We start from the raw sequence: 115,343 nt of genomic DNA, 5'->3' as shown, positions 1-115,343 counted from the left end.
CCGTCGCCCACGCCGGCCGCGGCCTCCGCGGCGGCGGCCCCGTCGTCCGGCCCGTCGCCGGACCCGTCGCCGTCGCCGTCGCCGGAACAGTCCGGGCCGGCGGCGAGGCGCCACAGTTCCCGGCCGGTGTCGAGGTCGAGCCCGCGCCGGTCGGCGGTGCCGACGACGACAAGTACGGGTCGGCCGGTCGCGGTGCGAGCGGTGTGCAGACCGCTCGGGGCGTAGACGGTGCCGGCCCCGGTACGCCGGCCGAGATAGCCGTGTCCGGGCTCCGGCCCGGTGGCCCGCCAGCGCACGGTGCCGGTACGGGCGTCCAGCGCCACGAGCTTTCCGTCGGACCAGCGGGTCAGCACGGTGGCACCGTCGGCCACCACCCCCGCCAACTGGGCTGGCCAGCGCCGGTACGACCAGTACGGCGTGCGTCGGGTCGGCGCGTCGACCGGCAGGTCGGCCCGGATCGTCCGGGTGCTGGCATAGACCCGGATCCGGTCGTCGACGATCAGCGGTGCGGCGTTCAGGGTGCCGACGACGCCGGGTTGGACGGCCGGCGGTGCCGGATAGCCGGCCCGCGCCGGGGTGATCACCTCGGCCGGCGCCAGCACCCGGTAGACGATCACCGCGGAGCCGACGACCAGCAGCAGCGCCACCGCGACGGCAATCGCCGTCCGCGGCCAGTTCCGCGCGCCGTTCGGCGTTGCCATGCCCGGACACCTCCGCCGGAACCCTATCGCCCCGCCGGGCGCCCGGGTCCGGGCAGGTGGGTCAGGCGGCGACCGCCCGGTCGCCCTGACCTGGGCCGGCGGCCGTCGCGGTCGCGGCCAGGTCGGCCAGGTCCCGGCGCAGCGCGCCCTCACCGGCCCGCGCGGCGAGCCCGCCCAGCACCACCGCCAGCAACCGGCCGTACCGGCCGGTCGGCACACCCTCGTGGGTGACGGTCACCACGGTCCGGCCCCGGCCGCGCCGCTGCGCCGGCACCGGAGCGAACGTGTACGTCGTCAGGTAGTCCACGCCGTCGCCGGACGAACCGACCACGAGTCGCCGGGGCGCTGACGCCTCCCGCACGGCGAACTGCTCGACCACCACCCTGCCGTCCGGCCCGGTGCGGCTCTCCCGCCAGACGGTCCCGACCCCGAGCCCGGTCCCCCGTCCCTGACCGTGCTCACCCGGCCCTTGGGCGAGGACCTCGACCTGCTCGACCTGGCAGAGCCAACCGGGCCGGCCGGGCAGGTCGGTGAAGACCCGCCACAGCTCGTCAGCGGGTGCCTCGATCAATCGGCTGAACGCCACCGTCGACATCGGCTCCTCCCCGACCACCACGGTACGACGTGCCCCGGGCGCCGCACAGCCCGGAGCGTCACAGAGTGATCAGAACGTGACAGCGCGACACGCCGTCGGGACGAAGAGCCGAAGACGTACGACGCCAGCCGGCCGGACGATGTCCGCGCGCGAGACTGTCGAGCTGCCCCGCCTGTGCGCCCAGCCACGACCTCGGCCAGGACGCAGCCGCCAGACAGGGGCACAGCCACCCGACAGGGGCGCAGGCGCAGCGGACTCGGCCGCCGCCCGGCGTCCCGTTCGTGCGCCCAGCTCGACAGCGTGCGAACCAGATATCCCCGCCGCCGCACGCGTCCCGTTCCGCGCCCTCGGGCCGAAGCGGCGGGCCGGGAGACGCGCGCCAGGCCGGGAGACGCGGGCCAGGGCCCTGGGACCGCGCGGTTCCGGCAGCGCTCGGAACCGCGCGGTTTCGATCAGCTGCCGAACGCACCCGTCCTGGTCGCGGTCACGAATGCCGCCCAGCTGGCGGGCTCGAACTCGAGTACCGGAGCCGGGTCCAACGAGTCACGCACGCCGACCACCCCGGGCAGGTTGTCGGCCACCTCGATGCAGAGCCCCTGGTCGTTGGACCGGCTGCTCTTCCGCCACAGAGCAACTCCCGCATTGAACATTTCGTACCCCTTCAAGGTGAATCACACTTGATGACGGGTTTATGCCCATCCGGGTAAGTCCAACGGACGATGACGGATCCTGTTACGCGATGGAGCATCTTGTCGGCCAGCTCGGTCCAGGTGTCGCACACGCCGTCCGGCCCGCGCGGAGCCGCCGCGTGCCGGGCAGGCTTCCGGCGGACTGCGTCAGGCGTTCCGGGCCGGAGCCACGGTGCCGACGACCTCGCCGAGGGCGACCGTCGTGCCGTCCGGTCCTGGCGCGGTGGCACCGATACTCACCGTGTCGCCGTCGTCCAGGAAGGTCCGGGTCGAGCCGTCGGAAAGCTTAACGGGCTCGGCCCCGCCCCAGGTCAGCTCCAGGAACGACCCGACCTCCGCACGCTGTGGCCCGGAGATCGTCCCGGAGGCGTAGAGATCACCGGTACGCAGCGCGGCGCCGTTCACCGTCAGGTGCGCGAGCTGCTGGGCCGGGGTCCAGTACATTCCGGCGAACGGGGGCTCGCTGACCCGGGTGCCGTTCCAGTCCACGGTCAACCGCAGGTCCAGCCCCAGGTGCGGTACGTCCCGCAGGTAGTCCAGCACCGCCGGGTCGTCCTGGGCCGGTGCCGGCACCCAGGCGTCGGACAGTGCCTCCAGCGGCACCACCCAGGGCGAGACCGAGGTGCAGAACGACTTGCCGAGGAACGGCCCGAGCGGCTGGTACTCCCACGCCTGGATGTCCCGGGCCGACCAGTCGTTGACGAGTACCACCCCGAAGACGTGCGCGGCGAAGTCGTCCACCCCGACCCGCTCGCCGAGCGGCGACGGTACGCCGACCACGAAGCCCACCTCGGCCTCGATGTCGAGCCGGGTCGACGGCCCGTACACCGGCCCGTCCGGGGTGCTGCGCTGGCCGTTCGGGCGGACCACCGGAGTGCCGGAGACCACCACGGTGCCGGCCCGGCCGTGGTAGCCGACCGGCAGGTGCCGCCAGTTCGGCAGCAGCGCCGCCCCGCCGGGCCGGAAGATCTGCCCCACGTTCGTCGCGTGGTGTTCCGAGGAGTAGAAGTCGACGTAGTCGGCGACCTCGAACGGCAGCACCATCTCGACCCGGTCGAGCGGCACGAGCAGCGGGGTCACCGCCGCCCGGTGCTCCTCCCCGGTCAACAGTTGCACGATCCGGGTGCGTACCGTCGTCCACTGTGCGCGGCCGAGCGCCAGGAACGTGTTCAGGGTCGGCTGTCGCAGCGCCCCGCCGGCGAGTACCAGTCCGGCGGCCTCCGCGCCGGCCAGGTCGAGGACGAGATTCCCGATCCGTACGCCGATCCGGGGCGGCTGCCCCGCCGACCGGAAGACCCCGTACGGCAGGTTGTGCACCCCGTACGCCGATCCTGCCGCCTCCGCCACCCAGGTCACGCGTCTCCTCCAACCGTCACGGCTCGAAGCCTCCGTTCACCAGTCCCAGTCGGACCAGGTCGATCAGGGGCTCCATCACGCTGCACGAGCCGAAGCTGATCCAGAGTGGACGCTGCTCGTCACGCCGGGCGCGGGCCGCCTCGACCAGCGGCAGCGGGTCGGTCGCGACAAGTGTCTCGGCCACCTCGGCGACCTCGGCGCCGGCACAGGCGGCGCTGGTGCCGGCCAGGATGTTCACGAAGCCGTGGTGGGTGAAGCCGGTCTCCGGGTCGATGTGCCGGATCGCGTGGTGCAGCCCGGCGGTGAGTTTGAACGGCAGTTCCCGGTCCCGACAGGCGCCGATCACGGCGGCCAGCTCGACCGGGGTGGGGAAGAGTTCGGCGGCCAGCCCGCCGGTGCGGAACTTGGCGGCGATCCGCTTGCCGGCGGCCCGTTCGTCGGCCAGCCGGTCGAGGGCGCCGAGCAGCCCCCAGGTGAGCGGTATCTCGGCGTACACGTCGGCGTCGTCGAGGTGGGCGGGGAGGCCGGCGAGCGCGGCGAGGCCGGGCAGCGGGTCCTCGCCCCGCTTGGCCACCGCCGCCTCGACCTGCCGGATCCGGATCCGGGGGTCGGTGCGGTCGCGCAGCGGGTACAGCTCGGGCACGGGTACGTCGCCGATCACGCCGACGTCGATCCGCTCGTCGGCGGCGAGCAGCGCAGGCAGCTCGGGCAGCGCCGAGGCGGGCAGCAGCAGCGGGCCGACCAGCGGGGCGTACCAGGCGCCCCGGTGCCGGCGGTGTGCCGCGACCGCGTCGGGCAGGGCGGCGTTGCCGGGCGGGAAGACGGCGGCGTCGTCGACCAGCCCGGCGAAGAGCCGGGGCAGCTGCGTTGACACGAACAGAGAACTTACGGGACGCTACGACTAGCGGACAACACCGTCCGATTATCGGACACTCTCGGCCGGTGACTGGGACAAGGCCGGTCACTGGGACAAAAGGGAGGCGATCATGCCGTACTACCGCAGCGTCGGCGAGGTTCCCCGGAAACGGCACACCCAGTTCCGGCAGCCCGACGGCAGCCTCTACGCCGAGGAGCTGATGGGACAGGAGGGTTTCTCCTCCGACTCGTCACTGCTCTACCACCGCTACCTGCCGACCGCGATCGTCGCCGCCGAGGAGTTCACCCCGCCGGCCTGGCAGCGGGTGCCGAACCTGCCGCTCAAGCCCCGCCACCTGCGTACCCACAAGCTCGACGGCGGCGCCGGCACCGACGCGATCCTCGGCCGGGCGCACCTGCTGGCCAACGACGACGTCCGGATCTCGTACGTCGTCGCCGACCAGCCCTCCCCGCTCTACCGCAACGCCGTCGGCGACGAGTGCCTCTACGTCGAGTCCGGCGCAGCCCGGGTCGAGTCCAGCTTCGGGGTGCTCGGGGTGACCGCCGGCGACTACGTGGTCATCCCCACCTCGGTGGTGTACCGGATCGTGCCGATCGCCCCGGAACCGCTGCGGATGCTCGCCATCGAGGCGACCGGGCACATCGGCCCACCCAAGCGCTACCTCTCGGTACGCGGCCAGTTCCTCGAACACTCCCCCTACTGCGAGCGGGACGTACGCGGCCCGGAGGCGCCGCTGCTGGTCGAGGAGACCGACGTCGAGGTGTACGTCCAGCACCGCCGGGGCTGGACCCGGCACGTCTACGCCAACCACCCGTTCGACGTGGTCGGCTGGGACGGCCACCTCTATCCGTGGGCGTTCTCGATCCACGACTTCGAGCCGATCACCGGACGGATCCACCAGCCGCCGCCGGTGCACCAGACCTTCCAGGGTCCGAACTTCGTGATCTGCTCCTTCGTACCCCGCAAGGTCGACTACCATCCGCTGGCCGTCCCGGTGCCGTACAACCACCACAACGTCGACTCCGACGAGATGCTCTTCTACACCGGCGGCAACTACGAGGCGCGGCGCGGCTCCGGCATCGAGCAGGGCTCGATCTCGCTGCACCCGGCCGGCTTCACCCACGGCCCGCAGCCCGGTGCCCCGGAGCGGGCGATCGGGGCGGAGAGCTTCGACGAACTGGCCGTCATGGTGGACACCTTCCGGCCACTCGACCTCTGCGGCCCGGCACTGTCCTGCGAGGACACCGGCTACGCCTGGACCTGGGCGCGCCGTACCACCGGCTGACCGGGTACGACCGGCTGACCCGTACCGCGACGACCCGTCACCGGTCCGCTTCGACCAGGGGCCGCAGCCTGCGCTCGAAGGCCGCCTCGTCGATGCCCCTGGCCAGCTTCCGGTTGTAGTTCATCCGGAACGGACAGTTGTCCGCACCGCTCTGCCGTCCGGGGACGGTGAACTCGCTGACCTTCCGGCCGCTGCGGGCCTCCCGAACCGTGACGTGGTAGACGCTCTCGAACAGGTCGAAGGTGAACGGCCTGCCACCGCCCAGCAGCGCGTCTTCACTCGCATAGTTGCAGGTGAGGTCCTGGCGCGAGTCCCGGGTCGCCGTGACGCGCACGCAGACGAGGAGCTGGACCTGGTCGAGGTTCCGCTGGGAGGTGCCCGGCGCGTACCGAGGTTCCCAGTCCCTGGGCAGCTGGACCTCGGCATACTCCATGGCCTTCTCGTCGGCATACCTGACCAGCATCATCAGATGCGGGCCACGGCCGGCGAAGGGGCGAGAGGTGAGGTTGTAGACGTAGAGCTTCGGCGAGCGGCAGGTCCCCTGGTCGTCGACGCTGCGGGTCTGCGTCGGCCCGGACGGCGCCGGAAGGGGTGGGAGCCGCCCGGCGGGCGGGCCACCGGGCCGATCCGGCGGCCAGGTGCACGGCCCGGTCATCCTGACGGTGAACTGGTCGCTGCCCCGGGCCATCTCCATCAGCAACTCGGTGCCGTCCTCGTGGACGGCGGTGATCTCCTTGACATCGGCAGGCGTGCCGACCCGCCACCGCCACTCGTACTCGGCGAATTTGTCGCGGAGAATCCAGGTCACCACGTCGTCGAGGTACTTCTCGGCCTTGTCACCAGCGGACACCGTCAGCTCGGCTCGCGGCCGGACACCCCAGGTCGGCCCGCCCTCGGGCAGCTCCGCACACCCCACACTCCGGGAGTGGTTCGGCGGGGTGGCCCGCGCCTCCGGTTCCAGGGCCCCGCCCACCGCCCGGGACAGGTGTTCGGTGAGCCGCTGCTCGAACTCCACGGTGCTCACCTCGGGCGCCGGCGGCTCCGGTCCGCTCTCGCCGCTGGTGCAACCCGTGAGCAGCAACGCTCCGCACGCCGCCGCACCGATCCGGCGACTCCACGGCTGCGACCGCCGCGACCGCTGCCGAACTGTCCACTGCCGAGCCATCGCTCGCATCTCCGATCGTCCGGTCGGCACGGGGCGAGCCGCGAAGAAACAGGATGATCTGTCCCGGACTCTACCTGTTCGGTCCCGTCGTCCGGAACGGCTGATGCCGTCAGTCGCGGTCGGGTGACCAGCCGAAGAGCACCGCCAGCTCGGTCGCGGCGGTCGTGGCGATCGCCAGCACCAGCGGCCACGGGCTGCCCAGGATCGCGTAGAGCAGGATCAGGCACGGCCCGGCGATCACGGCGTAGACGGCCAGCGCCAGCAGCCGGTCGGCGCGGATCAGCTCCGGCAGCCGTCCCCGGCCCAGGTTCGGCACCCGCCGGAGGAACCGCCAGACCAGGAAGCCGCCGGTCACCGCCGCCAGCCCGGCCCAGAGCCGGGACGACACCGGGTTGGCCGCCGCCAGGCAGGCCACCAGGATCGACACCACGATCGTGTAGCCGGCGCCGTACATCAGCAGTTGGCGCAGCCCGCCGCTGATCGCCCGGGCACCGTCGCCACTCGTCGGTTCCAGCACCGCCGCGTCGGCGAGGTGCTCCAGTGCTTCGGAGTAGCGCCGCTGCTCCAGCCGGATCACCCCGATGTTGTGCTGGGCCGCCGCCAGCTCCGGGTCCAGCCGCAGCGCCTCCCGGTACGCCCGCTCGGCCAGCTCGAACTTCTGCATCCTGGCCGCCACCAGGCCGAGTACCAGGTGTGCCTGCGGCTCCTCCGGCGCCAACTCGACCCCGCGCCAGGCCGCGTTGAGGGCCTGCTGCCCGTTGCGCGACTCGCCCAGGATCGCCGCCGCGCTGCGCTGGGCGTACGCGTCGTCCGGGCCGAGTGCGAGGATCCGGTCGGCGGCCGCCGCCGCCTCCTTGAACCGGCGCAGGTCGGCCAGGGCGTGTCCCCGGATCACCAGCGGGTGGATCGACTCCGGGGCGACGGCCATCGCCGAGTCGGCGGCGGTCAGCGCCTCCTCCGGCTTGTCACCGGCCAGTTTGACCATCGCGAGCATGACCAGCGCAGGCGCGTTCGACGGGTCGAGCGCGATCGCGAACCCGACTTCGGCGGCGGCTTCGTCGTACCGGCCGAGTTCGGCGAGCAGTTCGGCGCGCTGGACGTACCCTTCGGCGGAGGAGGAGTGGTCGGAGTCGGCGTCGCTGGACACGGGTCCGAGCGTATCGGGCGCTGTCTCGGCGGATCGTCGCGCCCGACCCGCCGAACACCCACTCCCCGGGCAGGTGGCGGGCGGCAACCGGCCAGTTATCGGGCGACCCGCCGAATGCCCACTCCCCATGCCGGCGGATGCGCGGTACCGTAGACGGGACCAAGCCTGGCGCTCCCCCCGTGGTGTCAGGCTTGGTCCCTAACTTTCCTCGGCGCGCTCCCTGACTTCCTCAGCGGGCGGCGCGAAGGTCCCGGACGAAGCCGCGCCAGGTCGCCGGGGCGAATGCCAGCACCGGCCCGGACCGGTCCTTGCTGTCCCGCACCAGGACCCGGCCCGGAAGGTTGTCCGCCACCTCCACGCAGTTGCCCTGGTTGGCACTGCTGCGGCTGCTCGTGCGCCAGTTCGGCTGCTCAGCCATACTCCTCGACCGCCTTCCCGATCAGGTCCCTCGACTGGTCGACCGGAAGTGCGAGCCCGGTCACGATGTCCCAGGCCAACTCTAACTTCGTCAGATCCTCCGGGTCGGTCGCGACCTCGCCGCGCAACTGGCTGTCCAGGTAGCCGACCCGGCCGCCACCGGCGAGCGTCGCCAGCACGAACGGGCCGGAGAGTCCGATGTGCAGACCGGCGGCGAGCGGCACCACCCGCACCTGCACCCGGCTGCGCGCGGTGGCGCCGAGCAGGTGTTCGAGCTGCTCCTTCAGCACGTCCGGCGGGCCGCAGCGCAGCGCGAACTCACCGAGGATCGCGGTCAGCATCGGCGGGTCCGGCCGGTCCACCGTGGCCGCCTGCCGGGCCCGGCGGTCCTGGACGGTCCACTCGACCGCCTCGTCGGGCAGCCGGCCGCCGCGCAGCACCGCCCGCGTGTAAGCCTCGGTCTGGAGCAGCCCGGGGATCAGGTTCGGTTCGAACGTGCGCAGCAGCACGGCGCGCTTCTCGTTCTCCCGCCAGGGCCGCATCCAGAGCGCCTGCGCGTCCTCGGCCACCTGTCGCTGGGTCATTCTCCGGTCGGCCCGCAGCCGCTTCAGTAGTGCCTGGATGTCACTCACTACCACCCCTGTCCCGCGCATCGGCACAGGTCACCCGCCCGCGGTGCCTTTGCGGCCATCCTCGGCCGCCACCGCCGAACGGTCCACCCTGGACCGGGCCAAGAGATCGCACTACTTCCGCATAAACCAGCCCCGCCTAATGCCGCGCAGGGGGCGTGCGTCAGATCTTGACGATTTCTTGCACCCACAGCGACAACAGTTCGTCAAGATCTGCTTGCAGGAGCGGGAGCGGGGGGTGGGGGTGGATCAGGGCTGGCGGTGTACCAGTGCGACGGCGATTCCGGCCAGTCCCTCGCCCCGGCCGGTGAGCCCGAGGCCGTCGGTGGTGGTGCCGGAGACGGTGACCGGGGCGCCGACCGCCGCCGTCAGCGCCTGCTGGGCCTCGTCGCGGCGGGGACCGATCTTCGGGCGTACCCCGATGACCTGGATCGAGACGTTGCCGATCTCGAAGCCGGCGGCCCGGACCCGGCGGGCGGTCTCGGCCAGCAGGGTGACCCCGGCGGCGCCGGCCCACTCCGGCTCGGCGACCCCGAAGTTGCTGCCCAGGTCGCCGAGGCCGGCGGCGGAGAGCAGCGCGTCAGAGGCGGCGTGCGCGGCAACGTCGCCGTCGGAGTGCCCGGCCAGCCCGTCCACGCCGGGCCAGTGCAGCCCGGCGACCCAGCAGGCCCGGCCCGGCTCGAACCCGTGCACGTCGGTACCGACACCGACCAGCGGAAGGATCACCTGCGAAGCGTAGGCGCCGACATCCCTTCCCCGCTCGCGGGTGCGGATCTCCGTAGTCAACCAGCCGCAAGTACGAACGCCGCCAGCCGGAACCGTGCTTTCGCCCGGCGTTGTGCCGACAGAACGCGGGCAGGGTCTGGGTGCATGTCACAAACCACGCCGGCCACCGACCGGCTGCCGGATCGTCACACCCCAGCCTCGAATGCCGGCCAATCCCGTCTGCCGGCGCTCGACATAGTCCGCGGGTTCGCGCTCTGCGGCATCCTGGTGGCGAACGTCCCACCAATCGCCGCAGCCGGCGCCCCCGTCGTCGCCGGGGCGGCGGACCCGGGCCCGTCCGACCTCGGTGTGGACCTGATCGGGCTCTTCGTCAACGAACGATTCTTCGTGATCTTCTCGCTGCTGTTCGGCATCGGCTTCGCGCTGCTGTTCGAATCCGCCGCCGACCGGGTGGCCCGGCCGCGTGTCGTCCTGCTCCGGCGCCTTCTCGCCCTGCTCGGAATTGGTCTGGCTCACTTCCTCCTGCTGTGGCCGGGTGACATCCTGATGGCGTACGCCGTGGTCGGCCTGGTCGTGTTGTTGCCGGCGAGCTGGCTGCCCCGGTGGGCGACGGCCGTCCTCGCCAACCTCCTCCTGCTGACGCCGTTGGCCCTCGGCGGCATGCATCTCGTGCTGGTCCCCGGACTCTTCCTGCTGGGCGCGACGCTGACGCGCTACGGCCTGGTCCGGCGGATGGGGACGTCCAGCCTGGGCCCGGCCGGCCTCACGGTACTTTTCGGCGCGGGGGCGGTGCCACTGCTCGTCGCGCAGGACGGCGTCGGGGATCCGCTGCACACGACGGCCGGGCTGCTGCTCGCCGGCGCCTACGTCTGCGCTCTACTGGTCCTGCTCAGGACACCGCTGTACCCGGTGCTCCGGGCGGTCTTCCAGCCCCTCGGGCGGATGGCGTTGACGAACTACCTGACCGCCTCGCTGCTCGTCCGGGTCGCCGCGTCAGGCATCGACGGGCCTCCGCACCGCTGGTCCTCGACGACGGTGCTCCTGGTGGCGGCCGGCGTGCTCGCCCTGCAATGGCTGTGGTCGACGCTCTGGCTGCGGCGTTGTCGTCAAGGCCCCCTGGAATGGCTCTGGCGCTGGGTCACCTGGGCCCGTCGTCCGCCTCTCCGTCGTATCGGGTCGAGGTGAGCAGGTATTCGGCCAGGGCCAGGTCGAACGGGCGGGTGATCTTCAGCGCGTACTCCGAGCCGGGGACGCAGGTGACGGGTACCCCCTGCTTCTCGACCAGGCCCGCGTCGTCGGTCAGCGGGTCGACGGCGGCGGCGTGCGCGGCGGCCAGCACCGACCGCCGGAAGCCCTGCGGGGTCTGCACGGCCCGCAGCGCGGACCGGTCCACGGTGCCGAGCACCAGCCCGGCGGCCGAGACCTCCTTGACAGTGTCGACCACCGGCAGCACCGGGACGACCGCCTCCGCGCCACCGCGGACCGCCTCGGCGACCGACTCGACCAGGGCGGTCGGGGTGAGCGCGCGGGCCGCGTCGTGCACCAGGACGATCTCCGGGCCGGCCGGCACCGCGGCCAGCGCGGCGGCGACCGACTCCTGCCGGGTGGCGCCGCCGGCCACCACGGCCACCACGGTCAACTCGGCGACCGGGGCGAGCAGGTCGCGGACCGCGTCGGCGTCGCCGGGCGGCGCGGCCACCACGACGGTGTGCACCGAGGGCGCGGCGGCGATCCGCCGCACGGCGTGCACCAGCAGCGGTTCGCCGCCGATCCGGCGGAGCGCCTTGGGGCCGCCCGGCCCGAGCCGGACCCCGGCACCCGCCGCAGGAACGAGGACCGCGACGTCACCGCGCGGATTGAGCTGCGCGGTCACGTCGCGGTCCTCGGTCTTTCTTCGGGGTACGTCGCAGGCACTGACGAAACGTGCCGGCGTGCGGGGCTATGCCTCGGTGAGCACCTTGTCGAGCAGAGTTTCCGCTTCGTCCTTGGTGCTCTTTTCGGCGAGTGCGACCTCACCGACGAGGATGTCGCGGGCCTTGGCGAGCATCCGCTTCTCGCCCGCCGACAGGCCCCGCTCCCGCTCACGGCGCCAGAGGTCGCGGACGACCTCAGCCACCTTGAGGGGGTTACCGGAGGCCAGCTTCTCCAGATTTGCCTTGTAACGCCGCGACCAGTTGGTCGGCTCCTCGGTGTGCGGGGCACGGAGGACGTCGAAGACCTTGCCCAGGCCCTCTTCGCCGACCACTTCGCGCACACCCACGATCTCGGCATTCTCCGCGGGCACCCGGACCGTCAGATCACCCTGAGCGACCCTGAGGACGAGGTACTGCTTGGGCTCGCCCTTGATGACCCGAGTCTCGATTGCCTCGATGAGTGCGGCCCCGTGGTGGGGGTAAACAACGGTCTCGCCGACACTGAAAACCATAGGTTCGAAACCCCTTTCGCTGTGTCTAGGGTAACACGCTCAGGCACCGATGTCCCACCGCAGTCCTGACCGTTAGCGCAGCTCAGAGGCCCTGTGAGAGGTCTTTCTTCAGCTTGACAAGGCAGTGATCCGTGGATTTCGGCACGCTGCGTGACAAACGGATCACCGGCCGACAAGGCGGATCGGAAAAATCGGATGTAGGGCGTTGCGGCCCTCCCAGCATACTTCTTCGACGCATGGCACCGCCGCCCACTAGCGGTACGACCTCCGGTGGGGGAGGCTGGACGGAGCCCGATTCACACCTGCGGTGAGCCGGCCAGGGGGTGCGCCATGAGCACGTCGGCGGACGGCGACGGCCGACCGGACAACGGCCCGTTCGACGGCGTGCCCGACCTGCCCGCGGAGTGGGGGCGGATCGTCATCCCCGACGACCCCGCCGAGTTGGCCGCCGAATCCGCGCAGGTCCGCCGCGAGCTGCGGCTCCGGGGCCGCCGCGACGGCTGGCGCCGACGCCTCGGCCTGCGCACCGACACCACCGGCCCCGCCCCGCTCCGGCTCTGTCTGATGATCATGACGGTGGCCGTGCTGACCACCCTGGCCAGCCTCTTCGCCATCACCTGGCCCAACCCGCAGCGCCCGGTCGGCACCGGCCGCAGCACCCCGGGCACCCCCGGCAGCTCCGGCAACGCCGACAGCTCCGGCACCCCTGGCAACGCCGGTAACGGCGACACGGGCAACCCCGGCAACCCGGGTAGCCCCGGCGGCTCGACCGGCCCGACGAGCCTGGGCGGCCCGACCGCGCCGGCCGGGCGGTCCCTGCCCGCGCTCGATCTGATGGGCGAGGACGGCCGGCTCGTGCCGCTGCGCGGACTGCTCCCCGCCGTGATCATCCTGATCGACGGCTGCACCTGCGAGGAGCACCTCGACGCCGCCGTCCGGGCCGTACCGCCCGGCGTGGGCGTGCTGGCGGTCAGCACCCGCCGTACCGTGCCGGGGGTGCGTACCGTGCCGGCGCCCGGCGGCGGGACACCGCGCTTCCTCACCGACCCCACCGCCGAGCTGCGGACCGCACTGCGGCTGCCCGCCCCGAACGGCAGGCCCTCCGCCGTACTCGCCGACCGGTCCGGGCAGGTCCTCCGGGCCGTACCGGAACTCGGCTCGGCAGGCGACTACCAGGCCGACCTGCGCCGCCTGGTCACCACCCCCTGACCAGGACGCGGAAGGTCAGGGCAGGCCACCGGGTCAGGGCAGGGCAACCATCTGGAGGGCGACCTCCACGTGCCGGTGGTTGAGCCGCCGGGCCCCGATCGAGAGTTCGTCCCCGGCCGCGACGAGTTGCACACTGCCGAACGGCCCCGGGCAGCTCACCGAGTTCGACCAGCTCCGGGTCACCCCGCGCAACACCCTGATGTGCAGCTCACCGGGGCTGAGACAGACGTACTGGAGCAGGTAGCGGCCACCCGGACGGGTGTCGATCGACCAGGTGACGAAGCGGCGCTGGTTGAGCGTCGCCGTCTCCCGCCAGATGGTGTCCGGAAAGCGCGGCAGGCTCTGCCCGGCCACACTCCCGCTCCGCTCGCCGGCCAGGTCCGCCCCGCCGGCCCCCGGCGCCCGCTCCGGCACACCCACCCCGGTCTGCCCGGGGCGGGCCGGCTCCGGCGCCGACCGTACCGACCACCAACCACCGATCCCGACCAGCAGCACCGCCGCCATCGTCAACGCCAACCTGCGCACCGGTCGCCTCCTCCCGCCGGTCCGGCGGAGATCTCCTAGGAGCCATCCCGGCCGGCCTGCTGGGCCAGCCGCGTGCGGTCCGCCCGTGCCGCCCCGGGCTGCCGGTCCAGCAGTGCGGCGTAGAGGGTCAATCCGGGTCCGAACGCGAGCATCACCACGGTACGGGGTGCCGGGGCGGACCGCCTGAGTCGTTCCAGGATGAGCAAAGAAGTGGGCGACGAACAGTTGCCGTACTCGTCGAGTACCGTCCGGGACGCCGCCATCGCCTCGGGCGACAGGCCCAGCTCCGCCTCCACCACGTTGAGGATGCGCGGCCCGCCGGGGTGCACCGCCCAGCCGTCCACGTCGCCGATCCGCCGGCCGTGCCGGGCCAGCAGGTCGGTGACCAGGTCACGCACGTGTGCCGCGAGCACCTGCGGCACCTTCGGGGACAGTCCCATCCGGAAGCCGGTGTCGGTCAGCTCCCAGGTCATGTGGTCGGCCGTGGAGGTGTCGGTGACGGCGGTGACCTCACGGACGGCGTACCCGGAACGGTCGCCCGGGGCGACCACCACGGCGACGGCGGCGTCCGAGAAGAGCGCGTGCGAGATGATCTGCTGGGTGTCCATCCGGGCCGTCGACGGCTGGATGTGCAGGCTGGTCAGCTCGGCGCAGAGCAGCAGCGCCGGACGGCCCCGGGCGGTGACGAAGTCGTTCGCGGCGGCCAGCCCCGGCAGCGCCGCGTAGCAGCCCATGTGCCCGACGAACATCCGCTGGGTGTCGGCGGCCATCCCCAGGTCCCGGGCCAGCAGGATGTCCAGCCCCGGGGTGGCGTAGCCGGTGCAGGAGCAGACCACGAAGAGGCCGATCTCGCTGGCCGAGAGGCCGGCGTCGGTGAGCGCCCGGCCGACCGCCTCCTTGCCCAGCGGCAGCGCCTCGATCTGGTAGCGGCGCATCCGGCGCTCGGTCGGCCAGTCCGAGACGTCCTCCAACAACGGGTTCACCGCCGCCTGCCGGTGCCGTACCCCGGAGTTGGCGAAGATCCGCTCGGCGAGCGCCCGGGTGGTCCCGGAGAAGTGCCCGGCGAAGAAGCCCGCCCACAGTTCCTGCTGGCTTGCCGTCGGCGGCAGCGCCATGCCCATCCCGACGATCACCCCGGAGCCGTCCTGCCCGCTACCGCTGCCCATGCCGTCCTCCGATCGCGACACCGCACACCCCTGCGCGCCCTACCCGCCCACCGAGCCCAACCCCCGAGCGTGACCTCGGGACTCGCGCCGGAGCGGACACGTCCGATCGCGGTACGGCCCGGCCCGGCCCGGCCGGTGGCGGTCGGGCAGCCGGCTCGCGTACCACCCTGGTACCCAGTGAACCTCCTTCAATCCGGATCGGACGGCAGCGTTCGGCGCTCCGGACCGGACGGCGGCCACGTTCCGCCCTCCGGCCGGGCAGACCGACGGCTCCGGTCACCGCGCCTCACCACCGGGGGGTCGTGGCGTCCTGGTCCGGGTCGCCGCCGAGCGCCGCGATGCCGAGCCAGTCCGCGCAGACGTCCGAAGTGGCCGGGTGCAGCGAGCCGCACCGGGCGTCCCGGTAGAGGCGTTCCAGCGGATGGCCCCGCCGGGTCACCGAGGTGCCGGCCGCCTCCACCATCGAGGCCGCCACCTCGGCCGCGGTCGTCCCGGCCAGCAGCTTCGCCCGCCACACCCAGCGGTTCGTCTCGACGTCGCCCGGCGCCTCGTCGACCCGGCGGGCCGCCTCGCCGACCGCGAGCTGGGCGGCGGCGGTGGCCGCGTCCGCCCGGCCGACCCGGGCGCGTACCGCCGGCAGGCCGTCCAGCCCGCGTGCGGTCAGGTGCTCCACGGCGGCGTCGACCGCCGCCCGGGCCACCCCGACGTAGACGGCCGCGTAGCTGGCCACCAGCCAGTGCGGCATCAGCTGGGCGACCACCAGGGCCAGCCCCTCCACCCCGCCGAGCAGCCGGTCGGCCGGCACCGTCACGTCCAGGTGCAGGTCGTGCGAGGCGGTGGCCCGCATCCCGAGCGAGTCCCAGGTCGGCTCGACGTCCAGCCCGTCAGGACCGGCCGGGACCAGGAACTGCGACACCACCGACTGGTCGGCGACACTGCGGGCGGCCACCAGGTAGGCGTCGGCGTGTCCGGCGCCGGAGCAGAAAGTCTTGGCCCCCTTGATGTGGTAGCCGCCGTCGACCGGCTCGTACGTCGTGGTCAGCTTCGACAGCCGGGAGCCGGCCCCGCGTTCGGACATCGCCACCGCGTACCACGCCCCGGCCGCCGCCTCGGCGAGCAGCCGGTCCCGGGCCGCCAGCGCCTCGTCGGGTACGCCGAGTGCCTCGGCCAGCTCCTCGGTCAGCGCGCCGAGCGCACCGGTGACCGAGGCGTGCATGTTGAACACCAGCGCGGTCGCACCGTTGCCCCGGGCCAGCTCGGTGGCGACCGCGGCGTATCCGGCGAAGCTGGCGCCCAGCCCGCCGAGCTTCGGCGGGACCATCAGGCCGAGCAGTCCGGCCGAGCGCAGGTCGGCGAAGTCGTGCACCGGAAAGCTGCCGTCCCGGTCGTGTTCGGCCGCCCGGGCGGCGAAGCGTGGCGCCACCCGGCGCGCCGCTGCGAGCGCCTCCGCCGTCATCCGTCTCCCTTCCGCACCCGGCCCGGCGGCCGGCGCTGCCGACCGTAGCTATCCCTGTCTGGTGCCCCACCCCTGATAGAGCACCGCCGCCGACCAGGTCGGCACGATCCGTGGCGCGCCCACACCGGCCCGCCCGACTGCACCCACACCGGCCCGCCCGACCGCACCCGCCCCGGCCCGCTCGTTCCCGACCGCACCCGCCCCGGCCTGCCCGTTCCCGGCCGCACCCGGCCCGGACTGCCGGTCTCTTGCCGCACCCGGCCCTGCCTGGCCGTCTGCTGCCACACCCGGCCCGGCCGGCCGGACGGCGCGGCGGAGCAGCCAGCGGGCGGTGCCCCAGACCGCCGGCCGGATGCCCCGGACCCGCAGCGCGATGCCGTGCCGGGCACACTCCCGGACCAGCTCCCCGGCGTCGACGAAGAGCCGGGGGTCGTGGATCCCCCGAGGCACCCCGGGGAAGAGTTCGGCGACCCGGACCGCGAGCAGCCGGCTCAGCACGGTGGCGTTGAGGGTGTCCAGCACCAGCGTGCCGCCGGGGCGGAGCAGCCGGCCCGCCTCGGCCACCACCCGCCGCCAGTCCGGTACGTGCTCCAGCACCTCACCGGCGGCCACCACGTCCGCGCACCCGTCGGCCAGCGGCACCGCGGCGACGTCCCCGTTGACCGGGACGACCCCGTGCGCACCGGCCTGGACGAGCGCGGAGCGGACCAGGTCCACCCCGACGTGCCGGTAACCGCGCCCGGCCACCCGGGGGGCGAGCAGCCCGGCGCCGCAGCCGAGGTCGACCAGGATCGCACCGGGACGGGCTGCCGGCGGCACCAGCGCGGCCCGCGCCTCGGCCAGCCAGTGCAGCATCGCGAAGGCGCCGTCCGGCTGCCACCACTGGTCGGCGAGGTCGTCGTACTGCCGGGGGTCGTTGCGGGGCAGCCGGCGCGACCGGGTGCCGCCGGCCGTGGCCCCGGACGCGGAGACTCCGGGCGCCGTGGCGCAGGGCGCGGTGGTGCCGCTCGTCGCCCTGGTCCGCGCCGTCCGCATGTGACCGAGCCTGGCACGACCCAGCGGTAACAACCAGACTTCCCATATGTCGCATGTGGTGTTAGGGCTGGTCCGGGCAAGCCACCCCGAGCCGGCGGTCGCGGTGACCACCGTCTCGGCCCTGCTCGCCTGGGGTGTGGGCCATTCGCCCGGCGGCATCGCCGCGATCACCCTCACCGTGCTGGCCAGCCAGCTCGCCGTCGGCTGGGTCAACGACCGGCTCGACGCCGACCGGGACGCCGCGGTCGGGCGCCGGGACAAGCCGGTGGCCAGCGGAATGGTCGGTCGGCGGCTGGTCGGCACCGCCGGGACGGTCGCCGCCGTACTCACCCCGCTGCCCGCGTTCGTCCTCGAACCGGCCGCCGCCGCGGCGGCCACCCTCGCCCTGGTCTCCGCACTGCTCTACAACTGGCCACTCAAGTCCACCCCGTTCTCGGTGCTGCCGTACGCGGTGTCGTTCGGGACGTTGCCGGCGGTCGTCGTACTCGGGCTGCCCGGCGCACCGGCTCCGCCGGCCTGGCTGGTCGCGGCCGGTGCGCTGCTCGGCGCCGGGGCGCACTTCGCGAACGTGCTGCCGGACCTGGCCGACGACGAGCGGACCGGGGTCCGCGGCCTGCCGCACCGGCTCGGCCCGGCCGGCTCCCGGCTGGCCGCCGCCGGGCTGCTGCTGGCCGCCACCGCCACCCTGGTGGTCGGGCCGCCCGGCCCGCCGTCCGGGGCCGGCCTGGCGGCGGTCGCGGTCGCCGCCGTGGTCCCGCTGCTCGGCTGGTACGCGGGCCGGGCCGCCGCCGCCCGGGGCGACCGCCCGGTGGCCGTCTTCCGGGCCGTCATGCTCGTCGCGCTGATCGACGTGGTGCTGCTGGTGTCCAGCGGCCGGGTGGTCTGACCCGCTCCCACCCACCGGCCGGCGCCCGCTCCCGCCCAGCGGCCGGTACCGCCAAGCCCGGCCGGCCGGGTTACCGGGTCGGCGCACGGGAGCCGATCACCGCCCACTACCCTGGAGCCCGCCGGGCCCGGGTACGGCCACCGTGCCCGTTACGCCGGCCCGCCGAATCGACACGGCGACCGGATTCGCATGAAGGAGGACCAGGTGACGCGCTCGATCAGGGGGGCTCGGCGAGCCGCTGCGGTGCTGGCCGGTACGGCAGCCGCCGCCACCCTGCTGCTGTCCGGGTGCGGCGCGGGCCAGATCGCCGAGACCGCCGCCAAGGTGCCCACCAGCGTCGGCACCAACGCGCAGTCGGCCGACAACAACTTCAAGGTCCGCAACCTGTCGATCGACTACCTGAGCACCCAGGGTTACCCGGCCGGCGCCGACGCGCCGATGAACGTCGGCCTCTACAACGACTCCGGTCAGGCCGTCACGGTGCGGATCAGCTCCGCCGGTGCCCGCGCGGTGGTCCTGGCCGGCGCCTCGGCCACACCGACCCCGGCCGGCACCGTCTCGCCCAGCCCGGAGGCCACCGCGGGCAGCCCCTCGCCGGAGGCCACCGCAGGCAGCCCGAGCCCGGAGGCCACCGCGGGCAGCCCGTCGCCGGGCGGTTCGCCGTCGGCGGCCCCGACCGAGGGTGCCGGGGCGACCCCGTCGGCCCCGTCGGCCCCGGCCGCACCGGCGCTGCCGGCCGAGATCCCGATCCCGGCCGGCGGGTTCGTGATCCTGAACAAGGCCGTCGGCAACTGGCTCCAGCTCTCCGGGCTGACCGAGCCGCTGCCGCCGGGCGGCAACATCGAGCTGATCTTCGACTTCGGCGGCACCCAGGTACCGGTGAACGCCCCGGTGGCGGTGCCGCAGTCCCCGGCCCCGGTCAGCACCCCGGTGGTCGGCGAGGACGAGGGACACGAGTAGGACATCCGCCCGGTCGGAGTGGACGGCGGACGGCCGGGTCGCGCCGGTTCCGTCGTACGGATTGGTTAGCGTGCTGGGGTGACGACCAGCCGAGCCACGTCCCGCCCCGCCGCCGGGCGCGGTCGCGCCGCGAGCCGTGAGCCCCGACCCGCCTACGAGTGCGACGCCTGCGGGCACCAGCCGCCCAAGTGGGTCGGCCGGTGCCCGGAGTGCGGCGAGTGGGGCGCGGTCGTCGAGTCGACGCTCACCGGTCCCACCGTCTCCGGCCGGGTGGTCAGTTCCCGGGCGCCCGCCGAGCCGGCCCGGCCGATCGCCACGATCAGCGCCGCTCCGGCCCGGGCCCGCCCCACCGGCGTGCCGGAGCTGGACCGGGTGCTCGGCGGCGGCCTGGTCCCCGGCGCGGTGGTGCTGCTCGCCGGTGAGCCCGGGGTCGGCAAGTCCACCCTGCTGCTCGACGTCGCCCAACAGTGGGCTGCCGGCGCCGGCAGCCCCTCGCTGGTGGTCAGCGGCGAGGAGTCGGTGAGCCAGGTCCGGCTGCGGGCCGAGCGGATGGGCACCCTGCACGACCAGCTCTACCTGGCGGCCGAGAACGACCTCTCGGCCGTGCTCGGCCACCTCGACGCGGTGCAGCCGGGGCTGCTGGTGCTGGATTCGGTGCAGACGGTCTCCACCCCGGGCACCGAGGGGGTGCCGGGTGGCGTCACCCAGGTCCGGGCGGTCACCGCCGCCCTGGTCGCGGTCGCCAAGGAACGGGGCATCGCGACCGTGCTCGTCGGGCACGTCACCAAGGACGGCCAGGTCGCCGGCCCCCGGGTGCTGGAGCACCTGGTCGACGTGGTGCTGCACTTCGAGGGGGACAAGCACTCCTCGCTGCGGATGGTGCGCGGCGTGAAGAACCGGTTCGGCACCGCCGACGAGGTCGGCTGCTTCGAGATGCACGAGGGTGGCATCAGCAGCCTGGCCGACCCGTCCGGGCTCTTCCTGACCCGGTCCGCCGACCCGGTCCCCGGCACCTGCGTGACGGTGGCGATGGAGGGCCGGCGGGCGCTGGTCACCGAGGTCCAGGCGCTGATCGGGGCCACGGTGGCCGGTTCGCCCCGGCGGACGGTCTCCGGGCTGGACAGCGCCCGGCTGGCGATGGTGCTGGCGGTGCTGCAACGCCGCACCGAGCGGCTGACCCTGCACGACCGGGAGGTCTTCGCGGCCACCGTCGGCGGGATCCGGGTGGTCGAGCCGGCCGCCGACCTCGCGGTCGCCCTGGCGGTCGCCTCCGGCGGACTCAACCTGGCCATCGCGCCGAACCTGGTGGCGATCGGCGAGGTGGGGCTGACCGGCGAGGTGCGCCGGGTCGCCGCCGTGCCCCGCCGGCTGGCCGAGGCGGCCCGGCTCGGCTTCCGGTATGCGCTGGTCCCGACCGGTTGTGGGCCGGGCGCCAGCGGCGTCACCCCGGAGAACATGCGGGTGATGGAAGTCACCGACGTACGATCGGCGCTGCAGTCCGTGGCGCGGGTGTCGGCTGAGTAACCATACGATCACACCAGGCTGTGGCTGGTTCCGGCGTGGCATGCTTACGGCCGTTGCCACCTGCGCACGGGCGGGACGACTTCGCCCGACACATCGCCAATCAGCTACAAACTGGACACTTCGCAGCCGGGTCCCGGACGGTACCGACGGCACGCCGATGGGAGGAAGCAGGCACAGTGGCACGTCACAGTAACCGCGACAGCACCCAACGCAGGGCGGTCCGTAGAATGTCCGAGTGCCGATCGACCGCGACGCGAACCGAACCGCCAGCGCGGCTGCTGCTGTCCGCACCGGTGCCGGCACCCCGGCCCGCCCGGTCGGCGTCGGCATGACCATGAACGGGACGGGTCCGACCGGTGATCCGTTGCGGGCCAACCTGGCACTGATGGCGCCCGGCACCGCGCTGCGGGACGGGTTGGAACGCATCCTGCGTGGCCGTACGGGCGCTCTTATCGTGCTCGGCTACGACCGGGTCGTCGAGACGCTCTGCACCGGCGGCTTCCCGCTCGACGTCGAGTTCTCCGCCACCCGGGTCCGCGAACTGTGCAAGATGGACGGCGCGGTGGTGCTCTCCAGCGACGGCACCCGGATCGTCCGGGCCGCCGTGCACCTGATGCCCGACCCGTCGATCCCGACCGAGGAGTCCGGCACCCGGCACCGCACCGCCGAGCGGGTCGCCCGGCAGACCGGGTTCCCGGTCATCTCGGTCAGCCAGTCGATGCGGATAATCAGCCTCTACGTCAACGGCCAGCGGCACGTACTCGACGACTCGGCCGCGATCCTGTCCCGGGCCAACCAGGCACTGGCCACCCTGGAGCGCTATAAGCTCCGGCTCGACGAGGTCTCCGGCACCCTCTCCGCGCTGGAGATCGAGGATCTGGTCACGGTCCGCGACGCGGTTGCCGTCGTGCAGCGGCTGGAGATGGTCCGCCGGATCGCCGACGAGATCGCAGGTTACGTGGTGGAGCTGGGCACCGACGGCCGGCTGCTCGCCCTCCAGCTCGACGAGCTGATGGCCGGGGTGGACGCCGACCGGACCCTGGTGATCCGGGACTACCTGCCGACCGGCCGCAAGGCGCGGACCCTGGACGAGGCGCTTGTCGAGCTGGACCTGCTCACCGCCACCGAGCTGATCGACCTGGTCGCGGTCGCCAAGGCGATCGGCTATCCGGGCGCCTCCGACGCGCTGGACGCGGCGGTCAGTCCGCGCGGTTTCCGGCTGCTCGCCAAGGTGCCCCGGCTGCCCGGTCTGGTCGTCGACCGGCTCGTCGGCCATTTCGGCAGCCTGCAACGGCTGCTCGGCGCCACCGTGGAGGACCTACAGGCCGTCGACGGGGTCGGCGACGCCCGCGCCCGGGGCGTACGCGAAGGGTTGTCCCGGCTGGCCGAGGCGTCCATCCTGGAACGCTACGTCTGAGCCGATCCCCGGCGGTGCGCTCCTGGCCGCCGGCCGGCTGCCCAGGGCCGCGGTCGGTCAGCCGGTGATGTTGATCCGGACCGGCTCGCTGTGCTTGTCGCCGAGCCGGCCGAAGAGCTGGTAGGTGCCGGCCGCCGGATATGGCCCGGCGGCGAGCTGGTTGGCGCACTTGGAACTCTCGCGCCCGTTCCAGGAGATCGTGTACTCGTTCTCGTGGCTGGGCGGGAACGGCCGTACGTCGTTGGACCGGACCAGGCTGCACGCGTCCGACGACCAGACCTTGCGGGCCCCGGACTTGATGTAGAGCTCCTGGAGGTCGGCGCCGACGTCCCGGTTGCAGGTCCGGCCTGACACATTCTTGATCCTGAGTCGCAACTCGATCGGCTGGCCCCGCTGCGCCGAGGCCCGCGAGGGCACCGGGACCACCGACATCTCCTGGTCGGTGCACTCGTTGTCGACCGGCGGCGGTGCCGGCGGCACCTGCCCGCCGCCCACCGGCTCCACCGTGTCCCCGCCGCCGTCGTCCGGCGGCCCGTCGGACGGCTCACCGCCGCCCGGCTCGGCACCGCCGCCCGGACCACCGGGATCGGGACCGCCGGACTGGGCCGGGCCGGAGGCGGACGGGTCGATGTGCGGGGTCAGCGTCGGCGACGGCCCGGGGTCGGCGCCCTTGCCCTTGCCGTTGTCCGGCCCGCCCGTGTTCAGGCAGGAGTAGAGGACCACGACAAGGAAGAGCAGCACGGCACCGAGCACGACGGCTCGACGCCGCCAATACACGGTGGGCGGAAGGGGGCCAACCGTCAGACGCATAATGGTTTCACCGTATCGGCACGGGTGGCGCGGACCCCGGCGACGCGCCGGAGCCCCCGGGGATCACCCCCGGCGACGCGCCGGAGCCCTGGGGATCATCCCGGTGCCGGCGCCGGCCCGCCTGGGCAGCCACCGGTCACAGATAGACCTTGCGCTGGTAGACCGCGTGCGCGCCGGCCACCCGGTCCAGGAACAGCCGGCCCGCGCAGTGGTCGATCTCGTGCTGTAGCGCCCGGGCCTCGAAGCCGTCGGTGACCAGCCGGACCGCCGTCCCGGTGCCGGGCAGCACCCCGCGCACCACCACCCGGCTGGCCCGCTTCACGTCGCCGGTCAGGTCGGGGACCGACATGCAGCCCTCCCGGCCCGGCCGCCAGCGGCTCGCCTCGACGACGTCGGCGTTGCAGAGCACGAAGGTGCCGTGCGAGGTGACGGTCTTCGGATGCCCGGTCACGTCCACCGCGAAGACCCGGGCCCCGACCCCGACCTGCGGGGCGGCCAGGCCGACGCAGCCGGGCGAGACCCGCATGGTGGCGACCAGGTCGGCGGCGAGCCGGACCACCTCGTCGTCGCACGGGTCGACGGTCGCGCCGACCCGGCTCAGCACCCCGGCCGGCGCGGTCAGCACCGCGCGTACCCGGCCCGGGTGGCCGAGCAGCTCGGGGGTCCAGTCGCCCAGGCCGCACACCTCGACCATCGGGGAACCGTGCTCGGCGGTCACAGCAGGTCCGAGTCGGCTCGCCGGAGGGTGACCTCCACGTCCAGCCCGGCGGCGACCTCGGCCAGCCGGGCGGCAACCGTCTCGGCGGCCTCCGGGGGCAGCTCCACCTCGGCCAGCAGCACGTAGAGCGGCCCGGTCAGCCGGGTGGTCAGGTCGGTGACGTTGCCGCCGGCCTCGGCCAGTACCCGGGTCAGCGCGGCGACGATGCCGAGCCGGTCGGCGCCGTGCACCGCCATCAGGTACGGCTCGCCGAAGGGTGTACTCGTCGCCTCGGGGCCGACCTGGCGGACCGTCGCCACCAGCGGGCCGTCGGCGACGACCGGGGCGAGTGCCGCCTCCGCCTCGGCACCGGCCGGGCCGACGCAGATCAGCGTCATCGCGAAGTGCCCGCGCAGCCGGGTCATCGTCGAGTCGGTCAGGTTCGCCCCGAGCTGGGCGAGCGCCTCGGTCACGTCGGCCACGATGCCGGGCCGGTCCGGGCCGATGACGGTGATCGCGAGCTCGTTCATCCGGGCAGTCTGCCCGACGCGGCACCCCTCCCGGGCCCCGACCCGGCGCCCGGCCCACGCTCCGGGACGGCCGGCATGACAGGATCGACGGCGCCATGCCGACGACAACCGCGCTCGCCGCCGACGCCATCCGGTGGTACGACGAGAACGCCCGTGACCTGCCGTGGCGGGAGCCCGGCATCGGGGCGTGGCCGATCCTGGTCAGCGAGGTCATGTTGCAGCAGACCCCGGTGGTGCGGGTCCTCCCCGCCTGGCGGGCCTGGCTGACCCGGTGGCCCCGCCCCGCCGACCTGGCCGCCGACACCCCGGCCGAGGCGATCCGGATGTGGGGGCGGCTCGGCTATCCGCGCCGGGCGCTGCGGCTGCACGAGTGTGCGGTGGCCCTGCGGGAACGGCACGGCGGCGAGGTGCCGACCGGGTTGGACGAGTTGCTGGCCCTGCCCGGCATCGGCAGCTACACGGCACGGGCGGTGGCGACGTTCGCGTACGGGCAGCGGCACCCGGTGGTGGACACGAACGTCCGTCGGCTGGTGGCTCGGGCCGTCGCCGGTGAGCCGGACGCCGGACCGGCGACCCGGCCGGCCGACCTGGTCGCCACCGAGGCGCTGCTGCCGGCGGTGCCGGAGCGGGCCGCCCGGGCCAGTGCCGCGTTCATGGAGCTGGGGGCGCTGGTCTGCACCGCCCGGTCGCCCCGGTGCGTCGACTGTCCACTGGCCGCCCGGTGCGCCTGGCGGGCGTCGGGGCGTACCGCGCCGGCCGGGCCGTCCCGCCGTCCACAGCGGTACGCCGGCACCGACCGGCAGGTCCGGGGCAGGCTGCTGGCCGTACTCCGGGAGGCGACCGGCCCGGTGCCCCGGTCCCGACTGGACCTGGTCTGGGCCGACGACCTGCAACGCTCCCGTGCCCTGGCCGGGCTGATCTCCGACGGCCTGGTGGAGATGCTCGGCGACACCTGCGTACTGGCCGGCGAGGGCCGCACCGACGGGTAGTCCCGGCGCCCCCGCCGCAGAGCCGAGAACGGGTTCGGCCCGGTGGCGACTGCCACCGGGCCGAACCCTACTTAGCTGAGCTGCCGCTCGGCTACTCGTCCGCGCCGGCCGCGGCGGTGTTGCCGAGGTCGGCCGGCACCGCGTCGGGCACCGGAACCGGCTTGTCCGCGCCGCGGAACACCAGCTTGGACTTGTCGATGTCCTCCGGGTCGCCCTCGCAGTCCACGACCACGATCTGGCCAGGGGTCAACTCGTTGAACAGGATCCGCTCGGACAGGTTGTCCTCGATGTCGCGCTGGATCGTCCGACGCAGCGGCCGGGCGCCCAGCACCGGGTCGAAGCCCTTCTTCGCCAGGTACTTCTTGGCGTTGTCGGTCAGCTCCAGCCCCATGTCCTTGTTGCGGAGCTGGGTCTCGATCCGCTGGATCATGATGTCCACGATGTGCAGGATCTCGCCCTGCTTGAGCTGGTGGAACACGATCGTGTCGTCGATCCGGTTGAGGAACTCCGGCCGGAAGTGCTGCTTCAGCTCGTCGTTGACCTTCTGCTTCATCCGCTCGTAGTTCGAGTCGGAGTCCTCGGAGGCCTGGAAGCCCATCGAGACCGCCTTGGCCACGTCCCTGGTGCCCAGGTTGGTGGTCAGGATGATGACCGTGTTCTTGAAGTCCACGATCCGGCCCTGGCCGTCGGTCAACCGCCCGTCCTCCAGGATCTGGAGCAGGGTGTTGAAGACGTCCGGGTGGGCCTTCTCGATCTCGTCGAAGAGGACCACCGAGAACGGCCGGCGGCGCACCTTCTCGGTGAGCTGGCCACCCTCGTCGTAGCCGACGTAGCCGGGGGGCGCCCCGACCAGCCGCGAGACCGTGTAGCGGTCGTGGAATTCGGACATGTCGAGCTGGATCAGCGCGTCCTCGCTGCCGAAGAGGAACTCGGCGAGCGCCTTGGAGAGCTCGGTCTTACCGACACCGGACGGGCCGGCGAAGATGAACGAGCCGGACGGCCGCTTCGGGTCCTTCAGGCCGGCCCGGGTACGCCGGATGGCCTTCGAGACCGCGCGGACCGCGTCCTCCTGGCCGACGACCCGCTTGTGCAGCTCGTCCTCCATGCGGAGCAGCCGGGAGGTCTCCTCCTCGGTGAGCTTGTAGACCGGGATGCCGGTCCAGTTCGCCAGCACCTCGGCGATCTGCTCGTCGTCGACCTCGCTGACCACGTCGAGGTCGCCGGCCTTCCACTCCTTCTCCCGCTGCGCCTTCTGGCCGAGGAGCTGCTTCTCCTTGTCGCGCAGCTGGGCGGCCCGCTCGAAGTCCTGCGCGTCGATCGCGGACTCCTTGTCGCGGCGCACCTGGGCGATCCGCTCGTCGAAGTCACGCAGGTCCGGCGGCGCGGTCATCCGGCGGATCCGCATCCGGGCGCCGGCCTCGTCGATCAGGTCGATCGCCTTGTCCGGCAGGAACCGATCCGAGATGTAGCGGTCGGCCAGCGTCGCCGCCGCGACCAGCGCGGCGTCGGTGATGGAGACCCGGTGGTGCGCCTCGTAGCGGTCCCGCAGGCCCTTCAGGATCTCGATGGTGTGCGCCAGCGACGGCTCGCCCACCTGGATCGGCTGGAACCGCCGCTCCAGGGCGGCGTCCTTCTCCAGGTGCTTGCGGTATTCGTCGAGGGTCGTCGCGCCGATGGTCTGCAGCTCGCCACGGGCCAGCATCGGCTTGAGGATGCTCGCCGCGTCGATCGCGCCCTCGGCGGCACCCGCACCCACCAGGGTGTGGATCTCGTCGATGAACAGGATGATGTCGCCACGGGTGCGGATCTCCTTGAGCACCTTCTTCAGGCGCTCCTCGAAGTCACCGCGGTAGCGCGAGCCGGCGACCAGGGCGCCCAGGTCAAGCGTGTAGAGCTGCTTGTCCTTGAGCGTCTCCGGCACCTCGCCCTTGATGATCCGCTGCGAGAGCCCCTCGACGACCGCGGTCTTGCCGACCCCGGGCTCGCCGATCAGGACGGGGTTGTTCTTGGTACGGCGGGAGAGCACCTGCATCACCCGCTCGATCTCCTTCTCCCGGCCGATGACCGGGTCGAGCTTGCCCTCCCGGGCGGCCTGGGTGAGGTTGCGGCCGAACTGGTCCAGCACGAGGCTGGTCGACGGCGCGGCCTCGCCCGGCGCGGTGCCGGCGGCTGCCGGCTCCTTGCCCTGGTAGCCGGAGAGGAGCTGGATGACCTGCTGGCGGACCCGGTTGAGGTCGGCGCCGAGCTTCACCAGGACCTGGGCGGCGACGCCCTCGCCCTCGCGGATCAGCCCGAGCAGGATGTGCTCCGTACCGATGTAGTTGTGGCCGAGCTGCAACGCCTCGCGCAGCGACAGCTCCAGCACCTTCTTGGCCCGCGGCGTGAACGGGATGTGCCCGCTCGGCGCCTGCTGGCCCTGGCCGATGATCTCCTCCACCTGCTGGCGGACGCCCTCCAGGGAGATGCCGAGGCTCTCCAGGGCCTTCGCCGCCACGCCCTCACCCTCGTGGATGAGGCCGAGCAGGATGTGCTCCGTACCGATGTAGTTGTGGTTGAGCATCCGGGCCTCTTCTTGGGCCAGGACGACAACCCGCCGCGCTCGGTCGGTGAACCGCTCGAACATGCCCTCGTGCTCCTCACGTGCCGTGCGCACTCGATCTTGATGGTCCAAGCATCGTGGCGGGGCCACCACCCGGACGTCCGGGGCGGACGTCCGTGCTCCCTTACTCTATCGCCGCCAGCCGACTCTCCCGAGGTCGTGTGTTCCGCAGAAGAGGTCGGTACGCGACGTTTTTCCCAACCGCCCACGCTCAGCGATGCTTCCCGGACCCTCCGCTGTACGCGCAGAGCGAAATTTGCATCTCGTGCGGCCGGCGCGACCCCGCGCCGTCCACAGGCTGTGGACAACTTCGTCCACCGGCTGTGGACAACGTCTGCGGCGCCAGGATGTTCCCCGGCCGGCAGGTTCGGCTGGGCCGGACGCTGGCAAACCGGGCACTCGGGAGATATCAACCTATACCGGTCACGACCCCGGGATCATCGAGACCGGGACAGAAACGCGCGGGGTGGTCGGACGAACGTCCGACCACCCCGCGCGAAGGTCAAGGAAGAACCGACGGCCTCAGCGACCCGCCTTGGCGTGGTACTCGTCCACGATCTCCTGCGGGATACGCCCGCGGTCGGAGATGTCCTTGCCTTCCTTCTTGGCCCAGGCCCGGATCGCCTTGTTCTGCTCACGGTCGGCGGTGGCGCCACCCCGCCCCCGTGCGGCACGACCACCGACGACCACACCACCCCGGCCCACCTTCGAGCCGGCCGCGACGTACGGGGCGAATAGGTCCCGCAATTTGCCGGCGTTCTTGTCCGACAGGTCGATCTCGTACTGCACGCCGTCGAGCGAGAACTTGACGGTCTCGTCCGCGTCTCCGCCGTCCAGGTCATCGACCAGCTTGTGAATGATCTGCTTGGCCACGTGTCGCTATCCTTTCGAGCAGGTTCGCCGCAAACAAGAGCACAATAGCCCGTTAGATGCTTGCTCCGTCAATAGGATGGCGAAACTACGCGACAGCCGCGTCGGCGGCAACTACTCCGGGCGGACCATCGGGAAGAGGATGGTTTCCCGAATTCCGAGGCCGGTCAGGGCCATCAGCAGCCGGTCGATTCCCATTCCCATGCCCCCGAGCGGCGGCATTCCGTACTCCATGGCCCGCAGGAAGTCCTCGTCGAGCCGCATCGCCTCGTCGTCCCCGGAGGCGCCGCGCCGGGACTGGGCGACCAGTCGCTCCCGCTGCACGACCGGGTCGACCAGCTCGGTGTAGCCGGTGGCCAGTTCGAAACCGAGCACGTAGAGGTCCCATTTCGAGGTGAGTCCCGGCTCGTCCGGGTGCGCCCGGACCAGCGGGCTGGTCTCTTCCGGGTAGTCCCGGACGAAGGTGGGCTGGCGCAGCGCCGGCACGACCAGTTCCTCGAAAAGCTCCTCGGCGAGCTTGCCCGGTCCCCACTTGGGGTCGACGGCCAGGCCGACCTTTTCCGCGTACCCGAGCAGGTCGGCCATGCCGGTGCGGACGGTCACCTCCTCGCCCAACGCCTCGGAAAGGGTGCCGAAGAGGGTCACCGAACGCCACTGCCCACCGAGGTCGAACTCGGTGCCGTCGGCGTGCGTCACCACATGCGAGCCGGTCGCGGCGAGCGCGGCCGCCTGCACCAGGTCACGGGTGAGCGTCGCCATAGTGTCATAGTCCCCGTACGCTTCGTACGCCTCGAGCATGGCGAACTCGGGCGAGTGCGAAGAGTCGACCCCCTCATTACGGAAGTTACGGTTGATCTCGAAGACCCGGTCGATGCCGCCGACCGCCGCCCGCTTGAGAAAAAGCTCGGGGGCGATTCGCAGATACAGATCCGTGTCTAGCGCATTGCTGTGCGTCACGAATGGCCTGGCCGTCGCCCCGCCCGGCAGCGGTTGCAGCATGGGGGTTTCGACTTCGACGAAACTCCGGGCGTGCAACGAATCGCGCAGACTACGCAGCGTCGCCGCCCTGGTGCGTACCATCTCGCGGGCCCGGGGGCGGACGATCAGATCCACATAACGCTGCCGGACCCGGGCCTCCTCGCTAAGCGGCTTGTGCGCCACCGGCAGCGGCCGGAGTGCCTTCGCGGTCAGCTCCCAGGAATCGGCGAGCACCGAAAGCTCCCCGCGCCGACTGGTGATCACCTCACCGGTCACCCCGACGTGGTCGCCGAGGTCGACCAGCCGCTTCCACGCCTCCAACCGCTCCGGACCCACCCGGTCCAGCGAGAGCATCGCCTGGAGTTCCGTCCCGTCGCCGTCCCGCAGGGTGGCGAAACAGAGCTTGCCGGTGTTCCGTACGAAGATCACCCGGCCGGTGACGGCGGCGCCGTCCCCGCTCGCGGTGTCGGTGGGCAGCTCCGCGTAACGACCGCGGATCTCGGCCAGCGTCGCGGTACGCGGATACCCCCTCGGGTACGGCTCGATGCCCTCGGCGAGCATGCGGTCCCGCTTCTCCCGGCGGACCCGCATCTGCTCGGGAAGGTCGTCAACCGGGTCGGCGGGGTTCGGGATCTGCTGGCTCACGGCATGCTTCCTCGGGAATTGTGGTCGGCGGAGTTCGGCCCCGAGCGTACTCAAGTGCGCGGGCGGCGGAGCACTGGATAACCTCCTGTCATGGTCGACCAGGTGCACGCCCTCTCCTTCGGCGCCGCGGCGGAACGCTACGACCGGTACCGGCCGGACTATCCGGAGCCGGCGGTCGGCTGGGCGGTCGGCCGTCCCGCCCCGGCCGAGGTGGTCGACCTGGGCGCCGGCACCGGCATCCTGACCCGGGTACTGCTGCGGCTCGGCCACCGGGTGACACCTGTCGAGCCGGACCCGGGGATGCGGGCCAGGCTCGACGCCGCCACCCCGGAAACCGTGGCCCTGGCCGGTTCGGCCGAGCGGGTACCGCTGCCGGACGACTCGGTGGACGCGGTCGTCGCCGGGCAGGCGTACCACTGGTTCGACCAGCCGGTCGCGCACGCCGAGGGTGCCCGGGTGCTCCGCCCCGGCGGGACGTACGCCGCGGTCTTCAACCAGCGCGACGAGTCGGTGCCCTGGGTGGCGGCGCTGACCGCGATCACCGTCGAGGTGCTCGGCGGGCGCGGCGCCTCCGACGACGGGCCCGGGATCGACGGCTTCGGCCCGGAGTTCGGGCCGGTCGAGCGGAACGAGTTCCGGCACGGCCTGACGCTCACCCCGGAGGAGCTGGTCGGGATGATCAGCACCCGCTCGTACTACCTGACCGCCGGTCCCGAGCGGCAGCGGGAGGTGGCGGCGCGGATCCGGGAGCTGACCGCCGGCCATCCGGACCTGGCCGGGCGGGAGAGCTTCGCGCTGCCGTACCGGACGGTCGTCTACCGGGGTGTACGGCGCTGAACCGGCCCGCCGCAGGGCGGCGGCGGAGGGGTCAGCGGTTGCGGTCGTAGACCATGCGCAGCCCGATCAGCGTGATCATCGGCTCGTGGTGGGTGATCGTCCGGCACTCCCCGATCACCAGCGGTGCCAACCCGCCGGTGGCGATCACCGCCCGCACCTCGCCCAGCTCGCCGACCATCCGCTCGACGATCCGGTCCACCTGGCCGGCGAAGCCGAAGTACATCCCGGCCTGGAGACACTCCACGGTGTTCTTGCCGATCACCGAACGGGGCACGGCCGGCTCGACCTTGCGCAACTGCGCCGCCCGGGCGGCGAGCGCGTCGAAGGAGATCTCGATGCCGGGTGCGAACGCCCCGCCGAGGAACTCGCCCCGGCCGCTGATCACGTCGAAGTTGGTGGTGGTGCCGAAGTCGACCACGATGGACGGCCCCCCGTAGAGGGTGTACGCCGCCAGGGTGTTCACCACCCGGTCGGCGCCGACCTCCTTCGGGTTGTCGATCGCCAACTGCACCCCGGTCTTCACCCCCGGCTCGACGACCACGTTCGGCAACTCGCCGTAGTAGCGGGCCAGCATCGTCCGCAGCGAGCGCAGCGCGGCCGGCACCGTGGAGCAGGCGGCCACCCCGGTGATCTCGACGGCGTCCCCGGCCAGCAGGCCGCGGAACTTGAGGCCCAGCTCGTCGGCGGTGGACCGGGCGTCGGTCTTGATCCGCCAGGAGTGCACCAGCTTCTCGCCCTCGAAGGTCGCCAGCACGGTGTTGGTGTTACCGATGTCGATACAGAGCAGCATGTCGTCAGTCCCGGGCCCCGAGTCGTGGCGCGTCCCGCCGCTACGCGGCGCGCGAGCGGAGGTCCAGTGCGATGTCCAAGATAGGCGAGGAGTGGGTCAACGCCCCAACCGAGAGGTAGTCCACGCCGGTCGCCGCGTACTCGGCGGCGGTTTCCAGGGTCAGCCCGCCGGTCGCCTCCAGCTCGGCCCGGTCGCCGACCGCCGCGACCACCTCGGCCAGCAGCGCCGGGGACATGTTGTCGCAGAGCAGGAAGTCGGCGCCGGCCTCCACCGCCTCCAGCGCCTCGGCCACCGTGGTCACCTCGACCTGCACCGGCACCTCCGGGAACGCCTGCCGGACCCGCCGGTACGCCGGCCCGATGCCGCCGGCCGCCAACTTGTGGTTGTCCTTGATCATCGCCACGTCGTACAGGCCGAGGCGCTTGTTCGCGCCGCCGCCGGCCCGTACCGCGTACTTCTCCAGCGGGCGCAGCCCCGGGGTGGTCTTCCGGGTGTCCAGTACCGTCGCCTTGCTGTCGCCCAGCGCCGCCACCCAGGCCCGGGTGTGGGTGGCCACCCCGGAGAGCCGGCAGAGCAGGTTCAGGGCGGTCCGCTCGGCGGTGAGCAGTCCCCGGGTCGGCCCGGTGACCGTGGCCAGCACCTCCCCCTCGGCGACCTCGGCACCGTCGCCGGCCACCGGCAGCACCCGTACGTCCGGGCCGCCGGCCAGCTCGAAGACGGCCGCCGCCACCGCCAGCCCGGCCAGCACCCCGTCGGCCCGGGCCACCACGTCGGCGCTGTCGACCTGCTCGGCCGGGATGGTGGCCACACTCGTCACATCCAGCCGCTCCGGCCCCAGATCCTCCTCGAGTGCCGCCCGGACGATGCGTTCCACCTCCGCCGGGTCGAGCCCGCCGGCCCGCAGCGCCCCGATCGTCGAATCCGTCAGCACGGTGCCTCCCCATCCCGTCACGGTGCCTCCCGGTCCCGTCACAGTGCCTGCCGGTTCCGTCACGGTGCCTGCCGGTCCCGTCACAGTGCTTCCCAGTCCTGTCGCAGGTTGCCCGCCGGACCGATCGACCCGACCAGGTGCCCGAGCCAATCGTCGCGCGATTCCGAGTAATCCTCGCGCCAATGGCAACCCCGGGTCTCCTGCCGGGCGTACGCCGCGCCGACCAGCGCCGCCGCCACCGTCAGCAGGTTCGTCGCCTCCCAGCTCGCGGTGCGCGGCGCACCCCGGGTGCCGCCCAGGGTGACCAGCTCGGCGGCGGTTGCCCGGAGCGAGTCGGCCGAACGGAGCACACCGGCTCCCCGGGTCATCGCTCTTGCCAGCCGCTCCCGCACCGCCGGGTCGACCGCAGCGCCCTCGCCGCCGCGCCACGCCCCGGTGGGCGCCGGCTCGGCCTGGGCCGGCAGGTCCCGGGTGATGTCCTGGGCGATCCGGCGGGCGAAGACGAGCCCTTCCAGCAGCGAGTTGCTGGCCAGTCGGTTGGCGCCGTGCACGCCGGTGCAGGCGACCTCGCCGCAGGCGTACAGGCCGGGGATGGAGGTGCGGCCGGACAGGTCGGTGCGTACCCCGCCGGAGGCGTAGTGCGCGGCCGGGGCGACCGGGATCGGCTGCTCGGCCGGATCGATGCCGGCCGCCAGGCAGGAGGCGACGATGGTGGGGAAGCGCCGGCCCAGGAACTCGGCGCCGAGGTGCCGGGCGTCCAGGAAGACGTGGTCGGCGCCGGTGGCCAGGAGTACCCGGTGGATGCCCTTGGCCACCACGTCCCGGGGTGCCAGCTCGGCCAGTTCGTGCTGGCCGACCATGAACCGCTTGCCGTCCGCGTCCACCAGGTGCGCGCCCTCGCCGCGCAACGCCTCGGTGACCAGCGGCCGCTGTGCGGCCCGCTCCGGCACGACGCCGTCGACCGCCGGGGCGACCGGGGTCAGCAACGCGGTCGGATGGAACTGGACGAACTCGAGGTCGGTGACGGCGGCACCGGCCCGCATCGCCAGCGCGACACCGTCACCGGTGGAGACCGTCGGGTTGGTGGTGGCGGCGAAGACCTGCCCCATCCCGCCGGTGGCCAGCACCACCGCGCGGGCCAGGATCGCGCCGACCCCGTCCTCGCTGCCCTCGCCGAGCACGTGCAGGGTGATCCCGCAGGCCCGGCCGGGACCGGCCCAGCCGCCGTCCGGCGCCCGGAGCAGGTCGAGGACGAGGGCGTGCTCGACCAGCCGGATCCAGGGGTCCCGGCCGACGGCGGCGTGCAGTGCCCGCTGCACCTCGGCCCCGGTCGCGTCGCCACCGGCGTGCACGATCCGGTCCGCCCGGTGCCCGCCCTCCCGGCCCAGCATCAGCGACCCGTCCGGGTTGCGGTCGAACTCGGCACCGGTCCGGATCAGCTCGCGCAGCCGGGTCGGTCCCTCCGCCACCAGCACCCGGACCGCCGCCGGGTCACAGAGCCCGACCCCGGCCAGCTCGGTGTCCGAAGCGTGCGCCGCCGGGGTGTCCAGCGGATCGAGTACGGCGGCGATGCCGCCCTGTGCCCACCGGGTCGAGCCGTCGTCGATGTTGACCTTGGTCACCACTGTCACGTGCAGTCCTGCCTCGCGCAGGTGCAGTGCGGCGGTGAGCCCGGCGATGCCCGACCCGATCACGATCACGTCGGTCGTCTCCACCCAGCCCGGTGCCGGCGCGGCCAGCAGCCGGGGCGCCACCGGCAGGTCGACGGTCGGAAACTGCATCTTCCAAGTCAACCGTGTACCGGCCGGATCGGTGGGCCCGGGGCCGGGATAAGTGGCCCACGACGCTCCGCCGATCCGGACACCGCGGCCGCCCGCTCCGCCCCGCCGGGACAACCGGGCAGGTCAGCGTCGAAATCGACCGGGGTCACCCGGTCGGCTCGGCGGCGGAATCGACCGGGGTCAGCCGGGCGCCTCGGCGGCGGGCTCGGCCGGGGTCAGCCGGTCCGGACGGGCAGGCCGGTGGAGCCGGCACCCTTGAGCGAGCGGGTGAACGCGCCGTCGGAGACCCACAGGTAGCAGCGGACCCCCCGGTTGCCCGCCGTCCAGTCGTTCCGGCCACCCGGCAACGTCACCACACCGGTACGGAACCGGACCGTACTCTGCGACACCCCGACGAACCGGGCGGCCACCGTGTAGCAGCCGTCGTAGAACGGCTGCCAGTCGCGGTCCACCGTCGGGTACTTCAGGGTCGCCGGAGCCCGCCACACCCCGGCGAACTCGGTGTTGTGCCGGGCCGAACACTCCAGCCGGGACATCCGGTCGATGGTCCTGTTCCGGTCCAGGGTGGCGCCGTAGCAGCCCAGCCGCAGCGGCCCGGCCTCGCCCAGCGCACCCTTCAGGCTCGCCGTCCGGGTGACCGGCTCGCCGTTCTCCTCGACATTGGACAGTTCCGTCACGTCGCAGCGGAACCACCGCGCGCCGGCCGCCCAGCCCCTCGTCGACGGCACCGCCACGCCCAACCACAGCCGGCCGGTACGCCAGTCCGCACCGAGGAAGCCGCGCGCCCGGCTGTCGCACTCCGCGTACGCGGTGCCGAATTCGGCCGAGCCCGCTGCCGGCGGCTTGTCCGCCCCGGCCGCCGCCCCGGCGAACGTGCCGACGTGCACCGTCTCCAGCCGATGACTGCCGGCACACTCCACCGGCGCGTACGACGACAGGTAGACCGTCTCGGAGAAGTCCGCGGAATGGCAGGTCTCGGCGGCCGGGGTGAATACCGTCGGCTCGCCGACCAGCGCCCAGTCGTCGGTGAGGTCGCCGTCGGTGCCGCCCGGCGGGGCGCAGCCGGTGGCGCCGAGCAGCACGGCCCCGGCCAGCGCCAGGGCGCTCGTCCATCGGCGCATCGCGTCCTCCCCAGGGCGACCTACGGTCCGGATGCCTGCACCCTACGTTAACCGCCAGCGGCTCCCGGAAGGAGAGATCATCTTCCCGGCGGGTCGGCCTTGACGGCAGCCGGGTCACCAGCGTCCCACGCAGCCGGGTCGGGGCGTTCCCGGCGCACCGCCCGAGGTCAGCCGGTGGCCACCAGGTCGCCCCGGACCGGGTCGCCGGCCATTCCGGGTACGGCCCCGGCCGGGTCGGCGCCGAGCGAGAGGATCCGGTTCTCGGCGTCGACGTGCACGATCCTCGGCTGGTACGTCCGCGCCTCGGCGTCGTCCATCTGGCCGTACGAGATCAGGATGACCAGGTCACCGGGATGCACCAGGTGTGCGGCGGCACCGTTGATACCGATCACGCCACTGCCCCGCTCACCGGGGATCACGTACGTCTCCAGCCGGGCACCGTTGGTGATGTCCACGATCGCCACCTGCTCGCCGGGGAGCAGGTCGGCGGCGTCCAGCAGGTCGGAGTCGACGGTCACCGAGCCGACGTAGTGCAGGTCCGCCTGGGTCACCGTGGCCCGGTGGATCTTCGACTTGAGCATGGTGCGGAACATCGGGTACGTCCTCCGTGATGCGGGGTGGTTCTGGGACGGGCGGTCGGTTCTCGGGCGGTCGGTTCTCGGGCGGTCGTCCGGCGGTCGACGCCTCAGCCGCCCGGTGCGGTGGCCGGAGCCAGTTCGACAGCCATGTTGTCGATCAGCCGGGTCGAACCGACCCAGGCGGCCACCAGCATCCGGGCCGGGCCGGTCACCGGAGCCGGGCCGAGGTCCGGGGCGGTCAGCACCAGGTAATCCAGCTTGGCGGCGCCGGTCGTACCCTCGCCGAAGGCCCGGTAGGCGGCGGCCAGCGCGGCGTCGGCACCCCGGCCGGCCCCGGCGGCGTCCGCGCCCGCCCGCAGCGCCGCCGACAGCCGCAGCGCGGCGGTCCGCTCCTGGGCCGAGAGGTAGCGGTTGCGGCTGGACAGCGCCAGCCCGTCCGGCTCACGGACCGTCGGCACCCCGACGATCTCCACGTCCAACTCCAGGTCCCGGACCATCCGGCGGACCAGGGTGAGCTGCTGGTAGTCCTTCTCGCCGAAGATCGCGACGTCCGGGCGGAGCAGGTTGAGCAGCTTCGCCACCACGGTCAACACGCCGGTGAAGAAGCCGGGGCGGCTGGCGCCCTCCAGCTCCTCGCCGAGGCTGCCCGGGTCGACCCGGACCATCGGCTCGCCGTCCGGGTACAGCTCCTCTCGGGACGGGGCGAAGACGTACCTGACCCCGGCCGCCCGGCAGACCGCCAGGTCGGCCTCGAAGGTCCGGGGGTACCTGTCGAAGTCCTCGTTCGGGCCGAACTGGAGCGGGTTGACGAAGATCGTCGCCAGCACCGTCCCGGCCCGCTCCCGGGCCGCCCGCAGCAGCGCCTCGTGCCCGGAGTGCAGGGCGCCCATGGTCATCACCACCGCCAGGTCGCCCGGCAGGGACGCCAGGGTCGCCGCCAGCTCCGCCCGGGTACGCAGTACCTCGGTCATCGCCACTCCTCTCCGCCGCCGGACCACGGGCGTACCGCCGGCTGGCTCCGGCCGGTCACGCGGCGGCGACCTTCCGGTCCCGGTCGGCGAGGACGCCGAGCAGGAAGTCGGCGTCGGCCGGGCGCAGCCGACCGGCGGCGATCGCCCGATCGGCGGTGCGGCGGGCCAGCGCCAGGTAGCCGGGCACCGACTCGGGGGCGGTGGCGGCGAGCCGGTCCAGGTGCCGGGCGATCGTACCGGCGTCGCCCCGGGAGACCGGGCCGGTCAGCGCGGCGTCACCGAGCCGCAGCGAGTTGTCCAGGGCGGCCCGCAGCAGCGGCCCGAGCACCTTCGCCGGCTCGGCCACCCCGGCGGCCCGGAGCAGGTCCGCCGCCTCGTTGACGAGCGTGACCAGATGGTTCGCGCCGTGCGCGAGCGCCGCGTGGTAGAGCGGGCGGTCCGGTCCGGCCACCCACTCGGGTACTCCGCCGAGGTCGGCGACCAGCCGGACCGCGAACGGCCGCAGCGGCTCCGGGACGGTCACCCCGTACGAGATGCCGGGCAGCCGGTGCAGGTCCTCGGCGGTACCGGTGAAGGTCATCGCCGGGTGCAGCGCCAGCGGGTACGCGCCGACCGCCTCGGCCGGGGCGAGTACGTCCAACCCGTGCGCGCCGGAGGTGTGCGCCACCACCTGCCCCGGCCGGAGTACGCCGGTCCGGGCCAGTCCGGTTACCACCTCGGCCAGCGCGTCGTCCGGTACAGCGACCAGCAGCAGGTCTGTCGCGGCCCGCGCCACCTCGTCGGCGGGGAGTACGGCGGTCCCCGGCAGCAGCCGGTCGATCCGGTCCCGGGCGGCGGTCGAGACCCCGGCGGCGGCGACCACCCGGTGCCCGGCCCGGCCCAGCGCGGCAGCGAGCACGGCACCGACCCGGCCGGCGCCGAGCACCCCGACGGTGAGCTGGCGGGGGATCATGACATGCGGGCGCGCGGAAGCCGTCATAACAGTGATCCAGTCCTCGATAAGTGGTACCGGTCGATCGCAAGTATGCGCCGTCCGGCCAGCTCAGGACCAAGAGGTTGTGAAAACCTTCACCGCCGCATCGGGGTTGACGGAGTGTGTCGTCTTGTCGACCCTCCCCCCGTTCACAGCTTGCGGACGAGGATCCGGCCCGAGTCGCCGCCCGAGGCGAGCAACGTGCCGTCGGCGGCGAGTTTGACCCGATAGGTACGACCGGTCGGGCCTGTCGCAGGGCAGCGCTCGAACGCCGAGTCGGCAACGCGGGTGGCCGCGTCAACGACCTCCGTGTCCCCTCTGCGGCCGATGGCCAGCGTCGCACCATCGGGCGAGTAGTCCCAGCCGTAGCAGGTGTCCCAGCGGTCGGTGCGATAGGCGTCCGGAAAGTGCCAGACCAGCTCGCCGGTCTCGATCGACAAGGCACAGGGCCCCTGGACGGGGTCGGGGTTGGTCACGACCAGACTCTCGGTGGGATCGAATCCGATCTTGTGCAACTGCCGTGCGCCCGCCGGTGGGACCGGCGCCGGGATGCGCGCGGTAAGGCGCCCCGCTGCGATATCCCATACCTCGATCTCGTTGGTCGGGTCGTGCAGCGCGTCTTCGTGCCGGTAGACGACGCCGCGACTTGGCCGGTACAGCGCGAGCAATCGCCCCGACGGCGACAGCGCACCTGCGCGGCATTCCGTCGTGCCAGCCTTGGTGCACACCTCGAAGAGCACAGAACCATCTGTATCAATCACCCGTACCATATCCCCGGCGTCGAACACGAGCAGCCTGCGCCGGGCGGCGTCCCATACAGGTTGCACGCAGAAGGGGTTGAACTGGGCATCCTGGTATTGTCGGTAGGCGGCAAGGGTCCGCTGCTGCCCGCTTGCCGGGTCCAACAGACGGGTCTCCTCGTTGAGCGCGTAGATGATCCGCTCACCGTCGGCGTCGAAAAACACCGTGTGGATAAACGTCTGAGCTTTGCCTAACGGTTCCGGTCGGGTCTCCGGTGGCTCGGTGTGCAACAGCCGGCGGTGGCCGGTGGCGATGTCCACCAGATGGATCTCCGCGCCGTACGCCTCCTTGAGCATCGTTCCGACGACCAGGGTTCGGCCGTCCGGTGAGAGGTCGAACACGTCGCCTGAAGAGCGATTCGGCACCAGAAACTCCAGCACCGTGTCACCGCGCGCCGCGCCAGCGACATCCGCGACACGGCAGAATCCTTCGCGCATCATCTTGTCGCGAACTTTCCAGCAGGCCCACTCGGCTTCGTGGTCATAGCTGACATCCAAATACTTGACGGTCTCGCGGGGTTTTCTGCCTTCGGTCCATGCCGTGCGGATCAACCGCCTGCCGTCGAGCCTGATGCGGTAGAACTTCGGCCGTGCGGGGTCCGGGAACGTCAGCGTCATGTCGATCGGGGTCACGGGGAGGAACCTATCGTTGTGTTGCGACAGCCCGGCAAGGCCGAGCTTCGGCGCCGCATATCCTGGGCCGGTGCCGATCGGATGGCGAGCCGCGATGACCACCGCGCTCTACGGTGACCAGGGGTTCTTCGTCACCGGCGCCGGGCCGACCGCGCACTTCCGGACCAGCGCGCACATGCCGCTGCTCGGCGCGGCACTGCTGCGCCTGCTGGACCGGCTCGACGCGGCGCTGGGCCGGCCGGACCCGCTGCAGCTGGTCGATGTCGGTGCCGGCCGGGGTGAACTGCTCGGCACGCTGGCCAGGCTCGCCCCGCCGGCTCTCGCCGCCCGGCTTCGGCTCACCGCCGTCGAGCTGGCGCCACGCCCGGACGGACTGCCGGAGTGGGTTGACTGGCGCCCGGAGCCGCCGGAGCGGATCGTCGGGCTGCTGCTCGCGACCGAGTGGCTGGACAACGTACCGCTGGACGTGGCGGAACCCGGTCCGGGCGCCTGGCGACGAGTCCTCGTCGACCCGGCCGACGGGACCGAGTCGCCGGGCGGCCCACTCGACCCGGCCGAGGCGGCGTGGCTGGACCGGTGGTGGCCGCTCCCGGCCGACCAGTGCCCGCCGGATCGGGTCGAGATCGGGCTGCCCCGGGACCTCGCCTGGGCCGAGGCGGTCGGCAGCCTGCATCGAGGGCTGGCCCTGGCCGTCGACTACGGGCACCTGCGGAAGGCCCGTCCGCGTCACGGCACGCTTACCGGGTTCCGGGCCGGCCGGCAGGTCGGTCCAGTACCGGACGGCAGCCGAGACCTGACCGCGCACGTCGCGATCGACTCTGTGGCGGCGGCCGGTACGGCGGTGGCTGGCCAGCCGTACACCCTGGTCGAGCAGCACACCGCGCTACGTGCGCTCGGTGTCGACGGACGACGACCGGCCCTGGCGCTTGCCTCGACCGACCCGGCCGGCTATCTGCGGGCGCTCGCCGGTGCGTCCACGGCGGCCGAGCTGACCGATCCGGCCGGCCTCGGCGGGCACTGGTGGCTGCTCCAACCGGTCGGCGTCGAGCCGGACCCGGCCGGATGGTTCAGTGCAGAACCCGTTGCACCGGCACCCGGGCGAGGCGGGAGATGACGTCGTAGCCCGGTCGTCGTGCAGCACGTCAGCCGGTTGCGGACCGCCGTCACCGACACGACCAGGTCCCCCACCGATGCGCGGTTGTGCTGGCTGAGGTCACCGAGCTTGTTCTGCAACTCGCGGGCGAGCTGCCATGCGTCGTCCGGTACTGGCACCCACGGATAACTGGCTTTCAGAAGTTCCTGCATGGCCCGCCTGGGCGCCCCGCCGGCAACCCGGCGCAGCACCTCCGACTCGACCGGATCGCAGATTCCGACGATGCCCACCGATACCGCGCGCTGCCAGCGCCGGTCCGCCTTCCGTTGCTGGAGCCGGGCGATCGCGCTGGTGTCAGCGAGATAGCGGAGGCTCACGCGGGCCGGCCCGGCCCGGCCTGCTGTGCGGTCGAGCGGGCCGCGACGCCCTTCTCGGCCGCCTGCTCCTCCTCCCAGAGATCCCAGGCGACCTCCCCGCGCTCGGCCATCTCCTGCGACTCCAGGAGTGCCTCAAGCCGGCGCATCCGGTCGCCCACCTCCCGGAGGGCCGCGTTCACGGTGTCCTTCTTCGTGGTGGTGCCCAGCAGCCGGGCCGCTTCGGACAGCAGATCCTCGTCGATGTCAACCATGCTGCGCGCCATATGCCTATGACGCAAAGGACAGACACATCCTGCAAGAAACGCATCAGTGTGCTGTCGAACGAGCGCCGCGCGGTCGGGTCGGCCGGCTATGCAGCCGGGCCGGTCGTGGCACGATGACGGGCATGACTGCCGACACCGGGGCGCTGCGGGAGCTGACCGTCGGCACCGGGGCGGGCCTCGACACCGCCGACATGGTGCTGAACATCGGGCCGCAGCATCCGTCGACGCACGGCGTACTCCGGCTCAAGCTCGTGCTCGACGGGGAGCGGGTGATCGCCTGCGAGCCGATCATCGGCTACATGCACCGGGGCGCGGAGAAACTCTTCGAGGTACGCGACTACCGGCAGATCATCGTGCTGGCCAACCGGCACGACTGGCTCTCGGCGTTCTCCAACGAACTGGGCGTGGTGCTGGCGGTCGAGCGGCTGATGGGGATGGAGGTGCCGGAACGGGCCGTCTGGCTGCGTACCGCCCTGGCCGAGTTGAACCGGGTGCTCAACCACCTGATGTTCCTCGGCTCCTACCCGCTGGAGATCGGCGCCATCACCCCGGTGTTCTACGCCTTCCGGGAACGGGAGACCCTCCAGGCCGTCATGGAGGAGGTCTCCGGCGGCCGGATCCACTACATGTTCAACCGGGTCGGCGGACTCAAGGAGGAGGTGCCGGCCGGTTGGACCCGGCGGGCCCGGGCGGCGATCGGCGAGGTACGCCGCCGCCTGCCGGACCTGGACAACCTGATCCGGCGCAACGACATCTTCCTGGCCCGTACCGTCGGGGTCGGGGTGCTCTCCGCCGCCGACGCGGCCGCGTACGGCGCCTCCGGGCCGGTCGGCCGGGCCTCCGGGCTCGACCTCGACCTGCGCCGCGACGAGCCGTACCTGGCGTACGGGTCGCTGGAGGTGCCGGTGGTCACCCGCAGCGCCGGGGACTGCCACTCCCGCTTCGAGGTCCTGCTCGACCAGGTGTACGTCTCACTCGACCTCGCGGAACGCTGCCTGGACCAGGTCGACCGGATCACCGGTCCGGTGAACGTGCGGCTGCCCAAGGTGGTGAAGGCGCCCGAGGGGCACACCTACGCCTGGACCGAGAACCCGCTCGGGATCAACGGGTACTACCTGGTGTCCCGGGGTGACAAGACGCCGTGGCGGATGAAACTGCGCACCGCGTCGTACGCCAACGTGCAGGCGCTGGCCACGCTGCTCCCCGGCTGCCTGGTGCCGGATCTGATCGCGATCCTGGGCTCGATGTTCTTCGTCGTCGGCGACATCGACAAGTAGTCGGCCGCCGACGGGCCCGACACCCCGGTACCGGGCTGAGTGTGCGGGAGTGCGTGTTCGCCAGCGGGGAAGTCAGCGCCAGTCGCCGTCGGTGGCGTAGCCGTACTCCGACCGTCGGGTGCCGCCGGCCCGGGGTGACTCGTCCAGCGGCGGGTAGCCGTACTCCTCGTCGTCCCGGTGCCGCCGTCCTCGGCGGGCCGGCTCCGGTTCGGGCTCCTGGCGGGGCGGACCCCAGGCGGCGGCCGGGTCCACGCCGCCGGCCGGCAGCGCCGGAGCAGCAACGGAGCACTGCCACCCCTGACCCCCGGTGCCGAGGTCGCCGCCGCCACGCCAGTCCCCGTCGCCGCCACCGCCGCCACGCCAGTCCCCGTCGCCGCCACCGCCGCCACGCCAGTCCCCGTCGCCGCCACCGCCGCCACGCCGGTTCCCGTCGCCGCCACCGCCGCCACGCCGGTTCCCGTCGCCGCCACCGCCGCCACGCCGGTTCCCGTCGCCGCCACCGCCGCCACGCCGGTTCCCGTCGTCGCCAGCGCCGCCGGACCAGCCGGCCGGACCGTGCCGGCCGCCGGTAGACCGGTCGTCGTCGCGCGACTCCGACCACTCGCGCCCGGCCCGCCGGTCCTGCTCCGGCCTCGGCTCTTCGCGGCGCATCTCCGCCCAGCGGCCCTCGACGCGCAACTCCGTACCCGACTCGTCGGAGCGCATCGACGCCTGGCGCTCGCCCATCCGGACCTCCCGGCCACGGTCGTCGGTGCGTACCGAGGTCCAGTTGTCACCGGCCCGCAGCTCGGCCCAGTACGAGTCGTCGGCCGGGTCGCCGGTCTCCAGGTCCGGATCCGGCTCGGCCGAACGGCCGCGCCAGACACCCTCGCCGAACCGCCACCCGTCCCGCCCCTGTCCGGTGGACTCACCCGGCTGGCGACCCTGTGCCGACCGCCGGTCGTCCGGCGGCTCGTCCCGGCCGTCCGGCTGGCTGCCGCCGCCTCCGTAACCGCCGCCGTGGGTGGCACCGCCGTGGGTGGCACCGCCGTGGCCGCCGCCGCCGTAGGTGTTGCCGGCATCCTGGACCTCGTCCTGGTCGCCGGGCCGGTATCCGTTCGGCTCCCCGCCGCCCCATCCACCGGCACGGCCGTAGCCGCCACCGCCATCGCCCGCACGGTCGTCACGGCCGGCACCGCTCACACGGTCGTCACGGCCGGGACCGCTCGCACGGTCGCCAGCACCGCCGTGAACACCGGGTCCGTCGTCGTAACCGCCGCCGTGGCGGGGCTCGTCACCGCCCCGGCCGCCGGTCCCGCCGCCGCGTTCTCCGCGACCGCCGTAGGTGTCGCCGCCGTAACCGCCGCCACCTCGACGCTCGTCTCCGCCCCGGCCGGCGCTCCCGCCCCGTTCACCACCGCCGCCGTGACCGCCGTAGTTCCCGCCGCCGTAGGTCCCGGCGCCATGGTTCCCGCCCCCGTACGTTCCGCCCCCGTACGTTCCGGCGCCGTAGGTCCCGCCGCCGTGGCTGCCGGTCGGTGCTCCGCCGTAACCGGTGCCGTGACCGCTTGTGCCGTAACCGCCCGGCTGGGCTGCGCCGCCGCCGTAACCGCCGCCGCCGTACGTCCCCGCACCGGCGCCGTAACCGAAGTGGTCGTCGTCCTCGTGCGCACCGACGATGGTCTGCCGGGTGGTCACCTGAACCGTCTCGGTGTGCCGGACCACCCCCCGGCCCAGCGGCGGCCCGGACATCGGGCCGGGCGTCGGGCCAGGGTTGCCCGGCAGGCCGCCGGAGCCGCCCTGCCGGGGTCCCGGCGGGGCCCACGACTGGCCGTGCCGCCCGGACCCGCCCGTCGGGGTGTCGTCCCGGCCGTACCGCCCCCGGGCCGATCCGCCCCGGTCACCACCGCTGTGCTGGCCGCCGGCCCGGTAGCCGGCGGAGTGCTGGCCGGCGGAGTGCTGCCCGCCGCCATGCTGCCCGCCGCCATGCTGCCCGCCGACCGACCGGCCGTGGAACTCGCCGGTCTCGTCCGGGTCCTCCAGCGGCGGCGGAGCCGAGTCGCCGACCGCCCGGCGGGGTCCGTCGGGGCGGGAGCCGGCTACCGGTCCGCCGGGCGCCCAGCTCGGCGGGGCCGGCCCGTCCGATACCCGGCCGGCGCGCGCCGGATCGCCGTGCTCGCGACCGCTCCGGGGCGACCTCGCCGCCGCCCGGCCGGCGGGCGTAGCTGCCGGGACCGGCGCACCGGCGACCACCCCCGCATCACCGGCCGACCCGCTCGCGGCACCCGGCACACTCGCGGCACCCGCCACATTTCCGGCACCCGCCACACTCGTAACACCCGGCACAGTGGCGGCACCGGGCACTCTGGCGACCATCGGTGCGACCGGCCCGGCCGTACCGGCCCGGACCGACTCGATCTCGCCGCGCAGCGCCTCGACGTTGCCCTGTACGACCTCCAGCTTCTCGCCGAACGCCTTGTGTGTGGCCCGGGCGGCGGTGGCGATGTCGTTGCGCAGTTCGCCCCGCAGGTCGTCGAGTTCCTCGACGAGGGTTTCCTCCAGGTCGAGCCGGACACCCTCCGAGTCGCCGCGCAACGTGATCGACAGTCCGATCAGGACAACCGCGAGTACGGCCAGCACCGCCGCGATCCGCAGCGGGCCGTTACCCTGCCCGAGCAGGAGTAACAGGGCGGCCAGCGGAGCCAGCCCCACCCCGACCCAGAAGAGTACGGTCAGCAGCGGCCTACGGCGGGTTTCCTCGGGCGCCTCGCGGGCTGACATGGCAGTCGAGCCTACCCACAGTTGCCGTGGACCGAAATGGCGACGCCGGTAAAGGAAGACGTGAAGGAAGGGGCCGGCCGACCCCACCCACGGTGGTGCCGGCCGGCCCCTGTGTCAGTCGCGCCGGCGGGCGGTCAGCTCGCGGCGAGCGCGCCGTCGGAGGAGAAGACCAGTCCGACGCTGATCGTGCCGGTGGTCAGCGCCGACTTGGTCTGCGGGCCACCGGCGTCGAGCGAGTCGAACCGGCCCGCGTTGAAGTTGTAGACCTGGACCAGCCCGGCCTGGCACTTCGGCCGCTGCGGGCACTCCGGCGGGCCGCCGAGTACGGTCGCCGAGCCGGAGCACTTCGCGGCCAGTTCGCTGAGCGTGCGTACGCCGTACTTGTCGGCGAACGCCTTGGTGACCGCGAACGCGTTCTGGTCCTGTGCGGCCGAGGGCTTGCCGAAGGTGATCCCCACCTTCTCGCCGGCCGCCTTGAGCCCGTTCACCGTCTGGTCGAGGTCGGGCGAGGAGATCGGCGGCGGGGTGGCGCCGGCGTTGGCGTTCACCTTGTTGTTCAGGAAGTCCGCCATCGTGGCGGCGTACTCCGGGACGACCTGGATGTCGCCCTTCTCCAGCGCCGGCTCGTACAGCTCGCGGTTGCCGATCTGCTGCACCTTGACCTGGTAGCCGGCGGCGGTGAGGGCGATCCGGTACAGCTCGCCGAGGGTCTGGTTCTCGCTGAAGTTGGCCGCGCCGACGGTGATGTTGCCGCTGCCGCCGGTCGGGATGCCCGCCGTGAGGTTGCTGGCCGCGGCGAACTCCTCGGCGGCCGCCTTCGGGGTCTTGCGGTCCACGTCGACCGCCTTGTTCAGGTTGATCAGCTTGGTCGTGTCGAGGCTGTCCGAAACCTTGTCCAGGGCCGCGACCAGCTGCGGCTGGGCGACCTTGCTGTTGATCGCCGGAATGATGTTGTCGGTGTTCTGGAGCTTCTTGTCGTCGTCGAGCACGACCAGGCCCGACCCCGCCACCGGCGCGCATCCGGCGCCCTGGGCCCCGGTGGCCGGGGCCTGGGTGCCGGACGAGCCGGCCCCACCGCAGCCGGCGAGAAAGCCGGCCGCGACGATGGCGCCGGCCGCGCCCACTGCCAGACGTGTACGCGTACGCATGAAAACGCCCGCCTCCTGTGTCCCGGCGCGGCCCCCCGTGGGCCGGCCGCGTGTCCGACGGGCGACATGTCAGGACGGCCGCCCGCGACCTTCCACGAAACATCCTCCCGTCTGGTACGACAATTCGTGGCCGGCTTCGTTCCCGGATCGTCACGCAAAGAGGCACACAGAGCGCAGCGTCGGCTACGCGGGGTGAAACCCACGCGGGCGGGCCCCTGCCCAGCCGGGCCGTCACCCGCCGTGGCCCGTGACCAGCCCCACACCCGCCGGCCACTCCGAGGCACGGCAGGAGCCGCGACGAACGGCCAGAAGCCGCGGCGAACGGCTAGGAGCCGGTGATCGCCGCCGCTGCCCGCTGGTCGGCCCGCCGGACGAGCCGGCGCCGGGCGCGGCGCAGCGGCCGGGGCGTGACCACGCGTTCCACCAGCCCGAAGGCCAGCTCGACCAGCAGCGCGAGTACCGCGACCAGCAGGCCGCCGGCCAGGATCTGCCCGCCGCCGACCGATATGCCCAGCCCGAACCCGGCGCTGATGATCTGCCCCAGCCCGCCGCCGTTGACGAACGAGGCGAGCGCGGCGGTCGCCACCACCTGCACGGCGGCGGTCCGGAACCCGGCCGCCAGGTACGGCACCGCGAGCGGCAGCTCCACCCGGCGCAGCAACTGCCCACCGGAGAGCCCCATCCCGCGTGCGGCGTCACGCACCTCCGGGTCCACCTGCCGGACCCCGGTGTACGCGTTCGCCAGCAGCGGCGGCACCGCGAAGACCGCCAGCGCGATGATCACCGGCGGCTTGCCGAAGTTGAGCGCGGTAAGCGGCAGGATGGTCAGCAACGCGATGGTGGGGATGGCGAGCGTGACATTGCAGACCAGCACCACCGCCCCGCCGCCCCGGCCGATGTGACCGAGCCAGAGCCCGAGCGGCCAGGCGACCAGGCAGCCGAGCGCCACGGCGACGGCCGAGATGCCCAGGTGCTCCACCAGCCGGTCGAAGACCCCGCCGGGATTGGTCCAGTTCAACGGGTCGTTGAGCCAGACGACCGCCTGCTCGATCGGGTTCATCCGGCCACCCTCCCCGGGATCGTCCGCCGCTGCCGCACCGGCCTCATCCGGCCGCCGCCCGGCGCCGGGCCCACGGGGTGAGCAGCCGGGCCAGGCCGGCCAGGGCCAGATCCAGGACCAGAGCCAGGAGTACGCAGAGCAGCGTCCCGGTCATGATCTCGGCCTTGAAGAAGTTGTTCCGGAACCCGCCGAGGATGAGCTGCCCGAGCCCGCCGTGTCCGACGAGTACCCCGACGGTGACCAGGGCCACCGTGGAGACGGTCGCCAGGCGCAGGCCGATGAAGATGCCCGGCAACGCCAGCGGCAGGTCGATCCGGAGCAGCCGGGCGAACCGGCCGTACCCCATGCCCTGTGCCGCGTCCCGGACCTCCTCCGGCACCTGGTTGAACCCGGCGAGCGCGTTGCGGACGATCAGCAGCAGCGCGTAGAGGACCAGGCCGAGCAGTACCGTCGCGGTCCCCGTGCCCAGGTACGGTGCGACGAAGGCGAAGAGCGCCAGCGAGGGGATCGTGTAGAGCACGCCGGAGAGTGCGAGAATCGGCCCGGTGAGCGGCCGGAACCAGTACGCCAGCACGGCCAGCGGGATCGCGACGAGCGCGGCGATCAGCACGGCCTGCGCGGTGAGGGCGGCGTGTTCGCGCAGGGCGGCGACGATCGTCTCGGAGTTGCCCTGCACATAATCCCAGGAGAACCACGGATTACCCGGGTCAGCCCGGTCCATCACCCGGAAGGACATACGTGGACGTTACCCCGGAGGCCGGCTCCGCCGGGTCCGCCGGCACCACGGGTGCCGCCGCGATAACCCTCGACCAGGTACGCAAGCAGTATCCCGACGGCACGGTGGCAGTCGATGAGCTGAGTCTGGAGGTCAAGGCCGGCGAGCTGGTGGTGCTGATCGGGCCGTCCGGCTGCGGCAAGTCCACCGTGCTGCGCATGATCAACCGGCTGATCGAGCCGACCTCCGGGCGGATCCTGCTCGGCGACGAGGACGTCACCCGGGTCGACCCGGTACGGCTGCGGCGGCGGATCGGCTACGTGATCCAGAACGTCGGGCTCTTCCCGCACCAGACCATCGCCACGAACGTCGGCACCGTGCCGAGGCTGCTCGGCTGGCCGAAGGCCCGGACCGCGCAGCGCGTCGCCGAGCTGCTGGAGCTGGTCGGCCTCGACCCGGGCATCTTCGGCCCGCGCTATCCGCACGAACTCTCCGGCGGCCAGCGGCAGCGGGTCGGGGTCGCCCGGGCGCTGGCCGCCGACCCGGTGGTGCTGCTGATGGACGAGCCGTTCTCGGCGGTCGACCCGATCGCCCGGGCCCGGCTCCAGGAGGAGTTCCTGCGGCTTCAGGCCGAGGTGCGCAAGACGGTCGTGCTGGTCACGCACGACCTGGACGAGGCGGTCCGGCTCGGCGACCGGATCGTGGTGCTCTCCCAGGGCGGCCGGCTGGAGCAGTACGCCAACCCGGCGACCCTGCTCGGCGAGCCGGCCTCGGCGTTCGTCCGGGAGTTCGTCGGGACCGACCGGGCGATCCGGCGACTGGCGGTCACCCCGGTGACCCGGGACCTGCTGCGCCCGCTGCCGGCCGACCCGGAGGCGGTCGCCGGGCTGCCGACCGTGCCGCTCGGGTCGTCGCTCTACGACGCGCTGGCGGTGCTGCTGCGGACGAACTCGGACGACGCCCGGGTGACGGGCGACGACGGCGAGCCGGTCGGCACGCTGCGCCGGTACGAGATCCTCAGCATCGACTACCCGGCCGACCCGGTCGGATAGCCACCCGCAGCCTGGCCCGGCAACCGCAGCACGGACCGGGCGGCCATAGCCCGGACCCGGACCGGACCGGGCCGTGGCCCGGACCGGGCAACGGCAGCCCGGCCCGGCAGCCCGGCCCGGCAACCGCGGCCCGGTCCGGCGGCAGACGTCACGACGCCCGGAGTGCGCCGATCGCGGGAGGGAAGGGCGGTCGGTCACTCCGGGCGCCGTCGAGCGGGCTTGTCCACCCGCGTGTGCCGAGGTCGTGCCCGGGGGGAGGGCGTCGACCTCAGCGCCGGCCCCGCCATCCGCCGAGGGTGGCCAGGCCGATGATCCAGCCGACGAAGAAGCCGTACCCGGCGCCGCTGCCGGCGGCCTGGAAGGCGCCCAGCAGCGACGGGTTGCTGCCGATCAGCGTGGCCAGCAACGCCGCGAACGCACCGGCGAAGACGTACGCCGACCAGCCGGCGAAGAGCTGGCTGAGGGTTCCCCGGGCGCGGGCCAGTTGCGAGCCGGGCAGCAGGTAGAGGAAGACCCAGGTGAGCACCACCACGAGGATCGCCTTGAGGTCGGCGGCGATGACGTTCTGGATCGTGTCGTCCGAGTCGAACCGCCAGGCCGGCCAGGCGAGCAGCCGGAGGAACCAGCCGCCCGCGGTGTCCGGGTCGGTTTCGTCCCGGGCCCAGTCGGCATACCAGGGGCTGCCGAAGACCAGGACCAGTACGAGTGCGGCGAGGGTACCCGCACCCGTGGCCGTCTTGTATCTGTTGGTGAGAGCCATACACAGCTAATTCCCAGCCGAATCCGATCGCGAAACCCGATGCCGGATTCTTGGAATGCGCTTGGCTTCAACCGATTCGCACCATTGACGCGATGACAGTCGTGGATTGCCGGAATTGCCGGACCGATCCTCGGCTGCTTCCGGAGGTACGCCTCAGTGCTTCTGCAGATAGTCGATGAAGGCGGCCCGGAGCAGCGGCGCGGTCTCCTCGTAGCCGTGGCCGGTGAACTCCCGCCAGAGCGCGACCGCCTCGTCGACGGTCGGACCGGCCGAGTTCGGCGAGCCGTCCAGCGCCGCCGCCTCGTCCGCGTTCGGCAGGTGCCGGATCACCGACCAGAAGAAGCCGATGTCCCGCCGTTCCCGGGCCAGCGCGAAGGCCCGTTCCCGCAACTCCTCGGTGGACAGCGCGTCCAGCTCGGCAAAGCTCGGCGTGGTACGCGACTCGGAACCCGATTCCGTCATGCGCCGAGCCTATCCGCCCGAACCACCGCAAGCCGCACCGCCCGCGCCGAGCAGCTGCTCGGCGCCGAGGTCGCCGGCCGGGTCACCGGTCGGTCGCGTCCCAGCGGTCGCCACCCCAGCGGTCGGTCGGCTGGCCGGGCAGCGACGAGGTCCACGGCTCCGGCCGCTGCGCCTGGGCGGTCTCCCAGCTCGGCGCCGCCGCCGGCTCCTCCTCCACCGCCCAGTCCCGGCCCCGCTCGGCGTACCCCCGGGGGCGGCCGTTCGCCTCGACCAGGCGGGTCACCAGCAGCCCGGCGGCCACCAGTACGGCGGCCAGGGCGGTCGGCGCGATGTCCAGGTCGCGCTCGTCGGCGTACCAGATGAACACGGTGAGTGCGACGGTCGCGAGCAGCCCGCCGGCGATCCCGCCCCGCCGGCCGAAGGCGCTGGCGCCGCCGAGCAGCGCGGCACCCATGGCCAGACCGGTCCACTCGATGCCGGTGGTCGGCGCCACCGGGCCGGTCCCGCCGGCCGCCAGCAGCATCCCGGCGCCGACCGCGAAGACCGTCGACAGCACCAGGCCGAGCGTGACCAGGACTCCGGCGGCCCCGCCCCGGCGCAGCGCCGGGTCAGCCACCGGCCGGAACCGGCCGACGGCCCGGCGTACGGTCTTGACGGTGCCGAGCAGCCCGGCCAGTACGGCCACGGCGGCGAAGCCGGCGAAGAGGTAGAGCGCGTGCCGGGTCGGGTCGTAGTCGCCCTGCACCTCGACCGGCGCACTCCGCTGCTCGATGAAGACGACCACCCCGAGCCCGGCGGCGAGGCTGGCCGCCCAGCTCGGCACCTGGAAGCCCACCACGAGTACGGCGATCACCAGGCCGACCGCCACCCCGGCGACCAGCGCCGGCAGCATCGCCGTGACCACTCCCCGGTCGGAGTTCTCGGCGAAGTGCAGCGCGGTGGCGACCGCGACCGGGCCCAGCGCGAGGTTCGGCGCGGCGGTCCGCAGGGTCAGCCCGGCGCCGAGGGTCAGCAGGCCGATCGCGGTGCCGAGGACCAGCAGGCTCTCCCGCTGGTCGCCGCGGAGCAGCTCGGGGAAGTCCCGGTTGGTCAGGAAGAGCAACACCCCGACCACGACCAGCAGCACCAGTTCCCAGAGCAGGTGCACGGCGATCCGGTCCCGGCCGGGCTCGCCGTGCGCCGGGTCGTCGAAGACGTTCTCCAGCGAGGCCGCCGAGACGTTGCGCCGCCGGGTCGGTTCGGCCGGCTCCGGGTCTCCGGTGCCGGCCGGTTCGCCGCCCATGAACCGGCCGGTGACGCCACCGGTCGAGGTACGGCCGGCGTCGTAACCCGAGTCGTCGTCGTACCGGGGATCGTAGCGGTCGCTGGTGCCGACCGGATCCGTCCCGGAGTCCCGTCGCCGATAGATCGAGTCGTCGTACGCCATCTCGCGCGCCTCCTGTTTCGTCCCGCCGAGCAGGCCCCGGCCCGGGGCGCCATCCGGGACCGGAGCGGTCGGACGTGGGCGGTGATCCATCGGGGTGGACGGATCTGGCCCGGTCGGAGGCACCGTACCCGCGTGCACGCCCGGCCGTCACCCCCGGTACGCGCCGGTTCGGCCCGCTGCCTGCTCAGCGCTGGTCGCGCCACTCCGGATCGTCACTCTCCGAATCGCGGTCATCACGATCTGGCACCCGGCAGGAGCGCTCCAGCCAGAGCGCCGCACCCATCAGGGCGAGCGACGCGCCCAGTCCCGCCGTGGCTGCCGGTACGTCGTTCGCGGCCGCCCGGGTCCGCTCGATGAGCAGCCAGACGTCCAGTCCGGCGTAGAAGCCGGCGAAGATCGCCCCGACCAGTGCGGACGCCTTGGCCAGTACGACGAACCGGGCCACCGCCAGCGGCTCCACCGGATCCCGGCCGGGCCGGCGCTCGATCCGGGCCTTGGTGTTCGCCGCCGCGTACCCCTCCAGGGCGGCGAGCCCGAGCAGGGTGACGATCGGCAGCCAGGGCAGTGGCGGGATGTGGCTGTAGAAGCTGCTGACCAGCAACCAGGCCAGGGCCGCCGATGCGAGTCCGGCGACCACCAGGGTGGCGGGTCTGGTCGGACCCATCCGGCCGCGCTCGGGGGCCGGGCCGCGCGTCGGGGATCTGCGCTCGGTCACAACTCTTCCTCACTCCGCTCGTCGTCACTACCTCGTCGTCACTGCCTCGACGACCGCCGCCGCCGGGTCACCGGCAGCTCCGGGTCGGGCACCGCCCGGCGGGGCGGCACGGCGTCCGCTCCGCGCCTGGGCCGACGGGGATGCCGCCGCGGGCCGCGGCCCGCCGTCAATCCGACTCTAACCGCAGATCCGGACGAGGGCGCAGGTCCAGCACGTCGGTGGCGACCGGCTCGCGCGCCATCAGGTCGGTCAGCCAGCCGTGGCCCGGCAGCCGCCCGTACGGGTCGACGTCGATCCACGGCCGGAGCACGAACGCCCGCAGGTGGGCCCGGGGATGCGGCAGGGTCAGTTCCGGGTCGTCGCCGACCACCGGCTCGCCGTCCGCCGACCAGACCGCGATCACGTCGACGTCGAGGCTGCGCGGCCCGAACCGGCGCCCCGGATCGCGGACCCGGCCGGCCGCCGCCTCGGCGGCCCGGGCCCGGTCGAGCCAGTCCCGCGCTCCGGCGGCGTCGTCCCGCACCAACAGCACGGCGTTCAGGTACGCCGGCTGGTCCGGGTCACCCCACGGCGGCGTCTCGTAGACCCCGGAGGCGACCAGGAGTACGTCCCGCAGCCCGGTCACCGCCGTGCGCAGGTGTCCAAGCCGGTCGCCGAGGTTGCTGCCGAGCGAGAGCACCGCCCGGCTCATCCGGTGCCGCCTTCCCGGACGGCGCGCCGCCGGGTGACGGTCACCGCCACGTCGGCGAAGTCGTGCGGGATCGGCGCCTGCGGCTTGTGCACGGTGACGGTGCCGACGAGTACCCGTGGATCCGCCAGGCAGGCGGCGGCGAGCCGCTCGGCCAGCGTCTCGATCAGGTTCACCGGCTCGCCGGTCACGATCGCGACCAGCCGCCCGGCGAGTTCGCCGTAGTGCACGGTGTCGGCCACGTCGTCGGAGCGGCCGGCGACGGAGAGGTCGAGTTCCAGCACCACGTCGACGACGAAGTCCTGCCCCCGCTCCCGCTCGAAGTCATAGACGCCGTGCCGGCCGCGCGCCCGCAGCCCGGTCAGCACGATCCGGTCGGTGGTCGGTCCGGCCCTGTCGTCGGCTCCGCCGCCCGCCGCCCTGGTCATCCGGTCGGCCCTGTCGTCGGCTCCGCCGCCCGCCGCCCTGGTCATCGGGTCGGCCCTGTCGTCGGCTCCGCCGCCCGCCGCCCTGGTCATCGGGTCGGCTCCCCGGTCGCCAGTCGGGGGCGGCCGCTGGCGGCCCAGACGGCGAGCGCGTCCACTGTCCCCCGTACGTCGTGCACCCGTACCCCCCAGGCGCCGGCCGCGACCGCGAGCACGCTGGTGGCGATCGTGGCGGCGGCACGCTCCCCGGTCGGCCGGGGCGTACCGTCCGGGCCGGCCAGCAGGCTGCCCAGGTACGACTTGCGGCTGGCCGCGAAGAGCAGTGGATAGCCGAGCGAGAGCAGTTCGGGCAGCCGGGCGGTGAGCTGCCAGTTGTCGGCCGGCCGCTTGGCGAAGCCGAGCCCGGGGTCGAGCACGAGGCGGTCGGCGGCGACCCCGGCGGCGAGGGCGGCGGCGATCCGCTGGGCCAGCTCGGCCCGCACGTCGGCGACCACGTCGGTGTAGTGGGCGAGTTCCTGCATCCGCTTGGCGTGCGCCCGCCAGTGCATCAGGATCCACGGGCAGCCCGCCTCGGCGACCACCCTGGCCATGTCCGGGTCGGCGAGCCCGCCGGAGACGTCGTTGACCACCGTCGCCCCGGCGGCCAGCGCGGCGGCGGCCACGCCGGCCCGGTAGGTGTCCACGCTCATCGGCACGCCCCGGGCGGCGAGTTCCCGGATCACCGGCAGCACCCGGGCCGCCTCGGTCTCCGCGTCGACCCGGTCCGCGCCGGGCCGGGTGGACTCGCCACCGACGTCGATCAGCCGGGCGCCCTCGGCGTGCATCCGCACCCCGTGCCGGACCGCGGCGTCGAGGTCGGCGTACCGGCCGCCGTCGGAGAAGGAGTCGGGGGTGACGTTGAGGACCCCGATCACCACCGGCTCCGGCGAGCGCAGCAGCTCCGGGGCGCCGCCGCCCTCCCGCACCGACTCGCTCACGACCCGACGCTACCGGCCGGCGGGCCGCCCGGTGGCGCCGGGCTGTCGGCCGCCCGGTGGGGACGTGAAAAGTGCCCGCTGGGGAAGGATCCGCTGCACTCGTCGCGGCTTGTTCCAAACAGGCACGCGCCGTACGCTCGCATCAGCCAGATACCAGAACTTAAGAGATGGGCCGAATTAGGACAAAGATGCCCACAAACCATCACCCTTCGCGGTGATTGCGAGACGCAGGGTCGATCAACACCCCACGACCGACCTGGTTTACCGGGCTTGACAGCAGTGCGGAGGCGGGGCGTCGCCGCACCCGGGGAGGATTCCGATGTTCGCCATGGAGCTGGTGGAGACGGCATGGCCGGCTGCCACGCACGCGCTCCACACCCTCGCGTCCGTCTCGGCGGCCGAGCCCGAGGGCAACATAGACACCGATGGAATCGTCGGCTTCTTCGCCACGAACATCGCGCCGATCCTGCTCGCCGTACTCGGCGTGATCTTCATCGGCCGGGCCAGCAAGGGCGAGGTCTCCAAGGTGCTGACCAGCTCGGCGATCGCGCTGCTCGGCCTGGCCTTCATCGCCGGGGCGGCGACGCTGTTCTTCGTCGGCGAGAACCTGATCAACCTGATCTTCGAATAGACCGCGGAGCACGAGATGCGGCTGCGCACCGACGACGACATCTATCGGGCCCGCCTGGTCTACCTGGGGCCGCCCGGCTACACACTGCCCATCCACCTGCCTTACACGCAGTACGGGCTGTTCATGTTGCTGGTGCCGCTGTTCATGTTCATTCACTGGCTCTTCACCTTCACCGTCGAGCTGATCCCCGCCTGGGAGATCGCGCTCGCGATCGTCACCACCTCCTTCGTCTTCCGGTACGTCGACCCCGATCGGCCCGCCCGGATGGTCATCCGGACGGCACTCACCGACTGGCGGCGCACCCGCGAACCGGCGACAGAGCAGCGCGACCCACGACTGGTCGCGACCCGTATCCGGATCCGGGAGCAGCTGACATGACCGACCGCAGCGAGGTGACGGCGTGACCGAGCGAGGCAGATTCCTCCGTCGCTCCATTCTGGAGCCCGTCGGGCTGGACGAGGCGGCGGCATGACCCGCCCCTCCCGGCCGGGCTCCGCGCACCCGGCAGGCCGCCCGGTCGACAACGCCGGTAACGGTACGCAGTCCTCCGGCTACCACCCGTCCGAGTCCACAGAGGAGAGCGAGTACGACGCCGCGCTGCTCAGCAACACCGGACACGGAGCGGTCGCGGTCTTCCAGGCGCCGCAGCCACCGGCCCGGAACCGTCCGCCCCGCCCCGCCACGCCCCCCGCACCCGCCGCACCGCCGGCCCCGGCCGAGCACCCGGACATCGACTCCCCCTTCCTCGACCTCTTCGGCGCCGGTCCGGTCCAGCCGGCCAACCCCGGCCCGACCCAGCCGGCCAGCCCCGCGACCCGGCCCACCGGGCGGCCACCCTCGCCGCATCCGCGCGGACGCTGGGGCGAGGACCCGGACGCCGCCGTCGGCCTGCCGGCCTGGGAGCCGGACCAGCTCCCGGCGGGCAACGCCGGCCAGCACGAGGCCGTGCCCGGCCAGCCGGCCGCCCGATACGCCCCGCCAGCCCCGCCGACCGCCCCGCCGACCCCGGTGACTCCGGCCGGCCCAGCCGGCCGGCCGGGGCAGGGCGGCACCGTCGACCCCCGCGGCGCCACCGACGCACGCCGGATCGAACCCGGGCACCCCGAACCCGCGCCGGTCGGCAGCAGCACCGGCTGGCCGGGCGAAGCGACGACCGCCGGAGCCGGGCCGGCGCCCCTGCCGGACGCACCGGCCGGCACCGACCCCGCCGAGGCGTACGCCGGACGGCCGGGCCCGGCCCCGCAGCAGCGCGGCGGCGAGCACTCCGATGCGTTGCCGATCGTCCGCGACCCCGCCGAGCCCCCGGCCCGGCGTGCCGGCAAGCGGCCCGAGCGGGAGCCCGGACCGGTGGCACCGAAGCAGCGCGGCAAGACGCCGAAGCCGACCCGTCCGCAGCCGCTGACCAAGCCCCAGCGGGTACGCGCACCCAAGCTCCGCTTCGGCGACCGGGATCCCGCCGTCGAGCTGGCCATCACCGAGATCGCCGGTCACCTCACCTTCACCCCGAACACCGTCACCGCCTGGTACTGGCTGCCGGAGGTGCGCTGGGCGTTCCGCCCGGACGCCGAGCGGGAGGCGCTGCTGGCGGCCATCTCCGAGCAGTACGCCGGACTCGCCGGCTTCCGGCTGCACCTGCGCCGGACCACCCGGCCGTTCCCGGCCGACGAGTGGGCCCGGACGATCGACACGCACACCCCGCACCCGCTGGCCCCGGTGGCCGGCGCGCCGAGCTGGTCGGACCACCTGGTCGCCGCCCAGCGGCACCTGCTCTCGGTCAACCACGCCGAGGGGCAGACCTATCTCGGCGTCACCTTCGCCCGCCGGTCGCTCGGCAACTCGTTCGCCGAGCGGATCCTCCGCAGCTTCGGCCGGGGCACCGCCGACGGGGAACGCCGCAAGCTGGGCCGGACCGTCGAGCAGTTCGACGAGGTGCTGGGCGCGTTCGGGATGCGCGGCCGGCAAGTCAGCTCGGACGAGCTGGAATGGTTGATGTTCCGCTCGGTGGCGCTCTGCATGGCCCCGCCCGGCCAGCTCTCGCCGGTCACCAACGGCCGGTGGGAACGCGGCGACCTGCTCGCGCTGACCGAGCAGGTGGAGCGCTACCGCACCCCGTACGGGTCGACGGTGAAGCTGGTCAACCGGATGACCGGCGAGGAGCGGCACGTCGCCGTGCTGGCCGTGGGCCGGATGGAGCCGCTGGAGATTCCGGAGCGGCACGAGCCGTGGCTGCACTTCCACGAGCGGCTGCCCTGGCCGATGGAACTTTCCACCCGGGTCGACATCCTGGGTCCCGGCGACTCGTTCCGCAACCTCGAACACCGGCTGCGGATGATCCGCTCCCAGCAGCTCGACTACGCCGAGCACGGCATCGACGCACCGCCGGAGCTGGAGCGGCTGGCCAAGCGGGCGCTGGTGATCGGCGACGAGATGACCACCGGGCTGCCGGTGGAGTCGGCCCGGGCACACGGCTGGCACCGGATCGCGGTCGGCGGGCGGACCAGGGAGGAGTGCCTGGAGCGGGCCCGGCGGCTTATCCAGCTCTACAGCCGCGAGCTGCGGGTCTCGCTGCAACACCCGAAGAACCAGGACTGGCTGGCCCGGGAGTTCATCCCCGGCGAGCCGATCGCGAACACCGGCTACCTGCGCCGGATGCCGGTGAACCTGCTCGCCGCCGCGTTGCCGCAGGCCGCCTCCACGGTCGGCGACCGGCGCGGCGACCTGATCGGGCGGACCGCCGGCACCTGCCGCCGGCCGGTCTTCCTCGACCTGCACTTCCCGATGGAGGTACGGGAGCGTTCCGGCCTGGCCGTCTTCGTCGCCGAGCCGGGCGGTGGCAAGTCGACCCTGCTCGGCGCGCTCGGCTATCTGGCCGCCCGGCGCGGGGTGCAGGTGACCCTGCTCGACCCGTCCGGCCCGCTGGCCCGGCTCTGCGCGATGCCGGAGCTGCGACCGTACTCACGCGTGCTGAACCTGACCGGTTCCGAGCACGGCACGCTGGCGCCGTACGCGCTGATCCCGACGCCGCTGCGCACCGAGTTCCCGGCCGGCAGCGCGGGTGACCGGGAGTTCCAGATCGCGGTCTCGAACGCCCGCGCCGAGCGGCGGATGCTGGTGCAGGACATCTGCATGATGCTGGTGCCGCCGCAGGTGGCCCGGGAGGCGTCCACCGCGACCCTGTTCCGGCACGCGGTCCGGCAGGTGCCGGCCGAGGAGACGTCCACCCTGGACGACGTGGTGGCCTGCCTGGCCGGGCTGGAGGACGAGGGCCGGGAGCTGGCCAACCTGCTGCTGGACACCGCCGAGATGCCGCTGGCGCTGCTCTTCTTCGGCCGTCCGCCGGAGGGGCTGCTCGGCGCCGACGCCACGCTCACCGTGATCACCATGGCCGGGCTGCGGCTGCCGGACCTGAAGATCGAGCGGGAGTACTGGTCGGCCGAGGAGGCGCTGGCGCTGCCAATGCTGCACACCGCGCACCGGCTGGCGGTACGCCGCTGCTACGGCGGGGCGATGTCGTCGCGGAAGCTGGTCGGCCTGGACGAGGCGCACTTCATGGAGGGCTGGCGCTCCGGCCGGTCGTTCCTGGTCCGGCTGGCCCGGGACTCCCGAAAGTGGAACCTCGCCGCGCTGGTCTCCTCGCAGAACCCCAAGGACATCCTCGGGCTCGACGTGCAGAACCTCGTCTCCACCGTCTTCGTCGGGCGGATCGCCGAGGACGTCGACATCGCATCCGAGGCGCTGCGGCTGCTCCGGGTGCCGGTCAACGACGGCTACGAGGCCACCCTCGCCTCGCTGTCCAGTGTGGACGCCGGCTCGGCGGACCGGCTCGGCTTCCGGGAGTTCGTGATGCGCGACGTCGACGGCCGGGTGCAGAAGGTACGCGTCGACGTCTCGTACGTCCCCGGCCTGCTCGACCACCTGGACACCACCCCGGTCACGGCGAAGGCCGCCGTTACCAACCTGCCCTCCCCCGTCGCGGACCTGGAGGCTTGACCATGAGGCTGGGAGCCCGCGTCGCCGCCCTGCTGCTCACGATCGGCGTGCTGGCGACCGCCACCCTGGTCTGGCCGGTGCTCGGCGCCGCCACGCCCGCCTCCGCCGCACCGGTGCCGACCCGGGCCAAGGTCGCGCTCTGCACCACCGCCGAGTGGGAGGCGAACTTCCGGGACTGCGTCCAGCGCCTCGAAAACGTCGGCCAGAACATCCGGGACTGCGTCAAGGCGCCCACGCCGAGCGCCCCGGACCAGGGGTTCGGCGGCTACTTCTCCCCCACCCGCCCGGAGGCGAGCAACAAGCCGGGTGTGAAGGGGATGTACACCGAGTACGGCAACGCCGGCTACAGCTACGAGACCTACGACGACTCCGGCGGTTGCGCCTCGGACGTGATCGACCCCGGCAGCAAGGTCTTCAACAAGATCGCGGACGGCGAGATCCGGATCGCCGCCGGGATCATCGGCGCCTCGAACGCGCTGCGCGAGCGGGCCTGGGAACCGAGCAGCATGTGGGACTGGGCCGACCCGCTGGTCGAGCAGGCCACCAAGGCCGTCTACGAGCGGGTGTTCAGCGTCTTCGGCATCATCACCCTCTGCGTCGTCGGCCTCTATCTGCTCTGGCGCTCCCGGCAGTCCGACATGAGCAACGCGATGACCACCGCCGGCTGGGCGGTGCTGGTGATGGTCGCGGTGACCGCGATCGCCGCCTGGCCGGTACGCTCCGCGAACGTCGCCGACGACACCCTGGTCACCACCCTGAACGTGGTGCACGACGCGGTCGGCCCCCGGGACCGGAGCCTCCCGGCCGACCGGTGCGGCTCGCTGAACCCGGCCGGCTGCAAGGACAACCGCCCGCCGGCACTGCGGGCCGCCGACACCGCCACCGAGTCGATGCTCTACCGGAACTGGCTGCGCGGCGCGCTCGGCTCCTCGGACAGCGAGACGGCCCGCAAGTACGGCCGGGCGCTCTACGACGCCAAGGCGTTCACCTGGGAGGAGGCGGCCCGGATCGCCGCCAACCCGGGCACCCGGGCGAGCGCCGTGGAGGCCAAGCAGGAACAGTGGATGAAGGTCGCCGCGGAGGTCCAGAAGGAGGACCCGGAGGCGTACGAGTATCTGCGCGGCGCCCGGGACTCGGACCGGATCGGCGCCGGGCTGATCGCCATCCTGGCCGCGATCCTCTTCGCGATGTTCGACCTGACCGCGTCCCTGCTGGTGCTGCTCGGCTTCCTGCTGTTCCGGTGGGCGGTGATCGCCGCACCGGTGCTCGGCACCATCGGGCTGCTCCGCCCGGCCAGTGCCGGGCTGCGCCGGCTCGGCAACGCCGTGGTCGCCGCCGTGTTCAACATCGCCATCTTCGGCACCGGCGCGGCGATCTACCTCTTCGCCGTCGACCTGGTGATGAGCACCTCGACGATCCCCGGCTGGCTCCAGGTGGTGCTGGTCTGGCTCTGCGGGGTGGTGGGCTGGCTGCTGCTGCGGCCGTACCGCCGGATCACCCAGCTCGGCGGCGGCCGGGACAGCAGTCAGGTGATCGCCTCGCCCGGCTCGTGGCACCGGCGCTTCTTCCGGGACATGCGGGCCGCCTCCCGGCTCGACGACGACCCGGATCACCGCGCCGACATCCGGATCAAGAACCGCAGCGTCGTGATCCAGCAGACGAACGTACGCCCGGAGGCCCGGCACGAGGACCCGCTGCAGAGCGGGGGCGACAGCCGCCCGGAGAGCGGCGCCGACCGGCGTACCGACCCGGCCGAGGCCCCGGCGGCGGACGCCCCGGCCGGCGGCTCCGGCTCCCGGCCCACCGGTCGGCCGTCCCGGCGCCGGCCGGCGGAGTGGACCGAGCCCGACGTACCCGTGGAGAACCCCTCCTACGTGATCTACCGGCCCGACTCCGCACCCGCCCCCGCACCCGCGCCGTCCCCCCGGATCCGCTCCGAGGCCAGGTGATCCGATGCGGCGGGCGATCGAGTTCCTCTTCACCCGGCTCCTCCGGTCCCGGCTCGGGATCGCGGTCGTCATCGCCGTGCTGGTGGTCGGGATCGTCGGCGCCGCCCGGCTGGTCGCCGGGCCCGGCGACGACAGTCCCGGACTGATCGGCGGCACCCCCGGCCCGATCGAGGTCACCGACCCGGCGGCCGGCGACGACGGGCTGACGGTGACCACCGAGCCGTCGCCCCGGACCAGCCCCGGGGCGCCCGAGCCGGCGCAGGTGGCCCGGACGTTCGCCACCGCCTGGCTCGACCACCGGGACACCACCGCCGAGGAGTGGCACACCGGGCTGCGACCGCTCGCCACCGAGAACCTGACCGAGCAGTTGACCGGCGTCGACCCGGCCACCGTGCCGGCCGACCGGATCACCGGCGAGCTGGTCGTCGTACCCCAGAACGACAGCCTGGTCGAGGTGGTCGTACCGGTGGACTCCGGCGAGCTGCGGCTCGGCCTGGTGGCGTCGTCGGGGCGTTGGCGGGTGGACACGGTGGACTGGCAACGGCGCTGAGCGGGCGCGGGGAGGTGGGGACGGGATGACCGACGGCGGTCCGGTCCGACGGCCGGTACGCCGGGTGGCGCTGGCGATGGCGCTGACCGGGGTACTCGCGCTGCTCTGCTGTGTCGGTGGCACCGGCGCGTTCGTGGTGACCATGTTCGCCGCCGAGGAGGAGAACATGGCGGCGGCCACCTTCGGCTGCGGCGACACCGAACCGATCAAGATCGACGGCGAGTTGCCGCTGGTCGGGCCGTACAAGACGAGCCAGATGCGGAACGCGGCGATCATCATCAAGGTCGGCCGGGAGATGGGACTGCCACCCCGGGCCTGGGTGATCGCGGTCGCCACCGCGATGCAGGAGTCCGCGCTGAACAACCACGGTCACCTCGGCGACCGCAACGACCACGACTCGCTCGGGCTCTTCCAGCAGCGTCCCAGCACCGGCTGGGGCACCCCAGAGCAGATCCGCAACCCGGAGTACGCGGCCCGGAAGTTCTACGAAAAATTGAAGACCATCAAGAACTGGCAGCAGCGCTCGCTGACCCGGGCCGCCCAGGCGGTGCAGATCAGCGCCTTCCCGGACGCGTACGCCAAGCACGAACCGCTGGCCACCGAGATCGTGAACGCGCTTACCGGCGGGGCCGCCCGGGCCGCCGGCACCGACCTCGGGCTCGGCTGCGCCGACGGGGCGGACATCGCCGCCTCCGGCTGGACCGCGCCGATCCCCGGTGCCGTGGGCTCCGGCTTCCGGACCGCCAGCCGGCCCTCGCACCAGGGGGTCGACATCGGGGCGGCGAAGTACACCACGAAGATCCGGGCGGCGGCGGCCGGCCGGGTGCTGGTGTCCCGCTGCGACCCGGACCGGCGGGGCCGGCTGAGCTGCGACGTGGACGGCTTTCCCGGCAAGGGCGGCTGCGGCTGGTTCGTCGACATCCTGCACGCCGGCAGTGTGATCACCCGGTACTGCCACCTGGTCCAGAGACCGTTGGTCTCGAAGAACGACATGGTGGAGGCCGGGCAGGTGATCGGGCGGGTCGGGTCGAGCGGCAACTCGTCGGGGCCGCACCTGCACTTCGAGGTGCACCTGCGCGGTGACCGGAGCAAGCACGGCGCCACCGACCCGGTACCGTTCATGCGGGACCGGGGCGCACCGCTCACCGGAAATGAGCGGTGATGCATCAGATGCAACGTGCGACGACTGCAAGCGTCCTAGATTGCGGTGACGCTTGGGGGCCGGCCGAGGCGTCAGATGTTGGCGGCGGCGGCCGTGCTGGACGCGATGGCAAGCGGAAGAAGCACTAACCAGCTTTGAACGCCACAGCCGCGGCGCCTCGGCGAGGAGGAGTTTCGGCTTCCGCTCATGCCGAAGTGAGTGCATCCGATCACGCCGAATTAGGGAACTGGAAGTCCCCTTGGCATCATGCATCGTGAACGCACGTGTAGAACAGGTTGAGGTGGCATGGTGGTGGAAGCGCTCACAGCGGCTCGCTCGCTCCTGCGTCCCTTGGAGCGCAAGGACATTCCGGCACTCGCCCAACTCACCCGGGCCAACCGAGAATTCCTGGCGCCGGCGAGTCCGCTGCGCCCGGAGGAGCACTTCACAGACGAGGGACAGGAGCACGCCGCCCTCGCGAGCCTCCAAGCGGCGGAGAACGGCACCGCGCTGCCGATGGTCATAGTCGACAGGACCGGAGATCTCGTCGGCACGCTGAACATCAGCAGCATCATTCGAGGGGCGTTCCAGTCCGCGAGCATCGGCTACTGGATCTCTCAGGACCGCAATGGTCAGGGATTTGCCTCCGCAGCGGTGGCTGCCGCCAAGCGGACCGCCTCTGACCAACTTGGCCTGCATCGACTCCAGGCGGAAACCCTGGTTGACAACGAAGCGTCCCAGCGGGTTCTGATCAAGAACGGCTTCGTACAATACGGCCGAGCACCGGAGTACCTCAAGATCGCCGGCCGATGGCAGGACCACCTGCTGTTCCAGGTCACCTTTCCCGACGCCGAGCAGTAACCCTGAGGAGCGCTCGGCCAACCTCCGATCTGCCGCTGATCGTGCGCGCCCGCGCCGGAGCATCCGTCACCCTCGGTAGCCTTCAATGCTGGTACGCCCAAATGGGAGAACGTCCGGTCGTGCCGAGAACAGTGCGAATGATCATTCTCTGTAGAGGCGTTGCACGCAGCGTAGCTGCTCATAATCAGCATTGACCTCAGTAATGAAGCATCAATCGAGACCGACCAGAAGAGCGGCCGCAGCGATTGCGACCGCGAGTAGACCGCCGGCCGCGCCACCGCCGACCAGGACGGCATGCGCCAACCTGCGCTGGTCTAGCCAGGCCAGTGCGCCGGCTACGGTACCCAAGAAGGCGGCAGTGATGATGAAAATTGCGATCCAGATTAGCGTCAACGGCGATGTCATGTTGCCCTCCTCCAGGCTCGTCGCTGCGAGGATCAAATCGCAGATCCCAGCGGTGGCGCCAGCGCAAAGGCCTGGAAAGGTGCGGAACGGGACAACAAAAAACTGTCGGTGGACGCTCCGGGACAGCTAGGGACAGTGCAGGACGACGTTGAGAGTTCGGCGGGTGTTGGATAACCTCGCCTGGTGGAGATGACCGATGAACTCCGTGCTGCTCTCAATGCCGTTTCCGACAAAGAAGACTTCGCGAAGTGCCTGACCCGATTGTGGATCATGGCGGATCGACCGTCTTATCGCTCTCTGAGCGCGTTGGCGTTGCGCAACGGCCAGTCGCTGTCCAAGACCATGATCGGTCAGGTCCTCGGCGGTCACGTCCTTCCTCGAAAGAACTTCTTGACAACGTTCCTGACATGTTGCGGAGTCGGGCTCGATGAGTACCTTGAATGGGAGCGAGCTTGGACGCGGCTGGCCCCGATCTATTACGCGCGACGAGCCAGCTCGCCGCAACCGGCCCTCGACCGCCGGTCGCGCCCGCCGGTCGAGCGGCCTTCCGCAGCGGCTGACGAGCAGCATCATCCGGTTATCCAGTTGATCGATCATTTGCGGCGGGAACTGGCACAGATGAGCGCTAAACTCGCCGAGGTCCAATGGAACCTGGATCGGATTGATCCAAGGCAGCAAACATGGAGCGGGCAGTTACCTGTCCCGGAAACGCTCGAATTTGCCGACCTGATAGCGGGCGAGTGGTGGAAGGAATCGTCGGCGACCGGGCTGGTCGCAACCGTCGGTCTCGATCCGCTCCGGGCGTCAGTCAAAATCGAACTGGGCGATCGACCACCGCACGGCCTGATCGTCGGCCCGAGCGGCTCCGGGAAGACAAACTTCATCTTCGCCTTGCTGGCCGGGGTGTGTACGCGTTACTCGCCGGACGAACTCGAAATCTACCTGCTAGATTTCAAGGAGGGTGTCTCTTTCAACTGGTTCGCGCCTGACGTGCATCGTGAGCCGTGGATCCCTCATGTCCGGCTGGTCGGCGTCAACATAAACTCCGACCCGGAGTTCGGTCTCGCCTTGCTTCAGCATCTGTCGTGGGAGTTGCGGCGACGAGCAGCGGCAGCGCGGCGGCACCACTCAACCACTATCGAAGAATTGCGTCGACGGGATCGAGATGGCCACTGGCCACGGACGCTCGCCGTGGTGGACGAATTTCAGTGGATGCTGGCTGGGCGGCACAGCGTTGCCACGGAATGCGCCAAACTCCTCGAGGATCTAGCCCGGCGTGGACGTGCCATGGGTATTCACCTCATCCTCGCCAGTCAGGAGGTCACGGGCGTCGAGGTACTTTGGGGCCGGCCGGGCCTCGTGGCCCAATTTGGCCTACGGGTGGCGTTGCCCCGAGCACGTCGAGTGCTCGCCGAGAGGAACGGCGCAGCCGACGAAATTCCGCTGAACCACGCCGTGGTCAATCCCGATTCTGGCAGTCGCGACGCCAACCGGATCGTCCGGGTGCCGCTCGCGGACAATCCAGACGACTGGGCCGAATTGCGTCGCCGTCTCTGGGAGATGCGGTCTCCGGAAAGCGAACCACCAGTAATCTTCGATGGAGACGTTGCGCCGAAGCTCGGTAACGTCCCCACCTTAGGTCTGCTCCAGCCGGGATCGCGGGTTGCCCCAGTAGCCGCTGTCGGCCACGCGATCGACGTGCTAGACCGCCCCGCCTTCGTTCGTTTCGAACGGCGGGCGGGCCGCAACCTCGCCCTCGTTGGCAACCGTGACGACCTGGCGCACGCAGTAATCTGCGCGGCGGTCACGACGCTGGCGCGGCAGTTTGCCCCCGGAGAAGCAAGGTTCACCCTGGTCGGCCTGGACGACGCTGCGCACCATGACGCCATGCGGCTCCGGCGAGACGCCGGCCGGCGGGATTTCGACGTGTACGGTCAACGTGACCTTGGCGGCGTCCTGAATCTTGCCTTCGGCGATCCGCTGCCCCACTTCCTCGTGCTATTTCCGTTAGACACGCTTGCGGACAGCGGAAGCCCGGCGTCCGAGGAAGAGCGAGCCGTGTCGAACAACCTTCTCCAAATCCTCGACCGAGGCCCACTCCGGGGAATTCACGTGATCGGTTGGTGGCGGCGAGCAAGCCATTATCGTAGGCTATTTCGCATGGCCAGCCAGTCCGAATTGATCACCGCGACGGTGCTGGTCGGCGCAACCGTGTCCGATCTACCTTTGACTCCGAATAAGGTATTTATAGAGCCGGATCCTCCGCGACGGAACCGCGTTCTGCTCATCGACCTTGAGCACAACCCGCCATACCAGACGGTCGTGCCTTACGCGGTCTGATGAACGACGCGGCCGTTCTGCATACGGACACCCACATTAACAGAGAAGCTGTCAGTCGTTCGTGGATTCACGGATAAGGTCTCCGTCCGAGCCTCCCGATTTACCAAGCCGACAATCCCGCGCAGCCAGCCAGTTGCTCTCGGCCTGACGAGCGCGATCCGGGCACGGCTCGTTACGCTGGCACGATGACCGTGGCCGATGAGATCGTCCGTAGCCGGTACGTCAGTCTGACGAGCTGGGGGGGTTGCGGGAACGGATCGCCGCTGACGGGCCGAGGCTGCCCCTGGCCGGCCCGGTACTCGATGAGGAAGCCGCGAAGCGGGCCGCGCGGAAGGCGGTCGCGGATCTGGTCGACGATCAGGCGGCCCGCTGCGGGTCTTACGCGTCGACGCCTTCACGTACACGGCCCAGACCGTACACCGACTAGGGCTCGACCGATAGATCCACAGCTAGACGAAGATATCCACAGGCAAACGTGTCACTAGAGGTTTTCCCGGTTTCCGCCAGGCCGCAACCCGCTGACCTGCAGGTTCAATCCCGCGAGCCGACTATATCGACGCGAAGCTGCGGAACGCAGGCCAGGATCCCGGCCAGACCGTCACCATGTACCGGCTCGATGGCAACCACTACCAGGCGGCGGCGAAGATGCCGCTCGCCTGGGTGCTCGACACCGCCCCAAGAGAGCACGGCCTGGACTGATCCGGTCGGCTACCGTCACGCACTGTGTTGCCGTCGAAGCGAGAGCCTGGAGAATGGCGGTGTCAGGCGCCGAGCGCGTTCCGTCGAGCAGCCACAGGTAGGTCGAGCGATCCGTGAGCCACGATCCCCTTCCCGATCCGTTCGCCGGCCAGCCCGACTGGGCTCCCGTGCCGCCCCGGCCGGTCGTGATCGCCGCCGCTGCCGGCCGGACGGACCTGCGGGGCCGCCGGGTACTGGTCGGGCTCCCCGGGCTCGGCTGGCGGGGCGACCTGCGCGCGGACGAGCGGGTGGTACAGGGCAGCCGGACGTACGTGCCGGTGCTGGCCGAGCACGAGTGGTACCGGGCCGAGGCGGAGCAGATCGAGGTCTTCGCCCCGCTGGTGCCGGCGGACCGGGTCTGGGTGGAGACCCTCGGCGAGCCCTCGGTCTGGGACGCCACCACCCCGCCGATCCCCCGCCCCGCCCGGCCGGACGTGATCTCCCGGCTGGTGTCGCTGGACGCGCCGACGCACCGGGCTCCGGTGCCGGTGGTCGAGGCGGACGCCGTCGCCGGCCGCCGGGTGGTGCAGGTCTCCGACTCCGTCGAGCGGCGCGACCTGCGGGCGGTCACCGAGGTCTACACCAGCGACGACGGGGACATCTGCGTACGCGTCACTGCCGAACTCGACTGGTACCGCTGGGCGTGGAGCGGCCGTCCGCCGACCACGCTGGAGGTGCCGGTGCACCTGCTCTGGATCGAGTGACCGGGCGTCCCGGGCCGAAGGACCGGGTGCGCGGCCGGTGTGCGCTCAACTCACCGGGTCGGCCGTGCAGACCCGCCAGCCGTCGTCCTGCACGACGCCGAAGCGCCACCGCTGGTGTTCGGTCTGGGAGAGGTTGTCCACCAGGTACGAGATGACCAGCTGGACCGAGACGTCGGCCCGCTCGCCCTGGACCCGCATGTCCAGCGGCCCCCACTTGACGACGAAGGTGATCTGGAACTGCTTCTCCCGGGCCGTCAGGTCGGCGCGGAGCTGCCGCAGCGGGGCGAGCCCGGCGGCGTCGGCGCACTCGAACTCCCCGGCCAGTACGTCGTTCTCGTCGACCAGGAAGGCCCGCAGGTAGTTGTCCACAAGCACGTCCGGGGCGCTCCGGTCGGGTGCGGTGAACCTGTCGTAGGCGACGTACGCGATGGCGGCGCCGGCCAGGCAGACCAGCGCCAGTGCGCCGCCGACCACCGCCAGCACCAGGCCCAGCCGCCGGCGGCGTGGTGCCGGTGCGGGTGCGACCGGCGGAGTCTCGGCGTGCTCGGGCGGGGTCCGCTGGGTGGGTACCCGGGACACCTGGGAATCGGTCGGAGGGTGCACTGATTCCACCCCTTGAGGCTAGCCGCTGGCGTCTGCGTACCCAACGGGCGCGAATTCCAGATTGGTAACCAAAAGGGAGCAACCGGTTACCATCCGCTGTGCCGACTATCTGTGCCACGACCGTCCACGCAGGTCCGCGAAGATACCGCCGAGCTGGGATACCGTCTCAGACCAGGACGAGGGAGTTGGTGCGGTGGACACCTGGAGGGGACCGTCGGGGCACGCCGCCACGCTGCGCTGGCGGGCCGCCGCCGGCACGGCGGCCGTACTGCACCGCCGGGCCGCCGCCACCACGGCCGCCGCGGCCACCGCCCTGGAAGCGATCCGGCCGGCCCCGGCGGACCAGCGGGAGCAGCACGAGCTCGCCGAACGGCTGCGCGCGGCGGCCAGCCAGCTCGCCCCGGGCTGGCTCGGCGCACCGCTGGACGCCCAGTCCGAGGACGCCCCGCTCGGCGGCCCCGCCCAGCCGGCCTTCGTGCGGATCGGCACCGCGCAACCGCTGGACGATGCCCGGTTCCCGGTGGTGGTGCCACTGCTCGGCACCGGCCACCTCACCGTCGACGCGGACAGCCGGGACCCCCGGGTGGCCGGGATGCTGCGCTGCGTGCTCCTGCGGCTGCTCGCCGCCGCCCCGGCCGGCTCACTGCTGGTGCGGGCCGTCGACGCCACCGACTCGGGACAGCTCTTCGCGCCGTTCGCCCCGCTCGCCGACGCCGGCCTGATGCCGCCGCCGGTCACCGACCGCACCGGCCTGCGGGCCCTACTGGCCGAGGCCGAGCAGTGGGTACGCCCCAGCCGGCCGAGCACCGCCCGCCACCACCGGCACGACCGGACCCTGCTGCTGGTGGTCGGCTCGCTTCCGGAGCTGACCGAGGCTGCCGACCTGGCCCGGATCGGCGCACTGGCCCGGGAGGGTCCCGAGGCCGGGCTGCACCTGGTCGTCGCCGGCTGGCCACCGCCACCGCTGACCGCCGAGACCAGCCAGGCACCCCTGGCCCGCTCCACCATGATCGCGATGCGCAACCCGTACGCCCTGGTCGGCGATCCGCCCGGCGCCTCGTTCGGTGCCCCGGTGCCGCACCTGCCGGGCAGCGGACTGAACGCACCGGTCTTCCTCGACGACTGCCCGCCGGTGCCGCTGCTGGACCGGGTCTGCCGGGACCTCGCCGCAAGGTTCCACGCCGACTACCGGCGTACCCTCGACGACCTGCTGCCGGAGCCGGCGGACGGGTTCTGGACCGAGTCGGCGGCCGACGGGCTGAGCACTCCGGTCGGGCACGACGGTGACCGGACCGTGCAGCTCGGCTTCGACGAACGCACCCCGCACTGGCTGGTCGGCGGCCGGGGCGGTGCCGGCAAGAGCACCTTCCTGGTCAACGTCCTCTACGGGCTCTGCACCCGCTACCGACCCGACGAGCTGGCGCTCTATCTGGTCGACTTCGCCGACGGGACGGCGTTCACCGAGTTCGTGCCGGCGGACGGGGTGGCCGGCGCCGCGCCGGGTGGGCCGTGGTTGCCGCACGTCCGGGCCGTCGGGATGCAGGCCGACCGGGAGTACGGCCTCGCGCTGCTCCGGGAACTCGATGCCGAACTTGACCGCCGGGACACGGCCGGCACGGTCTCGCCCCGGATCGTCTGCGTGCTCGACGAGTATCCGCTGCTGCTGGCCGAGGAGGACGCGGTCGGTACCGAGGCACTGGCCCGGCTGGAGTCGGTGGCCCGGCGGGGGCGGTCGGCCGGCGTACACCTGATCCTGAGCGGGCGTCCGGCACCGGCCCTGGCCCCACTGCGCGCCCGCCGGGACTCGTTTCTAGGGCAGTTCCCGGTCCGGGTTGCGCTGCCTGGCGGCACCGACGTGCTGGAGCCGGCGAACGACTCGGCCGCCGGCCTGCCGCTGGGTACGGCGGTGGTGAACACCGCCGGTGGGCTGGGCGGGCCGCGTGGCGCGACCCGGGGGCACGAGCGGACGCTCCGGTTTCCTGATCCGCACACCGACCCGGGCGCGCTCAGCGGCCTGCGGCACCGGCTCTGGGCGGACCGGCCCGCCGGTACCCCCGCCCCGGCCGTCTTCACTGGCTATCTGCTTCCGCCTCCACCGCCACCCCCGGCACCAGCCTCCGGTCCACCTGCGGCCGACAGCCCGATACCAGCCGTCGGCGTGCCGGTCGGGCTGCTGGTCGACGTGTCACCGCGCCCGGCGGCGCTGCGGCTCGACCGGGCGCCGGGGCGGCACCTGGCGATCCTCGGGCCGGACCCGGCCGGGGCCGCGATCCTGACCGGCGCGGCACGCGGACTTGCGGCCGCCCATCCCGCCGGCAGCGTCGAATTCGTGATCACCGCCTCGGACCCGGGGAACAAGGCGGCCGAGGCGCTCGCCGCCGAGCTGTCCCGGCAGCATCCGGTGCGGCGGTCGGACGCCGCCGGGCTGGCCGGCGTGCTGGACCTGGTCGGCGGCCCCGGCTACCTGGTGGCGTTCGGCATGGACGAACTGGTGGCGGCCGCCGAACTGCCGGCGGGACTGTTCCGGGCGCTGCTACGCGACGGGCCGGAACGTGGCGTACACCTGCTCGGCTGGTGGCGGGCGCTGGACCGGTTCGCCGAGCTGATCGCCAAGCCCTCCGGGCCGGCCGAGGAGCGCGGACGGGCGGAAGAGTCGGTCCCCACCGAGCCGGTGCCCACCGACGAGCCGGCACCCACCGACGAGCCGGCACCCACCGACGAGCCGGTGCCCACCGACGAGCCGGTGCTCGACGGGTTGCTCTTCCTCGACGTACCCGAGCCGGAGGTGGTGCGGCTGCTGGGCCGGCCGGTACGGTGGCGACCCCGCCCGGCGCGGGCACTGCTCTACGACCGCCGCACCGACCTGGCCGCCCTGGTCGTCCCGTACGCCCCAGCGGACCGGGAGGGTGCGGCATGAGCGGAGACGCCTGGCAGGACTACCTCGCGGCCGCGCAACGGCTGGACGCGGTACGCCGGTCCGCGGCCACCACCGCCGCCGACCAGGAGCGGGGCGTGCGGAGCGCTCAGGAGGAGCTGGCCGGGATGCGGGCCCGGCTGGTACCCCAGCAGTCCCGGCTGCGTGCGTTGGGTGTGGTCGAGTCCGACCTGGTGCCGTCGCAGCCGGAGGTGGCGGCGGCCGGGGCGGCGATGGCCGGCGGTCCGCAGGCGGTGCTGGCGGCGCTCCGGGATGCCCGGGCGACGGCGGACGCGGCGGACGCCGTAACCCGGCTTCCCGGTGCCGGGCCGCTGCCCTGGACCCGGGTACTGCTCTACGTCACGCTCGCGGCGGCGGTGCTCGGCCTGCTGACGGTACTCTGCCTCGGCGGCGTCTACCTGATCTCCTCGCGAGGCTAGCGGCCCCGCAATCCAGGCCGCCCGCCATCCAGGCCGCCCGCATCCGGAACGGGCCGGGCCGGTTGACACCGGTCGCCGGGTGGAGCGTCCAGATGGCGCGGGCCGCGCCGGCAGACCGCCGCTGGCCGCCGGGAGACCGGTCAGATGGGGCGGTTGGCGCCCAGGATCAGCGCCATCGCCTCGGCGCGGGACTTGGCGTCCCGTTGCAGCGCACCGCGTACCGCCGAGGTGACGGTCTTGGCGCCGGACTTCTGGATGCCGCGCATCGCCATGCACATGTGCTCGCACTCCAGCACCACGAGCACGCCGCGCGGCTCCAGCTTGCTCATCAAGAGGTCGGCGATCTGCGAGGTCAGCCGCTCCTGCACCTGTGGCCGGCGGGCGTAGACCTCGACCAGCCGGGCCAGCTTGGAGAGGCCGGTGATCCGGCCGTTCTCGCCCGGGATGTAGCTGATGTGCGCCGAGCCCCGGAACGGCAGCAGGTGGTGCTCGCAGAGGCTCATCACGTCGATGTCCCGGACCAGCACGAGTTCCTGGTGGTTGGCCTCGAAGGTGGTGCTGAGCACCTGGGCCGGATCGACGCGCAGTCCGGCGAAGAGTTCGGCGTACGCCCGGGCCACCCGGGCCGGGGTCCGGACCAGGCCGTCCCGGTCCGGGTCCTCGCCGACGGCGATCAGGATCTCCCGGACCGCCTTCTCAATCCGGGCCAGGTCGACGGCGTCCTCGACCGGTCCGCCGCCGAGCTTGCCGTTGACCAGCCGGGCCGCCAGGTAGTCCAGCTCCTCGTCCCCGTCCGGCTCGGTGGCCGACCCGGTCAGGCCAGCCGATCCGGTCAGGCCACCCGATCCGGTCGGGTCGCCGGACGCGGACAGGCCGCCGGCGTTTCCGCCGGCGGCCTGCTGGTTCGCTGCGCTCAGTGTGGGCCGTCCGAGTTGGGCGCGGTGTTGTTGGCGGCGTTGCCGCCTCCGATTGTCGCCTGCACCCCGTCGGCCTCCGCCTGCGCCTTGAGCTTCTCCTTCTCCCCCGGAGTGAGCACCGGCGGTTCGGTCGACGGCTGCCGCTTGCCGAACCCGTTGTACGGGGCCATCGGCGGCCGCTTGACCACCCGGGCGCAGATCCGCGCCATGTCGGCGGTGGAGAGGGTTTCCTTCTCGATCAGCTCCAGTACGAGGTTGTCCAGGACGTCCCGGTATTCCACCAGGATCTCCCAGGCCTCGTCGTGAGCCAGCTCGATAAGCGACCGGATCTCCGAGTCGATCTCGGCGGCGACCGCGTCGGAGTAGTCCCGCTCGTGGCCCATGTTCCGGCCCAGGAACGGCTCGTCGCCGCTGGTGCCGTACTTGATGGCGCCGAGCTTGCTGCTCATGCCGTACTGGGTGATCATCGCTCGGGCCAGCGCGCTGGCCTTGACGATGTCGTCCGCCGCACCGGTGGTGGGCTCGTGGAAGACGAGTTCCTCGGCGGCCCGGCCACCCAGCGCGTACGCCAGGGTGTCGATCATCTCGGCCCGGGTCTGGGTGTACTTGTCCTCGGTGGGCAGCACCAGGGTGTGCCCGAGGGAGCGGCTCCGGGAGAGGATCGTGACCTTGTGCACCGGGGCGGAGTGCGGCAGCGCCCAGGCGACCAGGGCGTGCCCGCCCTCGTGGTAGGCCGTGATCTTCTTTTCCTTGTCGCTCATCACCCGGGTCCGGCGCTGCGGGCCGGCGACCACCCGGTCGATCGACTCTTCGAGCGACTCGTTGGAGATCGCCCGCTTGTCGCTGCGGGCGGTCAGCAGCGCCGACTCGTTGATCACGTTGGCCAGGTCGGCACCGGTGAAGCCGGGGGTACGCCGGGCCACCGCGTCGAGGTCGACGTCGGGCGAGAACGGCTTGCCCTTGGCGTGCACCCGCAGGATCGCCTTGCGGCCCTCCATGTCCGGGGTGTCGACCGCGATCTGCCGGTCGAACCGGCCCGGCCGCAGCAGCGCGGGGTCGAGGATGTCCGGCCGGTTGGTGGCGGCGATCAGGATCACGCCGCCCTTGGTGTCGAAGCCGTCCATCTCGACGAGGAGCTGGTTGAGCGTCTGCTCCCGCTCGTCGTGGCCGCCGCCCATGCCGGCGCCACGGTGCCGGCCGACCGCGTCGATCTCGTCGACGAAGACGATCGCCGGGGCGTTCGCCTTGGCCTGCTCGAAGAGGTCGCGGACCCGGCTGGCGCCGACACCGACGAACATCTCCACGAAGTCGGAGCCGGAGATGGAGTAGAACGGCACCCCGGCCTCGCCGGCCACGGCCCTGGCGAGCAGCGTCTTACCGGTACCGGGCGGGCCGAAGAGCAGCACGCCCTTGGGGATCTTGGCGCCGAGGGCCTGGTATTTCGCCGGGTTCTGCAGGAAATCCTTGATCTCGTGCAGCTCCTCGACGGCCTCCTCCGAGCCCGCGACGTCCGCGAAGGTGGTCTTCGGGGTGTCCTTGGTGATCATCTTGGCCTTGGACTTGCCGAAGTTGAGCACCCGGGAGCCGCCGCCCTGCATCTGCGACATGAAGAGCAGCAGCAGGATCACGAGGATGACGATCGGCAGCAGGTTGACCAGCAGCGAGACGAACAGGTTGTCGCCGGAGACCTCGGTGTCGATCGGACCGGTGATCCGGCCGGCCGCCTTGGCAGCGGCCACCGAGTTCCAGACCTCGTCGCCCACCTCGTAGGGGAACTGGGCCTGGATCTTGTCCGTGTCGGTGTCGCCGAACTTGGCCGAGTTCTTCAGGTCGAGCTGGAGCGTCTGCTCCTTGTCCTGGAAGATGGCCTTCTCGATGTCACCCTTGTTGAGCTGGTCGAGGACCACGTTGGTCTCGACCTTGTGATAGCTCGGGCCGCCACTGAAGACTGAGCTGAGCGCTATCGCACCGATGATCACCAGGATGATCCAGACCACCGGGCGGCGGAAGAAACGCGTACGTTCCATGCTGTTGTCGAGCGCCGTAACGCCCGGACCCTCCTGATCGACGTCCTGATCGTCTGGTTGCCTTCTGCCGCCGCCGGAGCGGCGGGCCGAAACCGTCCCCGGAGAGCCGGCCTCGACGCCGGGCGCTTGGTACCGCGCCGCGGTCATTCGACGGTACACCGTGAACGCGAGGAGCGGCCCTGCGAGCCCTGGGGTAACAGGTCCGCTTCCGTCCGGGTGCCGGGTGGCGGCGGACCGGTGCCGGAGCGACCCGATCCGGTACGCCCCATTTTTCGGGTCAAACCGGGCAGGAAGCCCGGCGCGGGATGCTTCCGCGCCACCACCGCATACCGTAACCGCGTTTCCTGGGAGCGCGCTGTACGTACACTCGATATTTCGCCGCTGACATTCAGGATGGTCAGGGCGTACCGGACAGGATGCCGGGATCAGGACCGGGCGTAGACCTCCGGCTTGAGCACGCCGACGTAGGGCAGCTCGCGGTAGCGCTCACCGAAGTCGAGTCCGTAGCCGACCACGAACTCGCTCGGGATGTCGAAGCCGACGTACTTCACCGGGACCGAGACCTTGATCGCGTCCGGCTTCCGGAACAGCGTCACCACCTCGACGCTGGCCGCCGACCGGGACTCCAGATAGCGCAGCAGCCAGGAGAGGGTCAGCCCGGAGTCGACGATGTCCTCCACCACCACGACGTGCCGGCCGGCGATGTCCCGGTCCAGGTCCTTGCGGATTCGCACCGTGCCGGAGGAGGTGGTGCCCTGCCCGTACGAGGAGAGGGCCATGAACTCGAGTTCGGCCGGGGGCCCGTACCGGCCGAGCGCGCGGGCGAAGTCGGCCATGAACATCACCGCGCCCTTGAGTACGCACACCAGCAGGATTCCGTCGGTGTTGCCGGCGTAGTCGGCCGCCACCTGTTTGGCCAGTTCCGCGATCTTCTCCCGGATCTGCTCCTCCGAAATGATCACGTGGTCGATGTCGGCGTCGTACCAGGAGCCCTGAGCCATGCGCCTAGCCTGCCGTACGCCGCTTCGCGCCCGTCGCCGGGGCGGCACCTTCGCGAGGTGCCCACCCCGGCTGGCCAGGCGCGGGCTGTGCGGCACGGTTCGTCAGCCACGGGGCGACGACCGCCAGCCACCTTCGCTGGGCCGCCAGTCGGCCGAGTCACGGCTGTCGGCGGGAAGTCCGAGCATCGAGGCGAGGAGCAGGACGACGAAGAAGAGCGGGACGAGGAGTTCCATGGCGGCGTGACCTCTCGAATCGGGTGGCCAAGCTCGCGATCACGGGCCTGACCAGGTCTTTTCGGTTCGCCGCCGGTGCGCACCGGCTTGTGATACCTAGTCTGCGCCGTCCGGTGCTATGCAGACAGTGGCAGCTTTGCCATGCAGCATCGATTTCCTGCCAGTCTCGGTTATCATCGATACATGCTCCGCAACGTGGCTGTGATCGCCCTGGACCCGGTGGCCCCCTTCGAGCTGGGCGTCCTCTGCGAGGTCTTCGGAACCGACCGGACCGTCGACGGCTTCCCCGGTTACCGGTTCGACCTCTGCACCCACGACGGCAGGCCCGTCGGGACCCGCTCCGGCTTCGGGCTCACCCCGAGCGCCGACCTGACCCCGGTCGAGGACGCCGACCTGGTCGCCATACCCGCCGTGCACAGCATCGGCGCCCCGATCCCGGAGAACGTACTGGCGGCGCTGCGCCGGGCCGCCGACCGCGGGGCGTACGTGCTGAGCGTCTGCTCCGGCGCGTTCGTGCTGGCCGCCGCCGGGCTGCTGGACGGGCGCGAGTGCACCACCCACTGGAAGTACGCCGACCGGCTGGCCGAGATGTATCCGCTGGCCAAGGTGCGGTGCAACTCGCTCTACGTGCAGGACGGCAACCTGCTCACCGGAGCCGGCACGGCGGCCGGGATCGACGCCTGCCTGCACCTGGTCCGCCAGGAGCACGGCTCGGCGCTCGCCACCAAGCTCGCCCGGCGGATGGTGGTGCCGCCGCACCGCGACGGCGGGCAGGCGCAGTTCATCGAGGCACCGATCGCGCCCACCCCGGCCGCGCCCACCCTGAAGCCGGTGCTCGGCTGGCTGATGGAGCACCTCGACCGGCCGGTGAGCGTCGAAGACCTGGCCGGGCGGGCGCACATGGCACCCCGGACCTTCGCCCGCCGGTTCCGGGCCGAGACCGGCACCACCCCGCACGACTGGATCACCAACCAGCGGGTGCTGCTGGCCCGCCGGCTGCTGGAGGAGACCGACCTGAGCATCGAGGCGGTCGCCAACCGGTCCGGCTTCGGCGACGCCGCGACCCTGCGGCACCACTTCGGCCGCCGGATCGGCGCCACCCCGCACGCCTACCGGTCGACCTTCCGGGACCGCCTCCCGACCATCACCACCCCCGAACCGGCCACCGCCTGAACGACAGCGCGCGGCGCACCCGCGGCGCATCGAACCGGCCACCGCCTGAACGAAAGGGACGCACCCGCGGCATCGCATTGGGCGCGGGTGGGCGCACAGACGGGGCAGCTCGACAGTCTCGTGCGCGAGTGTTCCGGCCCCGGCCAGCGGCACCCGACCGCCGGTCAGTAGCCGACCGCGCAACCGTCCGCCCGGGGTTCCGAGCCGGCCACGTAGCCGCCGTCGGGCAGCCGCCAGATCGCCTGGCCGTACCCGAAGGCGGAGGCGTCCGGCTCGACGGTGACCTCGTGCCCCCGCGCGCGCAACCCGCCGACCACGTCCGGGCCCACCCCACCGGACCAGGCCCCGCCGGATCCCAGGCCCGGCTCGACCAGCAGCGAGCGGCCGGCGTGCCAGTACCAGCGCGGCCGGTCCAGCGCGGCCTGCGGGTCGAGCACGTCGTCCACGGTCGCCGAGACCACCTGCAGGTGACCCTGCGGCTGCATATGCCCGCCCATCACCCCGAACGGCCCCACCGGCTCGCCGTCCCTGGTGAGGAACCCCGGGATGATGGTGTGGAACGGGCGCTTGCCCGGCGCCACCACGTTCGGGTGGGTCGGGTCGAGGCTGAACCCGGCACCCCGGTTCTGCAACCCGAAACCGAGCCCGGGCGGCACCACGTACGAGCCGAAGCCGAAGTAGTTGGACTGGATCAGGCTCACCATCATCCCGCCCTGGTCGGCGGCGCAGAGATAGACCGTGCCGCCCCGGGCCGGGTCACCGGGCGGCGGGGTGCCGGCGGCGCCGGTGACCAACCTCCGGCGGCCGGCGGCGTAGTCCCGGGTCAGCAGCTCGGCGGTCGGCACGGAGACCCGGTCGGGGTCGGCGACGTACGCGTGCGCGTCGGCGAAGCCGAGCTTGACCGCCTCGACCTGCCAGTGCAGCCGCTCGACCGGATCGAGCCCGGCCAACTCCACCCCGTCCAGGATGTTCAATGCCAGCAGTGCCGCCACCCCCTGCCCGTTCGGCGGCAGTTCCCACACCTCGTGTCCCCGGTAGCCGGCCCGGACCGGTTCCACCCAGGTCGAGGCGTGCCCGGCCAGGTCGTCGCCGCCGAGCAGCCCACCGGTGCGGGCGGCGTACCCGGCCAGGGTCTCGGCGATCCGGCCGGTGTAGAAGTCCGCGGCCCCGGTCGCGGCGATCCGGCGCAGCGTGCCGGCGGCGTCCGGGTTGCGCCAGCGCTGCCCGACCCGGGGCGCCCGTCCACCGTCGACGGTGAAGACTTGGCCCCATTCGGCGTACTCGGCGCCGGTCAGCCCGGCGTGCAGTTCGACCGAGCGGGCCCAGCCCGCCGCGACCCGGGGCGAGACCGGGAAGCCGTGCTCGGCGTAGCCGACCGCGTCGGTGAAGAGTTCGGCGAAGGGCAGCCGGCCGAACCGCTCGTGCAGGTCCCGCCAGCCGGCCGGCGCCCCGGGCACCGTCACCGGCAGCCAGCCCCAGGCCGGCATCGCCGGCCCGACCGCCTGCGCGCCGCCGTGCCCCGGGGTCGGCTCGGCGCCCCGCCCGCCGGTCGCGGCCAGCACCAGTTCCCGGGTCAGCCGCGCCGGTGACCGGCCGGACGCGTTCAGCCCGTGCAGCCGCTCGCCGTCCCAGACGATGGCGAAGAGATCGCCGCCGACGTCGTTGGAGCCGGGCTGGACCACGGTGAGCGTGATCGCGGTGGCCAGTGCGGCGTCGACGGCGTTGCCACCCCGGCGGAGTACCGCCAGCCCGGCGGCGGCGGCGAGCGGTTGGCTGGTGGCGACGGCACCGTGCGGGGCGAGGAGCGGCTGTCGGGAGGCGGGCATCCCCCATGTCTACTCCGCGAGCAGCACCCCGCCACGCCGGGTCGCCCGGATGCCGCCGGGCAGATGCACCGCGCCCTGGCCGCGCCACGCGGTGACCAGCGCGTTCAACGCGGCGATGTGCCGGTACGACAGCGCGGCCGGCGCCGCGCCCAGCTCCCGGCACCACAGGTGCAGCACCCGGGTACGCACCGCCGGCGGCATCCCGGCCAGCACCGGCACGGCCAACCGCACCGTCCCCCGCGACTCCCCGGCCGACCCGACCTGCGACTCCCCGGCCGACCCGATCCGCGACCCGTCGGCCGGCCCGATCCGCGCCTCGGCGTAACCGGTGCGGGCCAGGTCGTCCAGCGCGGCACCGTCCTCGGCGGCCAGCCGGGCGGTACGGGCCAGGTTGTCCAGCACCCCGGGGCCGAGCGCCCGGACCAGCACCGGCAGCACGTCGGCCCGGACCCGGGCCCGGGCGTACCGGTCGTCGACGTTGTGCGGGTCCTCCCACGGGGTCAGCCCGAGCAGCGCGCACGCCTTGCGGGTCTGCGCACGGGTGATCTCCAGCAGCGGACGGGCCAGCGCCACCCCGGCGTACTCCCGGACGGCCGGCATCCCGGCGAGCCCGCGCGGGCCGGAGCCCCGGGCCAGCGCCAGCAGCACCGTCTCGGCCTGGTCGTCCCGGGTGTGCCCGAGCAGCACGGTGCTGGCGTCGTGCCGGCGGGCGGCCTCGACAAGCGCCTGGTACCGCGCCTGGCGGGCGGCCGCCTCCGGCCCGCCGGACCGGCCGCCGACCTGGACGGTCGCCACCTCGACCGGCCCGAACCCCTGCCCGCCGGCCCACCGCGCGACGTCGGCGGCCCGCCGGTCCGAGCCCGCCTGGAGGCCGTGGTCGACGGTGACCAGCCCGGCCGGCACGCCGAGCCGGGGGGCCACGAAGGCGGTGCCGGCGGCCAGCGCCAACGAGTCGGCGCCACCCGAGCAGGCGACCAGGACCGGCCGGTTCCGGGGTACGCCGGAAAGCGCCCGCCGGACGGCGACCCGGATCGCCGCGACCGGCGGTGGCAGGGCGGCCACGGACGGGTCAGCCGGTGGCGGCGACCGGGCCGACCGGGCCGTGCACCCGGGTCACCCAGGCGTCCGGGTCGGAGAGTTCGTCCAGCCGGGGCAGGGTGAGCGGCGAGCTGAAGATCTTGTTGAAGCCGTCCATGCCGACCCGGTCCACCACGCCGTGCACGAACTTGCGGCCCTCGGCGTACTGGCGCATCTTGACGTCCACCCCGAGCAGCTTGCGGATCGCCTTTTCCAGCGGGTTGCCGGACTCGCGTCGCCGGTTGAACTTGGCCCGGATCGACTCGACGCTCGGAATGACCTCCGGCCCGACACCGTCCATCACGAACTCCGCGTGCCCCTCCAGCAGGGTCATCAGCGCGGTCAGCCGGTCGAGTACGGCCCGCTGGCCGGGCGTCTGCACGATGTCCAGCACGCTGGCCCGGCTCTCCGGGTTGCGGACCGACTCGGAGAGGGTGCCGACGCCGCGGCGGAGCCGGTCGAGGAAGTTGTCCCCGCCGGCCTGGGAGGCGTCCACGAACGCCTGCACCTCGCCGAGGAAGTGCCCGCGCATCCACGGCACGGCGGTGAACTGGGTCCGGTGGGTCACCTCGTGCAGGCAGACCCAGAGCCGGAAGTCCCGCGGATCGGCCTGGAGCTTCCGCTCCACCTCGACGATGTTCGGGGCGACCAGCAGCAGTTGGCCGGGGTCGGCGGAGAAGACCTCGTACTGGCCGAGGACCCGGCCGGAGAGGTAGGCCAGCACGGTGCCGGCCTGCACCCCGGTCAGCCGGGAGCCGATGCTGTCGGTGATCACGCCCGGCGGCCTCTCCCCGGAGAGCCGGTTGATCAGCGGAGTGATCACCTCACGCAGCCCGGCGATGTTCGTCGCCGCCCAGTCCCTGCGGTCCACCACCCGTACCGGCGGATGGGCCACCTGCGGCCGCAGCCCGGTGTACGCGAGCACGTGACCGGCCGCCTCGTCGGTCAGCCGACGCAGCTCGGACACCACCTCGGTCGCCTCGTCGTACGAGACCCGTGGTCCCGACTTACCCAACGCCCCTGCGGTGGCGGCGGCCAGATCCCAGTCCACGAACTGCGCCATACCACCACCGTACCCGCCCCCTCACACCCCTATCCGGGTGAAAGGAAGGGCCCCCGCTTATCGGATTCTGTAGAAGCGGGGGCCCTTCCTAACGGGTCAGCGGCAGCCGCACCGGGCCAGCGTGGTGGCGATCCGGTCCAGTTCGGGCTGCGCCTGGTCCTGCCCCACCGGCACCTTGTTGGCGAGTACGGCGAAGGCCAGCAGCCGGCCGTCGGCGGTGGTCACCACCCCGGAGATCGCGTGCACCCCGCTCAGCGTGCCGGTCTTGGCGCGTACCACACCCGCACCGGCCGTGGTCGCCTTCGCGCCGGAGCGGTCGAACCGGTCGCGCAGCGTGCCCGACCAGGCCGCCACCGGCAGTCCGGGGAAGAGGCCGGCGAGTTCCGGCCGGTCCGGCTTGGCGGCCATCGTCAACACGTCGGTGAGCAGGCTCGGGGTGACCCGGTTAGCCCGGGAGAGCCCGCTGCCGTCGGCGAGCGCGCTCTCCGCCGCCGGCAGCCCGAGTTCGCCGACCACCTGGTCGACCGCCTCGGCGGCGCCGACGAACGAGGCCGGCTTGTCCCGGCTCAGCGCCACCTGCCGGGCCAGCGCCTCGGCCACCACGTTGTCGCTCTCCCGGAGCATGTACTCGACCAGCCGGATCATCGGCGGCGACTCGACCCGGCCGAGTAGGGTACCCGGGCTCAACGTGCCGGGGCTGGCGCTGGCCGCCGCGGCCGGTGCGGTGGCGGCGGCGGCCGGTGCCTTGCCGATCACCACCGCCGAGTTCGGCAGCCCGAGCAGTTTGGCGAAGGCCCGCCCGGCCGCCTCGTCCGGCTTGGCGTACCGCTCCTGGCCCCGCCCCTTGTCCTGCGGGTCCTTCCGGGCGCCGTCGGTCATCAGCGCCGTGATCACCGCGCCGAAGCCGCCGGTCGGGATGTCCGAGTCCCAGGCCGGCTCGACGACCGGGCCGGGGAAGAGGGTCCCGTCGACGACCACCTTCGTCGGTGCGGTGCCGCCCAGCGCTTTCTTGACCTGGGCTGCGAGCCGGTCCAGCCGGCCGGCGCCCGGGTACCAGCCGGTCGCGTTCACCGCCAGCGTCGGGTCACCGGCACCGATGATCACCACCTCGCCCGGGTTCGCCCCGGCCACCGCCCGGGTGCTGATCCGGTACGCCGGGCCGCGCGCCTCGAGTACGGCCGCCGCGGTGACGAGTTTGGTGGTCGAGGCCGGCACGGTCGGGGTGTCCTGACCGTTGGCGTAGAGCTGTTCCCCGGTGACCGCGTCGACGACCGAGATGTTCACCTCGTCGCCGAGGGCGCTGGAGCCGAGCAGCGGGGCCAGCGCCGCCCGCACCCCCGCCGGGGTGGGAGCCGGGGCGCTCGCCCCGGCGGCCGCGAGTACGGGTGGCGGCGGCGGTTCGCTCGGGTCGGCGGCACCGGGGGTGGCCGGGGCGTTCCCGCCGAGCCAGCCGTCGACCGGGCCGGGGCGGACCACCGCCAGCCCGGCGACCGCGAGCGCGAGCACCAGGACCGTGCCGAGCACCCCGAGCAGCCGTCCCCGGCCGCGCCGGGCCGTCGGCGGTACGTCGCCCGGCAACGCCCCGCCGGCGGCTGCCCCGGCCGGGGCACTGGCTGCCGGTGTCGGCGTACCCGATGGGTTGCCGGCAGGGGTCGATGGGTTGCCGGCCGGGGGCGGCGTACCCGGACCGCCCGGACCGCCCGAAGGGCCGGGCCAGGCCGGCGGCGCGGGCCGCTCCGGCCAGCCGGCGGCACCGGCCGGCGGGATCGGCAGGTTCTGCCCGGACCAGGCGGTGGCGCCGGCCGGCGGGGTGGCCCGGCCGGACGGGGCCGGCGGACGGTGTGCGGTGCCCGGCGGCGGGAGGTTCGGCGGTGGGGTGTGCGGCGGGATCGGTGGTGGGATCGGTAGGCTGGTCGGCAGCGGTACGACGGCCCGGCCCCGGACCGGCGCGGATCCGGTCGGCGGTGGCGGCCCGCTGGCCCCGGGCACCACCACCCGACCCTGAGCGGGATGCTCCGGCGGGTCCTCTCCGGTCAGGCCCGAGTGTGAATCTTCACTCCCCACCGGCCCCTCCTCCCCGTCGAATTCTGCCTAGGCGACACTACTTTGGTCCGAACACCGCTCGGAGGCCGGCGGCAAGGTGAATCGCGAGATCACCCGCGCAGGTGCCGACCGTTGTGGTTCCGTTGGCCAGCGCCGGCAAACGAGGGAGCGTGCGAGATGGATTTCGACGTCACGGTTGAGATCCCCAAGGGTCACCGCAACAAGTACGAGGTGGACCACGCGACCGGCCGGATCCGGCTGGACCGCACCCTCTTCACGTCGACGCAGTACCCGGCGGACTACGGCTTCATCGAAGGCACCCTGGGTGAGGACGGCGATCCTCTCGACGCTCTGGTACTCGTACCCGAACCCACGTTTCCAGGGTGCCTCATCCGCTGCCGGACGATCGGCATGTTCCGGATGACGGACGAGAAGGGCGGCGACGACAAGGTCCTCTGCGTACCGTACGAGGACCCGCGCCAGGAGCACCTGCGCGACATCCACCACCTGGGCGAGTTCGACCGGCTGGAGATCCAGCACTTCTTCGAGGTGTACAAGGACCTGGAGCCAGGCAAATCAGTCGAGGGCGCCACCTGGGTCGGTCGGACCGAGGCGGAGGCGGAGATCCGGAGCTCCTACCGCCGCCACCGGGAAGCCGTCGAACGGGGCGAGACACCGCACTGAGGCGGCTCGGCAGCCAAGGACCGGGGGTACCCACCAGCAGGCGGGCACCCCCGGCAGGCCTGGATCAGGATGCCTAGCCGTTGATCACGTTCATGGCCCACGCCCAGTAGAAGTCGGTCGACGTGTACACCGTGTCCGTGTTGAGGCAGCCGCTTTCGCCGCCGCTACGGCTGGTAACGCCGACGATTCGCCACTGGCCGTTGACCTTCCACAGCACCGGGCTGCCGGAGTCGCCGTTACACACACCCGCGGTGTCGCCCTTCGACCGCTCGACGCAGACGTCGCCGATCGTCGCGTCGTACTCGTCGCCGAAGTAGCAGTCCGAGAGTGGCAGCATCTTCCCGTCGAGCTGCAGTACCTGGCGGGGCACGCTGGTCGCGTCGCCCTCGACCGTCCAACCCCAGCCGATCGCCCGCACCACGGAGTTCGCGGCCGGGGGCCGTACGCTGGCGATCGGCTGCTGCGTCGACGGGCTCGCCAGCTTGATCAGCGCGATGTCGCCGTAGCTCCGGTCGTCCTCGAAATCCCAGTAGGGGTGCACCACGAACTGGGCCGCGTCAATCGTGGTGCCGCCCAGGTAGTCGTTCGAGCCGAGGCTGACCTTGAAGTCGGCGGCGTTGCGCCCCACGACGCAGTGCGCCGCGGTGACAACCCACAGCGGGTCGATCAGCGCGCCGCCGCACCGGTGCGGGGTCGGCCGGGTGCCCTGGTCCTTGTACTGCAGCGAGGCGTGGAATTTGTACTGCTCGGTGGCAGCATCCCCGCCGATAATCCGAGTCTCGTACTCACCGTCGTTGGCGTGCGCGGTTCCCGCACCCGCCAGGGTCAGCGCTGCGGTCGCGGCGAGCGCGAGAGCGGTGCTGATCAGTTTCCTCGCCATGTCGTCCCTAACTTGAGAGGTCGGCATGGCCCGGTCGGCCATGCCGGCCAGTGATGCTAGGGGACGACAGCTTCAGATCAGTGTCATATCCCGCCTAATCAGGCTAGCTGCCAGCAATGGGTGCAGGCGGAGGAAACCCAGCGCGCGGGCTGAATCCGGGCGAGCCGGGGGATCTCTTGCCAACCCCGCCCCGGAGCCAATTCTGACAACTCAGCCGAGCAGGCCGCGGGCCTGTGCGTACAGGCCCAGCACCGCGCAGGCCACCGGCACCACCGCGATCACCATCAGGGTGTCGACGATGTCGGCGGTACGGCCCAGGTAGGGGCCGGGTTCCCGCTTCGAGTACGTCGCGGCGGCCCCGACCACCACCAGGGCGAGCACCAGGCCACCGGCGGTGAGCAGCAGCAGGCCGGTCTCCTGCATCCGGAACAGCAGGGCGATCCCGAGCACCACCGCGGAGCCGATCCCGGCGGCCATCAGCGGCACCCGCTGCCGGACGGTGACGAAGAGCCGGGAGCGCAGCAGCAGCGCCGCCGCCGACACCGCCACCATCAGCCGGCCGGAGAAGCTGTCCGAGACCACCAGCACCAGCGCCGCCACCAGGGCGAGTACGGCGTGTCCGACGAGCATCCCGGTGAGCATCTCCTCGGTCCGGGCGACCGCCGCGAAGACCCGCCCCCGGTCCGGCCGCTCCCGCACGCCGCTCGCCACCGGACTGGCCGCCGTGAAGCCCTCCGCCGCCTCGGCACCGGTCGGCAGCGTGATCGGCGGCATCGGCAACTTGCCGAACCGGATCGCCAGCAGCGGCAGCATCCCGATCGCGCAGACCAGCAGGGCCATCAGGATCGCCGCAGACCCGGCTGCCGAGACCGCGAAGCCGATCAGCGCGGTCACCGCGCCGAGCAGCCCGACAGAGACACCGGCGGCGAAGACCCGCAGCCCGGCGGCGACCCCGACCATGCCGAGCACCGCGACCAGCAGCAGCGCGACCGAGCCGGCCAGTGCCTCCGCGGCGCCGAGCCAGCCGACCGGGCCGACCACCCCGACCGGGTCACCGGAGGCGACCAGCAGGGCACCGCCGAAGAAGGCGAACGGCAACGCGTACCCGCCGAGGGCGGCACCGGCGGTGGCGTCCCCGTACGCCCGGGAGGCCACCACCGCGGCGAGCGACAGCAGTACGGCCGCACCGAGCGCGACGAAGGCGCCCAGTTGCCAGGCCGGGCCGCCGACGACCACGGCGAGCAGGCAGACCGCGAGCAGGCCGCCGGCCGCGCTCAGGGTGCCGATCCGGGTGTTCCGCCCGGACCAGGTGCTGCCCCGGCGGCGCGCCCCGTCGGCGATCGCCTCGACCACGTCGTCGTACTCCAGCTCGGGCCACTGCGCCCGGGCCGGCACCAGGTGCAGCACGTCTCCGTCCCGTACGCCCTGCGGCAGCAGGGCCTTGCCGGCGGCCAGCGGCTCCCCGTCGGTACGGCGCAACAGCCACCCGCCGTGCTTCTCGCCGTCGTCGGCCAACCCCTCACCGGCATGCCGCAGGACTTCGGGCAGGAGTTCGGCCAGCGGCAGGTGTTCGGGCAGCGCGACGTCCACCCGTCGTTGCGGCGCGCTGATCGTGACGCGGGCGAGCCCGGTACTCATCGACAGTCCTCCATCGAGGGGGCAACCCATGGCTGCGCGGACGACCGCACTTTACCTAGGATGGGACACACTCGTCCGACCGAGCGCGAGAACAATTGCGACGCGGGGGCGTCGGATGGCCCGCCGGACGCCGACTGCGCGGCGCCGGTGCGGCCTTAGGGGAGGTCTGGAATGGACACGGGAAGCCAGGGCCGGGGCGGCCCGGGGCAGCCGGGAGGCGACCGATGAGCACCGTCGTCATCAAGCGCCCGCCACGCCGGCCGGCGCCGGACATCCCGACCGGCGAACTCGCCGTCGAGGCGCCGCCGGAGATCCCACAGGCGGCCGGCGGCAAGTGGCAGCAGATGATGATGGTGCTGCCGATGCTCGGCGGCTCGGTCGCGATGGCGATGATGTTCGGCCGGGGCGGCGGGGCATACTCGTACGTCATCGGGGCGATGTTCGGCGTCTCCTCGCTGGCCATGGTGGCCTCCTCCTGGGGCAGCGCCTCCGGATCGCCGAAGAAGTCCGAGATGATGCAGGCCCGCCGGGAATACCTGCGACACCTGGCCACCCTGCGGCGCCGGGTCCGGGAGACCGCCTCGAAGCAGCGTGCCGGCCTCTTCTACCGACACCCCGACCCGGCCCAACTCTGGTCCACCGTGGGCAGCTACCGGGTCTGGGAGCGGCGCCCCAGCGACGGCGACTTCGGCGTGGTCCGGGTCGCGGTCGGCCCGCAGACCCTGGCCACCCCGCTGGTGCCGCCGGTGACCCGGCCGTTGGAGGACCTGGAGCCGATGACCGCCGGTGCGCTGCGCCGGTTCCTCGACGCGTACTCGGTGGTGCCGGACCTGCCGGTGGCGCTCTCCATCCGCGGCTTCGCCCGGGTCTTCGTGCGCAACGGACCCGGTCAGCGCGACCTGTCCCGCGAGCCGGCCGGCGGCGACCCGCAGGCGCTGGCCCGGGCGGTGCTGACCCAGCTCTCGGTCTTCCACGCCCCCGAGGAACTGCTGATCGCCATCTGCGCCGGGCCGGAGCGCCGGGCCCGGTGGGAGTGGGCCAAGTGGCTGCCGCACGTCCACCACCCGACCGCCGTCGACGCGCTCGGCCCGGTACGCCTGGTCGCCAGCTCCGCCGTCGAGCTGGAGAAGCTCATCGACGACGTGGTCGGCAACCGTTCCCGGTTCAGCCTCTCCGGCCCGGCGACCGACGGCCCGCACGTGGTGATCGTGCTCGACGGCGGCGACCTGAACGGCGCGAGCTATCTGGCCGGGGACAGCGGCATCGACGCGGTGACGATCGTCGACCTGGACAGCCCGCCGCCCCGGCTGCTGGACCGCGCCACGCTGGTGCTGGAGACCGTCGGGGACCGGCTGAACACCTTCACGATGGAGGGCGAGGCCGAGGTCGGCACCCCCGACCGGCTCAGCGTGGAGGAGGCCGAGGCGGTCGCCCGCCGGCTCGCCCCGCTGCGGCTGGCCGCCGCCCAGAAGGGCTCCACGGACGCCCCGCTGGTCAAGGAGATGACCCTGGGCGAGCTGCTCGGGGTCGGCGACCCGGAGAACTTCAGCATCGTGCAGGGCTGGGCGCCCCGGCCCAACCGGGACAAGCTGCGGGTGCCGATCGGTGTCGGCGCGGACGGCGGCGTGGTCGACCTCGACCTCAAGGAGTCCGCACAGGACGGTATGGGACCGCACGGCCTGCTGATCGGGGCCACCGGCTCCGGCAAGTCGGAACTGCTGCGTACCCTCGTGCTGGGGTTGGCGGCGACGCACTCCTCCGAGGCGCTCAACTTCGTCCTCGTCGACTTCAAGGGCGGCGCGACCTTCGCCTCGCTGGACCGGCTGCCGCACACCGCCGCCGTGATCACCAACCTCGCCGACGAGCTGCCGCTCGTCGACCGGATGGTGGACGCCATCAACGGCGAGATGATCCGCCGGCAGGAGCTGCTGCGCAAGGCCGGCAACTACGCCAACCTGAAGGACTACGACAAGGCCCGCTCCGGCGGTGCCGCACTGGCGCCGCTGCCGTCACTGCTGATCATCTGTGACGAGTTCTCCGAGCTGCTCAGCGCCAAGCCGGACTTCATCGACCTCTTCGTGCAGATCGGCCGGCTGGGCCGGTCGCTCGGGGTGCACCTGCTGCTCGCCTCGCAGCGGCTGGAGGAGGGGCGGCTGCGCGGGCTGGACACCCACCTGTCCTACCGGATCGGTCTGCGGACCTTCTCCGCCCTGGAGTCCCGGGCGGTGCTCGGGGTGCCGGACGCCTACGAGCTGCCCCGGGCGCCGGGGCACGGCTACCTGAAGTTCGGCACCGAGCCACTGGTCCGGTTCAAGGCGGCGTACGTCTCCGGCCCGTACCAGAAGGCGACCGCGGGCGGGCCGGGCGCGCAGGGTTACACGGGTCCCCGGCTGCTGTCGTACTCGACGCACCACGTGCCGGTGCCCAAGCCGGTCGTACCGGCCACCCCGAAGCCGGCCCCGGAGGACCCGACGGCGCAGAGCCTGCTCGACGTGATGGTCACCCGGCTGGTCGGCCAGGGCCCGCCGGCCCACCAGGTGTGGCTGCCGCCGCTGTCCCAGGCACCGGCGCTGGACGAGATCCTCGGCCCGGTGGTCACCGACCCGGCCCGCGGGCTCACCTTCGGCAACCCCGAGCTGCACGGCGCGCTCCAGGTGCCGGTCGCGATGATCGACAAGCCGTTCGAGCAGCGTCGTGACCTGCTCTGGCTCAGCCTGGAGGGCGGCGCCGGGCACGTGGCGGTGGCCGGCGGTCCGCAGTCCGGCAAGTCGAGCCTGCTGCGTACCCTGATCTGCGGGCTGGCGCTCACCCACACCCCGGCCGAGGTGCAGGTCTACTGCCTCGACTTCGGTGGTGGTTCGCTCGCCGCGCTGCGCGACCTGCCGCACGTCGGCGGGGTCGCCGGACGGTCCGAGGCGGCGGCGGTGCGGCGTACGGTCGGCGAGATCTCCACCCTGCTCAACGAGCGCGAGCAGCGCTTCGCCGAGTTGGGCGTGGAGTCGATGCCGGCGTACCGGAAGCGGCGCGCCTCGGCCGGCGGCGTCGGCGTCGGCGCGGACCCGTTCGGCGACGTGTTCCTGGTCGTCGACGGCTGGCCCACCCTGCGCGGCGAGTACGACGACCTCGAACCCCTGGTCACCGACATCGCCACCCGCGGCCTCTCGTACGGCGTGCACGTGGTCGCGGCGGCGCCGCGCTGGATGGACTTCCGGCCGGCGATCCGGGACCTCTTCGGCTCCCGGCTGGAGCTGCGGCTCGGTGACCCCACCGACTCGATCGTCTCCCGCAAGGCGGCGGCGAACGTGCCGGAGAAGACCCCGGGGCGCGGCATCACGGCCGAGAGCCTGCACTTCCTGACCGTGCTGCCGGAGCTGTCCAGCCTCGGCGGCGGGCAGACGCAGGCGCTGGTGAAGGCGGTCGCCGGCAACTGGAGCGGCGCACCGGCCCCCCGGGTCCGGCTGCTCCCGCCGGTGCTGCCCTACGCCGACCTGGACCTCGCCAACATCTCCGGGCTGCGGCTGCCGATCGGCATCTCCGAGGCCGACCTCCAGCAGGTGTCGGTCGACTTCGCCTCCGAGCCGCACTTCCTGCTCTTCGGCGACGCCGAGTGCGGCAAGTCGTCCTTCCTGCGGGCCCTGGCCACCTCGATCACCAACCGCTACACCCCGGAGCAGGCCCGGATCATCCTGGTCGACTTCCGGCGCAGCCTGCTCGGCGTGATCCAGTCCGACCACCTGATCGGCTACGGCACCGCCGCCCAGGCGACGAGCGAGCTGATCGAGTCGGTCGCCGGCTACATGCAGCGCCGGCTGCCGGGGCCGGACGTCACCCCACAGCAGTTGCGGGAGCGCTCCTGGTGGACCGGGCCGGAACTGTTCGTACTCGTCGACGACTACGACCTGGTCGCCACCGGCCCGAACAACCCGCTGCTGCCGCTCGTCGAATACCTGCCGCAGGCCCGGGACGTCGGCCTGCACGTGGTGCTGACCCGCCGCTCCGGCGGCGCCTCCCGGTCGCTCTACGAGCCGATCATCCAGCGCCTGCGGGAACTCTCCTCCCCCGGCCTGGTGATGTCCGGCAGCAAGGACGAGGGCGCCCTGATCGGCTCGGTACGCCCCGGTCCGATGCCGCCCGGCCGGGGCCGGCTGGTGACCCGGAAGGAAGGCGTCCGGCTGGTGCAGCTCGCCTATCTCCCGTCGACCTGAGCCGACTCTCCCGTCGACCTGAGCCGACACCAGGGCGGTTGGAGTTCAGGACCGCGGCCCGGTCGTCCCGATTCAGGGACGGCTCGGGCCACGGTCTCGGGGCGGTGGACAGTGGATCTCAGATCGGTTGCAAAGTTTCGCCACGCGACAGGGGTGAAACGGGGTAACCTCCGTGCATCATGTGTCCCCCGGGGTGAAATGACCATGCTGTGACCAGGCTGCCGCTGCCAACCGAACGTGCGCTCGCCCGGGTCGCCGGAGCGGCGCTGCTCGCCACGGCCGGGATCGCCGGATCGCTCTCAGGTCCGCCCCCGGCACCGGCGACCGCCGCCGTGCCGGCGCCGCCGGTCAGGCTGCCCGTGCTGGCCGATCCGGTCCGGGACGAGCAGTGGCAGTTGGACGAGCTCAACGCCAAGGCAATCTGGAAGGTCTCCACCGGCAAGGGCGTCACGGTGGCGGTGGTCGACTCCGGGGTCGACGCCAGTCATCCCGACCTGGCCGGGCAGGTGCTGCCCGGCATCGACCTGGTCGACGGCAGCGGCAACGGCCAGACCGACCCGGTGGGGCACGGCACCACCGTGGCCGCCCTGATCGCGGGTCGCAACGACGACACCCGGGGCGTCGCCGGACTCGCCCCCAGGGCCAAGATCCTGCCGGTCCGGGTGCTCGACGAGGAGAACCGCTACGACGACGCGCTGATCGTGGCCAGGGGTGTCCGTTGGGCGGTCGACAACGGCGCCCAGGTGGTGAACCTGTCGCTGGGCGGCACCGGGGAAAGCCCCGCGCTCGCCGCCGCCCTCGACTACGCCTTCGCCCGGGACGTGGTCGTCGTCGCCTGCACCGGCAACCTCGGGTCGTCCGCCGGCAAGCGGGTCTGGTATCCGGCCCGCGAGCCGGGCGTGGTCGCCGTGGCGGGCCTGGAACGGGAGAGCGACGCGCTCTGGTCCGGCTCGATCACCGGCCCGGAGACCGTGCTCTCCGCCCCGGCGACCGGCCTCACCGGCGCCCGGCCGGGCGGTGTCTGGCGGGTCCAGGGCACCAGCTTCGCCGCCCCGCTGGTGGCCGCGGCAGCCGCCCTGGTCCGGTCGAACTGGCCGAAGATGTCCGCCGGTGACGTGGTCAACCGACTGATCAACACCGCCCGGGACGTCGGGCCGTCCGGCCGGGACGACCGGTTCGGGTTCGGCGTCGTCGACCCGGTCGCCGCACTGAACGGCGAGGTCTCCAGCGTGCGGGGCAATCCGCTGGACGACGGCGAGGCACCGCCCGGGGTCGCCGGCTTCGGCTCCGCGCCCGGCCGGGAGGCGACGCCCCCGCCGGCCAGCACCGGGCCGGAGACCATCGGTACGGCGGTGTCCGGCCGCTCGGCCGACTGGACCGCCCAGGCCGCCGGCGACCAGATCAGCCATCCGCCGCCGGAGGTGTGGAGCGGCGGCGGCCTCCTCTTCCTCGTGTTCGTCGCCGGGTCGGTACTCGTGCTCCGGCGCCGCTTCCGACGCGACCGTCCCTGACCACCTGACCACCTGACCGCCTGACCGCCTGACCGCCTGACCGCCTGACCGCCTGACCGCCTGACCGCCTGACCGCCTGACCGCCTGACCGGCCGGCGACCGGCCGACCGCCTGCCGGCCGAGCGGAGCACGTTCAGGTGCAGGCGCCGGTGCTGGTGACCCGGGTACGTTCCAGACCGCTGCTGGCGGTGGAGCGGGCCTCGTCGGCCGTCACCGCGAAACCGGTGTTCGGGTCGTCGGCCGCCGCCGCGAAGATGACCCCGAGCACCTGGCCGTCCGGGGCCACCAGCGGGCCGCCGGAGTTGCCGCTGCGGACCAGCCCCCGGATCGTGTAGATCTCCCGGTTGACCCGTCCCGACTCGTAGATGTCCGGACCGGCGATCTCCCCGATGTCGCGGATCCGCGCCGGCTGGGCGTTGTAGGGCCCGTCCAGCGGGAATCCGAGCACGATGGCGTCGTCCTCGATCGCCGCCTCGCCGGTGGCGAACCGCATCACCGGCGCGGACAGCTCCGGCACGTAGAGCACCGCCAGGTCGCGGTCCGGGTCGTAGACGACCACCCGGGCGCTGTGCCGGTCGCCGGCCACCTCGACCTGGACGCTGCGGGTGCCGGCCACCACGTGTGCGTTTGTCATCACCCGGTTGTCGGCGTAGACGAAACCGGAACCCTCGATCCGCCGCGAACAGCTGGGTGCGTTGCCGAGCACCTTGACGACCGAGCGTCGCCCGTTCACCACTACCTGCGACCCGGCCAGTGCCGGGTCGGGCGAGGCCACCTCGCGGGACCGGGTCGGGGCCAGCCCGCCGAAGACGTCCGGGAATCCGTTGGTGTCGACGGTGTCCCGCAGCGCCCGGGACAGCGCCTGCGCCTCCGGCGGCAACACCCGGTCCACCACCGTCAGCAGGGCGCTGTTGCGGACCGCGCTGGCCAGCCAGGGCAGCGAGGAGGAGGCCAGCGGGACGGCCACCAGCCAGGCCACCAGGAGTACGGCGAACAGCGAGATCAGCGCCCCGCCGACGTCGTCCGCCGCCCGGCCGGCCTGGCTGGTGATGGCGTGCCGCAGGCGTGAACCGAGCCAGCCGGCGAGGGCCTGGCCGAGCAGTGCCAGGCCGAAGATCGAGGCCAGCGCGACCACCACCCGGGTGGTGTTGCTGCTGAACTGCTCGGCGAGCAGCGGACCGACCTGGAGGCCGATCAGGGCACCGCCGAAGAAGCCGGTGAAGGAGAGCAGACCGATGACGAATCCCTGCCGGTAGCCGCTGATCGCGAACAGCAACATGAGCAGGATCAGGACGACATCCACCACCGACACCCGTCAAGGGTACGGGGGAAGCCCGAGAACGGTCCGGGCCACCGGCGCTTACCGCCGAATCGGGCGCACCGCCGCGCCCTACCGCCGAATCGGGCGCACCGCCGCGCCCTACCGCCGAATCGGGCGCACCGCCGCGCCCTACCGCCGAATCGGGCGCACCGCCGCGCCGCGGAGACGTTCAGCCGGACGTCGCCGGCCCGGTCGGCCCGTCGGCCACGGTCGCTGGCCCGTCCGTCCCGGCCGGCGGCCCGTCGGCCCCGGTCGGTTCCTCGGTGCCGGGGGCGGGACTCGGGGGCGGGCTGGTCGGCGGCAGATCGAGGATCCGGTCCTGTGCCCAGGGCCGGGCCCAACCCGCCATCTCCAACAGGGTGGCGAGCACTCCGGCGGTGAAGCCCCAGACCAGCATGCCCCGGGATTGAAAGGCCGGACCGATCCAGCCGCTCGGATGGCGTACCCGGACCCGGTTGGCCGGATCGACGAGTTCGGCGACCGGCACCCGGGCCACGTGTGCCACCTCGGCCGGCTCCCGGGAGTGCACCGGATGCGGCCGGTGCCACCAGGCGAGTACCGGGGTGACCACGAAGTCGCTGACCGGGATCCAGAGCCGGGGCAGTTGGGCCAGTACGGTCACGCTGGTCGGGTCGAGCCCGACCTCCTCGTACGCCTCCCGCAGGGCGGTCGCCGCCGCGTCCTCGTCGTCCGGGTCGCACGCCCCGCCGGGAAAGGCCGGCTGCCCGGCGTGCGTACGCAGGGTCGCGGCCCGTTGCAGGATCAGCACGTCCAGCCCGTGCTCCGGCTGCTCGCCGAGGAGCACGAGCACGGCACTGGCCCGTCCACCGTTGGCCGGGGTGCGGATCCGGGTGAAATCCTCGGTGCGGGCCGACCGGACCCGGGTGAGCAGCGGCTCGCACCACCGGGGAAGTTCCCGCTCGGTCACGACGGCACCGCCACCCCCAGATGCCGCCGGACCAGCGTGGCCAGCTCGGTGTCGTCGAGCGCACCCGTCTCGTCCCGGTGCCGGATCCGCCCCTCGGCGTCGACGAGGAGCGTGACCGGCAGTACCGGCCGGCCGCCCAGCCCGGTCAGCAGCAACTTGTCCCGGTCGTAGAGGCTGGGGAACTCCAGCCCGAAGTCCTCGCCGATCGAGCGGGCGGCGGGCCGCGCGTCCCCGGTGTTCACTCCGACCACCCGGAGCCGGTCGCCGGTCCGCTCGGCGAGCCGCTGGAAGGCGGGCAGCTCCCTGCGGCAGGGCGCGCACCAGGAGGCCCACAGGTTGAGCACGGCCGGTCCGCGCAGCTCGCCGACGGCCACCTCGCCGGTCCCGACGAAACAGGGCAGGCTCAGCGCCGGCAACGGCCGGCCCACCCCGCCCGCCGATCCGGCTTCCGCAGCGGGCGTCGACGCCGAGGGTGGCCTGCCGGCCGAGCCGGTTGGCGTGCCGGCCGGACCGGTGGGCATGCTCGCCGGGGCCGTGGACGCACCCGTCGAACCCGTGGACGCGCCCGTCGGGCCCGTGGACGTGCCGGTCGAGGTGGTGGGTGCGACGGTCGAGGTCGTGGGTGCGGCGATCGGGGTGGTCAGGTCGGCACAGTCGGCGAAGGCGGTCGTCGTCGTACCGTCGTCGGTGCCCGGCGGCGCCCCGGAGCCCGGATCCGGCCCGGTACAGCCGGTGGCGAGCAGCAGCAGCGCCAGCAACGACCCGCCGAGCCGCAACCTGTCGACGCCACGACGGTGCTGGTTCACGGGGTGTCGCCGACGGCGGCGGTCGCCGGCACCAGGTCGGGATCGACTCCGGCCTGCACCGCCAGGTCCCGGGCCCGGGGACCCTTCAGCAGTTTGGCGGCAGCGGCCGGGTCGGTCGGGCCGAGGCCGTAGGAGGGGCAGAGTCGGGCCAGCGTGCAGGCGCCGCAGGCCGGCTTGCGGGCGTGGCAGACCCGCCGGCCGTGGAAGATCACCCGGTGCGAGAGCATCGTCCAGTCGCGCCGCTCGAAGAGGTCGCCGACGGCGTACTCGATCTTGACCGGGTCGGTCTCGGTGGTCAGCTCCCACCGGTGCACCAGCCGGTCGAAGTGGGTGTCGACGGTTATCCCGGGCACCCCGAACGCGTTACCGAGGATCACGTTGGCGGTCTTGCGGCCGATCCCGGGCAGGGACACCAGGTCGGCCATCCGGCGGGGCACCTGGCCGTCGTACCGCTCGACGAGCTGGCTGCCGAGGTTGATCAGGGAGTTGGTCTTGTTCCGGAAGAAGCCGGTCGGCCGGATCACCTCCTCCAACTCGGCCCGGTCCGCCCCGGCGTAGTCGGCCGCGGTCGGATAGCGGGCGAAGAGCTTGGGCGTCACCTCGTTGACCCGCTGGTCGGTGCACTGCGCCGAGAGGATGGTCGCCACGGCTAGTTGCAGCGGACCCTGGTGGTTGAGCTCGCAGTGGGCGTCGGGGTGCGTCTCGGTCAGCGTCCGGCCGATCCGCCGGGCCCGCCGCTTGCGACCGAGATCGGATTCGACGGTACGCCGGGTGGACCGGGCTGTCCGGATCGCCCGGGTCGCCTCGCCGGGCGCGGCCTCGACCCCGGTCCGCGCCGACTCGTCTCTGGCACTCACGCCGGCCAGCCTACGTCGCGACGACGACATCGACGCCGGGGAGCCGGACCCGGCCGAAGCATGGGAACTCCGTCCACCCCGCCGCCCACCCGGTGACCGGCTCAGCCGCACCAGCTCGCGGCGGCCGGCCCCGCTGGCTCAGCCGGCCCAGCTCGCGATCGCCAAATCAACTCCCGGCGGCTGGCTCAGGTCGCGGCGGCGGGTGGGGTGATCTTGCCGTCCGCCGCCACCCGGGCACCGGTCTTCGGGAAGTCGGACTTGCAGAGGCCCCGGACCAGCCCGGCGGCCCGCCGCTGCGGGTCCATCGTCGGCAGGCCCGAACCGTTCATGTACGTCGAGACGAGCTGCCCGCCCGCCCACTCCCCCTCGGCGGTCAGCGACACCTTCAGCACGGCTCCCCAGCCGAGCCGGCCGTTGTTGCTGAGCGTCCCCCCGCCGCCGGCGAAGTTGCCGAGGCTGTAGGCGATCAGCCGCCCCTTGTAGAACTCCAGCGCCCGCATCACGTGCGGCCCGTGCCCGACCACCAGATCCGCACCCGCGTCGATCATCGAGTGGGAGAACTTGATCGGGTCACCCCGGTTCTCGCCGAGGAACATCTCGGTGCCCGGCCGGACCCGTGTCTTCTCCGAGCCCTCGCCGCCCATGTGCACCTGCACGACGACCAGGTCCGCCATGCCGGCGGCCTTCTGGATCACCTTCTTCGCCGAACTGATGTTGATCAGGCTGTTGGACCAGACGTACGACGAGAAGCCGGCCACCGCCACCTTGACGCCCTCGACGTCGACCACGGTGATCTGGTTGGGCGCGCCGGTGTGCTGGAGGTCGTACTTCTCCAGGGCCTCCTGGGTGTTCTCGTAGCCGGCCTTACCGTAGTCGTACCCGTGGTTGTTGGCCTGGTTGAGCAGCTCGAAGCCGGCCTCGGCGAGATGCCCGGCGTACGACGGCGGCGCCCGGAACTGGTGGCACCGGGTCGAGTTGGCGCCACACTTCGAGGTACCGGTGTCGTCGGTCAACGGCTCCTCGAGGTTGCCCATCACCAGGTCGGCGGCGAGCGCCTTCCTGACCGAGTTGAAGAACCCCTTGCCACCGTTGGGCGGCAGTCGCCCCGGGGCGTTGCCCATCACGATGTCACCGGTGGCGGACATCGAGATGACCTTGGGCACCGGCTCCCCGGTCGGGGACGGGTCGGTCGAGGCGGAACCGGCAGCACTCGGCGTGGCCTGCGGCCCGGCGGTGTCGTCGCCGCCGAGCAGGTCGAAGGCGGCCACGGCGGCCACACCCGTTCCGAGCAGCACGGCGAGGACCGCGGTCACGACGAGGGCGGTCCGGCCGGCGCCGCGGGGCGCCCGGCGGGACTTGGCTGGGGTCGGCTGGGTGTCGTCCATCGCCCGGGAACAGTACCGGGATCGGTCCACCGGGGCGACCGTCGACCGGTCAGTGTCGCCGTCACCTTGAGGGTGATCGTGTCGCCGTCACTTCAGGGTGATCGTGCCGCTGTTGCGGGTGTCGCGCCGTTCGAACCCCTCCTTCCGGCCGTCGTCGGCGGTGACGGTGGCCCGGGTGCGGTAGGTCACCGAGAACTTCCGGGTCTTCGCCGGCACCTGGAACGCCTCCGACCAGGTGACCGGGACGGTCAGCGTCGAGCCCGCCGAGCTGAACGCGGGCACCGTCACGGAGGTACCGGCCGGGACCCGGAGCGCCTGTCCGGCGGCGGTACGGATCGTCAGACTCCGGGACAGGTCGATCTTGAACTTGACCCGGGTGGGATTGGCGTGCAGGTTCGCGGTCACCCGCGCCCAGAGCATGCCGGGTCGGGCCGCACCGAGCTTCTCGTCGTACCCGCGCAGCTCGACCTCGACCGCGACGTCGACCAACGCGTCCCAGCCCAGCCCGGGATCGCGGCGGGGCACGGCGACGTAGTCGGTCAGCCGGACGGTGCCCGAGGCGACCAGCCGGTCCGACGGGGTGGCCGGCTGGTCCGCCGTCGATGACGGCTTCGGCGCCACCGGCTGCGGCGACGGCCCGACGAGCTTGCCGGTACGGATGCTTATCGACTGGATGTTCCCACCCTCGTTCACCGCGAGGGTGGCGTCCGCCCCCGCCGGCACCGACACGACGACGACACTCCTCGGCAGCAGCGCGGTGCCGTCGAGTTCCCGGGCCACGCCGTCGACCAGCACCATCACCTTCGGAAAGCGGTTGGAGAGCGGCCGCTTACGCTGCTCGGGCTCGGTCAGGTGCAGCAGCAGGAACTCCCGGCCCTTGCCGGCCAACCAGGGCGGCGCCTGTTCCGGGCCCCGCAGCGCCAACTCCCGGACCGCCTCCTCGGTCAGCTCCGTCGCCACGCCGTACCGGCTCAGCGCCACCTCGTAGTCCGCGCCGACGAGTACCGCGTCCTCGGGCAGCTCCCGCGATTCCAGTTCCAGGTCGCCGAACGGGTCGTCGAGCCGGGAGGTGCCCTCGACGACGAAGGTGTCCGGGACCGGAGGCACCTCCGGTCCGTCGCCACCACCACAGCCGACGAGTCCGGCGGCCAGTCCACCGCTGAGCGTGGCGGCCAACAGGATGTTGCCGAGTCGTCCCATCGAAATACTCCCCCGTCCAGACGAACCGCGTTGCCGGCGATCGACGGAGGTCATGATGGCCCACCCACGCCACGCTCGCGACCCCTCACCGGCCACCGTCGCGACCCGCCGCCGCGCTCGACGGGCGCGACCCGATACGGACGGGAGGTCGGGGATTCGGGGACCGGGTCAGCGGTGTGACCAGGGAACGATCGGCAAGGCACCGCCATCGCGTACCGCCCGGCAGGCGGCGCGGGCCAGCGGGGCACCCCAACGGGATCGCGGACCCCCGTACGGCGCGGCCGGGCCGTCCGGCGGGCAGAGCACGGTGACCGCGTCGGTGGCGGTGCCGGTGGCCGGCAGGCCCAGTTCCCGCAACGCCTGCGCCTTGGCCTCGGTGATCGTGGCGACGGCGTTGACCAGGGCCGCGTCGCCGAGGCGCTCCGGCAGCAACGCGACGACGTTTACCGTGCCGACATGCTGAACCGACCCTGATGCGGGCGCCGGGACGGGTGCGGGTGCGGGTGCGGGGGTCGGTGCGGGCTCGGCTGCCGCCCAGATCGGGGCGCCGAGGCCGACGGTGGCCCAGACCCGGACGCCGTCGTCTGCGGTGGCCACCACCTCGGTCACGTCGACGCCGGTGAGCAGACCGACCCCGGGTCCGCGCAGGCCGAGCCGGTCGGCCAGTTCACCGAGGTGGACCTCCGGGTCGTCCCGGCGGTACGACATCGGCACGGTCGCGTTCACCACCCAGTGCCGTACCCCGATCCCGCCGCCGAGCGGCCCGGAGCTGATCGCCAGCGCTGGCCGGTCGAGCTGCCAGACCAGCAGCGGCACCTGCCGCCCGTCCTCGACCCGGTAGGTGAACAGCGGCTCGTTCTGCACGGCCCGACTCTAACGACCCGACCCCACACACCCACCCGACCGCGCACACCCTGGCCGTCCGTCAACGGGCGCACTCCCCGGAACGACCGTCTCGTGCGCGTCACTGGGCACTCCATTCACCTGGACCCTCGCCGTTCACCTGGACAACAAGGGCGTTACGGGGAGGGGATGACGCCTCTGTTGTCCAGGTCGGTGCGCGGTGGGTGAGTGGGTGGGTGGGGAGGAGAAGGGTGGGGAGGAGAAGGGTGGGGGGTGGGGGGTGAGGGGTGGACCCGCCCGGGTGGACACGCCGGGCGCGAAACCGGGCGTACCCCCGGGTTATGTGGGGTTGCCCCGCCCGGCGCCGGATCAAGATTCCAGGGGTGCTCCTCCGATTAGTCTTCACATGCGCCTAGACTTGGCGGCGCGCGCCGGATCACCGGCCGGAACCCGGCCGCGGACGGCTCGCGTGGGCGGAGGTGCGCGATGGACGAGGTGTTGGCTCGGAGTGGGATCTTCCAGGGTGTTGACCCCGAGGCTGCCGAGGCACTCGCGAAGGACATGGAGACCCTTGAGGTCCGTAAGGGCGAAATCGTCTTCAACGAGGGCGAACCAGGTGACAGCCTCTATATCGTCCTGAGCGGCAAGATCAAGGTGGGCCGCCGGGCCGCCGACGGCCGGCAGAACCTGATCGCCGTGATGGGCCCCTCCGACATGGTCGGCGAACTCTCGCTCTTCGACCCCGGCCCGCGTACGGCGACCGCCACCGCCGTGATCGACACCCGGCTCGCCCGGCTGCGCAAGCAGGCGCTGCGCCCCTGGCTGAACAACCGGCCGGAGATAGCGGAGCAACTGCTCCGGGTGCTCGCCCGCAGGCTGCGCCGGACGAACGACAACCTGGCCGACCTGATCTTCACCGACGTGCCCGGCCGGGTGGCGAAGAACCTGCTCCAGATGGCGGGCCGGTTCGGCACCCGGGACGGCGGCGTACTCCGGGTCACCCACGACCTGACCCAGGAGGAGATCGCCCAGCTCGTCGGCGCCTCCCGGGAGACCGTCAACAAGGCGCTGGCCGACTTCGCCTCGCGCGGCTGGCTGCGCCTGGACGGCAAGAGCATCATCATCCTCGACCCGGAGCGCCTGGCCCGCCGCGCCCGCGTCTGAGCCAGCACGCTGCTCCGACCGGTTCTGCCGGACCGCGTTCTGATCGACCCCGCACACCCGGCCCCGTATCACCACCCACTGGATGGTGTGCGGGGCCGAACCACGTCGGCCGGCCGCCCCTGAGAAGGGTGTGCGAGCTGGACTCGACGGGCCGGGCCGAGAAACAAGCAGTCTTGACTGTTTGTTTCTCGGCCGACAGGCTGGTCCCATGTCCACCGCACCGACCCGTACCCCGCAGCGGGAGCGCAGCCGGGCGACCCAGGCGCGGGTGCTGGAAGCCACTGTGGACTGTCTGGTCGAACGGGGCTGGTCCGGCACCACCACCACGGTGGTGGCGGCCCGGGCCGGCGTCTCCCGAGGCGCCCAACTGCACCACTACCCGACCAAGAGCACCCTGGTGATGGCCGCCGTCGAACACCTGGCCGAGCGCCGGGCAGCCGAGATCCGCGCCGAGGCGGCCGGCCTGCCGGCCGGACCCGAACGGCTCGACCGAGCCGTCGACATGCTGGCCACCGCCTTCACCGGACCGCTCTTCGTCGCCGCCCTGGAGCTGTGGGTCGCCGGACGGACCGATCCGGAGTTGCGCGACGCGCTGGTGCCGCTGGAGGCCCGGGTCGGCCGGGAGATGCACCGGCTCACCGTCGACCTGCTCGGCGCCGACGAACGGCAACCTGGGGTACGCGAGGCGATCCAGGCGACCCTCGACCTGCTCCGTGGGCTCGGGGTGGCCAACCTGCTCTCCGACGACTCGACCCGGCGCACCGCCCTGCTCGGCGTCTGGAAACGACAACTCGCCTCGATCATCGCGACGAAAGCGCACTGACCCCAACCGCACCGACAACCCCACCGCGAAACGGCAAGGAGCCTGCGCATGGTCGACCTCGACAGCCTGCTGACGGACCTGGCCGCCGAGTCGGCGGCGCTGGAGACGCTGGTGGCGGAGCTGCCCGAGCCGGACTGGTCCCGCCCCACCCCCGCAGCCGGCTGGACCATCGCGCACCAGATCGCCCACCTCGCCTGGACCGACCACGTCGCCACCCTCGCCGCCACCGACGTCGAGGCGTTCGCCGAGTCGATCCGGCACGCGGCGGAGGATCCGCACGGCTTCATCGACCGGGGCGCGGCGGAGTTCCTGGCCCCCGTACCCGAGTTGTCGCGGCGGTGGCGGGCCGGCCGGTCGGCCCTGGACCAGGCCCTGCGCCGGGTACCGGCCGGCGGCAAGATGCCCTGGTACGGCACCCGGATGTCGGCCAGCTCGATGGCGACCGCACGGATCATGGAAACCTGGGCGCACGGCGAGGACGTCGCCGACGCGCTCGGCGTCACCCGGGTCCCGACCGCCCGGCTCCGGCACGTCGCCTACCTCGGTACCCGTACCGTCGGACACGCCTTCGCCACCCACGGACGCCCGGTCCCCGACGTGCCGGTGCGGTTCGAGCTGACCGGCCCGCACGGCGACTCCTGGCAGTTCGGGCCGGCCGAGGCGGCGGACCGGGTCACCGGGCCGGCGCTGGACTTCTGCCTGCTGGTCACCCGGCGGCGGCACCCCGCCGACCTGGCGCTGGTCGCGGTCGGGCCGGTCGCCACCGAGTGGCTCGGCATCGCCCAGGTCTTCGCCGGCCCGCCCGGCCCCGATCGGCCGCCGGCTGGGGCGGACGCCCCGGGCCGGCCGGTACGGTGATCGGACCCAGCCCGGACGTGCTGCGGATCGGCAACGCCTCCGGGTTCTACGGCGACCGGTTCGACGCCTGGCGGGAGATGCTCGACGGCGGCGAACTCGACGTGCTGACCGGCGACTACCTGGCCGAGCTGACCATGCTGATCCTCGGCCGGGACCGGCAGCGCGACCCGGAACTCGGCTACGCCCGGACCTTCCTCCGGCAGCTCGAACCGTGTCTCGGCACCGCGCTGGACCGCCGCGTGAGGATCGTGACGAACGCCGGCGGGCTGAACCCGGCCGGGCTGGCCGCCGCGCTCCGCACCCTCGCCGACCGGCTCGGGCTGCCGGTCCGGATCGGGTACGTCGACGGCGACGCACCGCACCGCCCCGGCGCGCTGACCGCGAACGCGTACCTTGGGGCGTTCGGCATCGCCGCCTGCCTGAGCGCCGGGGCGGACGTGGTGGTCACCGGTCGGGTCACCGACGCCTCGCTGGCGGTCGGCCCGGGGATCGCACACTTCGGCTGGACCCGCGCCGACCTGGACCCGCTGGCCGGGGCGACCGTCGCCGGCCACCTGCTCGAATGCGGCGCCCAGGTCAGCGGCGGAAACTTCAGCTTCTTCACCGAACTGCCGGACGGCGGGCGCCGCCCCGGTTTCCCGGTCGCCGAACTGCACCCGGACGGCTCGGCGGTACTCACCAAGCATCCCGGCACCGGCGGCGCGGTCACCCGGGAGACCGTCACCGCCCAACTGCTGTACGAGATCGCCGGCCCCGACTATCTCGGCCCGGACGTGGTGACCCGGCTCGACACGGTCACCCTGGCCGACGCCGGCCCGGACCGGGTACGCGTCAGCGGGGCGCGCGGCACGCCCCCGCCGCCCACCCTCAAGGTCGGGGTGACCCGGCTGGGCGGCTTCCGCAACTCGATGACCTTCGTCCTCTGTGGACTCGACGTCGAGGCGAAGGCGGCACTGGTCCGGTCCCAGCTCACCGACGCGATCGGTGCCGACGGGCTCGAGTTCACGCTGGCCCGTACCGACCACCCGGACGCGGCCGACACCGAGACGGCGAGCGCGCTGCTGCACGTACACCTGAGCGACGGCGACCCGAAGCGGGCCGGGCGGGCGTTCTCGGCCGCCGCCGTGGAACTGGCCCTGGCCTCCTACCCAGGTTGTACCCTCACCACCCCGCCCGGCGACGCCAGCCCGTACGGGCTCTTCGCCGTCGAGGAGGTGGCCCAGGAGCGGGTACGCCAGGTCGCGGTCCTGCCCTCCGGCGAGCGCGTCGAGATCGCACCCCCGACGCTCACGGCGAGCTACCCCGGCCGGCCGACAGCCGAGGGCGGGGCGGCTACCGGGAACCGGCCGACAGCCGAGGGCGGGGCGACCCGGCGGGCGCCGCTCGGGGCACTGGTCGGCGCCCGGTCGGGCGACAAGGGTGGTGACGCGAACCTCGGGGTGTGGGCCCGGTCGACCGACGGCTACCGGTGGCTACGCGGATGGCTGACCGTGGACCGGCTCCGCACCCTGTTGCCGGAGGCCGCCACCCTGCCGGTACGCCGCTACGAACTGCCGAACCTGCGGGCGGTCAACTTCGTCCTGCCCGGGCTGCTCGGGGCGGCCGGAGCGGCCGGCTCGACCCGGTTCGACCCCCAGGCCAAGGCGCTCGGCGAGCTGCTCCGCGCCCGACTCGTCGAACTGCCGACCGAGCTGCTGACCGCGCCGGAAGGCGGGACCATGCCGCAGCACGGACGGAGGAGCTGGTCGTGAGTGTGTTGCGGACGGCCGTCGACCCGGCGGCCACGGCGTACCGGGAAAACCGGGCGGCGATGCTGGACCGGCTGGCGGAGCTGGCGGGCGCGCTGGACGCCACCCGCGCCGGTGGCGGGGAGAAGTACGTGGCCCGGCACCACGCCCGGGGCAAACTGCTGGCCCGGGAACGGATCGAGCTGCTCCTCGACCGGGACGCCCCGTTCCTGGAACTCTCCCCGGTCGCCGCCTGGGGCACCGACTTCCCGACCGGGGCCAGCGTGGTCACCGGGATCGGGGTGGTCGAGGGCGTCGAGTGCGTCGTCGTCGCCAACGACCCGACGGTACGCGGCGGCGCGGTCAACCCGTACACGTTGCGGAAGACCAGGCGGGCCGGCGAGATCGCCTACGCGAACCGGCTGCCGATGGTGAACCTGGTCGAGTCCGGCGGGGCCGACCTGCCCAGCCAGGCGGAGATCTTCATCCCCGGCGGGCAGGTGTTCCGGGACCTGACCCGGCTCTCGGCGGCCCGCATCCCCACCGTCTCGGTGGTCTTCGGCACCGCGACGGCCGGCGGGGCGTACGTGCCGGGGATGTCCGACTTCACCATCATGGTGCGGGACCGGGCCAAGGTCTTCCTGGCCGGGCCCCCGCTGGTCAAGATGGCCACCGGCGAGGACGCCGACGACGAGTCGCTGGGCGGCGCCGCCATGCACGCCGGCACCTCCGGGCTGGCCGACTTCGTCGCCGCCGACGAGCGGGACGGACTGCGGCTGGCCCGGCAGTGCGTACGCCGGCTCGCCTGGCGCAAGCACGGCCCGCCGCCCCGCACCGCCGTGCCCGCGCCGCCGAAGTACGACCCGGAGGAGTTGCTCGGCATCCCGAGTGGTGACCTGCGGGTGCCGTTCGACCCGCGCGAGGTGCTGGCCCGGATCCTGGACGGCTCCGAGTTCGACGAGTTCAAGCCGGCGTACGGGCGCAACCTGGCGACCGGCTGGGGTGAGCTGCACGGCTATCCGGTCGGGGTGCTCGCCAACGTGCAGGGGGTGCTCTTCTCCGCCGAGGCGCAGAAGGCGGCCCAGTTCATCCAGCTCGCCAACGCCGCCGACACCCCGCTGTTGTTCCTGCAGAACACCACCGGCTACATGGTCGGCACCGAGTACGAGCAGGGCGGCATCATCAAGCACGGGGCACTGATGATCAACGCGGTGTCGAACTCGACCGTGCCGCATCTGACGGTGAACCTCGGCGCCTCGTACGGGGCGGGCAACTACGGCATGTGCGGGCGGGCGTACGAGCCGCGTTTCCTGTTCACCTGGCCGAACGCCAGATCGGCGGTGATGGGGCCGAGTCAGCTCGCCGGGGTGCTCTCGATCGTGGCCCGGCAGGCGGCCCAGGCCAAGGGCCGGCCCTACGACGAGGACTCGGACGCCGCCATGCGGGCCATGGTGGAGCAGCGGATCGAGGCGGAGTCGGCCGCGCTGCACCTCTCCGGGCGGCTCTACGACGACGGCGTGATCGACCCCCGGGACACCCGTACCGTCCTCAGGCTCTGCCTCTCCGCCATCCACAACGGACCGGTACGCGGCGCCGACACCTTCGGCGTCTTCCGCCTCTGAGGTGTTAGGAAGGGCCCCCGCTACAACAGAAAACGATAAGAAGGGGCCCTTCCTTACACCTCAGGCGCAACGATAAGGAGCGGTGACGATCCGCAGACTGCTGATGGCCAACCGGGGCGAGATCGCCCGGCGGGTCTTCGCCACCTGCCGGTCGCTCGGCATCGAGACGGTCGCCGTGTACTCCGATCCGGACGCCGGGGCGCCGTACGTCGGCGAGGCCGATCTCGCGGTCCGGCTGCCGGGTGCGGCACCTGTGGACACGTACCTCCGGGTGGAGTCGCTGGTCGAGGCGGCCCGGCGGTCCGGGGCGGACGCGGTGCACCCCGGCTACGGCTTTCTCGCCGAGGACGCCGGGTTCGCCGCCGCCGTCGGCGACGCCGGGTTGACCTGGGTGGGCCCGCCGGCGAAGGCGATCGCGGCGATGGGCGACAAGACCGAGGCGAAGGCGCTGCTGTCCGACGCCGGGGTGCCGATGCTGCCGACCTACGCCGACCCGGAGCGGATCACCGCGTTCCCGGTACTGGTCAAGGCGGCGGCTGGCGGCGGCGGGCGCGGCATGCGGATCGTCCGCGAACCGGCCGACCTGGCGTCCGCGATCTCCTCGGCCCGCCGGGAGGCTGCCGCCACCTTCGGTGACGGCACCGTCTTCGTGGAGCCGTACGTCGAGCGGGCCCGGCACGTCGAGGTGCAGGTCGTCGCCGACGGGCACGGCACGGTGCTCTCGCTCGGCGAGCGCGAGTGCTCGATCCAGCGCCGGCACCAGAAGATCGTCGAGGAGGCGCCCTCGGTCGCGGTCACCCCGGAGTTGCGGGCCGGGCTGGAACGCGCGGCGGTGGTCGCCGCCCGCGCCGTCGGCTATCTCGGGGTGGGCACTGTCGAGTTCCTGCTGACCCCGGCCGGCGAGTTCCACTTCCTGGAGATGAACACCCGGCTCCAGGTCGAGCACGCGGTCACCGAGTGCGTCACCGGCCTCGACCTGGTCCGGCTGCAACTGCTGGTCGCCGAGGGTGGTGCGCTGCCGGCGACCGCCCCGCCGGTCAGCGGGCACGCGATCGAGGTGCGGCTCTGCGCCGAGGACCCGGCCGCCGACTGGCTGCCGGCGACCGGCACGCTGCACCGGTTCGCCGTGCCGGGGGTGGACGTCGAGTTCGGCGTCGACCGGCGGCGCGACTCCGGGCTGCGGCTCGATTCCGGGGTACGGGACGGCTCGGTGGTGGGGGTGCACTACGACTCGATGGTCGCGAAGCTGGTCGCCTGGGCACCGACCCGGGACGAGGCGGCGCGGGCGCTGGCCGGGGCGCTGCGCCGGGCGCGGCTGCACGGCGTCGCGACCAACCGGGACCTGCTGGTCCGGGTGCTCGGCTCGGCGGAGTTCCGGGCGGGCGAGATCGACACGGCTTTCCTGGACCGGCATCCGGAGGTCTTCACCCCGCTGCTGCCGCCGGACCGGGTCGGGCTGGCCGGGCTGGCCGCCGCGCTGGCCGGGGCCGCCGCGCGCCGGGCCGCCGCCCCGGTGCTCGGCACCCTGCCGTCCGGTTGGCGCAACGTCCCCACCACTCCACAGACCATCGGGTACGCCACACCGGCCGGCCCGCTGGAGATCGACTACCGGCTGGACCGCTCCGGCGCCCTGGTCGCCTGGTCAGCCCGGCCCGCCGACGCCGCTCCGCCAGCATCGGACGGCGCCGCACAGCCGGGAACGGGTGCCCGGCCCGAGGTGGTGCTGCTCGGCTGCGAACCGTCCGGCACCGTGCTGCAAGTCGACGGCGTACGGCAGGTGTACGCCGTACACCAAGTCGGGGCGGTCTGCTTCGTCGACGGTCCCGACGGCTCGGTGACGCTCACCGAACTTCCCCGGTACGCCGAGCCGGCTCCGGAACTGGCCGAGGGTTCGCTGCTGGCCCCGTTGCCCGGCACGGTCAGCCGGACCCTGGTGGCGGTCGGGCAGCGGGTCGCCGCCGGTGAGCCGCTGCTCGTGCTGGAGGCGATGAAGCTCGAACACCCGGTCACCGCCCCGGGCTCCGGGGTGGTGACCGAACTGCCGGTCACCGCCGGCTCCCAGGTGGAGACCGGCGCCGTACTCGCCGTGGTCACCCCGGAACAGCAGCCCCCGGCCTGACCACGGAACCGCCGTGACCCGGCCACCCACCCAGGTCCCCTCGTCGGAAGGCATCCCCGCATGGACTTCGATCCCACCCCCGAGCAGCGGCAGCTCCGGGAGGCCGTCCGGGCGCTCGGGCAGCGCTACGGCCACGACTACTTCGTCGCCAGGGCGAAGGCCGGCGAGCACACCACGGAACTGTGGGACGAGGCGGGCCGGCTGGGATATCTGGGGGTCAACATCCCGGTCGAGTACGGCGGCGGTGGCGGCGGCATCACCGAACTCGCCATCGTCTGCGAGGAACTGGCGGCGACCGGCTGCCCGCTGCTGCTCCTGGTGGTCTCGCCGGCCATCGCCGGCACGGTGATCGGCCGGCACGGCACACAGGCGCAGCGGCGTACCTTCCTGCCGGGGCTCGCCGACGGATCGTCGAAGATCGCCTTCGCCATCACCGAGCCGGAGGCCGGCTCGAACTTCCACCGGCTCGGCACGGTGGCCCGACGGGAGGGCGCCGAATGGGTACTCTCCGGCCGCAAGTGCTTCATCTCCGGCGTGGACGAGGCCGATCACGTCCTGGTCGTCGCCCGGGTACCCGACGACGAGCCAGCCACCCCGACGCAACCGGCCACCCCGACGCGACAGGCCGACGAGCGGCTGCGGCCGGCGCTCTTCCTCGTCCCGACGGACGCGGCCGGACTGACCCGGTCCAAGCTGGAGATGGAGATCGTCTCCCCGGAGAACCAGTGGCTGCTCTACCTCGACGACGTCCGGCTGCCCGGCGACGCACTGGTCGGCGGGACGGCCGAGCCGGACGACCGGGGCGGGCTGGACACCGGACTGCCGGCCCTCTTCGCCGGGCTCAACCCGGAGCGGATCACGGTCGCCGCGATGAGCGCGGGCACCGGCCGGTACGCCATCGAGCGCGCCTCCGGCTACACCGCCACCCGGCGGGTCTGGGGCCGGCCGGTCGGCACCCACCAGGGCGTCTCGCATCCACTCGCGCACGCGGCCGTCCAGGTGGAACTCGCCCGGCTGATGACCGCCAAGGCCGCCACCCTCTACGACGCCGGCCGGGACGTCGAGGCGGGTGTCGCCGCGAACCTGGCCAAGTACGCCTCGGCCGAGGCGGCGGCGCTGGCCGTGGACACCGCCATCCAGGTGCACGGCGGCAACGGCATGACCACCGACTACGGGGTGGCCACCCTGCTCGGCGCGGTACGGGCCGGCCGGATCGCACCGGTCAGCCGGGAGATGATCCTCAACTTCGTCGCCCAGCGCGTACTGCGGCAGCCGAAGAGCTACTGAGCCACCCGAACACCCGAACCGCCGTGGTGTGCCGGCGCCAGCTCAGCGGACCGGGCCGGTACGGCACTCCGCGTCGATCCGGTTCACCGGGCGTACCCGCCGACCCATCCCCTCCAGCAGCGAGTCCTCCACGTGGAAGCCGTGGATCCGCAGCCGGTACCGGGGCAGTTCCTCCTCGGTCGGGCAGAGCACCTGCGCCTCGACCTGGCCGGTCGGCACGTACCGGACCCCGCCCCGCTCCTGGAGGATCACCATGTTGACATCGTCCACGGTGATCACGTGTCCCCGGATCCGCTCGACGCCGCCGGTCTCCGACCCCGGCGCCCCCGACCCGCCGCCCGGACCCGGCTGCGTCACCCCGGAACCCGTCCCGGTGTCGGTCCCAGAATCCGTCCCGGTGTCGGAATCCGTCCCGGTGCCGGTCCCGGAATTCGTCCCGGTGTGGGTGCCGTCGTCGGCGGGCCGGATCGTGGTCACGGTCAGCGGCAGCACCGGAGTGGTGATCACCGGCAGCGCCGCCCAGCAGAGCATCCCGAGCACCGCCAGCTGCGCGGTCATGGCGAGCGGTCGGGCCACCACCACCGGTACGGGCCCGGTGACGAGCATCGCCAGCAGCGGCGGGGCCGCGACGACGAGTACCGCGAACGCCTCCCGCTGCGCCCAGGCGTCGCCCAGGGTCGGCAGCACCAGTACGGCGTAACCGGCCAGCAGCGCGCCGAGGATCAGCAGCCGGGGGATCCGCCGCTCGTCGAGCCGGTCCGGACTGAGCTGGAAGGCGGCCGCGAACGCCGGCAGCAGCAGCGGCAGGTAGAGGATCGGCCAGGTGGCGAGCGCGACGGCGAAGCTGGCGATCACCACCCACGGCGGGGCGGTCGCCCGCCAGCGGGCGAAGATCGGCGGACGGCGCCCGATCCGGTGCGACGGGTTGCGCTCGGCGCTGACCAGCAGCACGGCGCCGATCGCGAAGACCGCGACCAGCCCGGCCGAGACCAGCCGGGCGGCGGTGGTGACCAGCGCGGCGGCCAGGTTCACCGGGTTCACGTTGGCGACCAGCAGCAGGGTGGTCTGCAACTCGCCACCGGCCTCGACGCCGAGCCGGAGCACCGAGAAGATCGCCGGTACCCCGACGACAAGCGTCCAGAACGACTGGCTGGCCCGGGATCGCCGCTCCGTCGCGTCGGTGGCGGACGGCCAGCCGAGCGCCGGCCCCTCCCGCCGGCCGTCGCCGTCGCCGTCGCCGTCACCGTCGGCCGCGGTCGCCATCCCCACCGGGACGCCGGACTTCGGATCCCCTGTCAACGGCAGCTCGGCCAGCCGCACCGGGTCGACGTCGGTCCGAGCTCGCGGGGCGCCGGGCCGGGAAGCGGTCGGCTCCGGCCCGGAGGGGATCACACCGGTGCCTTCTCGTCGAAGTCCACCAGGTCCGGGACGTTCAGCGGCGGCGGCTGCTGACGGTCCGGCCCGAGCCACGGCCCGAGGTTGCGGTGGTACGCCGACAGCCACGGACTCGTCCGGCCGGCCCGCCCCTCCAGGTAGCTCTTCTGTAGGAAGAAGGCGACCAGGTCACGCAGGGCCGGATCGCTGATCGGCACCCCGACGCCGAGCTGCTCGCTGGTGCCGAACGGCATGTCGACGATCTCGAACCGGGTCGGGTAGCTGGAGCGGAAGCCGGCGAGGATCGTCTCGTCGGAGCTGACCGCGTCGTACTTGTTGTCGATCATCCCCTGCACGCAGTCCCGGACGTTCTTCACCACGAGTGTCTTGACCTCGTGCTTCTCCAGTTCCGCCTCGGTGGTCGACCCCCCGCCGACGCAGACCCGGAAACCGGGGGTGCGCAGGTCCTCAATGGTGCGGACCTGGTTCTTCAGCGCGACGGGGATCATCACCTCCTGGGTGGTGACGAAGTACGGCCCCGCGAAACTCACCAGCTTCTGCCGCTCCTCGGTGATGGAGAAGCTGGAGACCACGATGTCGACCTGCCCGCTCTGCAGTGCCGGGATCCGGTCCTCGGTGGCAAGGTGCACGAACTCGATCCGCTCGTCCCCGGCATAGCCGAGCGAGGCGGCGATGTACCGGGCGATGTCGATGTCGAACCCGCGGTACTCGCCGTTCTCCTCGCGTACGCCCATCAGCGGCTCGAAGGTGGCGACCCCGATCCGCAGCTTGCTCTGGCCGTAGATGTGCGACTGTTTGAGCTTCTCCTGCACCGACGGCGGCTCGGGGCCGCGCTGGCTGTCGCAGCCCGCCCCCGCGGCGAGCAGCAGGGTGAGCACGACCGCCAGGGTCGTGCCGAGCAGCCGTACCCGGCCGCTGGGCGATCTCTCGGTCATCGGCGGACCCCGGTCTGGAAGGGGGATGCTGACGCCGAGCGTAACCGGCAATGTCCACTTCGGTGGTCAGCGCGGCACGGCAACCGGCATCGCCCGGCGGTCAGTTGGCGGTCAGTTGGCGGTCAGGGTGGGGCCGGTGAGCCGGTCGACGCCCTTGCCGGCCAGGCAGCGGAAGGTCCGGCCTGCCTCCCCGGCCGTCGGCGGCAACACCTCGAACTTCCATGCGGCGGTGTCGATGAGCGTGGTGGTGCGCCGGAAAACTGTCGCGTTGCAGACCTGGCGGACCGTGCCGTCGTCCTTCACCGCCGCGTGGTCGGCCGGGTCCAGCCCGTACGGCAGGTCACCCTCGGCATAGGACTCCCAGGTGTGCCGGCCCGCGCAGGACGTCTCGCTGGCCTCCGCCGCGGTGCCCCGCAGCCGGACCGGCCCGAAGCACTCCAGCTCGACCGGGCAGCGGGCGACCTCGGGCAGCGGCAGCTGGCAGCCTGGCAGGGCACCGATCCCGGCCGTCGGACGACCGGCGGTCGGGCCGGCGGTGCTGGGCAGCGCCCGCCCGCTCGGCGACGGGCCCGGCCCGCCCCGGGTGGCGACGTACCAGGAGCCGCCGGCCATGGTGGCGACCAGAGCCAGCGCGCCCAGCCCGCCGAAGATCCAGTAACGCCGTTTGCGGCGGCTCGGCCGGGAGACGGTCGGCTCGCCGTCCACCTCGGGCGGCCCGGATCCGGGCCGGGGTGGCGGCGGCGTGTAGGACCTCGAAAGGTAGACGCTGGGCGGTGCACCACCCGAGGTCGACGCCCCGGAAACCGGACTCCCGGAAACCGGACTCCCGGAGACCGGACTCCCGGAGACGGGCACGCCGGAGACGGGCACGCCGGAGACCGGAACGCCCGAGACCGGCATGCGGGGCGAGGGCGTGGAGGTGGACCCGGCCGCCGCCCCCACTCCGGCACCCGACGAGACTCCGCCGCCGGAGGCGCCTGCGCCGGACTGGTCGCGGAGCGCGCCGGGCGGCCAGGAGCCGCCGGAGACCGGAATCCCGGAGACCGGAATCCCGGAAACCGGGATCCCCGACACCGGCACGGCGGCGACCACGCCCGACTTCGGCGTGTTGACCACCGTCGGCGGATCCAGTGGTACGGCCGCGAGCAGGTCCCGCAACTGTTCCGCGCTGGGCCGGTCGGCGGGATCGTTCGCCATCCCGTAGCGCAGCAGGTCGAGAAACCGGCCCGGTACGCCCGGCAGCTCGGGAATCGGCTCGGTGAAGAGTTCCAGCAGGGCGAGCAGTCCGGGGTTGCGGTCGGCCTGCCAGCGCGGCGGCTTGCCGCTCATCACCGCGTAGAGGGTGGCGCAGAGGGCGTAGACGTCGACGGCCGGCGAGGGTGGACTGTGCCGGAACATCTCCGGCGGCGCGTACGCCGGGGTCAGCACCTCCAGCGTGATCGCCGAGTCGCGCGCCTCGGCGAGTACGGCCAGCCCGAAGTCGGCAAGCGCCGGCTCGTTGAACCGGGAGTAGAGGATGTTGGCCGGCTTGACGTCCCGGTGCAGCACCCCGAGCTGGTGTGCGTCGGCGAGCGCGTCGGCGATCTTCACGCCGACGTCCCGCGCCTCCGCCGGATCCAGCGGCGAGGTACGCATCCGCTCGGCGTACGACCCGTCGCAGAGTTCCATGATCAGATAGGGGTGCTGGTCCTCGGTGACCCCGGCGTCGAAGAGGTCGACCACGTGCGGGTGCGAGGACATCCGGCCGGCGGCCCGGGCCTCGCGGAGGAACCGGCGCTGGTCCCGCTCGCTGTCCAGCGTGCGGTTCTCGACCTTCACCGCCACCTCACGGCCCACGGACTGCTGGGTGGCCCGGTAGACGGTGGCGTAGCCACCCCGGGCAAACACCTGCAAATCCGTCAGACCTGGCACGACGGGCATCGGCAGCGCGCCAGGCGGGGTCTCCGTCACAGATTCGAAAATACCGGGAACATGAGTCGGTTCAGCCCCCCGCACCCTCGGCTGTTACCGGCTGGTTGCCATCGCGCCGGCCGTCGTACCAGAGACCGGCGGCGGTGGCAAGCGCACCGATACCCTCCCAGAGGGCCACTCCGAAGAACCGTCCCGGCGCCACCCCGGTCAACACCAGCACCGTGAAGACGGTGAAGGTCAGCAGCCGGAACGGCACGGTGAACGCGAAGAACGACCGCCACTGGGTAGCCGCCGCGAGCAGGTAGTAGACGCCCATGTTCAACGAGGCCATCGACGAGGCGGCCACGAAGGTGCGGGTGTGGTCACCGGTGGCCCGCCCGGCCGGGTCGAGCACCTCGAAGCCGAGCATGCCGAGCAGCCACTCGGGACGGATCAGGCCGACGGCGCCGAGCAGCGCGGCAAGCCCTCCGAAGACGGCGACGGTCCAGCCTGCGGCGGTACGAGGCAGCTTCACCCGCGGTCCTTCACACCGGCGCCGGTCCCCATGGACGGCAGTGGATCTAGGCTAGCGGCTGTCCCGGCCGGGCGGTATCCCGGAGATCGACGGTATCGAACTGGACGGCCGGACCCGGCAACTCCTCGATGTCCCGCCGCTGCCGGACCAGCACCGGCCGGTCCGGGGCGGGCCCCGTCGACGGCCGGAGCAGCCGGTCCCGCAGTTCCTCCGCCGCAGCCCGTTCACTTGCCTGCTGCGTCGAGTACGCCAGCCGGACCGCCTCCTCGGCAGCCTCCGCCGCCGCCACCGGCTGACCCGCCCCGGCCAGCGTCTCGGCGAGTACCCGCACCGCGATCACCCGACTGCGGATGTCCTCGCCCGGAGACTCGGCCGCCTGCCGGGCCCAGTCCAGCGCGTCCGCCGTACGCCCGTCGGCGAGCAGCGCGGAAGCGTACCGGGCCAGGGCCTGGCGGCGGCTTACCAGCACCGAGGGCACCGCACCGGCGGTGGCGATCGGTTCGAGCAGCCGTACCGCCGTCGCCGCGTCGCCGTCGGCCAACCGGCTCGTCGCGAGCAGCATCCGGGGACCGAGCTGGGTCGGCGCCAGCGGATTGTGCGGCTCCACCGCCGCCAGCACCGCCTCGGCGTCCCGTTCCGCCGCCGCGACGTCGCCCCGGTCCAGCGCCACGAACCCGCGCAGTGTGCCGGCGAGCCCGGTCAGCAGCGGGTGCGAGGTGCGCCGACCGTAGCCGAGCGCGTCGGTGAGCAGATCGGTGGCGTGCTCCGGTTCGCCCACCCCGCGCGCCACCGCGCCGCGTACCACCAGGGCGAAGCCCCGGCCCCAGTCGTCGGAGGCGGCGGCGAAGTCCCGGTACGCCCGCCGCGCCTCGCGGTCGGCGTCGGCGAGTTCACCGAGTTCGGCGGCGGCGAACGCCTCCACCGCGCGCAGCGTACCCACCGCCCACGCCTCGCTGACCCGCTCGCCGAACGGCAGGAAGACCTGGGCCAGCCGGCGTGCCTCGCCGAGCCGGCCGGCGAGCAGCCGGGCGAACGCGGTGGTGCCGCGCAACCAGGCCCGGCCCACCGGATCGTCGATCTCGGCGAAGAGCCGGGCCGCCCGGCCGAGCACCGCGTCGGTGCCGGCGAAGTCGCCCCGGGTGGTCGTCACCCAGGCCAGGTTCTGTAGCGACCAGGCCTGCC

General features: G+C 72.7%; 99 protein-coding genes and 1 pseudogene (2 of these 100 only partly in view). 34 read left to right on the top strand and 66 right to left on the bottom strand.

The window, feature by feature from the left end; translation table 11 throughout:
* From O7626_RS36685 to O7626_RS36665, 5 genes are all read right to left on the bottom strand, one after another.
* Positions 1-701: the 5' portion of a PQQ-binding-like beta-propeller repeat protein gene (locus tag O7626_RS36685; protein ID WP_278065528.1), read on the bottom strand. It extends 682 nt beyond the left edge of the window; 701 of the gene's 1,383 nt are visible here — the first part of the coding sequence; its start codon is at positions 699-701; the stop codon falls past the left edge of the window.
* Positions 702-762: 61 nt separating this feature from the next.
* Complete coding sequence (locus O7626_RS36680) at positions 763-1,296, bottom strand: SRPBCC domain-containing protein (RefSeq protein WP_278065527.1); 534 nt, start codon at positions 1,294-1,296, stop codon at positions 763-765.
* Between the two features lie 452 nt (positions 1,297-1,748).
* Positions 1,749-1,946 carry a DUF397 domain-containing protein gene (locus tag O7626_RS36675; RefSeq protein ID WP_278065526.1) on the bottom strand — a complete coding sequence of 66 codons (198 nt, stop codon included), beginning with the start codon at positions 1,944-1,946 and terminating at the stop codon, positions 1,749-1,751.
* A gap of 186 nt (positions 1,947-2,132) precedes the next feature.
* Positions 2,133-3,341 carry a fumarylacetoacetase gene (gene fahA, locus O7626_RS36670; RefSeq protein ID WP_278065525.1) on the bottom strand — a complete coding sequence of 403 codons (1,209 nt, stop codon included), beginning with the start codon at positions 3,339-3,341 and terminating at the stop codon, positions 2,133-2,135.
* 16 nt (positions 3,342-3,357) lie between these two features.
* The gene (locus O7626_RS36665; protein WP_278065524.1) at positions 3,358-4,215 is read right to left on the bottom strand and encodes a hypothetical protein; all 858 of its coding nucleotides are present in this window, start codon (positions 4,213-4,215) and stop codon (positions 3,358-3,360) included.
* A gap of 112 nt (positions 4,216-4,327) precedes the next feature.
* Between O7626_RS36665 and O7626_RS36660 the strand changes: the two genes are divergently transcribed.
* Entirely contained in the window at positions 4,328-5,503 is a 1,176-nt protein-coding gene (locus O7626_RS36660) for a homogentisate 1,2-dioxygenase (RefSeq protein ID WP_278065523.1), read from the top strand.
* A gap of 37 nt (positions 5,504-5,540) precedes the next feature.
* Here the strand turns inward: O7626_RS36660 and O7626_RS36655 are convergent, their stop codons facing one another.
* The 5 genes from O7626_RS36655 to ispF form a co-directional block, all read right to left on the bottom strand.
* Positions 5,541-6,518 (bottom strand): hypothetical protein, encoded by a 978-nt coding sequence (locus O7626_RS36655; protein WP_278065522.1) that lies wholly within the window; start codon positions 6,516-6,518, stop codon positions 5,541-5,543.
* A 259-nt stretch (positions 6,519-6,777) separates the two neighbouring features.
* Complete coding sequence (locus O7626_RS36650; RefSeq protein WP_278065521.1) at positions 6,778-7,815, bottom strand: tetratricopeptide repeat protein; 1,038 nt, start codon at positions 7,813-7,815, stop codon at positions 6,778-6,780.
* A gap of 229 nt (positions 7,816-8,044) precedes the next feature.
* Positions 8,045-8,233, bottom strand: coding sequence for a DUF397 domain-containing protein (locus tag O7626_RS36645; protein ID WP_278065520.1), 189 nt, complete (start codon positions 8,231-8,233; stop codon positions 8,045-8,047).
* Entirely contained in the window at positions 8,226-8,864 is a 639-nt protein-coding gene (locus tag O7626_RS36640; protein ID WP_278065519.1) for a DUF5753 domain-containing protein, read from the bottom strand. Before O7626_RS36640 ends, O7626_RS36645 begins: the two co-directional genes overlap by 8 nt.
* 246 nt (positions 8,865-9,110) lie before the next feature.
* Positions 9,111-9,587: a 2-C-methyl-D-erythritol 2,4-cyclodiphosphate synthase gene (ispF, locus tag O7626_RS36635; protein ID WP_278065518.1), complete on the bottom strand. Its 477-nt coding sequence runs from the start codon at positions 9,585-9,587 to the stop codon at positions 9,111-9,113.
* Positions 9,588-9,731: 144 nt separating this feature from the next.
* On the opposite strand from ispF, the gene O7626_RS36630 reads away from it, so the two are divergent.
* A complete protein-coding gene (locus O7626_RS36630) occupies positions 9,732-10,772 on the top strand; it encodes a DUF418 domain-containing protein (RefSeq protein WP_278065517.1) in 1,041 nt (346 codons plus the stop codon).
* Here the strand turns inward: O7626_RS36630 and ispD are convergent.
* On the bottom strand, positions 10,726-11,460 hold the full coding sequence (gene ispD / locus O7626_RS36625; protein WP_278065516.1) for a 2-C-methyl-D-erythritol 4-phosphate cytidylyltransferase: 735 nt from the start codon (positions 11,458-11,460) through the stop codon (positions 10,726-10,728). The genes O7626_RS36630 and ispD overlap by 47 nt on opposite strands.
* Before the next feature lie 66 nt (positions 11,461-11,526).
* Complete coding sequence (locus O7626_RS36620; RefSeq protein ID WP_007073334.1) at positions 11,527-12,012, bottom strand: CarD family transcriptional regulator; 486 nt, start codon at positions 12,010-12,012, stop codon at positions 11,527-11,529.
* Between the two features lie 330 nt (positions 12,013-12,342).
* Here O7626_RS36620 and O7626_RS36615 point away from each other — a divergent pair, with 330 nt between their 5' ends.
* Positions 12,343-13,221 carry a hypothetical protein gene (locus O7626_RS36615; RefSeq protein WP_278065515.1) on the top strand — a complete coding sequence of 293 codons (879 nt, stop codon included), beginning with the start codon at positions 12,343-12,345 and terminating at the stop codon, positions 13,219-13,221.
* A 33-nt stretch (positions 13,222-13,254) separates the two neighbouring features.
* On the opposite strand, the gene O7626_RS36610 is transcribed toward O7626_RS36615, so the two are convergent.
* From O7626_RS36610 to O7626_RS36595, 4 genes are all read right to left on the bottom strand, one after another.
* Entirely contained in the window at positions 13,255-13,746 is a 492-nt protein-coding gene (locus O7626_RS36610) for a hypothetical protein (protein ID WP_278065514.1), read from the bottom strand.
* 35 nt (positions 13,747-13,781) lie between these two features.
* Positions 13,782-14,912 (bottom strand): type III polyketide synthase, encoded by a 1,131-nt coding sequence (locus tag O7626_RS36605; protein ID WP_278065513.1) that lies wholly within the window; start codon positions 14,910-14,912, stop codon positions 13,782-13,784.
* 286 nt (positions 14,913-15,198) lie between these two features.
* Entirely contained in the window at positions 15,199-16,368 is a 1,170-nt protein-coding gene (locus O7626_RS36600; protein WP_278065512.1) for an acyl-CoA dehydrogenase family protein, read from the bottom strand.
* A gap of 48 nt (positions 16,369-16,416) precedes the next feature.
* Complete coding sequence (locus tag O7626_RS36595) at positions 16,417-17,403, bottom strand: methyltransferase domain-containing protein (RefSeq protein WP_278065511.1); 987 nt, start codon at positions 17,401-17,403, stop codon at positions 16,417-16,419.
* 46 nt (positions 17,404-17,449) lie between these two features.
* Between O7626_RS36595 and O7626_RS36590 the strand changes: the two genes are divergently transcribed.
* The 4 genes from O7626_RS36590 to disA all read left to right on the top strand — a co-directional run bounded on the left by O7626_RS36590 (position 17,450) and on the right by disA (position 22,190).
* Positions 17,450-18,289 (top strand): UbiA family prenyltransferase, encoded by an 840-nt coding sequence (locus O7626_RS36590; protein WP_278065510.1) that lies wholly within the window; start codon positions 17,450-17,452, stop codon positions 18,287-18,289.
* A 204-nt stretch (positions 18,290-18,493) separates the two neighbouring features.
* Positions 18,494-19,249, top strand: a complete 756-nt coding sequence (locus O7626_RS36585) for a hypothetical protein (protein WP_278065509.1) — start codon at positions 18,494-18,496, stop codon at positions 19,247-19,249.
* 78 nt (positions 19,250-19,327) lie between these two features.
* A complete protein-coding gene (radA, locus tag O7626_RS36580) occupies positions 19,328-20,773 on the top strand; it encodes a DNA repair protein RadA (RefSeq protein ID WP_278065508.1) in 1,446 nt (481 codons plus the stop codon).
* 235 nt (positions 20,774-21,008) lie between these two features.
* Positions 21,009-22,190: a DNA integrity scanning diadenylate cyclase DisA gene (gene disA / locus O7626_RS36575; RefSeq protein WP_278065507.1), complete on the top strand. Its 1,182-nt coding sequence runs from the start codon at positions 21,009-21,011 to the stop codon at positions 22,188-22,190.
* Positions 22,191-22,247: 57 nt separating this feature from the next.
* Here the strand turns inward: disA and O7626_RS36570 are convergent, their stop codons facing one another.
* From O7626_RS36570 to O7626_RS36560, 3 genes are all read right to left on the bottom strand, one after another.
* Positions 22,248-23,000: a hypothetical protein gene (locus O7626_RS36570; protein ID WP_278065506.1), complete on the bottom strand. Its 753-nt coding sequence runs from the start codon at positions 22,998-23,000 to the stop codon at positions 22,248-22,250.
* 136 nt (positions 23,001-23,136) lie between these two features.
* Entirely contained in the window at positions 23,137-23,694 is a 558-nt protein-coding gene (locus O7626_RS36565) for a peptide deformylase (RefSeq protein WP_278065505.1), read from the bottom strand.
* 20 nt (positions 23,695-23,714) lie between these two features.
* A complete protein-coding gene (locus tag O7626_RS36560; RefSeq protein ID WP_278065504.1) occupies positions 23,715-24,227 on the bottom strand; it encodes an ACT domain-containing protein in 513 nt (170 codons plus the stop codon).
* A 95-nt stretch (positions 24,228-24,322) separates the two neighbouring features.
* On the opposite strand from O7626_RS36560, the gene O7626_RS36555 reads away from it, so the two are divergent.
* Entirely contained in the window at positions 24,323-25,216 is an 894-nt protein-coding gene (locus tag O7626_RS36555; protein ID WP_278065503.1) for an A/G-specific adenine glycosylase, read from the top strand.
* A 91-nt stretch (positions 25,217-25,307) separates the two neighbouring features.
* On the opposite strand, the gene O7626_RS36550 is transcribed toward O7626_RS36555, so the two are convergent.
* The 3 genes from O7626_RS36550 to lysS all read right to left on the bottom strand — a co-directional run bounded on the left by O7626_RS36550 (position 25,308) and on the right by lysS (position 30,308).
* Positions 25,308-27,839: an ATP-dependent Clp protease ATP-binding subunit gene (locus O7626_RS36550; protein ID WP_278066485.1), complete on the bottom strand. Its 2,532-nt coding sequence runs from the start codon at positions 27,837-27,839 to the stop codon at positions 25,308-25,310.
* A gap of 498 nt (positions 27,840-28,337) precedes the next feature.
* Positions 28,338-28,688 carry an Lsr2 family protein gene (locus O7626_RS36545; RefSeq protein ID WP_192766542.1) on the bottom strand — a complete coding sequence of 117 codons (351 nt, stop codon included), beginning with the start codon at positions 28,686-28,688 and terminating at the stop codon, positions 28,338-28,340.
* 111 nt (positions 28,689-28,799) lie between these two features.
* On the bottom strand, positions 28,800-30,308 hold the full coding sequence (gene lysS / locus O7626_RS36540; RefSeq protein ID WP_278065502.1) for a lysine--tRNA ligase: 1,509 nt from the start codon (positions 30,306-30,308) through the stop codon (positions 28,800-28,802).
* A gap of 90 nt (positions 30,309-30,398) precedes the next feature.
* Here lysS and O7626_RS36535 point away from each other — a divergent pair, with 90 nt between their 5' ends.
* Positions 30,399-31,145, top strand: coding sequence for a class I SAM-dependent methyltransferase (locus tag O7626_RS36535; RefSeq protein WP_278065501.1), 747 nt, complete (start codon positions 30,399-30,401; stop codon positions 31,143-31,145).
* Between the two features lie 31 nt (positions 31,146-31,176).
* On the opposite strand, the gene O7626_RS36530 is transcribed toward O7626_RS36535, so the two are convergent.
* The 8 genes from O7626_RS36530 to O7626_RS36495 form a co-directional block, all read right to left on the bottom strand.
* Positions 31,177-31,935 (bottom strand): type III pantothenate kinase, encoded by a 759-nt coding sequence (locus tag O7626_RS36530; protein ID WP_278065500.1) that lies wholly within the window; start codon positions 31,933-31,935, stop codon positions 31,177-31,179.
* Positions 31,936-31,975: 40 nt separating this feature from the next.
* Positions 31,976-32,863: a carboxylating nicotinate-nucleotide diphosphorylase gene (nadC, locus tag O7626_RS36525; RefSeq protein ID WP_278066484.1), complete on the bottom strand. Its 888-nt coding sequence runs from the start codon at positions 32,861-32,863 to the stop codon at positions 31,976-31,978.
* An 83-nt stretch (positions 32,864-32,946) separates the two neighbouring features.
* A complete protein-coding gene (locus O7626_RS36520) occupies positions 32,947-34,647 on the bottom strand; it encodes an L-aspartate oxidase (RefSeq protein ID WP_278065499.1) in 1,701 nt (566 codons plus the stop codon).
* Positions 34,648-34,862: 215 nt separating this feature from the next.
* Positions 34,863-35,768: a septum formation family protein gene (locus O7626_RS36515; protein WP_278065498.1), complete on the bottom strand. Its 906-nt coding sequence runs from the start codon at positions 35,766-35,768 to the stop codon at positions 34,863-34,865.
* A 167-nt stretch (positions 35,769-35,935) separates the two neighbouring features.
* On the bottom strand, positions 35,936-36,361 hold the full coding sequence (gene panD / locus O7626_RS36510) for an aspartate 1-decarboxylase (protein ID WP_278065497.1): 426 nt from the start codon (positions 36,359-36,361) through the stop codon (positions 35,936-35,938).
* Between the two features lie 92 nt (positions 36,362-36,453).
* Positions 36,454-37,317: a pantoate--beta-alanine ligase gene (gene panC / locus O7626_RS36505; RefSeq protein WP_278065496.1), complete on the bottom strand. Its 864-nt coding sequence runs from the start codon at positions 37,315-37,317 to the stop codon at positions 36,454-36,456.
* 55 nt (positions 37,318-37,372) lie between these two features.
* A complete protein-coding gene (locus O7626_RS36500) occupies positions 37,373-38,296 on the bottom strand; it encodes a DUF2520 domain-containing protein (protein WP_278065495.1) in 924 nt (307 codons plus the stop codon).
* Between the two features lie 143 nt (positions 38,297-38,439).
* Positions 38,440-39,825, bottom strand: coding sequence for a WD40 repeat domain-containing protein (locus tag O7626_RS36495; protein ID WP_278065494.1), 1,386 nt, complete (start codon positions 39,823-39,825; stop codon positions 38,440-38,442).
* On the opposite strand from O7626_RS36495, the gene O7626_RS36490 reads away from it, so the two are divergent.
* Positions 39,794-40,837: an SAM-dependent methyltransferase gene (locus O7626_RS36490; protein WP_278065493.1), complete on the top strand. Its 1,044-nt coding sequence runs from the start codon at positions 39,794-39,796 to the stop codon at positions 40,835-40,837. The genes O7626_RS36495 and O7626_RS36490 overlap by 32 nt on opposite strands.
* Positions 40,838-41,189: 352 nt before the next feature.
* Here O7626_RS36490 and O7626_RS36485 read toward each other — a convergent pair whose 3' ends face one another.
* Positions 41,190-41,444, bottom strand: coding sequence for a type II toxin-antitoxin system VapB family antitoxin (locus O7626_RS36485; RefSeq protein WP_278065492.1), 255 nt, complete (start codon positions 41,442-41,444; stop codon positions 41,190-41,192).
* 125 nt (positions 41,445-41,569) lie between these two features.
* Here O7626_RS36485 and O7626_RS36480 point away from each other — a divergent pair, with 125 nt between their 5' ends.
* Positions 41,570-42,733, top strand: a complete 1,164-nt coding sequence (locus tag O7626_RS36480; protein WP_278065491.1) for an NADH-quinone oxidoreductase subunit D — start codon at positions 41,570-41,572, stop codon at positions 42,731-42,733.
* A gap of 72 nt (positions 42,734-42,805) precedes the next feature.
* Here the strand turns inward: O7626_RS36480 and O7626_RS36475 are convergent, their stop codons facing one another.
* The 4 genes from O7626_RS36475 to O7626_RS36460 form a co-directional block, all read right to left on the bottom strand.
* The gene (locus O7626_RS36475) at positions 42,806-45,493 is read right to left on the bottom strand and encodes a hypothetical protein (protein WP_278065490.1); all 2,688 of its coding nucleotides are present in this window, start codon (positions 45,491-45,493) and stop codon (positions 42,806-42,808) included.
* 134 nt (positions 45,494-45,627) lie between these two features.
* Positions 45,628-46,641: a glycine betaine ABC transporter substrate-binding protein gene (locus O7626_RS36470; protein ID WP_278065489.1), complete on the bottom strand. Its 1,014-nt coding sequence runs from the start codon at positions 46,639-46,641 to the stop codon at positions 45,628-45,630.
* Positions 46,642-46,966: 325 nt separating this feature from the next.
* Positions 46,967-47,701, bottom strand: coding sequence for an ABC transporter permease (locus O7626_RS36465; protein WP_278065488.1), 735 nt, complete (start codon positions 47,699-47,701; stop codon positions 46,967-46,969).
* Between the two features lie 43 nt (positions 47,702-47,744).
* Positions 47,745-48,437 (bottom strand): ABC transporter permease subunit, encoded by a 693-nt coding sequence (locus O7626_RS36460; protein ID WP_278065487.1) that lies wholly within the window; start codon positions 48,435-48,437, stop codon positions 47,745-47,747.
* Positions 48,438-48,439: 2 nt separating this feature from the next.
* On the opposite strand from O7626_RS36460, the gene O7626_RS36455 reads away from it, so the two are divergent.
* The gene (locus tag O7626_RS36455; protein WP_278065486.1) at positions 48,440-49,468 is read left to right on the top strand and encodes an ABC transporter ATP-binding protein; all 1,029 of its coding nucleotides are present in this window, start codon (positions 48,440-48,442) and stop codon (positions 49,466-49,468) included.
* 268 nt (positions 49,469-49,736) lie between these two features.
* Here the strand turns inward: O7626_RS36455 and O7626_RS36450 are convergent, their stop codons facing one another.
* The 7 genes from O7626_RS36450 to folP form a co-directional block, all read right to left on the bottom strand.
* Positions 49,737-50,228, bottom strand: a complete 492-nt coding sequence (locus O7626_RS36450) for a hypothetical protein (protein WP_278065485.1) — start codon at positions 50,226-50,228, stop codon at positions 49,737-49,739.
* Positions 50,229-50,381: 153 nt separating this feature from the next.
* Positions 50,382-50,690: a hypothetical protein gene (locus tag O7626_RS36445; protein ID WP_278065484.1), complete on the bottom strand. Its 309-nt coding sequence runs from the start codon at positions 50,688-50,690 to the stop codon at positions 50,382-50,384.
* An 82-nt stretch (positions 50,691-50,772) separates the two neighbouring features.
* Positions 50,773-52,116, bottom strand: a complete 1,344-nt coding sequence (locus O7626_RS36440) for an ABC transporter permease (RefSeq protein ID WP_278065483.1) — start codon at positions 52,114-52,116, stop codon at positions 50,773-50,775.
* Between the two features lie 184 nt (positions 52,117-52,300).
* Positions 52,301-52,780: a DUF3180 domain-containing protein gene (locus O7626_RS36435; RefSeq protein WP_278066483.1), complete on the bottom strand. Its 480-nt coding sequence runs from the start codon at positions 52,778-52,780 to the stop codon at positions 52,301-52,303.
* Positions 52,781-52,997: 217 nt separating this feature from the next.
* The gene (gene folK / locus O7626_RS36430; RefSeq protein WP_278065482.1) at positions 52,998-53,522 is read right to left on the bottom strand and encodes a 2-amino-4-hydroxy-6-hydroxymethyldihydropteridine diphosphokinase; all 525 of its coding nucleotides are present in this window, start codon (positions 53,520-53,522) and stop codon (positions 52,998-53,000) included.
* Positions 53,519-53,947: a dihydroneopterin aldolase gene (gene folB, locus O7626_RS36425; RefSeq protein ID WP_278066482.1), complete on the bottom strand. Its 429-nt coding sequence runs from the start codon at positions 53,945-53,947 to the stop codon at positions 53,519-53,521. The genes folK and folB overlap by 4 nt, the downstream gene beginning before the upstream one ends.
* Positions 53,948-54,033: 86 nt before the next feature.
* A complete protein-coding gene (gene folP, locus O7626_RS36420; protein ID WP_278065481.1) occupies positions 54,034-54,921 on the bottom strand; it encodes a dihydropteroate synthase in 888 nt (295 codons plus the stop codon).
* 319 nt (positions 54,922-55,240) lie between these two features.
* On the opposite strand from folP, the gene O7626_RS36415 reads away from it, so the two are divergent.
* The 7 genes from O7626_RS36415 to O7626_RS36385 all read left to right on the top strand — a co-directional run bounded on the left by O7626_RS36415 (position 55,241) and on the right by O7626_RS36385 (position 64,043).
* Positions 55,241-55,552 (top strand): hypothetical protein, encoded by a 312-nt coding sequence (locus O7626_RS36415; protein ID WP_278065480.1) that lies wholly within the window; start codon positions 55,241-55,243, stop codon positions 55,550-55,552.
* Positions 55,553-55,567: 15 nt separating this feature from the next.
* A complete protein-coding gene (locus tag O7626_RS36410; protein WP_278065479.1) occupies positions 55,568-55,930 on the top strand; it encodes a hypothetical protein in 363 nt (120 codons plus the stop codon).
* Between the two features lie 90 nt (positions 55,931-56,020).
* Entirely contained in the window at positions 56,021-59,542 is a 3,522-nt protein-coding gene (locus O7626_RS36405; protein ID WP_278065478.1) for an ATP-binding protein, read from the top strand.
* Positions 59,543-59,544: 2 nt separating this feature from the next.
* Entirely contained in the window at positions 59,545-61,491 is a 1,947-nt protein-coding gene (locus O7626_RS36400; protein ID WP_278065477.1) for an MFS transporter, read from the top strand.
* A 4-nt stretch (positions 61,492-61,495) separates the two neighbouring features.
* Positions 61,496-62,041, top strand: coding sequence for a hypothetical protein (locus tag O7626_RS36395; RefSeq protein WP_278065476.1), 546 nt, complete (start codon positions 61,496-61,498; stop codon positions 62,039-62,041).
* 25 nt (positions 62,042-62,066) lie between these two features.
* Positions 62,067-63,203 (top strand): M23 family metallopeptidase, encoded by a 1,137-nt coding sequence (locus tag O7626_RS36390; RefSeq protein ID WP_278065475.1) that lies wholly within the window; start codon positions 62,067-62,069, stop codon positions 63,201-63,203.
* Positions 63,204-63,488: 285 nt separating this feature from the next.
* Positions 63,489-64,043, top strand: coding sequence for a GNAT family protein (locus O7626_RS36385; RefSeq protein WP_278063758.1), 555 nt, complete (start codon positions 63,489-63,491; stop codon positions 64,041-64,043).
* Between the two features lie 210 nt (positions 64,044-64,253).
* On the opposite strand, the gene O7626_RS36380 is transcribed toward O7626_RS36385, so the two are convergent.
* On the bottom strand, positions 64,254-64,448 hold the full coding sequence (locus O7626_RS36380; RefSeq protein WP_278065474.1) for a hypothetical protein: 195 nt from the start codon (positions 64,446-64,448) through the stop codon (positions 64,254-64,256).
* A gap of 189 nt (positions 64,449-64,637) precedes the next feature.
* Here O7626_RS36380 and O7626_RS36375 point away from each other — a divergent pair, with 189 nt between their 5' ends.
* Positions 64,638-66,788: an FtsK/SpoIIIE domain-containing protein gene (locus tag O7626_RS36375; protein ID WP_278066481.1), complete on the top strand. Its 2,151-nt coding sequence runs from the start codon at positions 64,638-64,640 to the stop codon at positions 66,786-66,788.
* Positions 66,789-67,600: 812 nt separating this feature from the next.
* Positions 67,601-68,230, top strand: a complete 630-nt coding sequence (locus O7626_RS36370; protein WP_278065473.1) for a hypothetical protein — start codon at positions 67,601-67,603, stop codon at positions 68,228-68,230.
* A gap of 45 nt (positions 68,231-68,275) precedes the next feature.
* On the opposite strand, the gene O7626_RS36365 is transcribed toward O7626_RS36370, so the two are convergent.
* Positions 68,276-68,833 (bottom strand): hypothetical protein, encoded by a 558-nt coding sequence (locus tag O7626_RS36365; RefSeq protein ID WP_278066480.1) that lies wholly within the window; start codon positions 68,831-68,833, stop codon positions 68,276-68,278.
* 193 nt (positions 68,834-69,026) lie between these two features.
* On the opposite strand from O7626_RS36365, the gene O7626_RS36360 reads away from it, so the two are divergent.
* Both O7626_RS36360 and O7626_RS36355 read left to right on the top strand, forming a co-directional pair.
* The gene (locus O7626_RS36360; RefSeq protein ID WP_278065472.1) at positions 69,027-71,750 is read left to right on the top strand and encodes an FtsK/SpoIIIE domain-containing protein; all 2,724 of its coding nucleotides are present in this window, start codon (positions 69,027-69,029) and stop codon (positions 71,748-71,750) included.
* Positions 71,747-72,187, top strand: a complete 441-nt coding sequence (locus O7626_RS36355) for a hypothetical protein (RefSeq protein ID WP_278065471.1) — start codon at positions 71,747-71,749, stop codon at positions 72,185-72,187. Before O7626_RS36360 ends, O7626_RS36355 begins: the two co-directional genes overlap by 4 nt.
* 140 nt (positions 72,188-72,327) lie before the next feature.
* Here the strand turns inward: O7626_RS36355 and folE are convergent, their stop codons facing one another.
* The 4 genes from folE to O7626_RS36335 form a co-directional block, all read right to left on the bottom strand.
* Positions 72,328-73,005: a GTP cyclohydrolase I FolE gene (folE, locus tag O7626_RS36350; protein ID WP_278066479.1), complete on the bottom strand. Its 678-nt coding sequence runs from the start codon at positions 73,003-73,005 to the stop codon at positions 72,328-72,330.
* A gap of 95 nt (positions 73,006-73,100) precedes the next feature.
* Positions 73,101-75,131, bottom strand: coding sequence for an ATP-dependent zinc metalloprotease FtsH (gene ftsH, locus O7626_RS36345; protein ID WP_278065470.1), 2,031 nt, complete (start codon positions 75,129-75,131; stop codon positions 73,101-73,103).
* 425 nt (positions 75,132-75,556) lie between these two features.
* A complete protein-coding gene (hpt, locus tag O7626_RS36340; protein WP_278065469.1) occupies positions 75,557-76,132 on the bottom strand; it encodes a hypoxanthine phosphoribosyltransferase in 576 nt (191 codons plus the stop codon).
* Positions 76,133-76,234: 102 nt separating this feature from the next.
* Positions 76,235-76,366 carry a hypothetical protein gene (locus tag O7626_RS36335; protein WP_278065468.1) on the bottom strand — a complete coding sequence of 44 codons (132 nt, stop codon included), beginning with the start codon at positions 76,364-76,366 and terminating at the stop codon, positions 76,235-76,237.
* A gap of 183 nt (positions 76,367-76,549) precedes the next feature.
* Between O7626_RS36335 and O7626_RS36330 the strand changes: the two genes are divergently transcribed.
* Positions 76,550-77,539, top strand: a complete 990-nt coding sequence (locus tag O7626_RS36330) for a helix-turn-helix domain-containing protein (RefSeq protein ID WP_278065467.1) — start codon at positions 76,550-76,552, stop codon at positions 77,537-77,539.
* Positions 77,540-77,703: 164 nt separating this feature from the next.
* On the opposite strand, the gene O7626_RS36325 is transcribed toward O7626_RS36330, so the two are convergent.
* The 4 genes from O7626_RS36325 to dacB all read right to left on the bottom strand — a co-directional run bounded on the left by O7626_RS36325 (position 77,704) and on the right by dacB (position 83,083).
* Positions 77,704-79,365 carry a gamma-glutamyltransferase family protein gene (locus O7626_RS36325; RefSeq protein ID WP_278065466.1) on the bottom strand — a complete coding sequence of 554 codons (1,662 nt, stop codon included), beginning with the start codon at positions 79,363-79,365 and terminating at the stop codon, positions 77,704-77,706.
* 9 nt (positions 79,366-79,374) lie between these two features.
* The gene (tilS, locus tag O7626_RS36320; protein ID WP_278065465.1) at positions 79,375-80,427 is read right to left on the bottom strand and encodes a tRNA lysidine(34) synthetase TilS; all 1,053 of its coding nucleotides are present in this window, start codon (positions 80,425-80,427) and stop codon (positions 79,375-79,377) included.
* A 7-nt stretch (positions 80,428-80,434) separates the two neighbouring features.
* Positions 80,435-81,505, bottom strand: coding sequence for a zinc-dependent metalloprotease (locus O7626_RS36315; protein WP_278065464.1), 1,071 nt, complete (start codon positions 81,503-81,505; stop codon positions 80,435-80,437).
* A 96-nt stretch (positions 81,506-81,601) separates the two neighbouring features.
* On the bottom strand, positions 81,602-83,083 hold the full coding sequence (gene dacB / locus O7626_RS36310) for a D-alanyl-D-alanine carboxypeptidase/D-alanyl-D-alanine-endopeptidase (protein WP_278066478.1): 1,482 nt from the start codon (positions 83,081-83,083) through the stop codon (positions 81,602-81,604).
* Positions 83,084-83,725: 642 nt separating this feature from the next.
* Here dacB and O7626_RS36305 point away from each other — a divergent pair.
* Positions 83,726-84,232, top strand: a complete 507-nt coding sequence (locus O7626_RS36305; RefSeq protein ID WP_278065463.1) for an inorganic diphosphatase — start codon at positions 83,726-83,728, stop codon at positions 84,230-84,232.
* 73 nt (positions 84,233-84,305) lie between these two features.
* Here the strand turns inward: O7626_RS36305 and O7626_RS36300 are convergent, their stop codons facing one another.
* On the bottom strand, positions 84,306-85,154 hold the full coding sequence (locus O7626_RS36300; RefSeq protein ID WP_278065462.1) for a serine protease: 849 nt from the start codon (positions 85,152-85,154) through the stop codon (positions 84,306-84,308).
* A gap of 168 nt (positions 85,155-85,322) precedes the next feature.
* Positions 85,323-86,750, bottom strand: a complete 1,428-nt coding sequence (gene eccD / locus O7626_RS36295; RefSeq protein ID WP_278065461.1) for a type VII secretion integral membrane protein EccD — start codon at positions 86,748-86,750, stop codon at positions 85,323-85,325.
* Between the two features lie 224 nt (positions 86,751-86,974).
* On the opposite strand from eccD, the gene eccCa reads away from it, so the two are divergent.
* A complete protein-coding gene (eccCa, locus tag O7626_RS36290) occupies positions 86,975-90,955 on the top strand; it encodes a type VII secretion protein EccCa (protein ID WP_278065460.1) in 3,981 nt (1,326 codons plus the stop codon).
* 266 nt (positions 90,956-91,221) lie between these two features.
* Positions 91,222-92,466: a type VII secretion-associated serine protease mycosin gene (gene mycP / locus O7626_RS36285; protein ID WP_347404881.1), complete on the top strand. Its 1,245-nt coding sequence runs from the start codon at positions 91,222-91,224 to the stop codon at positions 92,464-92,466.
* Between the two features lie 133 nt (positions 92,467-92,599).
* Here the strand turns inward: mycP and O7626_RS36280 are convergent, their stop codons facing one another.
* The 7 genes from O7626_RS36280 to O7626_RS36250 form a co-directional block, all read right to left on the bottom strand.
* Complete coding sequence (locus tag O7626_RS36280; protein ID WP_278065459.1) at positions 92,600-93,778, bottom strand: MarP family serine protease; 1,179 nt, start codon at positions 93,776-93,778, stop codon at positions 92,600-92,602.
* Between the two features lie 178 nt (positions 93,779-93,956).
* A complete protein-coding gene (locus O7626_RS36275) occupies positions 93,957-94,715 on the bottom strand; it encodes a CoA pyrophosphatase (RefSeq protein WP_278065458.1) in 759 nt (252 codons plus the stop codon).
* On the bottom strand, positions 94,712-95,521 hold the full coding sequence (locus O7626_RS36270) for a redoxin domain-containing protein (protein ID WP_278065457.1): 810 nt from the start codon (positions 95,519-95,521) through the stop codon (positions 94,712-94,714). The genes O7626_RS36275 and O7626_RS36270 overlap by 4 nt, the downstream gene beginning before the upstream one ends.
* Positions 95,518-96,312: an endonuclease III gene (gene nth, locus O7626_RS36265; protein WP_278066476.1), complete on the bottom strand. Its 795-nt coding sequence runs from the start codon at positions 96,310-96,312 to the stop codon at positions 95,518-95,520. Before nth ends, O7626_RS36270 begins: the two co-directional genes overlap by 4 nt.
* 251 nt (positions 96,313-96,563) lie before the next feature.
* Positions 96,564-97,763: a CapA family protein gene (locus O7626_RS36260; protein ID WP_278065456.1), complete on the bottom strand. Its 1,200-nt coding sequence runs from the start codon at positions 97,761-97,763 to the stop codon at positions 96,564-96,566.
* Positions 97,764-97,850: 87 nt separating this feature from the next.
* Positions 97,851-98,963: a hypothetical protein gene (locus O7626_RS36255; protein WP_278065455.1), complete on the bottom strand. Its 1,113-nt coding sequence runs from the start codon at positions 98,961-98,963 to the stop codon at positions 97,851-97,853.
* Between the two features lie 168 nt (positions 98,964-99,131).
* The gene (locus O7626_RS36250) at positions 99,132-99,827 is read right to left on the bottom strand and encodes an adenosylcobinamide amidohydrolase (RefSeq protein WP_278065454.1); all 696 of its coding nucleotides are present in this window, start codon (positions 99,825-99,827) and stop codon (positions 99,132-99,134) included.
* Positions 99,828-100,292: 465 nt separating this feature from the next.
* Here O7626_RS36250 and O7626_RS36245 point away from each other — a divergent pair, with 465 nt between their 5' ends.
* The 7 genes from O7626_RS36245 (at position 100,293) to O7626_RS36215 (ending at position 109,406) form a co-directional block, all read left to right on the top strand.
* Complete coding sequence (locus O7626_RS36245; RefSeq protein ID WP_101369128.1) at positions 100,293-100,970, top strand: Crp/Fnr family transcriptional regulator; 678 nt, start codon at positions 100,293-100,295, stop codon at positions 100,968-100,970.
* Positions 100,971-101,178: 208 nt separating this feature from the next.
* Entirely contained in the window at positions 101,179-101,793 is a 615-nt protein-coding gene (locus O7626_RS36240; RefSeq protein WP_278065453.1) for a TetR/AcrR family transcriptional regulator, read from the top strand.
* A 48-nt stretch (positions 101,794-101,841) separates the two neighbouring features.
* On the top strand, positions 101,842-102,651 hold the full coding sequence (locus O7626_RS36235) for a TIGR03084 family metal-binding protein (RefSeq protein WP_278065452.1): 810 nt from the start codon (positions 101,842-101,844) through the stop codon (positions 102,649-102,651).
* Positions 102,648-104,402 carry an acyclic terpene utilization AtuA family protein gene (locus tag O7626_RS36230; RefSeq protein WP_278065451.1) on the top strand — a complete coding sequence of 585 codons (1,755 nt, stop codon included), beginning with the start codon at positions 102,648-102,650 and terminating at the stop codon, positions 104,400-104,402. Before O7626_RS36235 ends, O7626_RS36230 begins: the two co-directional genes overlap by 4 nt.
* Positions 104,399-106,000: a carboxyl transferase domain-containing protein gene (locus O7626_RS36225; protein ID WP_278065450.1), complete on the top strand. Its 1,602-nt coding sequence runs from the start codon at positions 104,399-104,401 to the stop codon at positions 105,998-106,000. The genes O7626_RS36230 and O7626_RS36225 overlap by 4 nt, the downstream gene beginning before the upstream one ends.
* 82 nt (positions 106,001-106,082) lie before the next feature.
* The gene (locus tag O7626_RS36220) at positions 106,083-108,119 is read left to right on the top strand and encodes a biotin carboxylase N-terminal domain-containing protein (RefSeq protein WP_278065449.1); all 2,037 of its coding nucleotides are present in this window, start codon (positions 106,083-106,085) and stop codon (positions 108,117-108,119) included.
* Positions 108,120-108,179: 60 nt separating this feature from the next.
* Complete coding sequence (locus tag O7626_RS36215; protein ID WP_278065448.1) at positions 108,180-109,406, top strand: acyl-CoA dehydrogenase; 1,227 nt, start codon at positions 108,180-108,182, stop codon at positions 109,404-109,406.
* A 42-nt stretch (positions 109,407-109,448) separates the two neighbouring features.
* On the opposite strand, the gene O7626_RS36210 is transcribed toward O7626_RS36215, so the two are convergent.
* From O7626_RS36210 to O7626_RS36190, 5 genes and pseudogenes are all read right to left on the bottom strand, one after another.
* Positions 109,449-110,798 (bottom strand): hypothetical protein, encoded by a 1,350-nt coding sequence (locus O7626_RS36210; RefSeq protein WP_278065447.1) that lies wholly within the window; start codon positions 110,796-110,798, stop codon positions 109,449-109,451.
* A complete protein-coding gene (locus O7626_RS36205) occupies positions 110,795-111,736 on the bottom strand; it encodes a transporter substrate-binding domain-containing protein (RefSeq protein ID WP_278065446.1) in 942 nt (313 codons plus the stop codon). Before O7626_RS36205 ends, O7626_RS36210 begins: the two co-directional genes overlap by 4 nt.
* 111 nt (positions 111,737-111,847) lie before the next feature.
* Entirely contained in the window at positions 111,848-113,647 is a 1,800-nt protein-coding gene (locus O7626_RS36200; RefSeq protein WP_278066475.1) for a protein kinase, read from the bottom strand.
* Positions 113,648-113,717: 70 nt separating this feature from the next.
* Positions 113,718-114,161 (bottom strand): hypothetical protein, encoded by a 444-nt coding sequence (locus O7626_RS36195; protein ID WP_278065445.1) that lies wholly within the window; start codon positions 114,159-114,161, stop codon positions 113,718-113,720.
* 190 nt (positions 114,162-114,351) lie between these two features.
* Positions 114,352-115,343: pseudogene (locus tag O7626_RS36190) on the bottom strand (adenylate/guanylate cyclase domain-containing protein); its annotated part runs 2,605 nt beyond the window's last position; the annotation flags it as partial.

This window comes from Micromonospora sp. WMMD1102 (assembly GCF_029626265.1).
In the GTDB taxonomy this organism is placed as follows: domain Bacteria; phylum Actinomycetota; class Actinomycetes; order Mycobacteriales; family Micromonosporaceae; genus Plantactinospora.
This window is presented reverse-complemented; position numbering and strand designations above follow the sequence as displayed.

Excerpts from the sequence above, each read along its gene's own strand:
- O7626_RS36555 (WP_278065503.1), top strand. The coding sequence starts at position 24,323 with ATGCCGACGACAACCGCGCTCGCCGCCGACGCCATCCGGTGGTACGAC.
- O7626_RS36260 (WP_278065456.1), bottom strand. The coding sequence starts at position 97,763 with ATGGACGACACCCAGCCGACCCCAGCCAAGTCCCGCCGGGCGCCCCGC.
- O7626_RS36630 (WP_278065517.1), top strand. The coding sequence starts at position 9,732 with ATGTCACAAACCACGCCGGCCACCGACCGGCTGCCGGATCGTCACACC.
- folB (WP_278066482.1), bottom strand. The coding sequence starts at position 53,947 with ATGACCAGGGCGGCGGGCGGCGGAGCCGACGACAGGGCCGGACCGACC.
- O7626_RS36405 (WP_278065478.1), top strand. The coding sequence starts at position 56,021 with ATGACCCGCCCCTCCCGGCCGGGCTCCGCGCACCCGGCAGGCCGCCCG.
- O7626_RS36395 (WP_278065476.1), top strand. The coding sequence starts at position 61,496 with ATGCGGCGGGCGATCGAGTTCCTCTTCACCCGGCTCCTCCGGTCCCGG.
- O7626_RS36215 (WP_278065448.1), top strand. The coding sequence starts at position 108,180 with ATGGACTTCGATCCCACCCCCGAGCAGCGGCAGCTCCGGGAGGCCGTC.
- O7626_RS36300 (WP_278065462.1), bottom strand. The coding sequence starts at position 85,154 with ATGGCCGACCGGGCCATGCCGACCTCTCAAGTTAGGGACGACATGGCG.
- O7626_RS36245 (WP_101369128.1), top strand. The coding sequence starts at position 100,293 with ATGGACGAGGTGTTGGCTCGGAGTGGGATCTTCCAGGGTGTTGACCCC.
- O7626_RS36235 (WP_278065452.1), top strand. The coding sequence starts at position 101,842 with ATGGTCGACCTCGACAGCCTGCTGACGGACCTGGCCGCCGAGTCGGCG.
- O7626_RS36315 (WP_278065464.1), bottom strand. The coding sequence starts at position 81,505 with ATGGCGCAGTTCGTGGACTGGGATCTGGCCGCCGCCACCGCAGGGGCG.
- O7626_RS36605 (WP_278065513.1), bottom strand. The coding sequence starts at position 14,912 with ATGGGCAGCGGTAGCGGGCAGGACGGCTCCGGGGTGATCGTCGGGATG.
- O7626_RS36205 (WP_278065446.1), bottom strand. The coding sequence starts at position 111,736 with ATGACCGAGAGATCGCCCAGCGGCCGGGTACGGCTGCTCGGCACGACC.
- O7626_RS36375 (WP_278066481.1), top strand. The coding sequence starts at position 64,638 with ATGACCGATGAACTCCGTGCTGCTCTCAATGCCGTTTCCGACAAAGAA.
- O7626_RS36255 (WP_278065455.1), bottom strand. The coding sequence starts at position 98,963 with ATGGGACGACTCGGCAACATCCTGTTGGCCGCCACGCTCAGCGGTGGA.
- O7626_RS36515 (WP_278065498.1), bottom strand. The coding sequence starts at position 35,768 with ATGCGCCGATGGACGAGCGCCCTGGCGCTGGCCGGGGCCGTGCTGCTC.
- O7626_RS36330 (WP_278065467.1), top strand. The coding sequence starts at position 76,550 with ATGCTCCGCAACGTGGCTGTGATCGCCCTGGACCCGGTGGCCCCCTTC.
- O7626_RS36380 (WP_278065474.1), bottom strand. The coding sequence starts at position 64,448 with ATGACATCGCCGTTGACGCTAATCTGGATCGCAATTTTCATCATCACT.
- O7626_RS36485 (WP_278065492.1), bottom strand. The coding sequence starts at position 41,444 with ATGGTTGACATCGACGAGGATCTGCTGTCCGAAGCGGCCCGGCTGCTG.
- O7626_RS36465 (WP_278065488.1), bottom strand. The coding sequence starts at position 47,701 with ATGAACCCGATCGAGCAGGCGGTCGTCTGGCTCAACGACCCGTTGAAC.
- O7626_RS36520 (WP_278065499.1), bottom strand. The coding sequence starts at position 34,647 with ATGCAGTTTCCGACCGTCGACCTGCCGGTGGCGCCCCGGCTGCTGGCC.
- O7626_RS36660 (WP_278065523.1), top strand. The coding sequence starts at position 4,328 with ATGCCGTACTACCGCAGCGTCGGCGAGGTTCCCCGGAAACGGCACACC.
- O7626_RS36305 (WP_278065463.1), top strand. The coding sequence starts at position 83,726 with ATGGATTTCGACGTCACGGTTGAGATCCCCAAGGGTCACCGCAACAAG.
- eccD (WP_278065461.1), bottom strand. The coding sequence starts at position 86,750 with ATGAGTACCGGGCTCGCCCGCGTCACGATCAGCGCGCCGCAACGACGG.
- O7626_RS36385 (WP_278063758.1), top strand. The coding sequence starts at position 63,489 with ATGGTGGTGGAAGCGCTCACAGCGGCTCGCTCGCTCCTGCGTCCCTTG.
- O7626_RS36550 (WP_278066485.1), bottom strand. The coding sequence starts at position 27,839 with ATGTTCGAGCGGTTCACCGACCGAGCGCGGCGGGTTGTCGTCCTGGCC.
- O7626_RS36615 (WP_278065515.1), top strand. The coding sequence starts at position 12,343 with ATGAGCACGTCGGCGGACGGCGACGGCCGACCGGACAACGGCCCGTTC.
- O7626_RS36480 (WP_278065491.1), top strand. The coding sequence starts at position 41,570 with ATGACGGGCATGACTGCCGACACCGGGGCGCTGCGGGAGCTGACCGTC.
- O7626_RS36595 (WP_278065511.1), bottom strand. The coding sequence starts at position 17,403 with ATGCGGACGGCGCGGACCAGGGCGACGAGCGGCACCACCGCGCCCTGC.
- O7626_RS36645 (WP_278065520.1), bottom strand. The coding sequence starts at position 8,233 with ATGGCTGAGCAGCCGAACTGGCGCACGAGCAGCCGCAGCAGTGCCAAC.
- O7626_RS36460 (WP_278065487.1), bottom strand. The coding sequence starts at position 48,437 with ATGTCCTTCCGGGTGATGGACCGGGCTGACCCGGGTAATCCGTGGTTC.
- O7626_RS36600 (WP_278065512.1), bottom strand. The coding sequence starts at position 16,368 with ATGACGGCGGAGGCGCTCGCAGCGGCGCGCCGGGTGGCGCCACGCTTC.
- folK (WP_278065482.1), bottom strand. The coding sequence starts at position 53,522 with ATGAGCCGGGCGGTGCTCTCGCTCGGCAGCAACCTCGGCGACCGGCTT.
- O7626_RS36410 (WP_278065479.1), top strand. The coding sequence starts at position 55,568 with ATGCGGCTGCGCACCGACGACGACATCTATCGGGCCCGCCTGGTCTAC.
- O7626_RS36335 (WP_278065468.1), bottom strand. The coding sequence starts at position 76,366 with ATGGAACTCCTCGTCCCGCTCTTCTTCGTCGTCCTGCTCCTCGCCTCG.
- O7626_RS36570 (WP_278065506.1), bottom strand. The coding sequence starts at position 23,000 with ATGCGTCTGACGGTTGGCCCCCTTCCGCCCACCGTGTATTGGCGGCGT.
- O7626_RS36560 (WP_278065504.1), bottom strand. The coding sequence starts at position 24,227 with ATGAACGAGCTCGCGATCACCGTCATCGGCCCGGACCGGCCCGGCATC.
- O7626_RS36445 (WP_278065484.1), bottom strand. The coding sequence starts at position 50,690 with ATGACGGAATCGGGTTCCGAGTCGCGTACCACGCCGAGCTTTGCCGAG.
- O7626_RS36680 (WP_278065527.1), bottom strand. The coding sequence starts at position 1,296 with ATGTCGACGGTGGCGTTCAGCCGATTGATCGAGGCACCCGCTGACGAG.
- O7626_RS36475 (WP_278065490.1), bottom strand. The coding sequence starts at position 45,493 with ATGTCAGCCCGCGAGGCGCCCGAGGAAACCCGCCGTAGGCCGCTGCTG.
- O7626_RS36435 (WP_278066483.1), bottom strand. The coding sequence starts at position 52,780 with ATGGGTCCGACCAGACCCGCCACCCTGGTGGTCGCCGGACTCGCATCG.
- O7626_RS36390 (WP_278065475.1), top strand. The coding sequence starts at position 62,067 with ATGACCGACGGCGGTCCGGTCCGACGGCCGGTACGCCGGGTGGCGCTG.
- hpt (WP_278065469.1), bottom strand. The coding sequence starts at position 76,132 with ATGGCTCAGGGCTCCTGGTACGACGCCGACATCGACCACGTGATCATT.
- O7626_RS36355 (WP_278065471.1), top strand. The coding sequence starts at position 71,747 with ATGAGCGGAGACGCCTGGCAGGACTACCTCGCGGCCGCGCAACGGCTG.
- O7626_RS36415 (WP_278065480.1), top strand. The coding sequence starts at position 55,241 with ATGTTCGCCATGGAGCTGGTGGAGACGGCATGGCCGGCTGCCACGCAC.
- O7626_RS36675 (WP_278065526.1), bottom strand. The coding sequence starts at position 1,946 with ATGTTCAATGCGGGAGTTGCTCTGTGGCGGAAGAGCAGCCGGTCCAAC.
- panC (WP_278065496.1), bottom strand. The coding sequence starts at position 37,317 with ATGACCGAGGTACTGCGTACCCGGGCGGAGCTGGCGGCGACCCTGGCG.
- O7626_RS36470 (WP_278065489.1), bottom strand. The coding sequence starts at position 46,641 with ATGCGTACGCGTACACGTCTGGCAGTGGGCGCGGCCGGCGCCATCGTC.
- O7626_RS36450 (WP_278065485.1), bottom strand. The coding sequence starts at position 50,228 with ATGGCTCTCACCAACAGATACAAGACGGCCACGGGTGCGGGTACCCTC.
- O7626_RS36240 (WP_278065453.1), top strand. The coding sequence starts at position 101,179 with ATGTCCACCGCACCGACCCGTACCCCGCAGCGGGAGCGCAGCCGGGCG.
- O7626_RS36535 (WP_278065501.1), top strand. The coding sequence starts at position 30,399 with ATGGTCGACCAGGTGCACGCCCTCTCCTTCGGCGCCGCGGCGGAACGC.
- ftsH (WP_278065470.1), bottom strand. The coding sequence starts at position 75,131 with ATGGAACGTACGCGTTTCTTCCGCCGCCCGGTGGTCTGGATCATCCTG.
- O7626_RS36620 (WP_007073334.1), bottom strand. The coding sequence starts at position 12,012 with ATGGTTTTCAGTGTCGGCGAGACCGTTGTTTACCCCCACCACGGGGCC.
- O7626_RS36400 (WP_278065477.1), top strand. The coding sequence starts at position 59,545 with ATGAGGCTGGGAGCCCGCGTCGCCGCCCTGCTGCTCACGATCGGCGTG.
- O7626_RS36565 (WP_278065505.1), bottom strand. The coding sequence starts at position 23,694 with ATGGTCGAGGTGTGCGGCCTGGGCGACTGGACCCCCGAGCTGCTCGGC.
- O7626_RS36500 (WP_278065495.1), bottom strand. The coding sequence starts at position 38,296 with ATGACGGCTTCCGCGCGCCCGCATGTCATGATCCCCCGCCAGCTCACC.
- eccCa (WP_278065460.1), top strand. The coding sequence starts at position 86,975 with ATGAGCACCGTCGTCATCAAGCGCCCGCCACGCCGGCCGGCGCCGGAC.
- panD (WP_278065497.1), bottom strand. The coding sequence starts at position 36,361 with ATGTTCCGCACCATGCTCAAGTCGAAGATCCACCGGGCCACGGTGACC.
- O7626_RS36590 (WP_278065510.1), top strand. The coding sequence starts at position 17,450 with ATGTCGCATGTGGTGTTAGGGCTGGTCCGGGCAAGCCACCCCGAGCCG.
- O7626_RS36440 (WP_278065483.1), bottom strand. The coding sequence starts at position 52,116 with ATGGCGTACGACGACTCGATCTATCGGCGACGGGACTCCGGGACGGAT.
- O7626_RS36530 (WP_278065500.1), bottom strand. The coding sequence starts at position 31,935 with ATGCTGCTCTGTATCGACATCGGTAACACCAACACCGTGCTGGCGACC.
- O7626_RS36325 (WP_278065466.1), bottom strand. The coding sequence starts at position 79,365 with ATGCCCGCCTCCCGACAGCCGCTCCTCGCCCCGCACGGTGCCGTCGCC.